Here is a 115343-nt window from a genome sequence, read left to right on the forward strand (position 1 = left end):
TGCTCCGTACCGCGGAGTTCGCCCGAGTCGTGCGCGGGTGTTGCGGGACCGGCCTGGGAGACCGGATCCTGATCTTGTGCAACCGGAGCGGCGCTTGCGGCGGCATCGGCTTGCGGTTCAGCATGTTCTTCAGCAGCAGTGCCGTGGTCGGGCTCTGCAAGGCCAGCTATTTCCGTTCCTGCCGGCGGCGCCGCCTCGGCGTCTCGAGCAAGCGCATCTTCTTGAGCCGGGGCATCTTCATGTTCGGCAAAAGTGGGCTCGACACTATCGTGGGCACTGTTCAGCGCCGCAGCCACGGGCTGCTCTACGGCAACCGGTGCGTCAGCGGCCACGTCTTCCCCCGACACCGTCGCATCGGCCGATGCCTCGGCGTCTATCTCTTCGTTCCCTTGCGCTACAGCGTCAGGAAATTCGATCGCATGCTGGCCCAGCAGATCGGCGTTCAGCTGCGCAGACGGATCGTCCAGCGGCGGCAATTCGTCGAGTGCCCGCAAACCGAGGTCGTCGAGAAACTGCCGGGTGGTCGCGTACAGCGCAGGCCTGCCGGGCACGTCGCGATGGCCGATTACTTCGATCCAGCCTCTATCCTCGAGTTGCTTCACCACCTGCGTGTTCACCGTCACGCCACGAATCTCTTCGATATCGCCGCGTGTGACCGGTTGCCGATACGCAATAATCGCGAGCGTCTCGAGAACGGCGCGCGAGTATTTCGGCGGTTTCTCGGGATGCAGCCGATCCAGATACGAACGCATCGCGGGCTTGCTTTGAAACCGCCAGCCCGACGCAAGCCCAACCAGCTCTACGCCGCGCCCTGACCAATCGTGTTTCAGGTCTTCGAGCAACGTGCGAACCGTATCTGCCGACACGCCGTCGGCAAAGAGCTTGCGCAGCTCAGCGAGCTTTAAAGGCTCCTGCGCGCAGATCAAGGCAGTCTCGAGGACGATCTTCGCCTCTTGGGTATTCATGCAGCTAGGTCAGACCCTGTGGTCAAAGAACCGGATCAAACAGACGATTTGGAACTGAAGACGCGCTCGCCCGATTCTGATCGGTCATATTGATGGGAGCACGCACCGGGGGGAGGCGAAACAGGCAATCGAGCCAAACCCAGCCGGACGGAGCAGCGATATTCCTGCAAGGAATCGCGTGACTGAGCGCCATATTACGCAAAAACATTCAATGCGTAAAGACGAAATCCCGGCGACTCCCGCATTTCATGTGCATTTTCCAAACGCGCTTTTCAGCCCTGCATTTCGTTCCTGTGGACGCTTTAACGGCCAACCGCTTCAAAACGGTGTCACAAGACGGGCTCACCCGAGCCCAATACCGCTCTGCCGCGGCCACAGAAGCCACGCATTCAGCTCGCAGCGTGCTGCGCGAGGAACTGCCGAAGCCGAGCGACGCCGGCGTCGAGCCGGGCCGGGTCGCAGGCGTAGCACCAGCGCACGAACCCCTCGCCCTCCTGACCGAAGGCGCTGCCGGGCGCGAGGCCCAGGCCCACCTCGCGCACCAGCGCCTTGCACAGGGCAAGACTCTGCGCCGCGCCTGGCAGCGAGAAGAACAGATACATCGCACCCAGCGGGGCCTTCACGTCGACCCCTGGCAGCGCGGAGAGCGCCTCGACCAGGTGATCGCGGGAAGTCTGCAGGTCGGCCACCAGTTGCCGCGTGAGCTGCTCGCCCTGCTGAACGGCGGCCACCCCTGCCTGTTGCACGAAGGCCGGCGCGCACGACGTGTTGTACTCGACCAGCTTGCCCAGATCGTCCATCAAGGCCGCCGGCGCGACGATCCAGCCGAGCCGCCAGCCGGTCATCAGCCACGCCTTCGAGAACGAGTTGACGCAGATCACGCGCTCGTCGCGTCCGGCCAGATCCAGAAAAGACGGCGCGCTGCGGGCCGCGTCGCCAGCATAGTAAAGCCGCTCGTAGACCTCGTCGGCGACGATCCAGATGCCATGCCGCCGGCAATGCTCGAGCAGGATGCGTTGCTGGTCCGCGCTCATCACCCAGCCGGTCGGATTGTTCGGCGAGTTGATCAGCAAGAGCTTCGTGTCTGGCGTGAGGGCAGCAAGCAGGCGCTCCAGATCAAGCGCCCAGCCTTGTGCGCCATAACCGAGCGCGACAGTCTCGACATGGGCGCCGAGGATCTTCGGAATCTCGACCAGATTCGGCCAGAGCGGCGTGACCGCCACCACCCGGTCGCCGGCGCCTACCACCAGCTGCGCAGCCAGCATCAAGGCGTTGACCCCGGCACTCGTGACCGCGATGTGGTTATCCGAGGTCGCGCCGTGCAGGCGCGTCACGTAGCCGGCAAGCGTTTCGCGCAGTGGCGCAATGCCGAGGTTGTGGGTGTAGAAGGTGGCGCCCTGGGCGAGTGCATCGCTCGCCGCCGTCCGGATGAACTCCGGCGTCACGCGATCGGACTCGCCGAACCAGAACGGCAGCACGTTCTCCACACCAAACCCGGCGTTGGCCACTTCACGAATCTGGGAGGGGCGCAGCGCACGGACGGCGTCACGCGCGTTCGACAGGAAAGGGGCGGACAGATCGGATTCGCTCATCAAGGCATCCAGGCGGGTCGGTTCAGGTTATGAGACATGTAGCATACAGGCCGATAGTTTAGCCAACTCGCCCCGTTCTACCGCAGATCCTCCGCGCGCGCCGGCAATTGCCGGATCAAGCCCCATACCGCCTCCGCCGCCGGTGACAGCGACCGGTCGCGCCGCCGCACCAGTTCGACCGTGCGCTCCGCGCGCGGCACCAGCGGCCGTGCCACCAGCGAGGTATCCGCGGGCAGCGGCAAAGCCAGCCACGGCAGCACGCTGACGCCCACGCCCGCCTCCACCAGCCCGAACACGGTGGCCGAATGCCCCAGTTCCTGCACCACCGTGGCGCTGACGCCATGCTCGCTCATGACGGCGTCGATGATCGGCCGGCTACCGGACGCGTAATCGAGCATCACGAGCCGCTGGCCTTCCAGGTCCGACCACGCTACCCGCGTCTTCGCCGCCAGCGGGTGATCGGCGCGCGAGACGAGGCAGAACGAATCGGTCATCAGCGGCTCGCTCAGCAGATCGTCCGCGGAAAACGGCCCAATGACGACCCCGAAATCGACCTCGCCCGACTTGACCTTGCGCACCACATCGCTTTGCACGTCGTCGCGTAGTCCCAGAGTGATGAAAGGAAACTGCTTTCCGCACCCCGCCACCACCTGTGGCATCAACCGGCAGGCGACCGTCGGGCTCGCCGCCACCACCACCCGCCCGCGCCGCTGCTCGCCGATCTCGCGAATCTCACGCAGCGTGTCGTCGAGATCGGCTAACAGACGCGAGACGCTCGATACCAGGTTGCCGCCCACGTCGGTCAACTGAACCTCGCGGGTGGTCCGGTCAATCAGCTTGAGGCCGATTTCCGCCTCCAGTTCCCGCACGCAGCGGCTCACCGCCGACTGCGTCAGCCCGATCTCGTCGCCTGCGCGGCTAAAGCTCTGCAAGCGCGCGACCTCAATGAAAACCCTTAGCTGGCGCAGCGTGACATTCATCCTGCTTCCTCATCAATGACCTCATTTGATGAGCATTGTATTGTTTCTTTTGGTGCCTCACAGCCATTCGATCATTTCGCTGCGATGCAGCAATAAGGCGCAAACGCACGTTGCGCGGGCCTGATTGCACAAGATTGGTGATTGTCCCGATTTGCGGGACGGCTTTTTTGGATTCTTATACGCCCCTGACTAACGCCCGCGCTGGCCCGATGTTACGGGGCTTCGAGGTAGTTTTTAACAAGATGGCACGCTTCGTGCATTTGGATGCGCACTGGGTCGGCGCCATGGACCTGGTTGCATAACCAGAACCGTGGCTAGCCCGACCCCGCCTGGCACTCGCGATTGAGTGCATGGAGAGTGCGCGGCGCGGGGCAGCGCACCGGAGTTAGCTTCGCTGAGGTGAGACATGATGCTGTTCGACGATTTGAGAGACAACGAGTGGGCGCTGGTCGAGGCGTTGTTCTGTGCGGAGCCAGCACGGAGCGAACGACGCGGTCGGCCACGTGTGGAAGCGCGCGCGGTTGTCAATGCGGTTCTGTGGGTACTCTCGACGGGAGAAGGCTGGTCCAAGCTTCCCGGCCGTTACCCCTCGCCGCCGACCTGCCGCCGCCGTTTCGACGAATGGCAAGCTGATGGTACGCTCGCCGAAATAGTCAAGCGACTCGGCACGAGCGGCCGGGAAATCTCGCTGCGTGGCCGGATTGGCGCGACGGCTGCCAAGCCGCCCGCACCGCCGAGCCGCGACCGCCTGCGCGGCGCCTTCTGGACCAATCCGGAATCGTGGCGCGCGCCGGTCAAGATGGCCTGAGACACCATTGTTATGCCGCCGGGCGCCCTTGGGCGCCCGGCGTGTATCTGCCAGACTGAACCCAGCCTGGGCTGTGTCGGCGACGGCGCAGCCGCGAGAGTCGCGGACGTGCGCGGTACGCTGTTCATCAGCGCCGCGCCGAAACCCGACTGCCGTGCTACAGACACGCAGTGAAACATCCATTTACGATTACTTACAGCGTGCTTTCGCTCCTGAGCATACCGTATGAGTATGCACAAAAACCCAAGCCAACGGGTTTGAATGGAGCCCAGCATGAAACCAATGTCACTGCTTCTGTGCGGCATTGTCGTTTCATTGATTGCCGCACCTACCTTCGCACAGCAAAGGTCCCAGGGTTGGAACTGGCGGCCTGACCGTACTGCCTCGCTCGAGACGTGGCAACAGGGGGAGCGCCCTCGGGAATTCACTCCGCCCGCACCGCGCGGCGATTTGCGCGGCGACATCGCAAGTAACGTACGCACGCGGCCGGAGCCGCCGCGCGAGAGCGAGCAACGCCGTCATTAAAACGACGCGTCAGCGGGCTCAGGACGAGCCCTGAGTCGATTGCGAAACGGACTGCCCTGACGCGGGTAAACCTTGCGGAGAATCGCAGGAATTCGCGAGCATTCGTGGGAACCAGCGGGACTCGAGCCAGTCTCATCTATGCCATCAGCACAGCGTGGCAGTAGTAATTCCGGTACGCCCGTATCCTTGCGATACGGGCTTTTTTTGCGGATTTGCGAAAGTGCGCAGCAATGCCAAAGCACCGGCGGCGACGCGCCGGCGCCTGTCCTCGAACAGCGCAGTTTGACCTACGGGCGAACTTCCAGATCCGCCGTACGTCTCTCCGCGGCAACGTAATCGTTCATCCTGCGCGCGGTCCAGTTCAGCGAACGCTCATCGCGCTCGAGGCGGGCAAATTCGGCCCGGCCCCGGTCGGTCAGCACGGCGATGTCGACCGGCGCATGAAAACCCGGAGCAGGTGCAACCGTGCGTTGCCGAACCGTCTCCATCAAGCCGAGCGCGCGAAGATATTCGAATACACCCGGGCGCCGGGCCCACGGGACCTGGCGGTATTGCGCCCGCCGCAGCGCTTCAAGAACTGCTTCGTTGGAATACGTGGTCATCTCACTTCTTTCTTAAAGTGCAGCCCATGACACATCTTTGCGCAGCACATCACCGCGCCACCAGTGACGCGCGTAGCACCCACCCATGGCAGGGAGTGCATCGCAAGGGCGATGCCACCGTCTCCCGCCAGGCGCCACCTGTTATTCCATGTTTTGGGGTCCCCGATCGAACCTCGTGCTAGCGTCCTTTTCACGTGCCTATGATGCGACCGAGGTGGCGCGATAGCGGCAGGCGTGAATGTCCCCAAAAACCATACGTTACCCCATTTAAATTGATTCTATTCACTTTATTGGCGCTTTTTTTTGCAGCAATTCTGCTAACGAGGCGAGCGCGCGTCCCGCTCGCACTGGCCGTTATGGCCCTCTTCTGGCTGTTTGCGGCGGGCTGGCTAGCAGCGCCGCTGCTCGACTGGGCCCAACGCAATCCGCAACCCCTGACGCCCCCAAAGTACGGCGCGCACACGGTGATTGTGATGCTAGGCAGCGGCACCTACTATGACGACGATCATAAACTGGTCCCGAAGCGTGACGCATTGGCGCGGATCGCGACGAGCGCCGAAATCTATTCGGCATGCAAACGAACCGGCGCACTCTGCGAAGTCATCATCAGCGGCGGCAACCCGCAGCGGCACGAAGCGTCGGAAGCCGATACCTACCTGCCCTACCTGCTGCAGAGGCAGGTACCGCGCGCAGACGTCACCCTCGAAAACCGCAGTCTCACGACCTACGAGAACGCCCGTGACGTGGCCGCGCTCCTGCAGGCGCAGCACTACGATTCGTTGATCCTGGTCACGTCCGCGTTTCAGATGCCGCGCGCGCTGCTCGATTTCCATCGCTTCGGACTCGCGCCTGAACCCGTCATCTCCAATACGCGCCATGTACGCGTCGGGCTGCTGCCGCGTTACGAGAATTTCGTCAACGCGGAGATTGCGTTGCATGAACTGGTCGGCATTGCGCAGTTTCATGTGTACCGGTGGCTCGGGTGGTTCTAAGTGCGACGGTCGTGCGCGTGGCGGCCGCCGCGCATCGGCGCCTCACGCCTTTAGTTAGTTATACGTACTTATTTGCGAGCCGCCCGCCGCATGCCCCCGAAAGCGACGGCAAGCTGGCGGCATCGAGACCGCGCAGCTTCTTCCGACACTGCCCAGGTGCGGGCTCGCCACGCGGCAATAACGCCCGTTGCATCCCGGAAATAGGCCGCAAACGTAAGCAAATGTAACTATCCGTCAAAACTGTTACAAAGCTTCTGTTGGAGCGGATATTGCTCGCTAGAATGCACTGTCCTTCCTGATCGGACAGGCAGTACCTAGCCACAACCACTCTACGGAGGTAACGATGAAGAAAGTGTCCCTGGCGATCCTGGTTTCCCTCTCGGCCCTGACGGGCGCAGCGTATGCACAGACCGACAACGGCGTCATGATGAGTACCGATCCGGCCAAGGCCGCCGACGTCGAACAACGTGCCCAAGATTTGCAAGCCCAGCAACAAGCTGCGGAAAGCCAGCATTCTTCCATGCCGGCCATGCATCACAAGATGGAACACAAGAAGGCGCCGCATCATATGAAAGCGGCAAAGCCCGACGCGGCCAGCCAATAATTGCACGTGGCCCGCACCTGACCGTTTGGCTGCCCTGCGCAGCCGCTCAGCGAAGGTCGAAAAGCCGAAGCCGGTCATGCCAGCTTCGGCTTTTTGTTGTCTGCCGCGCGCAGGCGGTATGCTAAAGTCGCGCACCGAAGAACCACCCCCAACCCGTGCGCACCCTGGTGCGGAGGACAGAATGAGCAACATCCAGCTTGACATCGAATGGACCGAAGCGGCATCCCGCAAGATCGAAAAACTGATGCCGCGCGGCGGTCAGGAAGCGTACCTTGCGCTGCCACCGGTTGAATGTTTGCCGATGGAGGGCGACGTGCTGTTCCTCGGCCCCGATGGCAAACAACAGCCGTTTATTGTCGCGGAACGCCAGTATCACCACGATGGCGACGCGGACTGGACCATCATCCTGATTCTCGACGTACCGCAGTCGACGCACTAAGCATTGCAGACAGACGGCGGGCGAAACGGGCGAAACGTTTTTTCGTCGCCCGGTTTCCCCGACGGAATTGCCATCTCCACGCCTTCCGCCGTGCTGAGTTCCGTTTAGCAAAAGAGCAGGACATCTGTCGCCTCGTGAACTGCATGCGGGCATGCTTGCGTGCATCGCGTTGCCGCCGCAAACATCTGCACAAAGGCCCAAAAATCCGTCGTCGGAGAGAGACCCGACCTCGACTTTGGCGGGCAGCCTCCACACCCCCGTGCTACCGTTATTCCCATACGCAGACGGCTTTGCGCGTGTGTGATAACCCGTACATTCACGCGAAGTTCGAACTGCTAGACTGTTTTTCGACCTATTAGTCGGAGGCCAGCGTGGCTGGAATCGAGCTCCGTCTCTTCGGGCAGCGTCTTCGCCCTGCCAACGCCACGGCCCAGTTCCGGTGCGGCGCAGGACTTCGTTGTGCCGCATCGCACGCCTGAGACCACGCCACCATGCCCACCGTCGAAGAACTGACGCTGACCGGACTTCTGCCCCATCTGGTGCGCGACGAGGGCGGCTGGACCGCCACATGGCGGGCACTGACGCTGCATAGCGTGTTTCAGCCCGTACTCTCGATCACCCATCAACGCATCGTCGGTTATGAAGCGCTGTTGCGGGCCTTCGATCCCGTCGGGCTGCCCGTCACGCCCGATGTGCTGTTTTCGGGCACACGCTCGGCGAGCGAAGCACGCGAGCTTGACCGTATCTGCCGTTGCCTGCATGTGGCCAACTTCATGGAGCAGAACGTCCCGGTGGGCTGGCTGTTCCTCAACACGCGGCCGCAAGTGTTCGAAACCGGCTGGCCGCAACGCGCTTTTATCGACGAACTGTCTGCACACTTCGGACTGCCCCAGGAACGCATCGTCATCGAAGTGCTCGAGCAGCCGGCCGACGATGAATCGGCGGTGGCCAGCATGCTGAGCGCCTCTCAACCACGCGACTTCCTGATCGCCATCGACGACTTCGGCACCGGCTTTTCGAACTTCGACCGGGTGTGGCGCTTCCGCCCCGACATCGTCAAGCTCGACCGTTCGTTGGTGGCCCGCGCAGGCAAACGCCAGGGCGAGGAATCGCTGATCGGCCACCTGATCGCCATGCTGCATCAATCGGGGACGCTGGTGCTGGCCGAAGGCGTCGAGACCGACGATGAGCTGATGATCCTGATGCAGGCCGACGTGGACTTCGTCCAGGGGTTCTGGCTGGGCCAGCCGAAGGGTTCGGTACAGGCTGCCTGCGAGCGCGTACCCGCGCTGATCGACTCGATGTGGCGCAAGTTCGCCGACTACGAACGCAAGTACGCGCGTCACCAGCGACTTGGCTTCGAAGGATTCGCCGAAGCCGTCCTGGCGGCAGCGGGCAGCTTCGCGGCGAACGGTGATCTGGCGCAGGCTGCCCAGTTCGTCTTTTCGATTCCGGAGGCGCGCCGGGTGTTCGTCACGGATGCACAAGGCGAGCAAACCTCTCCGTCGATCTGTGCGCCTTCGGTACCTGCGCCGCCCGAGCGGCTCGCGCCGCTATTGGCGACGACGCGCAGCAACTGGTCGCGCCGGGCCTACTTCAAGCATGCGCTAGCCGCACCTGGCCGGGTTGCCATGATGGGCCCGCACTACTCGCTGATCGACGGCGAAGACTGCTACACCGCAGCCGTCACACTCGAGCGCAACGGCGAGACAACGATCCTGTGCGTCGATTTCATTCCCACGGCCCGCAACGCGCCCGTCACGCGCAAGCGTTGAGGTCCAGTCCGGTTCAATCGTCGATGCGCCCGCCGCGGCCGGACTTGATCTCGCTGCGATGCGCCTTGGTTTCGAGCCGGCGCCGGTTCGACGCCCGCGTGGGCCGCGTTGCGACACGTGGGGTGCGGGTGACGCTGACGCTCTGAATCAGTTCGTCGAGCCGCGCCAGTGCCGACGCACGATTCATCTCCTGGGTGCGATATTCCTGGGCCTTGATGATGACGACACCGTCACGCGTCAGCCGGCGATCCGACAGCGCAAGGAGCCGCATCTTCAGGACGTCGGGCAACGACGACGCGCGCACATCGAAACGCAGATGTATCGCGCTCGACACCTTGTTGACGTTTTGCCCACCGGCCCCTTGCGCGCGCACGGCGGTCAGTTCGATTTCATTGGGCGGGATCGGATAGCGAGATGTCATGGCATGGTATGGAGCAACGAACACGCAAGTGTACACATGCGCCCTGAGGGCGTCTTGCGCATCAAAACACGCACATCAAAACAAACCAAAGAGCTTGCGCATAGGGAGCCGATTCCACCCGGGCCCCGCCATAGGCAAGCCGGCCCGCTGCAGAAAAACGGTTGCCGCCTGCCCCTGCCTCGCCGATACTCGCACCCATCGCTTACAACGTAAATCAGAATGAAACTGCGCCCCGCTTTCCTGCTCGAACTGGCGGTCAATCTGCTGCTGCCATGGCTCGCGTACCGGCTCGCGGCGCCCCATTGGGGCGAGACCGGCGGCCTGATCGCTTCGGCCGTGCCGCCAGTGATCTGGAGCCTCGTCGAACTGGCTCGCTTTCGGCGCGTCGACGCCCTCAGCGTGATCGTGCTGCTCGGCATTGTGCTGTCGATCGGAGCGATGGCGCTGGGCGGCAGCCCGCGCATGCTGCTGTTGCGCGAGTCGCTGGTGTCCGGCGCAGTCGGCGTGGCTTTCCTGCTCTCGCTGCCGATGCCCCGGCCGCTGATCTTCTACCTCGCACGTGCCACCGTGGCGCGCGAAGTGGCTGGCGGCGGCGCACGCATCGACGCGCTATGGAACGAGCGCCCCGCTTTCGCCTCCTCCATGCGCATGATGACCGCCGTATGGGGCGTGGGCCTCACCGGCGAAACGGCAATACGTTCGTGGATGGCCTGGACCTGGCCGATCGAACGCTTCCTGGTAATCTCTCCGTTCATCGGCTACGGCATCTACGGCGGCCTGCTGGCCTGGACGCTGTGGTATCGCAAGAAATTGCGCGACCGCGCCGGCGGCGACGTGCAGGCGAACAGCATGCCCGGCTAAGCAGCATGGGGCGGGCTAGCCCCGAACCTTGAGAGACAGCATAACAAACGCATCCACGCGACGAAACCTGGCCGAACGGACGAGGTCAGTTAGGCCCTAAAATCAGTTAGACTCATCATCGGTTTAGGGCTTCCCTGCAGCCTCATTTTTGTCGTGGTACGCAAACTCCAGGCAGTCGATGCGCTATTCGGTCGAGATCAAAAAATTCCTATATAGCCAGTACTTTTATGGCGGCCTGCGGATCGCGGTCGGCGTGTCGTTACCGGCTATCGTGTGCCTGCTTCTGTTTCATGACCAGGAGCTAGGCTTCACGATCGCGACCGGCGCGCTCGGCGCGTGCGTGGTCGACATGCCGGGCCCGCTCAAGTACAAGCACAACGAAATGCTGGCGTGCAGCGTGATCGGCTTTCTGTCCGCGCTCGCTACCGGCATCGCCACCGTCAACCCGGTGGCGCTGTGGTGCACCGTGGTGCCGCTGACCTTCGTGCTGTCGCTGATCGTCGTGTACGGCAACCGCTGGCCGCAGATCAGCTTCGCCACGCTCTTCATGATGATCATGACGCTTGAAGAGCACTTCACGCCGCTACAGGCGCTCGTCAATGCGGCGTGGATTCTGGCGGGCGGCCTCTGGTACACCTACTGGTCCACGTTCGTCAGCCGCTGGCAACTGCATCGTATCGAACAGCAGGCGCTCGCCGAAAGCGTGTTCGCCTGCGCGGACTACCTGCTCGCGCGCTCCGACTTCTACGACCTCGAGAACGACCTCGACGACTGCTACCGCAATCTGGTCGCCCGGCAAATCGCCGCGGTCGAACGTCAGGACGCGGCCCGCGACATCGTGCTGCGCAACCTGCCCAAGCTCAAGAGCGGCAAGCTCGAACCGCGCCGCGCCATGCTCTTCAACCTGTTCATCAATACGGTGGATCTCCACGAGCTATTCGTGGGCGCGCATACCGACTACCCCATGGTGCGCAACACGTTCGGCGGCTCGGACATGCTCACCTTCTATCGCGACCTGATCCGCAAGGCCGCCTCCGACCTGGAAGAAATCGGCCTTGCCGTCCTGCAGAATCACCCGCCGCGCAGCCGCATCAACGTGAAGGCCGAATTGCGCGCCATCGAGTTCGAGATCGAACTGATGCGCAAGCACGATATGCCGGCGAAAAATCCCGAGGCCTATTCGGCGGTCTCGGCTACGTTCAGGCGTCTGTGGAGCGCGACACGGCTGATCGACAAGATGCGCCAGAGCCTCTCCAGCGAGGCGCGCACCACGGAAACCGAACTTCGTCTGGACCAGGCGCTGTCTCGCTTCGTATCGAGCCGGCGCGTGCCGTTCGGGCAGATCTTCTCGAACCTGACCATGGCTTCGCCGAGCTTTCGTCACGCGCTGCGCGTGACGATTGCGGTGGCTATCGGTTTCTGGCTCGGGCGGCTGTTGCCGCTCACCAATGCGTACTGGATCGTGATGACCACCGTCATTATCCTGAAGCCAGGCTATTCGCTGACCAAGCAGCGCAACGGACAGCGGATTATCGGCACGCTGATCGGCTGTGCGGCGAGTATCGCGCTGATGGTGTTCGTCAAGAGTCCGCACATTCTGCTCGTCGTGATGTTCGCCTCGATGGTGATGAGCTACAGCCTCCTGCTGTTCAACTACGCCGCGAGCGTCGTGTTCACCTCGGCGTATGTGCTGCTGATGTTCCACCTGCTCGCGCCGGGCAGCATGCGGATCATCGGCGAACGGGCTATCGATACCGTGATCGGCTGTGCCATCGCGATTGCCGCCAGTCATCTGTTCCCCTACTGGGAATACCGGCTGATGGGCAAGCTCGTCAACAGCATGATTGCCGCCACCCGGCAGTATCTCGAAGCGAGCTGGTGGTGGAGCGGCAAGCCCACGACCGTCGCCACCGAGGTAGTGACGGAAGCCGGTGCACGGGCGCCCGCTGCGGCGATGGCCGACCCATCGGCGAGTCCTGTGGCCGCCAGCTTTGGTGCAGCGGGATTCGGCGGCGCCAACTTTGGCGCAGCGCAGCTTGCTGCGGTTGGGGCGAACGGCAACGGCGCAACCAGCACTGCGGCTGCCGCCGCGGCGCCAGCCGCCACATCAACCACGTCCGCCGCCTCAGCCGCAGCCGTCGCGCTCGAACGCGACTACCGCTACCGTCTCGCCCGCAAGAACGTGCACGTCGCGTTCGCCAATCTGGGACAGGCGTTCCAGCGCATGATGCTCGAGCCCAAGACAGCGCAAAAGTTCGTCCCTGAACTGAATGACCTGCTAGTGCGCAGTCACGTGCTGGCCTCGCAGATCACAGCAGCAGCGCCGTTGTTGCGCACCTCGGCGCAGCAGCCGGAAAGCGTCTCCCTGCAGCCGCTACAACGCGTACTGAGTGTCGTCCGGGACAATCTTACGGAAGCCGAGGCAGGCACCGCACCGCCCGCGAATCAGGCCGACTTGACCAAACAGCTTGCGCGCGATCTCGATGAGATGGTGATCGAGGCTGAGAAATCGGCAGACTATCCGGCGGAGGCCGTGCATGAGCTGAAACTGCTGTCGCATCAATGCAAGCAGATGCTCACGGCCGCGAATCTGATCCGTAGGGATGCCAGCGTGATTCGTCTGCCGGACGCATAGGTCGATAGGCCGCATCCGCCAGCGACCAAGGTGACACGCCGGTCGTGCTCTCACACAGCGAAACCGAAGCGCAGGCGCCAACGAAAGCGCGATGGTGCCGCGCAGCGCTTCACTGCGATGCGCCGCTCGCACCGGCAGCCGCCGCCGCGGCCGAGGCGACGCTGGGCGCCACGGCGTTTTCACGGTCGAATTCGCGCTTTCCGCTGATCGCGTTGTACAACAGCGTGGCAATCACAACCAGGACTGCGATCACGATAAACACGGCGATGCCAAAGGTCGGGTTCTTCTTGCGCGGTTCGTTCATGAGGCAGCTCGACTCTCGTGTAATGAATGACCAGGAAGCCTGGCATTCTACGCCCACCAAGCTTGCGCGGGGCTTGCGGAATACGCCCTTCTCTGATGAGTCGCGGTTTCTGCGCGCCGGCTCGTTAGAGAACGTGGCCCCTATCATTGCCGTTCGCGCACACCAGTTCCCCTCTCGAATATCGGGCTCGGCACCGCTTCATGGGACACCGTCACCGTGTCGAGCGCCGCAAGAAAATCCCTCGCATCGAACAGTTCTCCAAGGCTTGCGACACCGCTCCGCAACACGCCCTTGCCGCTCAGCAAACGCTCAGTCGCCTCGACGACAATCGGTGCGCTCACCGCATAGATGTCACGCCCCGTCGCAGTGACACGGCGCGTCACTCCACCCTGCGCGATCACGATGTCCACAACGAATTGTTGAGCCGACCGCCCCTGCTCATCATGCGCGCGAGGTGCGGGTGTATTCGGATCGCGAATGTCACGCAGGGCCGAAACAGCGAGCCAGGACTCGACGGTGTCGACATCCAGATGACGCGAGACCGTGAGCACCTCCGTAAAGGGAAGCATCATGACGTCCATGTTGCCGAACGGCGATGGAAATGACCACACGCCTTCGGGTACAGGCTGCGGCACAGGCGCCAGTGTTCCCTGCCCCTGGATAAGCCGTGTCGCGCGATTGCGTGCGCCCGTGAGGCGTGTTCCAGGCGTCGGATGCCAACTGTCCAGACTGATGGCGATATCCACCCTGTCGAGCCGCTTGTCTTTGTCTGCAGTTGCCGTAACGAGCAGATCGGCGAGCCCGCCGTAAAACGCCGCTGCAGGGATAAGCGTCACGCCAGCAGCGCGTGCCCGCGTGTCGCGATGCTCGATCAACGCCTGGAGCGCGGCCTGTTCCGCCGTCACGTCGAGATAAGGGATCCCGGCGCGCAACGCAGCATCGACGACCGGCAACGCCGTATCGAGAAAAGGGCCCGCGCAGTTGATAACGGCGTCCGTGCCGCGAAGCGCCGAGTCGAGTTGTTCAGGGTCATCGACTGCTGCCACTCGGAATGGAGTCGAGTCCCGCACGCTGCTTTGCGTCAAGCGCGCCGCGTTACGCCCTATCCGCACCACGCCAAAGCCACGCCGCATCAATTCCGCAACAACAAAGCTCCCCGTGTGGCCTGTGGCCCCGTAAACCGCAACAGTCATTCGATTATTCATGATGGACTTCACTCCTCGTCAGATTTGACAACGATACAGACCTGTCTGTTTTATAATACAGGTCCGTAGCGTCGTCAATACAGATCTGTAGCGCCATTCACTACCGGCTGCTATGATCAAACCCTGTTGCAGCAAAGAAACTCTTCGAGGTTGAGCCCGAATGAACAAGCGAGAACAAGCGCGCACGCTCGCACCTGACACGCGCGAGCGCATTCTGCGAACCGCCAGCGAGCTTTTCTATCGCGAGGGGACGCGCGCAGTGGGCGTCGACCTTATCGTGGAGCGTGCCGGCGTCGCCAAGACGAGCCTGTATCGTCACTTCGGAACGAAGGACGACCTGATCGAGGCCTTTCTTCTGCTTGAGGACGAAGACTTCTGGCAGCATTGGGACACGGTTGCGGCGCAGCACAAAGGGGCGCCGCGCGAGGAACTGGACGCACAGCTCCAATGGATCGGCGAACGCATTGCGCGTCCGGGCTATCGCGGCTGCCCGCAGATCAACATTGCCGCGGAATATGCCGACGAGAACCATCCGGCACGCAAGGTCGCGGTGGCGCACAAGCGAGAATTGCGCCGGCGGCTCGGGGAGCTGGCACACGCCTTACGCGTCGACGAGCCGGAGACTTTCGCTTTACGGCTGGGCACGATCATTGACGGCGCACTCAGCAGCGGACAGGCGCTGCACGCAGAGGGGCCTGTCCGGTTCCTGCAGGAACTGGCACACCTTCTGATTCCGAAAAAAGGCAGGAAGTAACTCACCCGGCGTGTCGTACGAAACTAACGGTTTGCCGGTACGAGCGATGCATCCCTTTTGTTTCCCGCGCTTGATTTCGTATCGTGCGTGGCGGCGGACAACTATAACGATCCAGATCAATGGCGTATCCCATATGTCGTCCTCTTCAACATCTTTTTTTCCAAGGTTAGCTAACTAAAACTTCGCTTCCCGCCGCGCGCAGAATTTCGCGACTTTACTTACGGCGGATTACCAGAACCGCTATCGCTTCTGTCGCTCGGTAGAATGCTATTGCGCTGCTTCACTCCCTCGTAGCGGCGCGGTTTTTCTCAACATATGTGTTAAGGCCCGCTCCCAGCGGGCCTCTTTTTTGTAACGGCACAAAGCCGCGAAGACTGTAGCACTGGCGTAGTCATTTCCTGACAGATTTATCAGGAACCTCTCGAACGATGTCGTGCTAACTTTGGCAAAAATGGCTGATTAAAAAATTATAAAAAGCACTCCGAATCGTAAATCGCACTTCTATTCGTGTGCAGGCCATTTAAACAGCTTCTTTATTCATACGTAACCGGCTTCATTCGACCCATAGATCGTTTGGACCGCCGGGCCTTAGCAGTTGAGTTAAATCGATTCGCTTGTGCGAGTCGGCTGATCGAAACGGAGGACATGTGGACAGGACCAACTTCTTCTACTCCTATCGTGGATATGTCGTGTGCTGCGCCGCCGTTCGAAAAGACTCAGGCGCCTTTCGCGCGATCACGGAGATCGGTCGCTTTCACTGCGACTCCCCGCTCATTGTCGAGCACTCACCCTACAACGTCCTGTTTCTGGAGAGCCGTCAGGCGATCTACTACATGCTCAGGTGGGCAGAAGACTTGATTGACGACGTGCTCGAGAACCGCCACAGCGCGGAGAGAGTCGCCTTTTCAAGGTGATTGAGAAGAGGTACCCGTTGAAACATTATCTGTCTCCCGGCGCGGCCGCATCTTCGGCCATCCTGCGCCAGCGACCGCGGCGTGCACGCCACCCTGTTCGCCCGCGCTGGCCCGCGCTGATTCACCGCTGGCGGAACGTGCCTGACTCTCAGCCGCTTGCCGTCTTTCGCCTGCTGATCACGCCAGACGGTCGAACCCAGTCGTCCGTTTTCCGCACAGATGATGCGTCCCGAGACGCACGCGCTTTTCCCACTGACTCAGCTCCGGATTTCACCAAACTCGACGTCGGTGTGCTTGTCCAGATATGCGATGCATCGGACGCACCGAACGGTGTTGGCGCGCTTGCAAACGGGAGCCGCGTCGCCGCTGGCAACGATGACGACAACGTGCAGTCCGAGTTGCCTGTTGCGAACGGCGCGGGACTGCCCTGACCAGGCGCCACGGCGTTCTCCTTTCGCGCGCTATTGGCTTGTTGCCGACCTGTAACCTCGGGAAAGTTAGATGATCAAACCGTCAGGTGTGTGAATTCATTCGCTGTGCTACGTTGTCACACACGACATTCAGAGTCCCTCCATGTACCAGGCCACGACAAAGTGTTACTACCGCGGCTACGTGATTTATTGCGCAATCACTCGAGGAAAGTTCGGCGGTTATCTGGCGGCGGTTTCCATTGATCGGGGAGACATCAGAAACCCGTCCTCGATCAGTTACGCGCCTCGCCATGTACTGTTTCAGAACGAGAATGAAGCGACCTATTTCGTGCTTCATTGGGCCGAACGTCGAATCGATAACCTGAGCGCAAGCGACCTTTATCAGTTAGGTAACCGAACAAAATCATCTGTTTCGCAAAGGAAGTAGAATTATCGGTCGCCGGACTTCGACCCATCTGCTTCCTTCTGCGAGAACACAATGAACGTCACGATCGCGTACATAGAAGAACCTCCGTTCGGCTGGACCGATTCGGCGCAAGCTGCGACCGGCGCGGACATTGAACTCGCGGAAGCGGTTCTCACGGCGATCGGGGTCACGCATATCGACTACCACCTGACGACCTTCAACGAACTGCTACCCGGCGTCGAGGCGGGTCGCTGGGATATGAATGTCCCGCTCTTCGTTACACCTGAGCGTGCCGCGCACGTCGCCTTCAGCTTGCCGGTCTGGGGGATCGGCGACGGATTTCTGGTCCGGGCGGGCAATCCGAAATCCCTCGATAGCTATGCCTCTGTGGCGGCAATGGATGATGCGCGCCTTGGGATCATCGCCGGACAGGTGCAACACGAGTCGGCGAGAGCGTCCGGCGTGCGAGAAGACCAATTCGTTATCTTCGACGAGCAGCCTGAGGCGATCGACGCGCTGCGCTCGGGTGTGATCGATGCGTACGCGAGTACCGCGTTAGGGAACCGCATTTTGTCGGCCCGCATTGGCGGCGGGGAATTCGAGGCCGTGGCACACGTCCCCGCTGATGGCGACGGACAACGCTCTCCGGTCGGCGCGTTTTCCTTCAACAAGGGCAATGATCGGCTGCGCGACGCGGTCAACGAACAACTTCGCTCATACTTGGGCTCCGCCGATCATCGGACCCGTATGGCGAAATACGGTCTGACGGACAAGGAGATTGACCCGGCACTTGCCCTCACGCGTATCAACTAAAGAACCGGTTGGACCGGTGCGGCAACGCCGCGGACATAGCGTGACCATAAACCGGCCGCTACCCCGTATACCTCACCGGCAGCGCCGTCGAATACTTGATCTGCTCCATCGCAAAGCTCGAGCTCACGTCATACAACGGCACAGCGCCAATCAACAGCTTGTAAACCCGGTCGTAATCGTCGATATCCGACACCACCACCCGCAGCAGATAGTCGGTCTCGCCACTCATCCGGTACACCTCGACCACCTCGGGAATCGCCTGCACGGCGCGCGTAAATGTGGCGGCCCATTCTTCCGTGTGCTGGTTGGTCCGCACCGCGACGAACACCGTCGTGCCCACCCCAAGCTTGCGCGCGTCGCATAGCGCGACCTGGGCACGGATCACACCCGCTTCCTTGAGCCGCTGAAGCCGCTTCCAGCACGGCGTCTGCGACAGGTTCACGCGCTGCGCCAGTTCGGCGATCGGCATGGTCGCGTCGACCTGGAGCAACTCGAGCAGCTTGCGATCGATGATATCCATTCCCATACACACCCCCATCTAGAAAATTATTCTACTTTTTCGATTTCAAGGGGAATTATATGAAAACTCTTTCTCCGCGCAAACCGGTATAAATATCCCGATCCGATAACCGAATTCAAGCGCCTGAACAGCCCTTATGAACCACGAGACCTACCTGTCGCCCGTCGACCACTCCCCGCGAACGCTGGAACGCCTGTGCAACGCGCTCGACGCCGCCTTCGCGCAATCCGCCGACGCTGCCGACCCGTCGCAACGCGCGGCTTTTGCACTCAGCATCCGCACGGCGCTTGCCGAGGCCGCGGCAGATCCGGCGCTGCTCGCGCCGGCTCAGCGTGAGGGATCTGCCGAGTCGTACCGGCGTCATCTGCTGGCGGCGGATCCGCACGGCCGTTATGCCATCGCCGCACTGGTCTGGATGCCCGGGCAGGCAAGCCCCGTTCATGCCCATCGGACGTGGTGCGGTTATGCCGTGCTGGACGGCACCTTGTCGGAGACGGTGTACGAGTGGAACGAGTCACAGCAGCGAGCCAGCGAAACCCGCTCGCATCCGCGCGCGAGCGGTGCCGTGTCGTTTGTGCGGGCCGGATACAGTGGCATCCATCGGCTGGGCAATGCTAGCGACGCACCCGCCGTCTCGCTGCATATCTACGGGGTCGAAGGATCCCAGATCGGCACCCACGTGAACGACCTGCTCGAGGCCGGCGATCGCGCACTACCCGTGGTGGAACCCGCGGTCGCCTGAGACGGCCCTAAGCCCCTCAGAGCACTCCGCCCTCCCTAAGACGTCAAACGCACGTCTAACTTTTCCCCGCATCACCCGCGGTGGGAATCTGAGGTGCAACCGGCGCAGTGCCGGTTGACGGCGGCGCCGGCCGTGGTTCGTGAGAGACGTCCCTCGCCCCTGCCACCGCCAGCTCCGCTGGACGTCCGCCCTGCCCGCCGTGCGCCGCATGAGCATGCTCCGTAGTTTGAACATGCGCGGGTGCTTCATCCTCCGGCAACGGCTGCCCTTCGCTATCCTTCGACGACGTGAAAATCCGCATCTGCGGCACTGGAATCTCGATACCGGCTTCATCCATCTTGCGCTTCAGCCGCAGGTTAAAAGCGCGTGCCACACTCCATTGCTGCAGCGGTCGCGTCTTGATCTGCCCTTTCACGACCATCCAGTTCGGGTCGAACCGGTCGAGCCCCCACACCTCGATCGGGCCGAGCATCTCACGCCGGTAACGAAAATCGGACATCAGGTCGGCACCCACTTCGCGAATCAGTTGGGTGACCTGATCGACGTCGGCCGAAAAACCCATCCGCACTTCGAACACCGCGTAGGCAAAATCGCGTGAGAGGTTCTTCACGATCTTGATCTGCGAGAATGGAATGGCATGGATTGCGCCCTGCCCGTCGCGCAACCGCACGGTGCGAATCGACAGATGCTCGACCGTACCCGCATGGCCGCCGTCGACATCGATCCAGTCGCCCACCGAGATGGTGTCCTCGATGATGATGAAGAGGCCCGTGATCAGGTCGGTCACGAGCGACTGCGCGCCGAAGCCGATTGCCAGACCGATCACGCCCGCGCCGGCGAGCAGCGGCGTCACGTTGATGCCGAGATTCGCTGCGGTGACAATGCCGGCGATCGTGACGATGGTCACGAACAGCGCATTGCGCACCAGCGGCAGCATGGTGCGGGCACGCGTGCTCGCGTTGCGCGATTTGTTGCGCGGACCGCTCGGACTGAGCGCTTCGGTAATCGCCGTATCGATCAGAATCCACAGCAGCCAAGCAATAAACAGCGTGGCGAAAATCGCCATGACGGCGTGCGCGATACCCCGCGCCGCGACGTTTTCCTCGATCACACTGGCGAGCGACACGCCCCACAGCCGCGCCGCCAGTTCCAGAAACGCCAGCCAGATGAACAGCGTCACCAGCGTGCCCGCGAAGCGCAGCAGTCTCCTCAGATAAGGCGAGCGGCGATGCCTGCGAATATTGCGCGGCCGCGTTGCGCGCAACACGATGGCGGACATGAAGAACGCCAGCACCAGAAACAGCGCCGTCACCACCGATATCTGCAGGACGTTCTCGTTCGAACCGGAGCCACCGATCGTCGCAACCACCGACGCACTTGCCAGCACCAGCACGGGCACATGCCAAAGCGAGGCGAGCACGTCGAACGCATCCGTCGCGGCCTTGTGATCATGCCGCGGCTCGTAAGCCCGATTGCGGATCAGGTGCGCCACCGGCCGGCGAAACGCCAGCGCGAAATACCCGGTCAGCACGGCGGCCGTCATGTTCGCCACGGTCGATACCAGCTCGGACAGATTCGATCCGAGCTGATGGGACACGTCGTAGTTCACCGCGGCATCGCCCAGTGCGCCGCACACGCCGATCACAAACAGCAGACGGCGCGCATGCTCGATCAGCACGCGCACGGCGACACGCCGGTGGCCCGAGCCGAACAGCGAAAACATGATGAGGCAGATCGCAGAAAATATCGCGCCTGCGACGATGCCGTAGGCCACCACCATCCCCAGCGTGCGGCCGAGTGCGTCAGGCATGGCGCGCGCAAACACGAGCGCGGCCAGGAAGGCCACGATCCACGGACCAACCCGCCGCAGTGCGAAAACCAGCAGTTCGCCCGCGGACGGATTCGGCTTGAGCGTGGCATCCACGCCATAGCGCGTATGCAAGCGGCGCTGCAGATAGATCAGGACCCAGGCGCAGGCACCCCATCCCGCCAGCATCGCCACCATGTCCAAAAGGATCTTGCCGAGACTCTGCGGCCCCTGGCTCGAGACGATTGTGTAGAGCTCGTTACCGGCCGCGTTGAAGCGCCCAGCCCAATAGCGCAATGGCGTACGGCCCTGATGCACGCCGGATTCGAACGAAGCGATCCCCGAGGCGATCGCACCCAGCAAACCCGGACTCGGTTGAGCGGGCGCGGCCGGCGCGACATTGCGAGTGACGTCCCGCAGCTTCTTCAACTGGGTGACGAGTGCGGTGCGCTGACGATCGTTGTCGAGCGTCGAGATCACGCTGTCGAGCGAATGGGCCAGTTCGGCCTGGCTCGCAGGCGACGGTGCAGAGGCGGCTTCAGCGGCCGATGCCGCCGAAGCCGGATTGGCGGTCGCGCTATTGATGAGACTCTGCAAAGCCGGGATCACCGGCCCCGCAGCGGCCTGCGCGGCAGCAGGGGTCCACGCGAAACACGCAAAGCACGCCAGCACGCTGACCCACAGGCCGACCGGCCACGCGGCCAGCCACGCGCGCGCTGTCCGCACGGCACCGCGGGGGAAAGGGTCGGAATCCAGACGACGAAAAAAATAAGAGGCAGTGCGAAATGCCCGTTGCCCGCCGGTAGACGGCGCAGCCCCGGACTCACACCACTGTTGGCATGACTTCATGGCAATCCGTGACAAAACGGGAGACGCCAAGTGTAGCCCTAGTTGCCGCGGGAACGGATTTGCATGCGTAACGGAATGTTAGAACGCTTGCGCTGCGCTCAATACGCCGCCGTCGCGATCTTGCGGATGAAGCGCGCCGATTACACGACGCTCCGCGTCATTTGTCCATTTGCTTTTGCGCGTCGCTGCTGTCGGTGTCGCTCGATGCAGCGGAGGCCGACGAAGCCGCCGTCGTCTGATCCGACCATTGTTGCAGCTTGCGTCCCGCGCTTTGCAGGCCGGCGCCCGTCAACGATGCCGCCTGGTTGAGCTCGGCGCTCGCCGAACTGGCCGCGCCCTGCAGATTGGCCTGCGCACCCGAGGCAAGAGCCGACGGATCGACGGTGATAGTCGGTGCCGAGGCCGACTCGATGTTCTGTTTCGCCGTATCGACCTGCTGACCGACGTAGCTCGCAGCCTGGTTAATCGCCTGGCCGGCTTGCTGCGTGGCGTCATCCATCTTGCCGGCAAGCTGCCCTGCCGAAGCGTTATTTTTCTGGCACGCAGCCAGCACGCCCAGCAGGAGCAAGGCGGCAGCAGTGCGGCGCACAACAGATCGGCGAGTGAAGAGTGTCATTGTGGGATTTGAACCGCGGTAAGCGGCTTCTGCATACGGAAACGGGCCCATGATACGCCCTCACGCGGATTGCCCCGCACCTCGGGCACCTGAAAGCCGGTACGCGCGAAGCGGCGCGCGCGGCAAGCGTACGCGCAGGCGCGCGTTGCACCGCCCGTCGCTGTACTGTCAAACACGTTGGAGTAGACTCGCTGAACGTTCGATGTGTTCCGCAGTTCAACTGGAGGCATACGATGGCAGCAAAGAAGATTCTGTTCCTGACAGGCGATTTCGCCGAGGATTACGAAACAATGGTGCCGTTTCAGGCATTGCAGGCCGTAGGCCACGTGGTCGACGCGGTATGCCCCGGCAAGTCGGCAGGCGATCGCATCAAGACGGCGATTCACGACTTCGAAGGCGACCAGACCTACACCGAAAAGCCTGGCCATCAGTTCACGTTGAACGCGACCTTCGACGATGTCGATCCCGGCCAATACGATGCACTGGCGATCGCGGGTGGCCGTGCGCCGGAATATCTGCGCCTGAACCAGAAGGTGATCGACATCGTGCGTCAGTTCGCAGAACAGCGTAAGCCGATCGCCGCGATCTGCCACGCGGCCCAGCTGCTGGCCGCCGCCGACGTCATTCGCGGCAAGCGGATTTCCGCCTATCCGGCCTGCGCGCCCGAAGTGAAGCTTGCCGGCGGCGACTACGCCGACATTCCAGTCGACGCGGCGATCACCGACGGCAACTTCGTCACCGCGCCCGCATGGCCGGCGCATCCCGAATGGCTGAGACAATTTCTAGTGGTGCTCGGCACACGCATCGAGCTATAAGACCGCTTTGCACGTCGGGGGGACAATCGCGCCGCCTCGACGTATCCGCCCTCCTCCTCCGGCATCCCTGCCAAAGCATTCAGATACTTCCCACAGCACCAGACTCTCGTATTGGATACGCCAATGCGTTTGAGACTAGTCCGATAGTTCGCAACGAATGGCTTTCCTATAGTCGACGGTTGACTTTGGAGCCCCTTTCGATGGAACTGACCGACTGGATCGTCATTCTCGCAGTCGCCCTCTTTGCGATTGCCTTCTACTGCCGCCGCGCACCCGCGCGCTGGTCGCTCGAGAACCGGGCACGCCGCTTCACCGCGACACGCCTGCTCGTGCAAGCCGCGCTGTCATTGTGGGCTGCGGTGCTGATTCTGGTGCGCGGCCTGTTCGCACTGGATGGCCTGCTGGGCATGCGCCCGGCACCCCACACGATTATCGTGGGCGCACTCGTGCTGATCGCGTTTGGCTGTTACTGGTCGATTCGCGGCAGCAAGCTACTGAAGCCGCGCCGCATCTTCACCGCATACTGAGTCCCGACGCGACGGCCGTCAGCAACTCAGGCTCTTCGCGCGGCGCACGCAACTCCGCTTCCGGCAACGAAAGATAGAAAGTCGTGCCGACCCCTTCGGTCGACTCCGCCCATACGCGGCCCCCATGCCGCTCGACCACCCGGCGCACTAGCGCCAGTCCAATCCCCTCGCCGGTCGCGACGTTGCCGTGCAAGCGCTGAAAAGCGTTGAACAGGCGCGGTATCGCGACGGCCGGAATGCCAAGTCCGTTGTCTCTCACATAGAAAATGCGCAACGAATGCACGCCGGGCGGCGATGGCGTCGTACCGATTTCGACACGTCCTTCACGCGCCGGATCGAGGTAGTTGATCGCGTTACCCACCAGATTCGCGAACACCTGCTCAAGCGCGGTCGGATCGCCCCACACCGACGGCAGATCATGAACCACCACGCGCGCGCGCTTCGACCTGATCGACACCTGCATCGCGTCGATCACCCGCTGCACGATATCGCGCACCCGCACCTGCTGACGGCGGTACTCCACCCGTCCAACGCGCGAGAGCCGCAACAGCGCGTCGATGATATGCGAGGCCCGCAGCACCGCGGTTTGCAGGTAATGCAAAGCCTCACCGATGTCTTCGTCCACCAGCCGTTCGATATGCTGCCGCCGCTCAGGCGTGAGCGACGACTGCCGCACCGCGGCGCGCAGATCGTCGCACGCATGAATCAGTTCTTTCGAGAAGCCCTGGAGGTTGACGAGCGGCGCGCGCAGATCGTGCGACACGCTGTAGATGAACATCTCGTTTTCCTGGGTCTGCTGACGCAGCGTCTCGTTGATGGCCGCCAGTTCATTGGCGCGGCGCGCGAGGTCGGACTGGAAGCGCGCCTGGATGCGCTCCGCCTCGAGCAGGCGGCGGCTGGTTTCGTGCAACGTCTGATCGAGCCGGGCGACCTCGTCGGAGCCGGAGTCGACCGGCGCCAGCGGCTCGTTGCTGGCCAGCCGGCCCGCGTTGTCCGACAGCAGCGCGAGGCGCCCGCGCACGCCGCGCGTAAAGAGCCACACAGCTAGCGCGACAAACAGCAGCGAACCGAGCACGGCAACCAGTACCAGCACCTGCTGCCGTTCACGCGTCGCTTCGGCCTCCGTAGAGCGCTGCACATCGAGCAGACGCTCTTCGTTCTGGAATGCCGCGACCTGGGCGCGGAAGCGATCGAGCACGTCGGTACTCGCCAGCTCGCTGAAACGCTCGACGACGTCACGCCGGCGCCCCGAGCGCAACAGGTCCTGAACCCGGTCCGACCACTGCCGGTAAGCCTGCACCGATTGGCGGATTTGCTCCGTGCGCTCGACCTGGGCCGGATTGTCGGCGACCAGATCGTTCAACTGGTCGATGCGCCTGTCGATATCCATCCAAAGCGCCACGGGCGTCGTAACGTCGACGCTGTTGCTGAGAACAGCCCCGCGCAGCCGCACCGACTCGAGCAACACCGGCTCCAGAATCGCCGAGGTCTGGCGCAGGACGTCCTCGCTATGGGCCGCCCAGCGCTCTTCCTGGGTGGTGTCCACCTGTGCCTTCACCAGCGCCGAGAGCAGCGCAAGCTCGAACACGGCCGGAATCGCGATCAGCAACAGCCCTTTGGTTGTCAGTCTCATGCGTACGCGCAGTAGTTCGAGAGCCCGGCAGGCCGCGCTGGGGACGGTACATTATGTCGGCGTTTTGCGTAGTTGACAAAGGCCGTCAATACGACGAGCCACCAGGCAGCGTGGGGAGACCCGAAAGACGCGCGGGGCGTGACAAATCCATGCAAGTGGCATGAACGACCCGGCGGAACCCGACGCCCCCACCTGTCCCCACATGAGCGCGGCAATGATAAAATTGCGCGCTGGAGATGGCATTCTCCCTTAACCGCCCACGTGGGGCTGATGATGCCTGTTTGCCCGGATGTCTGCGGACGCAGCCGCGTCTGCGCTCATTCCGGTTTTGTCGACATTCCGACTTTGCCAGGCGTCTTCCATGTATTGGTCCATTTTGGCTGTGGGTATCGGCGGTGCATTGGGTTCGTTGTTCCGCTGGTTCCTCGGTATCCGTCTGAACGCGGTATTTCCCCTTCTCCCTCTCGGCACCCTTGCCGCTAATGTGATTGCCGGATACGTGATCGGCGTGGCCGTGGCCTTCTTCGGCCGCTGGCCGGGGCTGGCGCCCGAGTGGCGCCTGTTCGTGATCACCGGATTGATGGGCGGCCTGTCCACCTTCTCCACCTTCTCCGCCGAGGTGGTGCAGCGCATGCAGGAGGGACGCTTCGGCTGGGCCGCCAGCGAGATCGCCATCCACGTCGCAGCTTCTCTGCTAATGACGATTCTCGGAATCGCAACGGTATCGCTCGTGTCACGCTAGGCCGTACTGGGTCAACGCAAGCACGGTCAAGCCTCCCCACCGCAATCGCGCGGTGAAAGGCATTGCGCATAACACCTCTTGCATACTGCAGAGCCGCGTCTCGAAGGGACGTCTACGGCCGCGTCTGGGCACACGCCAATCCTTACTGCGTGGACGAAAAAAAAAGGCGCCACGTTGCCGTGGCGCCTTAAAAAGTTCTAGCCATTCCGAGGGCCGTGCTAGAACCTGAGAGAGGGGACTCGAAAGTGCCACCGGCTGACGCCAGGCAGGTGTTCCATGCCGGAACGCCTTGCGGGCGCGGGCGTTGCTGTCACAGCAGCGCGGCCCAACCGTAGTGCGCAAGCCATGCGCGCGCCTTCCTTTCGAAATGAGATTCCATTTTTTACGGTTATGCTGACTAAGTCAAGCAAAATCTTACTGATCGGCAATCTGTCAAGTGTGTCCTTCTATTACAATGAATTATCGGATGAAATGGGGTCAGCGTGCATCGTTATGGTGCAGGTTCGGTGCTGCCGCCCATGGTTCGGCAAGGCAGTACAAGTTCGCAAATTGAAATGATGTTTCATAAAAATGAGATGACGCACGAATCCAAGCCCCCACGCGGTACCGAGACCGCCAAAGAGAAAGATGGCTCAGGAGACGAAGTTACCGCACTTGCCCGCGGCCTCACTGTGCTGCGTTGCATCGCGGCCGCGGACGCGCCGCTCAGCAACCGTGAACTGACCGAACTCACCGGTATTCCCAAGCCAACCGTTTCGCGCATCACTGCGACGCTTGTCAGCGCGGGTTTTCTGTTTCGCCTGCAGGACAGCGAACGCTTCGTCCTCACCTCTTCCGTACTGGAGCTAAGCAACGGCTTTCTGCGCAACTTCGATATTCGCGCCCGCTCGCGGCCGTTCCTGATCGAACTCGCCGAGCGCACGTCGTTGTCCGTGCATCTGGCGGTGCGCGACCGGCTCGACATGGTCGTCATCGACGCCATCAAACCGCGTTCCGCGGTGCTGGTGTCGCGCCTCGAGGTCGGCTCGCGGATGAACCTGAGCCGCACCGCCGTGGGCCGCGCCTATCTCGCCGTGCTGACGGAACCCGAGCGCGAGAAACTGCTGCTGGGACTGCAGGCTGCCGAGGGCGACGACTGGGGGCATATTAGCAATCGCCTCCAGCAGGCGCTGCAGGAAACGGCGGCTCACGGTTTCGCGATTGCAACCGGTGAATGGCACGACGGATTGAATGCCATCGCAGCCGGCTTCATCGGCCCATCGGGCGAGCGTTACGCGGTCAATTGCGGTGGCTCTGCCCACCAGTGTCCGCGCGACTGGCTGATGACGCGCGCCGCCCCGCTGCTACTCGAATGCATTGCCAGAATTGCCCTCGAGATTGGCGGCACGCCAGGACGACGCCTCGATACCTGACGCGCTCCCGGGACCATCGTCCTGACGCCCCACCGGCGCGCTGCAGACCCGTATCACATGCAGCGGCCCGAGGGGTGTAACGCACGTAACCAATCGAAAAATACACCACTAGACGGTAGCGAAGCCAGGGACGTAGGATCATGCTTTCGCGAAGCTTGCTGCGTGCGACCCGCGGCATCCAGACAAGGAGCAACGAGTTCGATACGGCAGGTTTCACCGCCCGCCTGACGATCGCATATCAGTCACGTGTCGATCTCGCAACGGTCCCAATCACGGTCACGTAACGGCTTTGCATCAAGATCCTTTTCCCGCGTTTCGCGTCGTCCCGCGCAGAACCTCTGCGTTGTATTTCGCACGCCTGCCTAACTCCACGCCAGCCACCTGATCGAATCGATGGACGAACAACAAAAGCATCCGGAAACTTCACGCACACCCGCCCCGCATCAACAGCCGTCTGGCGCGACCAGCCAGTCGGGAAGTCGTGGCAAACGGCATCGGGGACGCACGATCGGCCTGATCGTCGCCGCGCTCGTCGTCGTGGGCATCGTGGTGTGGCGCTGGCATCCGTGGGGCGGCGCCCCGGCCGGCGGTGCGAGCGCGCAAAGCGAAGGGGGCGGCCGTCACGGCCGTGGTGGTGCTGGCGCGTTCGCCAACCAGCCGCAACCGGTGCACGTGGCAACGGCGACGCAAGGCGACATGCCTGTGGTGCTGACCGCGCTCGGCACGGTCACGCCGCTCGCTACCGTGACCGTACAGACCCAGTTGAGCGGTACGCTGCAAACGGTGGCGTTCCAGGAAGGCCAGATGGTCAAGAAGGACGACCTGCTCGCGCAGATCGACCCGCGTCCCTATCAGATCTCGCTTGAAAACGCCCAGGGCGCGCTGGCGCGCGACCAGGCGCTGCTGCAGACCGCGCGCCTCGACCTGAAACGCTATCAGACACTGCTTGCGCAGGATTCGATCGCAAGCCAGCAGGTCGACACGCAGGCGTCGCTGGTGCAGCAATACATCGGCACCGTCAAGTCGGATCAGGCCAACATCGACACCTACAAGCTCGACCTGATCTACGCGCGCATCACGGCGCCCGTGTCGGGTCGCGTGGGTCTGCGCCAGGTCGACCCGGGCAACTACGTCACGCCCAACCTGACCAACGGCCTTGTCGTGATCACGCAACTGCAGCCGATCAGCGTGATCTTCACCGTCTCCGAAGACAGCCTGCCGCAAATCATGAAGCAGGTGCAAGCGGGCGCCAAGCTGTCGGTGACAGCCTACGACCGCAGCAACACCACATCGCTCGCAACCGGTGCGCTGGAAACGCTCGACAACCAGATCGACACCACCACCGGCACGCTCAAACTGCGCGCCATGTTCAACAACCCGGACAACCTGCTGTTCCCCAACCAGTTCGTCAACGCACGCCTGCTGGTGAATACGATTCACGACGCCGTGATCGTGCCGACTTCTGCTGTGCTGAACGGTTCGATGGGCCAGTTCGTCTACGTCGTGCAGCCCGACAATACGGTGACGGTGCGCCAGGTCAAGACCGGCCCGGTCGACGGTGAACGCACCAGCATTGCCTCCGGCCTGCAGGCCGGCGAGCGCATCGTGATCGACGGCTCCGACCGCCTCAAGGAAGGCGCGAAGATCACCATTCCGGCCGACCGTCCGCTCGGCGCCTCCGGTGGACGCGGCGCCTCGGGCGCACATGGTGCGTCGGCCCCATGGGGTGCTTCTGGCGCGCACCAGCATCATCACAGACACGCGGCGCAAGCTTCGGAATAAAGGCTGACTGAACCCGCATGAATCCATCCCGCGCCTTTATTCTGCGCCCGGTCGGCACCGCCCTTCTGATGGCGGCGATCATGCTGGTCGGGCTCGTCGCGCTGCACTTCCTGCCGCTCTCGGCGTTGCCGGAAGTCGACTATCCGACCATCCAGGTGCAGACCTTCTATCCGGGCGCGAGTCCGGATGTGATGACATCCTCGGTCACGGCGCCGCTCGAGCGGCAGTTCGGACAGATGCCGTCGTTGAATCAGATGTCGTCGCAAAGCTCGGCGGGTTCGTCGATCATCACGCTGCAGTTCAGCCTCGACCTGCCGCTCGATATCGCCGAGCAGGAGGTTCAGGCCGCCATCAACGCAGCGGGCAACCTGCTGCCGTCCGACCTGCCCGCGCCGCCGATCTACGCCAAGGTCAACCCGGCCGACGCGCCGATCATCACGCTCGCGCTCACTTCGCCCACCATGCCCTTGACGCAGGTGCAGGACCTGGCCGACACGCGTCTTGCACAGAAGATCTCGCAGGTGGCGGGCGTAGGTCTCGTAAGCCTGTCAGGCGGCCAGCGCCCTGCTGTACGGATTCAGGCCAATCCGCGCGCGCTGGCTGCGTATGGCCTGAATCTGGACGATCTGCGCACCACCATTTCGAACCTGAACGTCAATACGCCGAAGGGCAATTTCGACGGTCCGACGCGCGCCTACACGATCAACGCTAACGACCAGCTGACTGATGCCGACGCCTACAAGAGCGCGGTGATCGCCTACAAGAACGGCCGGCCGGTGATGCTGACGGATGTCGCCAGCATCGTGCAGGGCGCGGAAAACACCAAGCTCGGCGCGTGGGTGGACTCGACGCCGGCCATCATCCTGAACGTGCAGCGCCAGCCGGGCGCGAACGTGATCCAGGTGGTCGACAGCATCAAGGCGCTGCTGCCTCAGTTGCAGGAGTCGTTGCCGGCTGCACTCAACGTGCGGATCGTCACTGACCGGACCACCACGATCCGCGCCTCGGTGCGCGACGTGCAGTTCGAACTGCTGATGTCGGTGGTGCTGGTGGTGCTGGTGATGTATCTGTTCCTCGCCAATGTCTACGCGACCATCATCCCGAGCCTGTCCGTGCCGCTCTCGCTGATCGGCACGCTGGCGGTGATGTATTTGTGCGGCTTCTCGCTCGACAACCTCTCGCTGATGGCGCTCACCATCGCGACCGGCTTCGTGGTCGACGACGCCATCGTGATGATCGAGAACATTGCGCGCTACGTCGAAGAAGGCGAGACGGCGCTCGAAGCAGCGCTCAAGGGCTCGAAGCAGATCGGCTTCACGATCATTTCGCTGACGGTGTCGCTGATCGCCGTGCTGATTCCGCTGCTGTTCATGGGGGACGTGGTGGGACGTCTGTTCCACGAGTTCGCCATCACGCTGGCCGTGACCATCGTGATCTCGGCGGTCGTATCGCTCACGCTCGTGCCGATGATGTGCGCGAAGCTGCTGCGTCACACGCCGCCGAAGGAAGCGCACCGCTTCGAAACCAAAGCGCACGCCTTTATCGATTACATCATCGCGCGCTATGCCGTCGCGCTGACGTGGGTGCTGAACCGCGAGGGCGCCACGCTGTTTGTAGCCGTGCTCACGCTGGTGCTGACGGCCGTGCTGTACGTCTTTATCCCGAAAGGCTTCTTCCCGGTTCAGGACACCGGCGTGATCCAGGCGATTACCCAGGCGCCGCAGTCGGTCTCATACGAATCGATGGCGCAACGCCAGCAGGAGCTGGCCGCGCAGATCCTGAAGAATCCGGATGTGGAGAGCCTGACCTCGTTCATCGGCGTGGACGGCAACAACATCACGCTGAACAGCGGCCGCATGCTGATCAACCTGAAGCCGCGCGACGACCGCAGTCACACCGCGAGCGACGTGATCCGGCAACTGCAAAGGGACGTCGCGCACATTCCCGGCGCGTCGCTGTTCATGCAGCCGGTGCAGGACCTGACGATCGATGCGACGGTCAGCCCCACGCAGTATCAGTTCATGCTGACCGATCCGAACATCAACGAGTTTACGAGCTGGGTGCCCAAGCTGGTCGAGCGTCTGAAGCAGGCGCCGGAACTCGCGGACGTCGCCACTGACCTGCAGGCGAACGGTGAATCGGTCTTTGTGCAGATCGACCGCGCCACTGCCTCGCGCTACGGCATTACACCGGCCACCGTCGACAACGCGTTATACGACGCGTTCGGCCAGCGCATCGTCTCGACGATCTTCACGCAGTCGAACCAGTACCGCGTGATTCTCGAGGCGGAGCCTAAGGTCCAGCACTACGCCGATTCGCTGAACGCGATCTACCTGCCCTCCTCCACGTCGACGACCGGCCAGGTGCAGTTATCGTCCATCGCGAAGTTCATCGAGCAGCCTGCGCCGTTGCTCGTCACCCACCTGAGCCAATTCCCGGCCACCACCGTGTCGTTCAACCTCGCGCCGGGTGCGTCGCTAGGTGGGGCCGTCAAGGCGATCAATCAGGCAGAGAAGGACGTGGGCCTGCCGGCCTCGTTCCAGACCCGCTTCCAGGGCGCGGCGCTGGCGTTTCAGGCGTCGCTCGCGAACGAGCTGTTCCTGATCCTCGCGGCAATCGTCACGATGTATATCGTGCTGGGCGTGCTGTACGAGAGCTTCATCCATCCGATCACGATTCTTTCGACGCTGCCGTCGGCCGGCGTCGGTGCATTGCTGGCGCTGTTGATCACCGGACATGACCTCGACATCATCGGCATCATCGGCATTGTGCTGCTGATCGGTATCGTGAAGAAGAACGCCATCATGATGATCGACTTCGCGCTCGAAGCGGAACGCGAACAGGGCAAGCCGCCGCGCGAGGCGATCTACCAGGCCTGTCTGCTACGTTTCCGCCCGATCCTGATGACGACCATGGCGGCACTGCTCGGTGCCCTGCCGCTGATGCTCGGCACCGGCGCGGGTTCGGAACTGCGCCGTCCGCTCGGGATTGCGATTGCCGGCGGCCTGATCGTGAGCCAGTTGCTGACGCTGTTCACGACACCAGTGATCTACCTCGGATTCGACTCGCTGGCGCGACGCGTACGGGCCCGTTTCCACCATGACGATCCCGGTCACAACGCACCGCCGCCCGCCACGGATGCGGGGAACTGAGCGATGAATCTGTCGCGTCCGTTCATTGCCCGACCCGTCGCCACGACGCTGCTGGCGGTCGGCATCGCGCTCGCCGGGGCATTCGCCTTTACGAAGCTGCCAGTCGCGCCCCTGCCGCAAGTGGACTTCCCGACCATCTCGGTGCAGGCCTCACTGCCGGGCGCGAGTCCCGAAACGGTGGCGACCAGTGTGGCGAGCCCGCTCGAGCGGCATCTGGGCTCGATTGCCGACGTCACCGAGATGACTTCGCAGAGCTCGGTGGGCTCGTCGCGGATTACGCTGCAGTTCGGCCTGAACCGCGACATCGACGGCGCCGCGCGCGACGTGCAGGCCGCCATCAACGCCGCGCGCGCCGATTTGCCAGCGAGCCTGCGCAGCAATCCGACGTACCACAAGGTCAACCCGTCAGACGCGCCGATCCTGATTCTCGCGCTGACGTCCAATACGCTGACAGCCGGTCAGCTATACGACTCCGCCGCCACGGTGCTGCAGCAATCGCTCTCGCAGGTGGATGGGATCGGCGAAGTGGATGTGAGCGGATCGGCCAATCCGGCGGTGCGCGTCGAACTGGAACCGCAGATGCTGTTCCACTACGGCATCGGCCTCGAAGACGTGCGCGCGGCACTTGCCGCGGCGAATGCGAACAGCCCAAAAGGTTCGATCGAGTTCGGCGCGACCCACGTCCAGCTCTACACCAACGACCAGGCGAGCAAAGCCACGCAATACAAGGACCTGATCATTGCCTATCGCAACGGTTCGGCCGTGCACCTCTCGGATGTCTCGGAGGTGGTGGACTCAGTGGAGGACCTGCGCAACCTGGGCCTGTACAACGGCAAGCGCTCGGTGCTGGTGCTGTTGTATCGCCAACCGGGCGCGAACATCATCGACACCGTGGACCGCGTCAAGGAAATGCTGCCGCAACTGAAGGCGTCGCTCCCCGCCGATGTCGACGTATTCCCGACGGTCGACCGCTCCACCACGATCCGCGCCTCGCTGAAGGATACCGAACACACCTTGATGATTGCGGTGGCGCTGGTCGTGATGGTGGTGTTCCTGTTCCTGCGCAACTGGCGCGCAACGCTGATTCCGAGCGTCGCGGTGCCGATCTCGATCATTGGCACGTTCGCCGCGATGTACCTGATGGGTTTTTCGATCGACAACCTGTCGCTGATGGCGTTGACCATCGCGACCGGCTTCGTGGTCGACGATGCAATCGTGGTGCTCGAGAACATCTCAAGGCATATCGAGGACGGCGTGCCGCGCATGAAGGCCGCGTTCCTGGGCGCACGCGAAGTCGGCTTCACGGTGGTGTCGATCAGCATCTCGCTGGTCGCCGTGTTCCTGCCGATCCTGCTGATGGGCGGCATTGTTGGGCGGCTGTTCCGCGAATTTGCGCTGACGCTGTCACTGGCGATCGGCGTCTCGCTGCTGGTCTCGCTGACGCTCACGCCGATGATGTGCTCCCGCCTGCTCAACGAGCCGCACGAACGAGAAGAAGAAGGACGCTTCGCGCGCTGGCTCGAACGCGGCTTCGCGGCGATGCAGCGTGGTTACGAGCGCACGCTCGGCTGGTCGCTGCGGCATCCGCTGCTGATCCTGCTGGTGCTGATCGCGACGATCGGGATCAACATCTGGCTCTACGTGATCATCCCGAAAGGCTTTTTTCCGCAGCAGGACACGGGCCGCCTCGTCGGCGGCATCCAGGCCGACCAGTCGACGTCCTTCCAGGCGATGAAAGGCAAGTTTTCCGAGATGATGAAGATCGTCGGTCAAAACCCTGCGGTGGACGGGGTAGTCGGCTTCACCGGCGGACGCCAGACCAATTCCGGCTTCATGTACGTGCAGTTGAAGGAAAAGCCAGGACGCCGCCTGTCGGCGGACCAGGTGATCGCACAACTGCGCGGGCCGCTCTCCAACGTAGCGGGTGTGCGCACCTTCCTGCAGGCCGTGCAGGACATCCGCGTGGGCGGCCGGCAATCGAACGCGCAATACCAGTTCACGTTACTGGCCGATTCCACGACCGACCTCTATACGTGGGGCCCGAAATTGACAGAAGCGCTGCAGGCACGGCCCGAACTGGCGGACGTGAATTCCGACCAGCAGCAAGGCGGCCTGGAATCGATGGTGACGATCGACCGCGCGAGTGCCGCGCGCCTGAACATCGAGCCGGCGCAAATCGACAACACGCTGTACGACGCATTCGGGCAGCGCCAGGTGTCGACGATTTACAACCCGTTGAACCAGTACCACGTGGTGATGGAAGTCGCGCCGAAATACTGGCAAAGCCCGGACATGCTGAACCAGATTTACATCAGCACGTCCGGGGGCAGCGCGAGCGGCACGCAGAGCACCAACGCGACGGTGGGCACGGTAACGGCGACGGTGGCAAACACCAGCAGCACGAGCAGCACTAGCGCCTCGAGCGGCGGCACGGGTGGCACGACCTCCTCAAGCGCAGCGGCGATTGCATCGGACTCGGCGCGCAACCTGGCGATCAATTCGCTGGCGGCGAGCGGCAAGTCGAGTGCGTCATCGGGGTCGGCGGTATCGACGTCGAAGGAGACGATGATTCCGTTGTCGGCGATTGCGAGCTTCGGACCGGGGAACACGCCGCTATCGGTGAATCACCAGAGCCAGTTCGTGGCCTCGACGATCTCGTTTAACTTGCCGCCAGGCAAGTCCTTGTCGGATGCAACGAAAGCGATTTACGACACGATGGGCGAGATTGGCATGCCGGGGACGATCCACGGCAGCTTCCAGGGGACGGCGCAGGCGTTTCAGCAGTCGTTATCAGATATGCCGTTGCTGATTCTGGCTGCGCTGGCAGCGGTGTATATCGTGCTGGGGATTTTGTACGAGAGCTATATCCATCCGTTGACGATTCTGTCGACGTTGCCTTCGGCGGGCGTGGGGGCATTGCTGGCGTTGATGCTGTTTCAGACGGAGTTCAGCATCATTGCGTTGATTGGGGTGATTCTGCTGATCGGGATCGTGAAGAAGAACGCGATCATGATGATCGATTTTGCGATTGAAGCCTCGCGGCAGGGGTTATCGTCTTATGACGCGATTCACCAGGCGTGTCTGTTGAGGTTTCGACCGATCATGATGACGACTTGTGCTGCGCTGCTTGGGGCGTTGCCGTTGGCGTTCGGGAATGGGGATGGGGCTGAGCTTCGGGCGCCTCTTGGCATTGCCATTGTTGGCGGGTTGATTGTTAGTCAGGTGCTTACGCTTTATACCACTCCGGTTGTTTATCTTTATATGGATCGGATTCGGGTTAGGTGGGAAGGGAGGGGGCGGCGGGGCCGGCGTGGGCGGCCGGCGGCACAGGTATAGGTTTGGGGTTTTTGCCTGCGCGGCGCTTGTCACAGTTCTTTTGGCGTTGGCCTTTCTTTGATGTCCCGGTGGTCTGTTTTTGCCTGCGGCGCCTTGGTTTGGCGGTTGCTCTTGCGATGTTGGCCTTTCCTTGCATTCTTATCGGTCTATTAGCTTCGCCCCTGTGCGGGGCGGCACTTACTTTCTTTGCCGCCGCAAAGAAAGTAAGCAAAGAAAGCGGGCTTCAAACCGCTAGCTCGTAGGTGTCCACCACTCATCTTGATAACGGAGTGGTCCGCGCACGAAATCTGCCCTCGCACCACACCAGTTAGTGACAAAGGACTCATTCATCCCGCCCGCCCACTACGTGCGCGGCGGATGGGTCTGTCGGCGAAAAACCCACCTGCCAGGGGTCGGGGCAGTCGCGACTGCTTAGCGACACAAAGAAGCATCTCAGATCTGAGGGCCGCACTGGTGCTACTCCATTTCGCGAAAGCCTGCGTCTGTTACACGGGGCAAGAACGATAGACACGACTCCAGCAAAGGAGTGCCTCCAAAAACGTTCGAATTCCTACATAACGTGCAGAAGGCGTTATGCCCGACGGCGGGGCGCGCAGCGCAACGCTGGAACGGATGACTGCCTTGTCACTACCGCTCAAGGCGCGAGGGCACTTCGCGTGCGCGGACCACTCCGTGTTCACACAAGTGGTGGACACCTACGAGCTAGCGGTTGGAAGCCCGCTTTCTTTGCTTACTTTCTTTGCGGCGGCAAAGAAAGTAAGTGCCGCCCCGCACAGGGGCATCGCTAATAGACCGATAACAAAGCAAGGAAAGGCCAAAGCAGCAAGAACAACGACAAGCGCCGCGCAGGCAAAAAAAATCAAAGCCTCTGCTCAACAGCCAACCCAAAAACCCTCTTCCACTGCTTAGCCTGCCGCTCATCCCGCATGGGCAACTTCCAGACAGGACACTTAGCATCCCGAACCTTAAGCGCAAGCTGAAATCCCTGCCCAGCAGCCTCAACATCAGCCCCCAGAAGATCGGCAAAAATATAATCCCCCTGAGCGCCATGCAAATCCACCCTGCACAACCGCTTTCCGGCCGCGAGCCGGACCCCACCCCATTCAGCCTTCAATTCATGCGTCCAATCGCCGTCATGAATATTCGGGGCGACCTCGCGCCGGCGCCGCAGCCAATAAACCACCGCCGCAGCCACCAGAGCAGCAACCACCGCAGCAACCCCAATCGCTACGGCCAGCCCACAATGCGCCAGCACCGCATCGAACGACCACACCGCGCCATAAATCAGCGCGGCCAGTACCGCCAGACCCACAACAATAGGCATCTCGGATCACCCCGCTAACCAGACCGGCTATCAGCGTAGCACGGCATTGTCCGCGGGATCATCAGCCGTCACTCACTGCGACTTATGCGTCGCCGCCCACTGCTTCACTGCCTCCAGCGTGTTCTCGACATGCTTGTCCGGCGACAGGCTCGTGTATTCGTAAATGATCTTGCCGTCCGGCGCAATCACGTACGACACCCGGTTCGCCATCGAGTTGTGCATCGGCAGCCCCGCGTCGTACGCGCCAATCACCTTCGCGTCCGCATCGGCCGCCACCGGGAATTTGCTGCGGCATTCGCTGACCGAAAATTTCGTCAACGTGTCGATGTTGTCGTGCGAAACGCCAATCACCGTCGCGCCATATTTCTTGTACTCGTCAACAGCATCCGCAAACTCATGCGCCTCGATCGTGCAACCCTTCGTGAAAGCCGCCGGGTAAAAGTACAGCACCACCGGCCCCTTCTTCAACTCGTCAGCCAGGTTGTAGGTGTAAGTCTTGCCTCCCAGCGACGCCTGGGTCGTGAAATCCGGCGCGGCCTCGCCCGGCTTGAGCGTCGCCGACGCAGTCAGCGAATACAGCCCAAACGTTGCCGACAATACCGTTGCCAGTAATACCGGCATGAACTTTCGTTTCATCTCGAGCCCCTCCAGGCGTTGACGCACGTGGTCCGTGCGATGAATGAAGCCACGTCCTGCGTCGCGCCGTCGGGCGCGTCAAGCCATGACTCAGCCACTATTGGATCACGTCCCGGGAAACCACGCTGAAAGACCCCGCAAGGCGCCGGCCGCCCTCTACTCCAGGCCCGCATGCGCGCCGAACCACGCCGCCGCGGACAGGTTCAGTTCCGCCAGCACCTCCGGCGTCAAGGCCGCAAACGCCTCGGGCACGTCGGGTCCGGCGGCGGTCAATGCGCCGTCGGCGCGCAGGTCTGCGCCCTGGTCTGCGGCCTCGGCGATGCCCAGCAGTGCACCGAGCGCCCCGCTATGCTCGACGATCGCGTCGCGAATCAGCGGCGCCAGGCCAAGTTTGTCGAGCGTCTCGGCAGGCGTCGTGCCCAACACCACGTGCACCAGCGAAAAGATTCCCGTCATGAACGCGGCGTCTGCGAATTCCTCGTCCGACGGACGCAGCCAGCGCGCCGCCAGTTCCATGAAGCGCGAACGCGTGCCGGCCAGTTGCACCAGCGGATCGGAGCGCCACGGCAGATCGCCGCCGTCGGCGTACAGCAGCAGTTGCGCCCAGCGGGCAATCTGCCGCGTGCCGGTCGCGATGATCGCCTCGCGCAACGAAGCGATATTGCGTCCAAGCCCAAACGCGCTCGAATTGACGAGGCGCAGCAACTGCACCACGACGTTCGGGTTGCGCTTGAGTTCGGCCTCGAGCTCGATAATGCCGGCGTCGCGTGCAAGCAACGCCAGCAGGCGCAACAGCGCCGGGCGAGACGAACGGTTGCGCGGCGCGGTCAGCACCTGCGGGCGGGCGAAGAAATATCCCTGGAACAGATGGAAGCCGAGGTCGCGGGCAAGCGCGAAGTCTTCGCGCGTTTCGACCTTCTCGGCAAGCAGCGTCTTCCCTTGCGCCAGCACGGCCCTGGCCAGTTTGGGCAGCGCCGCCCGGGGCGTGAGCAGAAAGTCGATCTTGACGATGTCGGTATACGGAAGCACGGCGAGCAAGCCTTCCGACAGCTCGCTCACGTCGTCGAGCGCCACCTGAAAGCCGGCGTTGCGCAGTTCGGCAAGGCGGCGCACCAGCTGGGCGTCGATGGCGACGGTCTCGAGAATTTCGAGCACGAAACGCTCTGGCGACATCAGGTGAACGATGTCGTCGAATAACAGGTCGCGGCCGATGTTGACGAAGCCGCGATGATGTCCGAGCACCGCCGATACCCCGATTCCGCCAATCGTGCGCGCGACGACCTGCGCGGTCGCCTGCGCGTCGTCGCTGACTTCGGCATAATTGTGCGCGCCGGCCCGGAACAGCAGCTCGTAAGCGTAGAGCGCGCCATCGCGATCGAGAATCGGCTGGCGGCCCAGATAGACAAAGGGCGCGTCGGCCGCTGCCTCGGCCCCCTGGGCGGACTGTGCAGGCACCTCGACTTGCCCGGGCTTGGCCCCGGCAGGAAACGGTTCAGACATGGCTCATCGGTGCATGGGTTCGAAAACGCTGCGCAGTGGGGCCACTCCCGCGTCCGCTGCGAGCATGGGGCGTAACTCTAGATAACGGACGGTAAGCCGCTTCACTTTAACTGAATCCGCACCGGGCCGCCAAGGCGGCCGGCGGTGAATCGGCGTTGCAGCATTACCATCGCTTGTCTCGAGCGACGCACCGGTCGCCATCATCAATATTTACAGCAACCGCTAAAGATTTTCGCGTGGGGGTCGTTATCTCGTTCTGATGGGCGGCTTCATGCCTCTCGACCACCCGCGCTGAACCGGCGGGACCGAGCCGGGCCGCCCGCAGACGAAAACGGGTTGCCAGCGAGAAACATGGAAGCGAACAGGATCACCGCGCCCCGCCGGGGCTCCTTGCGTACGGTCATCGAGCGGGTCCGTGCGTTAGGGCGCCGCCCGGAAGGCTTACCCCAACCGAGCGCAAGCCGCTCCCCCCTCGAGCAGGCCGTCGGTGCGGTCGACCTGCTTGCTCACGTCGACCGGGAGCTGCGCTTCCTCTACGTGTCCGAGGCAAGCCTGAGATTCATAGGCTACCACCGGGAATACTTACAGACCATTACACTGCACGACATCGTCGCGCCCGCCGACGCCGAGCGCCTCGACGCGCTGCTGGCCCGCGCCTCGGCCACCGGCAGCATCGAGAAAGCGACGCTCAGCCTGATCAAGTCGCTGACCTATCCGGTCACGGTTGAATTGCGCGTCGTGCGCAACAGCCACGACGGTGTCGAGGGCTTTGCGATTGCCGGCTTCGACGTGTCGGCCTGGCGCGCCACCGAAGAGCGCCTCACGCATGCCTTGCACCACGATCGCCTGACGGGCCTCGCCAATCAGTCCGCGCTGGTGCCGGCGCTGCTCGACGCCCAGCAGCAAGCCGACGCGCACGGTACGCCGGCCGCCCTGCTGCTGCTCGACATCGACGATTACCAGCGCGTGAACCGTGCGCTCGGCTACGACGCCGGCGACGACATGCTGCGCGAAACCGCCCGACGCATCTCGAACACCACCTCCGTGAGCGACCAGATCGCCCGGGTGGCGAGCGACGAATTCGCCATCCTCATGCCGGTCGCAGCCAGCCGTACCTATGCCGTGGCGGCCGCTGAAGCGCTGGCGCGGCGTCTTCTGACCGCCATCCAGCAGCCATACGTGTTCAACGGCCAGCAGGTGCATCTGTCGGCGAGCATCGGCATTGCACTCTATCCGGACGTGCGCCATGTCAACGACACCGCGGGCCGCGATAACAACCTGCTGCGTTGGGCCGACCACGCGCTGCTGCAGGCCAAGGCAGCGGGCGGCAACACCCTGGCGTTCTATGTGCCGGACGACGACCCCGCCGACGCCGAACGCCTGAAGCTCGAAGCCGATCTGTACGACGCCGTGCGCAACGGCGAATTCTCGCTGCACTTCCAACCGATCACCAGCAGCCAGAGCCATGGCGTGGTGGGCGTGGAAGCGTTGATCCGGTGGCTCCATCCGGTGCATGGCCTCGTACCGCCGTCGATGTTCATTCCCCTCGCCGAATCGGTCGGGCTCATCAATTACCTTGGCAACTGGGTCCTCAAGATCGCCTGCATGCAGTTGATCCAGTGGGACATGCGCGGCATCAGGATGCAGTACGTCGCGGTCAATGTGTCGCCGCAGCAGTTCCGCGACCCGCGTTTCAAGGACAGCGTGCGCGAGGCCATCGAACTCACCGGGATCGACCCGCGCCGTCTCGTGTTCGAGATCACCGAAAGCCTGCTGATGCACGACCCGGCGCACGCGAAGGGCCTGCTGGAAGAGCTTACCGCGATGGGCATCCGCTTCGCGGTCGACGACTTCGGCACCGGCTACTCGAGTCTTGCGTACCTGCAACGCTTTCCCTTAGCGAAACTTAAGATCGACCGGAGTTTCGTCGAGAATCTGCTAACCTCCCGTAATGATCAGGCCATCGTTAGCGCGGTCGTGGGACTTGCGCAAACGCTAGACCTGGAGCTGGTCGCAGAAGGCGTGGAAACCGAGGAACAACGCACCCTGCTGACCGAAATGGGATGTGATCATATTCAGGGCTGGCTCGTCTGCAAGGCGTTGCCGTCCGAGGAACTGGCGCAGCGTTTCGAAGCAAACACGTTGCACCTGCATGCGTCTTCTCATGCGGGCCCGGCGGACCCGGAAGAACTGGCGCACCTGCATCGAACACCGGCATGACGCCGGTCTGCGACTCAATGGAATACGTATGGCTTTAGCGGGAATCACATGGTAAAGGCAGCGGTGCTCGACAGGCTCTGGTCTCGAATGAGCGAGCGCGGCGATTTCCCCATGCTGTCGCAATCGCTGCGCACAACCATGGCTGCAATGAACAACGACGACCTCGACTTCACAGGTCTCGTGCAGGTCGTGTTGTCCGATTTTGCGTTGACCCAGAAGGTGCTGCGCCTCGCCAACTCGGCGATGTACATGGCCTTCGGCGGAAATATCACCACCGTGTCGCGCGCCTTGATGGTGCTCGGGATGGACGCGGTCGGCCACCTCGTGGTCGGCCTGAAGATCGTCGATCACTTTCATCACAGCGTGCCGCGCCGCATCGACGCGAAACTCGAACTGAATCGCACCCTGCTGTCGGGCTGCGTCGCCCGTAAGCTAACCGAGCGCGGCGACCTGCGCGCCGGCGAAGAAGCCGTAGTCTGCACGCTGATGCGCCAGATCGGCAAGCTGCTCGTGGTTTTCTATCTCGACGCCGAGTGGGACCAGATCCGCCGCCTGGTCGACACCAATATCGAGGAAAGCGAAGCCTGCATCACCGTGCTGGGCGTCACGTTCGACGAGATCGGCGAGGAAGCCGCGGTGCGCTGGCGCCTGCCCGACATGATCCGCTCCGGCATGGGCGAGTTCGATCCGCACGACACCGAAGAGTCCCGCCAGGTGCAATGGCTGCGCGCCATCACCAACTACTCCACCGAAGTCGCCGCCGTGCTGACCACGCCGAACATGTCGGACTGGCAGCGCGAGGCACGCATCGCCGAGCTCGCACACCGTTACGGCCGCGCGCTGAACACCGACCCCGAAGTGCTGCTCGAAATGAGCGTGGCGCTCGCCCGCGAAGAAGACGGCGAAGGCGTGATGCGCGAGATCGTGGAGCTGCGCGCCAACGCCGACGCGATTGCCCGCGAAGCGCTCGATCCCGAGGCACGCATCGCCGCGGGCGTCGAAGATCTGCGGGCGCTGAAAGCAGGTAGCGCACTCGGCCCGGCGCTGGCCATGGCCACCGAAACGGTGCACGCCGGTCTCGGCTTCGCGCGTACCGTCATGTTCGTACGCCACAGCAGCGGTACGTTCAAGGCGCGTATGGGATTCGGACCAAAGATCGAGGCTGCCCTGCCCGGTCTGACGTTCAATACCGCGTTCGAGCCCGACGTGTTCCATCTCGCGATTGCGAACTCGGTGGGCATCTTCATAGAAAATGCGCGCGACCCGAAGATGGTGGCGCGGCTGCCCGAATGGTTCCGGCGCAGTTTCGCGGATACCCGCTCGTTCGTGCTGCTGCCGGTGATGGGCGAGAATCAGACGACGGTCGCGCTTCTGTACGGCGACTGGTGCCAGGCCGACGAGGCACGGCGGATCTCGCAGGGCGAGATGGCAGCGTTGAATGAACTGGCGCGGGAGTTAGGGCGTTTTTTTTCCCATGCGCCGATGCAGGAACTGGAGATGCTGTGAAGGAGTGAGCGGCCCGGCTCATTGCCAGGCTGCAGCGCCGCGGACCGAAGTCCGGACCCGGCAGCGCACTCCCCGATCGGGTTTAGTCCTCGATCCGCTCCAGACCTTTTGCCTCGGCGCTGCGATCCGCAACGCCTGCCCACGCCGCCGCGACGAGTCCCAGTTCGGCGACTTCGCGCACCGTCAACGGTGCCAGCTCCGCACACACGCTTTCAATTTCTTTCCATTCACCGCGCTCGAGCGCATCGACCACCGACAGCAGCAGACCCAGCACGCCTTCGCGACGCAGGATCGCCGCCTGAATCGGCTTCGAGAGCGTCAGCACATTGAGCGTGTTCTCGATCGAGCCGCCGAACACTGCATCCACGAACGAAAACACGCCCGTCAGAAACGCTGCATCGGCTTCGTCGCGGCCGGCCTTCGGCAGACGCAGCACCGCCAGTTCCATGAAACGTGCGCGGGTGGCGGCGAGTTGCAGCAGCGGGTCGTCTTCCAGCGCGACCTTGCGGCCGTCCGCATACAACAGTAACTGGGTCCAGCGGGCAATCCGGTTGGTGCCGGTCGCATTGATCGCTTCGCGCAGCGTGGTCACCTTGTGGCCGACCGCAAGGCCGCTCGAATTCGCCAGCTTCATCAGATGCATCACCAGCACCGGATTAAGCTTCAGCTCGGCTTCGAGCTGCGCGACCGTCGGGTCGCCGGCTAGCAACTGCAGCAGGTTCAGCAATGCGTGACGCGGCGCACTCACCTTGCGCAACGTCGCGGTCTGCGCGCGCGCGAAGTAATAGCCCTGAAATTTGTCGAAGCCGAGATTGAGGGCGGTTTCGAAATCCTCCTGTGCTTCGATGCCTTGGGCAATCAACAATTTGCCCGCCGATTTCAGCACGGTGGAAAGCTTCGGCAACAGCGCGCGGGAGATGTGCGGAAGATCGATTTTCACGCGCTCGGCATAGGGCAGCAGGCGCGCAAACGTGTCGCTCGGAACCACCACGGCATCAAGCACGAAGCGGTAGCGCCGCGCATGCAGCACGACGATTCGCGCAATCAGCTCGTCGTCCACTTCGATATCCGGCTGGAGCTCGAACAGGAAACGCTCGGCCGGCAGGAGTTCGAGCGCCTCGTCGAACAGCATCTCGCGGCTGACGTCCAGATGGGCAAGGTGGCCGGCCAACGCTCCGCGCACGCCCGAATGCATCAGCGCGGTGACGACGGACTGCGTGAAGGTGGGCTGCACGACAGCGCGCGGTTCGCCTTCGGCAGCGGCGGCCGTGGTTGCGTCATCGGGCACGGTATGCCCGGTTGCGTCAGTACTGGCTGCGGCGTCGCCTGCCGGCGCTTCGCTCACACAATGAAGCTTGAGTTCGTAGCCGCATAGCATGCCGTCGCGATCGAGGATCGGCTGGCGGGCGAAACAAGGCTTGACTGATGCGCCGTCAGCCCGACCGGGCTCACCGCCGGCCCGACTCGGATCGTCGACTTCGATGCTGGACATTCCATTCCCCCGATAAGCGCCCTGGCGCTTCCTGCTGTTTTTTGCTTCTCACATGGCGTGCGATCGGACCCGAAATCGGGCTGAGAGCGCCGCATGACGCCGCTTTGCGACGTTCTTCGATTTTAGCGCAGGCCGCTCCCCTCAGGCACGGCTATGCGCGATTTTCAAAAAATATTCAATTCCCGCAACGAGAATGCGAGCAAGTCGCGAATCGACGATACTCTTGTGCAGTGCAGAAGCGTTCCAACCCGCGATTAACCACCAAGGAAAACCATGGACGTCAAAAGCGTGCTAGACAATGCCTTCGCCATGCCGATTACGAGCCCGGCGTTCCCGATCGGCCCCTACCGGTTCATTAACCGGGAATTCCTGATCATCACGTACCGCACCGACCCGGCCAAGCTGCGCGCCGTCGTGCCCGAGCCGCTGGAAATCGGCGAGCCGCTGGTGCACTACGAGTTCATCCGCATGCCGGACTCGACCGGCTTCGGCGACTACACGGAAAGCGGACAGGTGATTCCGGTGTCCTATAACGGCGTTGCCGGCAGCTACACGCTGGCGATGTATCTCGACGACCATCCGCCGATCGCAGGTGGCCGCGAACTGTGGGGCTTTCCGAAGAAGCTCGCCAAGCCGGTACTCGAAGTGCATACCGACACGCTCGTGGGCACGCTCGACTACGGTCCTGTGCGCATTGCCACCGGCACGATGGGCTACAAGCATCGCCAGCTCGATCTCGTGCAGCAGAAGAAACGCCTTGAAGCGCCAAACTTCCTGCTGAAGGTCATGCCGCACGTCGACGGTACGCCGCGTATCTGCGAACTGGTGCGCTACTACCTGCAGGATATCGACCTCAAGGGCGCATGGACCGGGCCGGCTGCGCTGCAGCTGTCGCCGCACGCGCTCGCGCCGGTTGCGGAATTGCCGGTGCTGGAGATTGTTGAAGCGCGCCATTTGCTGGCGGATCTGACGCTGGGTCTCGGCGAAGTGGCGTTCGACTATCTGAAGTAGGCGCAGTCGCCGGATGGCGGATGGTGGTGCATCAGAGGCAACGGCCGCGAATGCGGCCGTTGTGATTTTGCAGCGCAACCGGTCACGAGGGCGGACCGGCCGCGAGGGCGGGATTGTACAAGGTGTGGGGAATGCGGCGATGGGCCCATCGCCGCAACGTTGAAGTACGGCGGATTGTTCAGGCAAGCGCTGCGAGCGTCTCCCCGGTCGTCTCGATCACCAGCAATCCGGCGCGCAAACCCGGCTTCACGGTGGGATTCGGAAACACGATGCGCTCTTCGGCACGACGCACCACATAACGATAATCGCCATCGCGCGCGAGCAGCGTGCCCTGCTCGAATGGCGTGAAGTTCGGCACATCTGCTGCAACCAGCAATTCGAACGCATCGCTTTGCTTCGTGATCTGATCGATCACCGTGAACACGCGCGGCAAAGGTTCGCTTGCGTTGTCTTCAACGCCAGCCAGCAGATCACGCAGTGCCCTATCCGCGCCGGCGAAACGCGCGAGGTCGTTCTGGCCAAACGGCCGCACCTTGCCGAGTTCCAGCGTGCAAGCTTCGGCACCACACACTTGCGCAGTGAAATGCGAATACGTGTTGCCCTTCGTCGTATGGAGCAGCACCGCCGAAATGGACGCATCGCGCAACCATTCGAACATCGCCCGCGAGAGCGGCGCACCGGTGTGCGGCAGCAGCGCAAACTGCTCGAAGACCGACGCGCGAATCGCCGTATGCATGTCGACGTGCCAGCGGGCGCCTGGTGCATCGGAGGCATCTGCGAAGAATTGTGCCGCTACGTGTTCCAGTGCAATCGCACGCGGCGCCTCGCGACTATTCGGCACCTGAGCATGCCGACCGCTGAAGAGCCGATTCAGGTCGTCGTCAACGTAACGGCAGCCGGCGCGCATCGCGGCGACGTTGCCCAGTATCACCAGCAGACGACACGTCAGCGCGGTCCGCCCTTCGGCGATATCGCGCACCACCCCCGACAGCAGTTCGATCGGTGCAGTCTCGTCGCCGTGCACACCGGCCGAAGCCAGCACGCTTTGCTTGCCCGAAGCCTCAGCAGGTTCGAATTGCAGGATGCCTTCGTCAAGCCACGTCCAGCGCACGCCATTTGCGCACACGCCCTTGGCTTCACCCGCTGACGGCTGCGTGCCCGCTAACGTGTAGGCAAGAAAATCACTCAACAGTGCATTGCGCGGGTCGTGTGTCATGCCGTGCTCAGCGCTGGAAGTCATACAACGAACCCAGCCCGAGAATCTGCGTCAACTCATCCAGCGCCGTGCGCGATTCGAGCAGCAGGCTCGGATCGGTCAGATCGGCCGGCGCGAGGCGATCGCGATAGTGCTTTTCGATCCACGCATCGAGCCGGCCAAACAGCGTGTCGGTGATCCACACGCCGGGCGTAACCGCCGCGCGTTCAGCCTCGCTCAACACCACCCGCAAACGCAGGCAAGCCGGGCCGCCGCCGTTCTTCATACTCTCGCGCAGGTCGAACACCAGCACATCGTCGATCGGGCCGCCGTGCGAGGTCAAGCCATCCAGATACTCCGCCACCCGTGGGTTTTCGCGGCATTCCTGCGGCACGACCAGCACCTGCTTGCCGTCGGGGCGCGTGAGCAACTGGCTGTTGAACAGATACGACGTCACGGCATCGCTCACACCCACCCGCGCGTCCGGGACTTCTATCACGTCGAACTTCGCATTGAGCTTGCCAAGCTTCGCTCGCAGCTCGTCGTACACCGCTTGCTGCTCGACAAACGCCAGTTCGTGACAGAACAGCGTGTTGCGATTGCCGACCGCAATCACGTCGTTGTGAAACACGCCAGCGTCGATCACGTCGGGATTCTGCTGCGCATAGACAGTCGCCGCTTCCGCAAGCCCATGACGCTGCGCAACCGCGCGGCTCGCCTCGAAGGTTTGACGCGCCGGATAGCGCTTCGGCTCCGGTCCACGCCGATATTCGCTCCGACCATAGACAAAGAATTCGACACCACCTGTGCCATATTCCGCACAAAAGCGCGTGTGATTCGCCGCGCCTTCATCGCCGAGTGCCGGCGTGCCAGGCAGCGCTTCATGCACTTCGAACCGGTCGCGGTCCGCGAAGATCGCGCGCAGCGTGCGGCGCGTCGACTCGTGTTCGATGGCACGATGCAGCTTGCTGCACAGATTGGCCGGCGTGAAATGTACGCAGCCGTCTTCGGTATCCGCCGATGGGCTCACCGTGGCGGCATTCGCTGTCCACATCGCCGATGCCGAACTGGCCGCGGCCAGCAACTCGGGCGCATCTTTCGCGACACGCGCAATCACCGTCGCGTCGTCGCCGGAAAAACCGAGTTCGCGCAACAGGCGCATCGACGGCCGCTCTTGCGGCGGCAGCACGCCTTGATGGAAACCGAGCTCGGCAAGCTGCTTCATCTTGCGCAGGCCCTGCTTCGCAGCGGCCTTCGGATTGGCGACGGACTTCTCGTTGTTCTGCGACGCGACATTGCCGAACGACAACCCGGCATAGTTGTGCGTCGGGCCGACGAGGCCGTCGAAATTGGCTTCAGTGGCTTGCATCGTCGATCCTCAGAAATGAAGGCCCGGCGACACGCTCGCGGGCATTTGCAGTTGCGCGCTTTCGACGGAGGCCATCGGATAGGCGCAGTAGTCGGCAGCGTAATACGCGCTCGGACGGTTGTTGCCCGAGCGTCCCGTGCCACCGAACGGCGCCGCGGACGACGCACCATTGGTCGGCCGGTTCCAGTTGACAATACCGGCGCGGATCGTGCGCTGGAAGTGCGTCCACAGGGTTTCGTCGTCGGCAAGAAGGCCTGCGGACAAGCCGAAGGCCGTATCGTTGGCGCGCTCGATCGCGTCATTGAAATTCGCATAGCGAATGATTTGCGCAAGCGGGCCGAAGTGCTCTTCGTCGGGCAGGTCGTGCACGTTCGTCACATCGAGAATGGCCGGGGTGACGAAGCCGAGTTGCGGGTCACGCTGCTCCATCGTCAACAGGGAACGGGCACCGGCTTCGAGCAGATGCGCCTGCGCGCTGACGAGGCGTGCGGCCGCCCGCGCCGAGATTACCGCGCCCATGAACGGCTGCGGCTCGGCGTTGTATTCGCCCACTGTGATACGTGAAGTCACATCGGCAAGACGCTCGATAAAGCGGTCGCCGAAGCTGTCATTCGGCACGAGGATACGACGTGCGCAAGTGCAGCGCTGCCCGGCCGACAGGAAAGCGGATTGAATCGTGTGATGCACTGCTGCGTCGATATCCTCAACCGGTCCGATCACGAGCGGATTGTTGCCGCCCATCTCCAGCGCCAGCAAGATTTCCGGACGGCCGCCGAACTGCTTGTGCAGCAACGTACCCGTGTCCGAACTGCCGGTGAAGAACAGCCCGTCGATCTGCCGGTGATTCGCCAGCGCGATGCCGGTACCTTTCTCGCCCTGCACGAGGTTCAGCACGCCCGCGGGCAAGCCGGCGTCACGCCACACTTCGACGGTCGCACGGGCGACACCCGGCGCGAGTTCGGACGGCTTGAACACCACCGCGTTACCAGCGATCAGCGCAGGTACGATATGCCCATTCGGCAAGTGCCCCGGGAAGTTATACGGCCCGAACACTGCCACCACACCATGCGGACGATGCCGCAGCACAGCAGTGCCGTCTGCCATCGCTGTGCGCTTTTCGCCGGTGCGCTCGTTGTACGCCTGAATCGAAATCTCGACCTTGGCCGCCATCGACGCCACCTCGGTACGTGCTTCCCACAACGGCTTGCCAGTCTCACGGCCAATCGCTTCGGCCAGCGCTTCCTTGCGCTCGGTCAGCAGCGCAGCGAAACGGCGCGCAATGCCGCAGCGATCTTCAAGACTCAATGTCGACCACGTTGCAAACGCATCGCGCGCGCTGCGCACTGCAAGGTCCACGTCTTCAGCAGATGCGCTGTGGCCTTCCCACACCGTCGCACCCGTGCCGGGGTTGCGCGAGGTGAATACGTGTCCTGTGCCGGCGGCCCATTCGCCGTCGATGAAAAGCTCAGTCATGATCATCCCTGTTTATGTTTCAGCGGCAGCACCCGTACCGGGTCGCCGGCCTTCACGTCGAGCGCCGCGGCTTCGTCGGCGGCAAGACGGAACACGCCGTCCTTCGGCACGCCTGCCGCAACGCCGACGCGGAAATCGCCGAGCGAAGTATTCGACACCAGCGACCTCGGCCCATCCTGCGGCGCGGGCGTTGCCCCCAGCGCGAAGATCTCGACCGGCACCACCACACTCTCGCGGACCGTTCGCAAGTCGGCGATATGGCATTCGAGCACCGGACCCGCATCGAAAATATCGACGTGATTCTCGTAACGCAGCCCTTCGGATTCGAGCATCCGGCGCGCGGGAATCGTGTCGTTATGCGTCAGGCCGACGCAATCCTGCGCCTCCTGCGGCAACAGCTCGACGTACACCGGATAGCGCGGCATCAGCTCGGCGAGAAATGCCTTGCGGCCATGCGAGCTCAGATAGTCCGCGGCGTTGAAATCGATCTGGTAGAAATGCGAGCCCACCGCGCGCCAGAATGGCGAGGTGCCGTTCGCATCGAAATGGCCGCGCAATTCAGCGCACAGACGCTGTGGAAAGCGCTCACGGAACTGCGCGAGAAACATGAAGCGCGAGCGCGACAGCAAGCCACCCACGCCGCTCGTGCGGTAACGTGGGCTCAGGAACAACGAGCAGACTTCCGCGTAGCCGGTCAGGTCGTGCGAAATGTTGAGCGCATGCATGCGTGTCCAGATACCCAGATCCTGGCTCGCATGCACCACCGTGCTCACACGATAGTTGTAAAACGGCTGTTCCAGACCGACCGAACTTTCGATGCCGCATACGCCAGCCACGTCGCCGGTAGCGGTGTCTTCCATCACGAAGAAGTAGCCTGCTTCATGCGGCGCGGCCTTGTCTTCCATCGTGCGGCGCGAACGCGCCACGCGCGCTTCGAGTGCATCGCGGTCAGGCTTGAACGTGGTGAGACCAGGGCCAGTCTCCTGAGCGAGCGCGACGAGCGCGTCCACATCGCCCGTCTGCACGACGCGAACGACGATCATTCTGCTTCTCCCGAAAGTTCGTAGGGATGCTCTTCGGCCGGCTGATGCAGCGCTACACAGCGCACCGGGTCGCCGTTCTGCACGCCAAGCGCGTCGCGCACCGCTAGCGGCAGCGGCGCGCCCATTGCCTTCTCGTCAGGTAAAGCGGCCAGCACGCAGCGGAAGTCGTCCGCGCGGTTGCTGGCGATCAGCCACGTGGTGCCACGCTCGCCGGCTGCCGCTTCGCGTACTGTCCTCATTTCATTGCGCCTGACACAGGCGCTGCGATCGATCTGAGCCGTCAACACCGGACCCGCATCGAAGATATCCACGAAGCGATCCGTTTCGAAGCCTTCCTCGAGGTGAATCTCATACGCGAGCAGCGCTTTTTCGTCCGGCTCGCCGAGCACACGCTGCGCCGATTCCGGCAACAGCGGCACATACACCGGATAACTCGGCATCACTTCAGCGATAAAGGTGCGGCTACGGCCACCCGATTCGATTTCGATGTCCGCGAAATTACGGCCGAAAAATTTGCGCCCCACCGCTTCCCAGAATGGCGACACGCCGTCGTCATCCGTCACGCCCAGCAGCAGCGAAAACACTTCGGAGGTGAAGCGCTTTCGATTGGCGGCGATATACATCATCCGCGAGCGCGACATCAGATGCGCGGCGGCGTCGCCACGCAGCGACGGGTCGATATAGAAGCCCGCCAGCCGGCTCTTGCCGGTGAGCTCATGCGACATCGTCAGCGCGTGAATCTTGCGATTCACATGCAGCTCGCGCGACGCGTGAATCAACGCGTCGTTGCGAAATGCATAGAACGGCTCCGAGTAACCGGCGGCGGCAACGATGCTCGCCGTGCCCAGCAGCTTGCCGGTCTCGCTATCTTCGAGCACGAACAGGTAAAACTCCTCGCCCGGAAAATCGACTTCCGCACGAAACGAGTCTTCGGACAGCGCGACGCGTGCTTCGAGCGCACGGCGGTCATGCGGCAGCGAGTGCAGCACGGGTTGAGCCGTGCGCGCCATATGTTCGAGCGCATCGAGATCGGCGAGGCGGCCGGGGCGTACGAAGAGCATCGTCGTTCCGTTGGTTGAGTGTGACGCCAGATTAACGGGCCGGCGCTTCAGCTGTCGCGCCGATCACTGCTTCTATTGCCTTTGCCAGACGCGCAAAACCTTCGCTCATGTCGTCGAGCGGCACGATCAGCGACGGCGCGAAACGCAGTACGTCGGGACCCGCCATCAGCATGATCACGCCGTGCTGGCCCGCTGCCGTCACGAAGTCTTTGGCGCGGCCCTTGAAGGCATCGTTCAGTTCCGCGCCAATCAGCAATCCTTTGCCGCGCACTTCCTTGAAAATGCCGAAGCGCTCGTCGAGCTTCGCCAGATGCCCCTTGAGCGTCTCGCTGCGCGAACGTACGCCTTCGAGCAGCTTCGGGTCGCTGATCAGTTCGACCACCTTGTCCGCAATCGCCGCACCGAGCGGATTGCCGCCATACGTCGTGCCATGCACACCCACCTTGAAATGTGCGGCGAGTTCGTTGGTCGTCAGCATCGCGCCAATCGGGAAGCCGTTACCGAGCGACTTCGCCGTGGTCAGGATGTCCGGGGTCACGCCGGTGTCCTCGTACGCGTAGAAAGTGCCACTGCGGCCCACACCCGTTTGTACCTCGTCAAAAATCAGCAGTGCGCCATACTGATCGCACGCCTCGCGCAACGCTTTCAGAAACGCCGGATCCGCCGGAATCACGCCGCCTTCGCCCTGGATCGGCTCGACGATCACCGCACAGGTTTTTGCGCCGATCGCCTCGCGTGCGGCTTCGATATCGTTGTACGGCAGATGACGGATACCTTGCGGCACCGGTCCAAAGCCTTCCGAATACTTCGGCTGACCGCCGACGCTCACGGTAAAAAACGTGCGGCCATGGAACGACTGCGTGAACGAGATGATTTCGTCCTTCTCGATACCGTGACGGTCGAAAGCGACGCGACGCGCCAGCTTCAGCGCCGCTTCGTTCGCTTCGGCGCCGGAATTGGCGAAGAACGCGCGGTCGGCGAACGTCAGCGCTTCGAGACGTTTGGCGAGACGCAACACCGGTTCGTTCGTGTAACCGTTACCAATGTGCCAAAGCTTGCCGCCCTGCTCGCTCAGCACCTTCAGCAGTTCTGGATGCGCGTGGCCAAGCGCGGTGACGGCGATGCCGCCCGCGAAGTCGATATAGTCGCGGCCCTGCGTATCCCAGACGCGCGACCCGAGACCGCGGTCCGGCACGAAGGCGGCGGGAGAGAACACCGGCACCATCACTTCGTCGAAAGTCTGGCGTGTCACAGTCTGGTCGTTCATGGCAAATCCTCGTTACAGGTAGCGGGTAATAGCTTCAGTGTAGATAACCGCGTGTGAAACGTCTTGCTCATACGCGACGCGTTCTGTCGGGCTTGTTGCCGTCGCATGCCACATGGGTTGGCTGGCATGGCCCATGACTAACGCGCCGTATCATCAGGACGTTCGATCAACGCGGCTGGCCGCGGTTCGCTCGTTGCCGTGCCGGTCGCACTCGTCTGCTTTTCGATCCAGTTGCGACGGTCCTCGCGCGGCGTCACGCCGAAACGCTCGCGATACGCATTCGAAAAGTGCGCCGCCGACGAAAACCCGCACGCGAGACTGATCTGCACGACGGATTTGCTGGTGCGCTGCAACTGCGTACGCGCTTTCGACAGACGCAGCCCAAGGTAGTACTTGGACGGCATCGAGCCGAGGTATTGGCGAAACAGCCGCTCCAGTTGCCTGCGCGACACGCCGACGAGGCCCGCGATTTCATCGCTTGTTAGCGGATCTTCGATATTCGCTTCCATCAACAGCAGGGCATCGTTCAGACGCGGATGGCGCTCGCCCGGTGCCGTCACGTAGGGAATGCGTTGCCGCTCTTCACCGGCGCGCAACACGCCGACGCCGAGCGTATCGGCAATGCGGTCAGCGAGTTCGGGGCCGTGGTCACGCGCGATCATCGCCAGCATGAAGTCCACGGTCGCCTGGCCGCCCGCACAGGTGGCGCGGTCGCGGTCGATTTCGAAGATCTGCTGGGTGACGATCGAGCGTTCGAACTGCTCGGAGAACTGCTGATAGGTTTCCCAGTTGACGCTCACGCGATAACCGGACAACTGCCCCGCCATGGCAAGCCACCACACGCCATGATGGATGCCCGTGACGAGCGGCGTGCGTTGCCCGACGCGCGAGAGACTGGCGAGGAACAGGCGATAATCGGCGAACTGCTGAAACCGTTCGCTGACGAGGATCAGCCAGTCGCAGGAGATGGCATCGCCAAAGGCCGCATCCGCCGGCCATTGCGCGCCGCCCGCGAGCGGCACCGGACGGCCATCCCACGAACACACCTGCCAGCGGTATAACGCGCGGCCATCGATCTCATTGGCAAGATTGAGAGCATCGACAATCGGCCCGACGCCCGACATCGACACCGGCGGCAATGCAACGATTGCCACCTGCGTGGTGCGGGTCGGACTGGACGGTCGAGCCATCGGCAAAGTAATGTATGACGCGCGGTGGGCGTTACTTCAGACTGCCGGAGAGGAACTGCTTCAGGCGTTCGCTGCGTGGCGCGCTGAGTACCTCGGCGGGCACGCCCTCTTCCTCCGTGCGGCCCTGGTGCAGAAACATCACGTGATTCGACACGTTGCGCGCAAAGCCCATTTCGTGCGTGACGACGATCATCGTGCGGCCTTCTTCGGCCAGCTTCTGCATGACCTTCAGCACTTCGCCGACCAGCTCCGGATCGAGCGCGGACGTCGGCTCGTCGAACAGCATCACATCGGGGTTCATCGCCAGCGCGCGGGCAATCGCCACTCGCTGCTGCTGGCCACCGGAGAGATGCGACGGATACTGCTTTTCCAGCCGCGGCGCGAGACCCACTTTCTCCAGATACTCTCGAGCGCGCTCTTCCGCTTCGCGACGCGACAGCCCAAGCACGTGAACCGGCGCCTCGATGATGTTCTCGATCACGTTCATGTGCGCCCACAAGTTGAAGTGCTGGAACACCATCGCGAGCTTCGTGCGGATGCGTTGCAACTGCTTGTGGTCGGCCACTTCCAGATTGCCACCGCGATCGGCCTTGGTACGCACCGTCTCGCCATCCACGACGATCTGCCCGGCGTTCGGCCGCTCCAGAAAGTTGATGCAGCGCAGGAACGTGCTCTTGCCCGACCCGCTCGCGCCGATGATGCTGATCACGTCGCCCTTGTTGGCGTTTAGCGACACGCCCTTGAGCACTTCGTTATCGCCATAGCGCTTGTGGATGTCCTGCACGGCGAGCTTGCAGGCTTCAGTCTGAGTCGTGTGGAGCAAGTCGCTCTCCCAAGGTGAATTCGAACCTGTCATGGAACATATAACAGGGGTGACGCGGTGACCCGCGGCAAAATCATGCCGCTCAATGCGGCCGCACCGCCAGATACGCCAGCCAGTGCCGCTCGGCGCGCCGGAACAACGCCACCAGCGCGAACGATACCGCAAGATAGATCAGCGCCGCGATACCGAACGCGCTGAACGAATCGTAGGTGGCCGAATTGGCGTCGCGAGCCACCTTGAGGATGTCCGGCACGGTCGCGGTGAAGGCTACGGTCGTGGCATGCAGCATCAGGATCACTTCGTTACTGTACAACGGCAGCGCACGGCGCAGCGCGGACGGCACGATGATGCGGCGGTACATGGTGAACCAGCTCATGCCGTAGGCGCGGGCCGCTTCCACTTCGCCGTGCGAGGTCGAACGGATCGCCCCCGCGAAAATCTCGGTCGTATAGGCACAGGTGTTCAACGCGAACGCGAGAATAGCGCAATGGAAACCGCTACGGAAGAACGCGTCGAGCAGTTGGTGCGAGCGCACGAACTCGAGGCTGTACATGCCCGTGTAGATCAGCAGCAACTGCACATACAAGGGCGTGCCGCGAAACACATAGGTGTAGATGCGCACCGGCGTAGACAGCCAGCGCTTCTTCGACACGCGCGCCACCGCCAGCGGGATTGAACAGACAAAGCCAATACCGATTGACGCCACCAGCAGCCACAAGGTCACCGCAAGGCCGGAGAGACGCTGACCGTCCCAGTAAAGAAAAGCCCGGCCGAATTGGGAAAGGATTTCGATCATCGTGTCTTTTCTCTCAGAGCTCGGCGTGCCGCACGCCAATCGAATAACGCTTCTCCAGCCAGATCAGGACGAGATTCGACACCGTGGTGATGGCAAGGTAGATCAGCGCGGCGATCAGGATGAAGAAGAACATGTTGAAGGTGCTCTTGCCGGCGTCCTGGGCGGCCTTGACGACGTCCGCGAGACCGATGATCGACACCAGCGCGGTCGCCTTCACCAGCACCTGCCAGTTGTTGCCAATGCCTGGCAGCGCGAAACGCATCATCTGCGGAAACAGGATGCGCGTGAACACGCGCGCTCCGCTCATGCCGTAGGCCGCGCCCGCTTCGAGCTGGCCGCGCGGTACTGCGAGGAACGCACCGCGGAAGGTTTCGGTGAAGTACGCGCCGTAGATGAAGCCCAGCGTGATGACGCCCGCCACGAACGGGTTGATGTCGAACTGCGGTAGATTCAATGCGTCGGTCAGGTCGTTGACCGCGATCTGGATGCTGTAGAACAGCAGCAACATCAGCACGAGATCGGGCACCGAACGGATCAGCGTCGTATAAGCCGTGCCGAGCGCGCGCAGCGGCCGGTTGAACGAGAGTTTCGCCGCCGCACCGGCCAGCCCGAGCAGGACCGCCGCCGCAAGCGACAGGACCGACAGTTCGATCGTCTGGATCGTGCCGGCGAGGAGCACCGGACCAAAGCCGTAAAGGAACACGTTTGTCTCCATCCAGGTGTCGGGGGTTCAGGATTCAGGCATGGCGCGGATACTCGCAAGCGAAAAAGATTTGCTCAAACAGGCCGCCGCTGCCGTGTTGCGACGCAACATTGGACGATTCAGCGTGGTGACGGCGTAAAACGCCTGTTTTAGCGGGCGATAGGTGTTGGCAAGCGCGTTGGACCACGGGTCCACGCGTGGCGATTTAGCAAGTTTCGGGTCGCTTTTTCGATAGACGGCGCGGCGCGGGCCTGGGCGCGACTTGCAGTCACGATCAGGGCAAACCCCGCTACACTGCGGTTGCCTGGGGTGTATATCCCCGCCCGCACAACTCCCCCGAGGACTTCGAGCATGACTGCCCGTTTCGACTCCACGACGCTCGATGCCTACACGAAGGACGCCGCCCGTTACAGCCAGGAATGGCTGGACCAGCCGCCTCCGAACGACCTCTACGCATTGCTGGAAACGCATCTGGTGCCGCAAGGCACGACCGCCGAGATCGGCTGCGGCAACGGCCGCGATGCGGGATGGCTGGCCGAGCACGGCTACGAGGTCACTGGCTTCGACGCATCGCCGGGCCTGCTTGCCGAAGCGCGCCGTCTGCATCCGGAGATCGAGTTTCGCGAGGCCACCTTGCCGGCGCTCGAGGAGATCGAGGAACGTTTCGACAATATCGTCTGCGAGACGGTGATCATGCATTTGCCGGCCGAATCGATTCCTCTCGCCGTGGATAATCTCAGGCGCCTCTTGCGACCGAACGGTGTGCTGTATCTGTCATGGCGCGTCACCGAAGGCGAGGACACACGTCAGCCCGACGGGCGGCTGTACGCCGCCTTCGAGCCCAAAGTGGTAGTGGACGCGCTCGTCGACTGCGCGATTCTGCTATTCGAAGACGTGACGAGCGAAAGCTCGGGCAAGCGGATCTGCCGGGTCATTGCCTCGAAGAATCTCGGCGGCGTCTGATCACTCAATCCCCAGCCGGGCGCGAATCGCCGGCAGCATATGCTCGACCGCCGCGCGCCCTTCGGCAATTGCCGGCGCCGCGCGGTGAAAATCGAAAATGCCCATGCCGCCCAGGCGCGGCTGAATCAGGATGTCGGCGGGCTCTCCCGCCAGACGGCTGCGCGTGATCCGCACCTGCATGATGTCGATGCTCTGCGCGACCGAACTCAGCATCGACGGCACCCGGGCGCTTGGTTCGGGCGCGACGCGCACGTCGGCTGCCACCTCGTCCTCCGAAGGCGCGAGCCAGCGCGGCCACGGCTTGCCGTTCTTGCGCAACGAACCGGGCGGCGGCGCGGTCGGATCGATCACCGGTGAGGCTGCAGCCGTGAGGCCGCCGAAGTCGCGGCCATTGAGAATGTCGTTGTTCAGATCCACCGCGATCACGCAATCGGCACGCATGCCGCGCGCCACCGACACCGGCACGGGATTGCTCAGACCGCCATCCACGAGCCACACGCCGTTATGCCACACCGGCGTGAAAATACCCGGAATTGCGATCGACGCTCGCACAGCATCCACCACACTGCCGTCCTGCAACCATGTTTCGCGGCCCGAATCGAGTTCAGTCGCCACCGCGGCAAAAGGCATCTGCAACTGGCTGATCTCACGTCCGTTGAACCGGTTGGCGAACACCTGGATCACCTTGCGTCCACCCAGCAGGCCGCCGGAAATGCGCAGGTCCAGCAGGCGCAGCACCGTCTGCCAGGTCAGACGCGACACCCAGTCCTCCAGCCAGTCGAGATCGCCGTTCGCGTACACCGCCGCGACCAGCGCGCCGATCGAGGTGCCGCACACGACGTCCGGCTTGATGCCCGCGTCATGCAGCGCGCGGATGGCGCCGATATGCGCCCAGCCCCGCGCAGCGCCGCCGCCGAGCACGAGACCAATGCGCGAGTGAGCACGTCGCCGCAGCATGTTTTCTCCTTGTCGTCCTATCGTCCACGTATCACGTCGGAACGCGATGTCGTATAGACCTTGTGAAACGCATCGAAGTGCACGTTGAAGAAACCCTCTTCCGTCACGCCGCCCTCGCGCCACTTCCAGCTCCAGACGGTTTCGGGCTTGAGCGGAAACACCGCCACCTGGCCCGGTTTGCCGAGCAGACGGCGTACTTCGTCCTCGGTCATGCCGGGCTGGATCTTCGCGAAGTTGGCCGCGGTCAGCACCTGAGTAATGGCTTGCAGCTTGCCGTCACGGTCGATGTCGACCATATAGGTGTTGAGCCCCTGCGGGCCGCGCGGATATTCGAGGCGCTTCGAACCGTCGGTAAACGTGCGTTCGGTTTCCGGCTTGCCCATCTGGTTGCGAATTTCCGCCTCAGTCGTCACGCCGGGCGTGAGGCCCTTGAGCAACAGCGCGTCCGGCTTGATGGCGTTGAACAGTTCCTTGAGTTTTTGCACAGCACGTTGGCCCTGTTGGTCGTCGCAACCCGCCAGCGCGAGCGAAGCGGCCAGCACGGCGACGGTGAGCAATCGGTAGTTCGATGCCATCTGGGAAGTGGGGATACGGTCCGTTATGTGAAGGTTTAACGACAGGATAGCAAAAGCTCACCCGCAGACGCAGCGAGGCGCCCCGGCGGGCAGCCTCGCCGGCAGGACAGCCACGCGGTGACGATGCAGCGCAGTGCGCCGCGCCTGCTACCGGCGAGACTCAACGGAACAAGGGACGGGGAATGGATGGACCACTGAAAGTGCCACGCGGCGGAGCTTATCCACGCGCCACGAAGGCATGCACAAACGGAGGGAGACTCGCCGCGGGATGACCGGGCTACAGATGGGATGAAGAGAGACCCAAGACGACACGCAGCGGTCCGGCTGAACGAAGCAATCAGCCGCAGATGGCCGCTGACCCTACGCTTTCGCCCGTGACAGACCGCTGCACACGGCCGTCTGGTCCCTCGACTATTTTGCCCAGGTGGCGATAATTTAGACGCATTAAATTGATTGTGCGAGCCAGCGTTTACACTGAATCTTCTGATGAATGGACGCTGACTAGCCCACCGCAAATCCTGCCCGTCCGACACCCTGCAACACCGAGTCATTTTGCGGCGTGTGGATGCGTGCGCACAGCACATCGCGGTAGTGACGTTCGAGCGGATTATCACGGCTCAAGCCCGGATTGCCGCTCGCTTCGACAGCCAGTTGCACCGCTTCGATCGCCTGATTCGTCACCGTGTATTTGGCGAGCGGTGCCTCGTCGAGCGCCACCCGCTCGATATGCGCCGTCGCATCGAGCAGCACGCGGTTGCTGAACAGCAGCGCATCGATGCGGCCAAGCGTTTGCTGAAACGACGCGAGACTCGCGAGCGGCGCGCCGAGATTGGCGGGCGCGCGAGTCGTCGCCCAATGCACGAACCAGTCGCGCGCCGCACGCGCCACCCCGTCGTAAACCGCTGACAGCAACACGCTCATCCATGCCATGCCAAGCGCGTCCAGTCCGGCGCCCGGCGCGCCGGGCAACTGGATGTCGACGGCATGCTCCGCCGGCACGAAGACGTTGTCGAAGACGATTTCATGGCTGCCCGTCGCGCGCATGCCGAGATGATTCCACAGCGCACCGACCCGCACGCCCGGCGTGTCGCGTCGCACGAGCCACACGCCGACACGCGGCGGTGTTTCGTCGCTGCGCGCCCACACCGCCAGCCACGTCAGGCCGGGGCTGCCGGTCGAATAGATCTTGCTGCCGTTGATAATCCAGCCGTCGCCGCTACGCGCAGCAAGTGTGCCGGGCAGACCGCCGCGAGCCGGTGTGCCGAGTTCGGGCTCGACCCGCAATGAATTGATCAGCGCGCCGTCGCGAACGGCTTCGCGGGCGACCTGCTGACGCAACTCACGCGGCCAGTTCTGGTTGCCCTGCAAGCGATGATGAAACAGATACTGCATGACCAGCACGAGGGCCGTGGATGGCTCGCCACGCGCCACCGCACGCACTACCTTCAGTGCTTGCGGCAGGCTGGCGCCCGCACCACCGAGATCGGCCGGCACCGTCAGCGACAGCAGATCGTGCTGATGCAGGCGCGCCAGATTGGCATGGGGAAAATCGCCGCTACGGTCGTAGTCCGCGGCGCTTGCCGCGAACTCGCTGGTCAGTTGCTCAAGCAACGCATCGAACACGTCGCTATCAAGCGGCGGATGGCGTCGCGCCGCGGCGTGCGCGGCGGTGGGTTCGAACTCGGGGGCGTTCATCGCAACTCCGGCGCGGCCGCGCTGTGGCGGCCGTGGTCATGTTCAGGCCTGCTGACGGCTCACGGACACTTAAGGATACTTAAGGACTCGGGGCCGGCAGTTCACAAGTTTAAGGCACAGGAAAACTGCGGTCGAAGCTCGCTTTGACATCGAGGCGCGCGGGAATGACGCTGGCGGCTGTGTAGGTGTCGGCGGTACGCTGCTGCGCCGCGATCACATCGTCGTCAATCGCGACCGGATGCACCTGACCGCGTTGATAGACGGTTTTCAGCACGTCGGGCGGCAAGCCAGTCACGCGCGACTGCATCGCTGCGACTTCCTCGGGATGCGACAGCGCCCACTGCTGGCCAAGCGCCACGCGCCGCAAGAAGTCCGCTAGCACCGCACGTTTATCGGCGATGGCGCGTTCGGTCGCAACCTGGTAACTCAGCCCTTCCGACAGGCCGACGCCATTGACCAGAATACGGTCGTGATCGCGGGACTCGCTTAACGCCGTGTATGGATCCCACACGGACCAGGCATCCACGCTGCCCGATGCAAGCGCCGCCTTTGCATCAGCTGGCGCGAGGAAGACCAGCGTGACATCGGAGAGCGGAATATTGGCCTTTTTCAGTGCCGCGAGCACGAGGAAGTGACCGATCGAGCCGCGCGTCGTGGCGATACGCTTGCCCTTCAGGCTCGCCACATCGGTGAGCGGCGAATGCGCGCCGACGACGATCGCGAGATCGACCGGATGCGAGCGCGTCGCGGCCACCGCGCGCACCTGGGCGCCCGCTGCAAGCGCGAACACCAGCGGCGCGTCGCCGAGGCCGCCCACATCCACGGCACCCGCGTTCAGTGCCTCACCGAGTGGCTGCGCAGCAGGAAAGTTGAACCATTCGATCTGGTACGGCAGATCCTTCAGTTGTCCCGACGCTTCGAGAATGCCGCGTGTTTGCAGCGACTGGTCGCCGACTTTCAGCACGGGCAGATCGGCGGCACACGCCATGTCAGGCCATGTGGTCAGACCCGCTGAGGTCAATGCCAACGCTGCCAGTACAAACGCTTTTGCAAATGCTGTTGCCACCGCGTCACGAAGACGCGGCGAGGCCATCTCCGCAACAAACGCAAGAGGCGTGAAAAACCCACGGGAGAGAAAACGTGTTGTCGTCATATCGTTCGCTACGGACTAGTCAGCAACGAAGATACGGCACGTACTTGTATAAGACAAACGCATTATTCTTCTAAGCAAATATGCGGATCTTGCTACGCGCGGCAGCGTGAACCGGCCTCATTGCAGGTATCATCGAACGCACGATTTGCTTGCTCTCTTACCTCATCGCTCAACATGAAGATCGACGATATCGACGCCTATGTCGCCGTCATCCGCGCCCAGTCGCTGCAGCAGGCCGCGCAGACACTCGGCCTCACGCAACCCGCCATCACGCGCCGGCTGCAAAACTTCGAGGAAGCGTTGGGCATCGAACTGCTCGATCGCAATACGCGTCCGCTGAAGGCCACCGCAACCGGACGCGTCGTCTACGAACAATGCCGCGTCATCCAGCGCGAACTGGACGTGTTGCGCGGGTTGGTCGCGAACGATTCGCCGCCGGTCGGCGCACTGCGCCTGGGTGTCGCGCAGACGATCGCCGATATCGCGTTGCCCGATGCCATGCGCGAACTACGCACGGCCTACCCCGAGTTACAGGCGCGTGCCTCGAGCGGCTGGGGGAGTCAGTTGCTGCAACGGGTGGAAGCCGGCGAACTCGATGCCGCGGCAATGTTGCTCCCGGCCAACAAGACGTTCGCCGAGTCGCTCGCCGCGCGCTCGCTGGGACGCGTCAAACTCGCCGTCGTGGCGCCGCATGGCACGCTGAAAAAACGCGCGCATACGCTGGCGGAATGTCAGGCGATCGGCTGGGTGCTGAATCCGGATGGCTGCGGGTTTCGCGAAGGTCTGCAGCGTGCCTTGACCGGTCTCGGTCTCACGCTGAAGCTCAACATGGAGACGCTCGGCACCGAACTGCAATTGCAGCTCGTCGCCGACGGCAACGGCTTGGGGCTCGTGCCGCTGCCCTTGCTGCAGACGAGCCGTTACGCAGCGGCTCTGGACGTGGTGACCGTGAGCGACTTCAAGCCGCTGATCGATATCTGGCTCGTGCATCCGCGCGTGCTCGGCAAGCTGCAGCAGCCCGTGGAGCGTTTCGGCGCCGCCGTCGAGCGGCAATTCAAGGCGGCACGGCTGCAATCTCAGGCAGCATGAGGACAAGACAAACCAACGCGCGCGCATGCCTGCTTCAGCATGTGGTGCGCGTTGGACCGACCAGCGCGACCCTCAAAACAGCAAGGGCTGCCGCTCAGATCACATGAAACCCATGTGTGCCATCGCGCGCCAGTTGCGCGACCAGTCCGTACTCCCAGTCCAGATAGGCCTGCATCGCTTCGTGCGCGTTATCCGTGCCCTCGTAAGGACGACGATAACGATCGATGCGCGGTGACGCGAGATGCGTCTCGCCGCTCTCGAGCGGCAGACCCGCCGCGATCCACGCCGTCGTCCCACCCGTCAGCACCTGTACCGGCTTGCCCGTCAATCCGGCCAGTTCCGGCGCAGCGAAGCGTGCGAGCGCACTGGTCCCGCAGGTCACCACATAGCGTTGCGCTTCCGGCAAGTTGGGCAGCGCATCCGCCAGTTGTCCGCGCAACGCAAACCACGCACCGGGAATATGCCGCGCCACATAGTTCGCGCTCGCCGTGAAATCCAGCACGACGGTGCCGGGCGCACGCAGCAGGATCGCGAGGTCCGTCGGCGAAATCTCGTCGGCAACAGGTGGGGTCACCGCGTTGCGCGCGACCGGCGCTGCGCCCTCTTCCGTGAAATCGGCCGGCGTCAGACCATCGACCACGTACACCTCGACATTCATCTGCGCGAGCCACGAGGCCGTCATGTTTGCGCGCACGCCGTCGCTGTCCGCGAGAATCACGCGGGCACCGCGCACCGGCGCGAACATATCGGTCTCCTGCACAAGCTGCCCGCCAGGCGCGCTGCGAAATCCGGGCACATGGCTCGCCTGGTACTCCTGCGGCGAACGCACGTCGAAACGATAGATCGTGCGCACGGCTTCCTCTGCCCAACGACGCGCTTCGTCGCGCGAAGTGCGGCCCACTTCAGCGCGATCGGCCACTGCGCGCGCCGAGGCCGCTGCAGCGACCCGCACCGAATCGACGGTAACCGGATCGAAGCGCTTCGTGCTGCCGTGCGCCAGCGTTTGCCCGGCGAGCGTCCAGCCGATCGTGCCGTTACGTAACGCCGCAATGGGATTGGGCACGCCCGCATTGATCAGCGATTGCGCACCAATGATGCTGCGCGTGCGTCCCGCGCAGTTGACAACGATCTGCGTCGACGGGTTCGGCGCGAGTTGCCGCGCGCGCAGCACCAGTTCGGCACCCGGCACGCTGATGCTGCCGGGAATGTTCATGGTCTGATACTCGTCGAAGCGGCGCGCGTCGAGCACGACCACGTCGGCGTCGCTGTCGAGCAGTTCCTGCAATTGCGGCGCTTCGAGCGACGGTGTATGCCGTTCGCTTTCCACCAGTTCGCCAAAGGCCTTGCTCGCCGAGTTGACGTCCTGAAACAGTTCGCCACCTGCGTCGGCCCAACCGCGCAAACCGCCGGCCAGCAATGTGACATCGGTGTAACCCAGTTCAACGAAACGGCGCGCCGCGCGCACCGCGAGCCCTTCGCCATCGTCGAACACCACGATTGGCACGCTGCGGCGTGGCAACCGCAACGGCGCGTCCAGTTCAAGTTTCGATAGCGGAAGATTGGCGGCGAACAGCGGATGGCTGCGTGCATGCGGATCTTCCTCGCGTACGTCGAGCAATGCGATTTCGCGGCGCTCGAGTAATGCGCGGCGCACGTCTTCGAATGAACGGCTACGGAATTCAGTCTCAATGGTCATGAGATTGCGATCTCCTTCGATACATTCCAGATATTCGGCAACACGTCGTTGGAATAACCGGAGATAAATGTCTTGCGGCCACCCTCCCCGGGGTAAACCGAGCGCGACACCGCCCCGATATTTGCACCATAAACGTGAATGCTGACCGACACGCGGTCGTCGTATGCATTGCTAACCCGATGAATGTCGCCAATGCGCGGCGAGACCGCATCGACGGCACCAGTTTCGAGCCGCCTTGCCCCATCAGAAGCAATCACCGTGCCGCTTTCGTCGAGACAATATGGCTGTGCGATTTCCGCACCACGCAAGACACCAATCAGGCCCCAAACGGTGTGGTCGTGAACCGGCGTGGCCTGTCCTGGCCCCCAGACAAAACTCACCACAGAGAAGCGCTGACGAGCATCCGCGTGCAGAAGGAATTGCTGATAGCGCTCGGGGTCTGGACGCGCGTACGCGTCGGGCAACCAGTCGTCGTGCGCAACCAGTTCACGCAGCGCGGCGCCGCCCGCTTCCAGCAGACTGGCTTCGGGGAGAGCATCGTCGAGTAACGATGCGATCCGCTCGACAAATGTGCGCAAGCGGTCAAGCCGCAAGATCTGGCTCATGAGGTAATGGAAAAAATGAGGGTCGAGAAAAGGTGCGGCGGCGCTGGCGGCCTTCAGAGTCCGCGCGACGCTCTGTTCTGGTTCGAGATCGGGTTGACGACGACCTGGTCTAGTGTACGCACATCCGCAGCGGGATGGGGCCGCTGCGCCGCAGCGATACCGGCGGCGCAGACGGCATTGTCATCTTGAGCGGATTGTCCTCAGTCGAACACGTCCGGCTCATTGGCGACCACACCCTCCAGCAGGCTCTGGAACGCAAACAATGCGCCACCCGCTCGCCCCACCTGTTCGTGCGTCAATGTGGCAATGTCGTGTGGGATGGGTTGCGGCTTGCCGGCCGCCTCGGCGAGCAATTGCGCGTGACACGCATTGTCGAGTGCGATGTACCACCACGCCGCTGCCTCGACGGTCGGTCCCGCGGTCAGGATGCCGTGGTTCTTCAGAATTACCGCGCGATTCGTGCCGAGCGCCGTTGCAATGCGCGCCCCTTCTTCCGTATCGAGCACGACCCCACGAAAATCGTCAAACAGGGCGTGGTCCTGGTAGAACGAGCACGAGTCTTGCGTGAGCGGATCGAGCGTGCGTCCGAGCGTCGACCACGCCTTGCCATACAGCGAGTGCGTGTGCGCAGCGGCCACTACATCGGGCCGTGCTTCATGAATCGCAGCATGAATCGCGAAAGCCGCCTGATTGACGGGCCCCTCGCCCACCACGATCTCGCCTTGCGAATTCACCAGCAGCAGGTCGGAAACGCGAATCCGGCTGAAATGCTTGCCGAACGGATTGACCCAGAAGTGATCGGGCCATTCCGGATCGCGCGCCGTGATGTGACCCGCAAGGCCTTGATCGAAACCGTAGCGCGCGAAAATGCGAAATGCGACGGCGAGCCGCTCTTGCCGATAGCGGCGCTCCTCAGCGACGCTCGCGCGCGGCGGCACTTCATCGAACCAGAATTTGCGCAGCGGCGCATGACGTTGCAACGTCGACGTTTCTGTAGCGGGAACAGCAGGCAGAGATAGATCGGTCATTGTTCCTCCGTTCAGGCTGCCACGCGTTCGCTGCGAGCAATGCGCTCGCGCGTGGCGGGAATCAGCGCGCGGCCATAGTCGATCGCATCTTCAAGCGGGTCGAAGCCGCGGATCAGGAAGGTGGTCACACCCAACGCATAGTACTCCGCGAACGTGTCGGCCACCTGCTCCGGTGTGCCGACCAGAGCCGTCGAATTCGAACGGCCGCCGATTTCCTTGGCGATCGCGGTCCACAAGCGCTCGTCGACTCGATCCGCCTCGCCTGAAGCCGCCAGCAAGCGGCGGGCACCTTCGCTCTGCGCGGGGCCGCCTACGCCCAGGCCCTGGGCGGCACGCAACCGCTTGGTCTCTTCGAGAATATGCTCAGCGCGTTCCCATGCCGCGGCTTCGGTATCCGCGAGAATCGGCCGGAACGACACCGAGAAGCGCACCGTGCGGCCATGCTTCGCGGCTTCCGCGCGCACCCGCGTGACCTGCTCGCGCACCTGCGCCTTCGATTCGCCCCACAGCGCGTAGACGTCGGCATGCCGGCCGGCGATTTCAAGCGCGGGTGCCGAGGCCCCGCCGAAATACACCGGAATATGCGGTTGCTGCACCGGCTTCACTTCGGAGAAACCGCGCTCGAAGCGGTAGTACTTGCCCTCGTGATCGAACGGCGTATCCGAGGTCCAGATGCGGCGCAGGATCGACACGTACTCGTCGGTGCGTGCGTAGCGCTCGTCGTGCGACAGGTAATCGCCGTCGCGGCGTTGCTCGGCGTCGTCGCCGCCGGAGATGATGTGCACGGCAAGGCGGCCGCCCGAGTAATGATCGAGCGTCGCGAGCTGACGCGCGGCTAGCGTCGGCGCCACAAAACCGGGCCGGTGAGCGAGCATGAAATGCACGCGACTTGTCACGCTCGCGGCCTGCGCGACGGTCAGCAGCGCGTCGGGGCTGGTCGAGTGATGCGGAACGAGGATGCGGTCGAAGCCGGCGTTCTCGTGGGCCCGTGCGAACTGCTCCACGTAAGCGGTATCTATTGACGGGCCTTGCGGCGCGTGCGTTTCCGAGACCTTGCGAGTCTGGATCATGCCGATGAATTCGACTGCCACGATGCGTCTCCCCGATGATCGACAGAACGCCGGACGCGCTGAACGCGGGCCGGCGGCAACACCCCGGACGGGATGTCAGGCAAGCCTCAAAGGTAGCACCGCAACATGCGTTCGTTAAATATTGATAGCCGATAAAGATATCGCAATTGCATGTTTGTGACGGCTCGAAGCGGTTGCTAACCTCGCTCCGCGACAGCATGTTCCGGCCGTTCCGCGAACTGTGCCGGCCAATTCATGCTTGCCGCTTTTTCCGCGGCTTCCTTCCGCTTCCTGTTTGCGTTTTCCTCTTCGTGGAACTACACCGATGACCGCTTTTCGCTCCGACCGCCGCCGGATTCTGCACACCCTTGCCGCCTGTGGTCTCGCTCCCGCTGCGGCGTGGCTCGCTGCGACGGATGCGCTGGCTGCAGAGCCCACCCTGGTATTTGGCGATCAGGCCGGCGGACTGCGCGCGCTAGCCGAAGCGGCCCACGTGCTGGACGGCACGCCCTATGCGTTTCGCTGGGCCAACTTCCAGGGCGCTGCGCCGCTCTTCGAGGCTCAGCGCGCGAACGCGGTCGATCTCGCGCCCGCGGGCGATCTGCCCGTGCTCGCGGCGGCAATCGGCGATCCGTCGCTGAAGATTGTCGCGACCCGCGTCGGAACGCCGACCTCGCTCGGGATCGTCGTCCAGGCCGATTCACCGCTACGGCATGTAGCCGATCTGAAAGGCAAGACTGTGGTGGTGTCGTCGGCGCGCGGCAGCATTTCGCAATACCAGTTGTATGGCGCGCTGGCCGAAGCCGGACTCGCGCGTGACGACGTGAACGTGCGCTTCGTGCTGCCCGTCGACGCCTTTGCGGCGTTCGAGGCGCGCCAGCTTGAAGTATGGGCGACCTTCGATCCGTATTTCGGCACCGCTGTGCAGCGCGGAGGCCGCGTATTACGCGACGGCTCCGGCATCAACACCGGACTTGCCTTCATCACCGCTTCGGGCGCGGCGGCCGCGGACCAGGCGAAGCGCCCGGCGTTGAGCGATGCGCTGCAACGCTTTCAGCGCGCCGGCGCGTGGGCTGTCGGACATCCTGAAGCGTACGCGCAGGTGTATGCGACGGTAACGCGCCTCCCTATCGAGACGGCGAGAGTCATCACCGCTCGCGCCACCTTGCAGCAACGGCCCGTCAGCGACGCGGACATCGCAGCGCTGCAAAAGGTCGCCGACCGCGCGTTCGAGCAACAGATCCTGCCGACGAAGGTGGATGTGCGAGCGATTACGGCGCAAGGCCTCGGTTAGAGATTTTTGAGCATGTTCGTGCTGCGGTCTCGCTGGGCCCTGTCTGATTGCGCCAATGGGCTCGGGTCGGGCGTATCTTGTCAACCGGGCAACTTGAACGACGCAGCGGATTTCGCCAGCGCTTGCGCCTGATCCTGCAGCGAACGGGCCGCGGCGGAAGATTCCTCGACGAGCGCGGCATTCTGCTGGGTCGCATGATCCATCGCGTTGACCGCTGTGCTGACCTGACTCAAACCGTGGCTCTGCTCCTGCGACGCCGCCAGAATTTCCGCCATGATCGCATGCACGCGGGCCACGGCTCCGATGATTTCGTTCATGGTGTCACCAGCTTCGTTCACCAGAGTCGAGCCGGCATCGATGCGTGCTGTCGAATTGGTAAGGAGTCCCTTGATCTCCTTGGCTGCAGCTGACGAGCGTTGAGCCAGCGTACGCACTTCGCTGGCCACGACGGCGAAGCCACGCCCCTGCTCGCCGGCGCGTGCGGCTTCGACCGCCGCGTTCAGCGCGAGAATATTGGTCTGAAAAGCGATGCTCTCGATCATGGTTGTAATTTCGGAGATCGCGGACGAGCTTTGGCTGATCTCCTGCATCGTGCTTACCGCTCTGGACATGACCTGATGCCCCTTTCGCGCAACCTCGGAAGCCGACGCGGACAGATCGGTCGCACGTTGCGCATTTTCGGCGTTCAGGCTCACCGTGCTGGACAATTGCTCGGTACTCGATGCGGTTTCCTGGAGCGATGCCGCCTGCGCCTCGGTCCGTGCCGACAGATCGGCGTTTCCGGCAGCAATTTCTCGCGTCGCAGTGGCGATCGCGTTACTTCCTTCGCGCAGCGACTTCACCACGTCGGTCAGACCTTGCTGCATATTCACGAGGCACTGGAGCATGTTCCCCATCTCGTCTCTGGAGCGCACCTCGATGTCGTGGCTAAGATCGCCTTGAGCGATCCGCTCAAAATGCACGACCGCTTCGTTCACTGGCCCGAGAATGGCACGGCGCAACATGTACCAGTTGCCGAAGGCAGCCAGCACGCCAACCAGGATTGCCACGATGCTGCCGATACGAAACAGCATGTACGTATGCCCCGCCCTTTCGTATTCGCTCCTGGCCTGGTTGAACTGATAGGCCTTCAATGCAGTGGCCGCAAGTTGCATGCGCGTGTAGATCGTCCCGACATTGATCATTACCTTGGGGATCGCTTCGCGGTCGCTCCGCATGGCGGCGTCCTGGAGTTTGTCCAGTTCGCGCTCGGTCGCCGCGCGCTCGCTTGCGACCTGCATGGCGAGACGGTCCTCGCCGGCATCGCGCGGCAATGCGATGTACTGGTTCCAGGCCTGATCGGCGGCGTGCCGGACGTCCTTTAACGTGACGTACATCTGCCTGGCGTCATCCGAGCCGGGATTCACCGCGGCACGATCCAGCGTGGTGCGTTGCCTGCCGACCATGATCGTCATCTCGCCAATGGCGATCGATTTCGGCAGTTGCTCCAAATACATTGTGCGATTCGCGCCGTTACTTTCACTCATTCCGGCGAGGCCGGCCAAACCGATGGCAATCAGCAGAAGACCAAGAAACGCCATCGAAAGACCGAGACGGCTGTTTATGGACAAGCGGGAAGACGGCATTTCGACTTCCTTACGATAAACGGGCGCCCGAAGGCGCCCAATCAAAGAGGGGGCTAGAGCGCCTCAGGCGCACATTCAATAACGGCAGGCACGGCGGCATCTTTAGCCGACGCGACTCCGTGCAATATTTTGTGAGCATCTGCCGCGGCGAAGGTGCCATAAGACGATGCTATTTCTCCAGAGGAAATCGGTCTTTGCGTGACGGATTCTGCCCGCTTAAGCTTTGTTCATACTAAAACCCTTCAGGAGTCTGGAGTGAGTTCATCGCGAATCGCGGCTCGTGTACAGCGCATCAAGCCCTCCCCAAGCAGCGCCGCTGCAGATCGCGCCGCTGAGTTGCGCAGGCAGGGTAAGACCATCATCAACCTGGTGGTCGGCGAGCCCGATTTCGATACTCCGGAACACATTCGGCGCGCCGCCTACGAGGCCATGGAGCGCGGCGAAACGCGTTACACGCAAACCGCAGGCACACTGGCACTGCGTACGGCGATTGCTTCTAAACTTCAGCGCGAAAACCGGCTTGCCTACGATCCTCGTCAGATCATCGTGACCTGCGGGGCCAAACACGCGATCTTCAATGCTCTGGCCGTCACCGTCGAAGCCGGTGACGAGGTGCTGATACCCGCCCCCTACTGGGTGTCGTACCCGGACATGACGCTGGCTTGCGACGGAATCCCGGTGGCGCTTGCCTGCTCCGAGTCCGATGGCTTCAAACTTACGGCCGCCACACTCGAAGCGGCGATCACATCGCGTTCGCGCTGGCTCATCCTCAACTCACCGAACAATCCCACCGGCGCCACTTACAGTACGGCGGAATTGCGGGCGCTTGCCGACGTGTTGTTACGCCATCCGTCCGTGATGGTGCTGATGGACGATATTTACGAGCATATTCGCTTCGACGATGCCGATAACGTTCATCTGCTGAACATCGAACCCAAACTCCGCTCACGCACGCTGGTAGTCAACGGCGTCTCAAAGACCTACGCGATGACCGGCTGGCGAATCGGTTATGCGGCAGGCCCGTTGGACATCATCGAAGCAATGGACACGTTGCAGTCGCAATCGACCAGCAATGCCAGTTCGGTCAGTCAGGCCGCTGCGCTGGCCGCGCTCACCGGCGACCAGACGTTCGTGACGGATTCAGGGCGTGTTTATCGCGAGCGACGCGAGTATGCAGTCAAAGCGCTCAACGCCATTCCCGGTATCAGTTGCCTTGCGCCAGACGGTTCGTTTTGTCTGTACGTCAACTGCAGTGGCCTGATCGGCCGTACCACACCGCGGGGAAGAGTTCTCAACGAAGATACGGAGGTTGTGCTGTATCTGCTTGAAGACGCGGGCGTGGCTGTCGTCTCCGGGTCCGCCTACGGTTTATCGCCATACTTCCGGATGTCGATCGCAGCCAACATTGAAATCATCGCTGAGGGCTGCCGCAAGATCGCCGAGGTCGTCGCCGCGCTGGCATGACGTCAGTGAACCTCAGGAACACCAACGAAAGCCGCGCCGCAAACGAAATAAACCGGCAACCCAGACGACCTTCAAACCCTGCCCTTGATAACGGAAGAAGGCCCGCCCAAACGGCGGAGAACCTCACCCCCCTGCCATGAGAGAAGCGCAGCACACCCAAACAAAACCTCGCGCATGCGCTTAACGAGAGCTAAAGAAAGCGCAACGTCCCGATCGACCCCAAACAATTGCGCAAGCAGCACAACCGCCGCGTCCTGCACCCCCACCCCAGCGGGAACAAAAAACGCGGCATGCCTGACAGCCTGAGTGAGGCCTTCAATAGCCAAAGCCCCGCTCAAAGAAACAGGATGCCCCAGTAACGCCAAAGCCCAATAAGTCTCAAGCGCGCCAAGCAGATACCCACTCAGTTGCCAGAGAAACGCCCTCAGTAAAAGCCCGCTGCGAGACAAAAGCGCATCGATATCGGCGTCAAGCTGCCGCCCATCGACCGCCGAGAGGAGGGAATCCGTGGAGCGCAACAACCTCCCAGCCCACCGCTCGATGGCATAAAAAACCCCGCCCCGCCTAATGAGGACCACAGCGATAACAGGCAAAGGCAACGACAAAAGCAAAGCCATTCCAATCGTGCGCACGACCCCAGCCTGATGCGTAGCCGCCACGATCAACACCAGCCCGAGCGCCGAATAAACATACTGGACGGCCATGGTCACCATGACCTCGACGACAACTGAGGCACTGACTCCGCTCAGATCGTTCACACGCCAGGCGGCAAGCCGAATCCCGACAATCTCCCCGCCAATCCCCGCTGCGGGCAGCAAGCGGCTCACGGCTTCACGAACCGTCGCCACCCACCAAAGAAATATCAGCGATGCCCGCTTACCCAGCAACAGGTGCCACGCATACGCATCGAGCAACAACGGAAGTGCATGAAACGGCACAAGCCACAGCAACGCAAACCCGGCTTGCCCAATGATCTGAATCAGACCGCCGACACCCTCGTGCAGCACGAGCCCAATCAGGATCGCGATCCCGATCGGCAAACCGGCCCATTGCAGGCGCTTCATGACGCTTGCGCACCGCGGCGATGCCACTCGCCGAACACGTCGGCAAAGCCGCCGCGCGTCGCCCCGGCCGCCTCGATAGCCGCCGCCACGCGCGGCGACAGCAACGCGGCCAGTTCGTCCGCATGCCGATAGTCGCGCATGCCGGCGCTCAACGCGCCCTCACCCGCCGTGGCCGGATGGCAATAGATCTCGCCCACGCCGTCCGGCAAGCGCGCCAACGCATCGAGCAGGACACCCTCGGTCATCTGCCCCGTCCTGGAGATGCCGACCACATAGTCGTTGTGCGCAATACCGGCATGATCGAGGCGGTCCCGCACCAGGCCAATCCACGGTTTAAGCCACAGCGGTTCGTTGGATTCGTATGGCAGACGCACCGCACGCATGCCGTAGTCGGGGCCAATTTCGAGGATCAGCCCGAGCACCGTCGGATGCAGATGGAAGTGCTTATGGGTATTGACGTGATCGAGCGGCAGCCCGGTCTTCGCGAATGCTTCGAACTGCGCACGGATTTCCAGTGCGAGTTGCTTGCGCACGGACGGTAGACAGAAAAATCGAAAGCCGTCGCGCACCATATCGTCGCCGAAACGGCCCTCCGGACCGACCAGCGCCGGAATCGCCTCGCGCGGCAGGAGCGCCGCGCCATCGGCCAGCACCAGATGCAGGCCGACCCGCAATTCCGGCAGCCGCCGCACGCGCGCGAGCGCATCGCGCGCGGCCGGCGCGGCGACCATCAGGCTCGCTGCCGTCAGCACACCGTACAGATGCGCACGCTCGACTGCCTCGTTGACCCGTTCATGCAAACCGAAATCGTCCGCCGTGAAGATCAGCGTGCGCTGCGAAAGCCGAGCCTCGTACGCCATCACGCTTCGTGAGCGCGCAGGAAGCGGAAAAACTCCACGCCTTCGCGCAGACGCCGCTTCATCATGTCCCAGCTCAGCAACATCTCGCGCACAATCTCCCAGATCTTCGAGGGCCGGAAATAGAAGCGCTTGTAGAAGCTCTCGACGTGGTGATAGATCTCTTCGCGCGACAGATGCGGATAGCCGATCGCCGCGAGCTGCACCCCTTCCTTGCTCACCAGGTTGATCACCTTGTTCTCCTGCAGCCAGCCGTTTTCTACGGCCTGGTTGTAGAGCGTCGTGCCCGGATAAGGTGCCGCGAGCGACACCTGGATCGTGTGCGGGTTGACTTCCTTTGCGTACTCGATCGTCTTTTCGATCGTCTCCTGCGTCTCGCCCGGCAGCCCCAGGATGAAGGTGCCGTGAATCTTGATGTCCAGCTTGCGGCAGTCTTCGCTGAAGCGTCGTGCGATATCCGTACGCAGGCCCTTCTTGATGTTCAGCAGGATCTGGTCGTCGCCCGATTCATAGCCCACCAGCAGCAGACGCAGGCCGTTTTCCTTCATGATCTTCAGCGTCGCATACGGCACGTTCGCTTTCGCGTTGCAGGACCATGTCACGCCGAGCTTGCCCAGCCCGCGTGCGATCTCTTCGACGCGTGGCTTGAAGTCGGTGAAGGTGTCGTCGTCGAACATGATCTCCTTGACTTCAGGCATGTTGTCGCGGATCCACTTCACTTCTTCCAGTACGTTCTCTACCGAGCGCGTGCGGTAGCGGTGACCGCCCACCGTCTGCGGCCACAGGCAGAACGTGCATTTCGAGCGGCAGCCGCGGCCCGTGTAGATCGACACGTACGGATGCTTCAGATAGCCGATGAAGTAGTTATCAATCTTCAGGTCACGCTTGTAGACGGGCGCCACGAACGGCAGCTCATCCATGTTCTCGAGGATCGGGCGCGCCTCGTTGTGCTCGATCGAACCGTCCGCAGCGCGATAGCTCAAGCCCTGGATCTGCGCGAGCGGTTTGCCCGCCGCCACTTCCTGGCAGGTGAAATCGAATTCTTCACGGCAGACGAAATCGATCGCTTCGCTTGCGGTCAGCGAGTTGTGCGGATCGACGGCGACCTTTGCGCCCACCATGCCGATCATCACCGACGGTTTGCGCTTCTTCAGATCCTGCGCAAACATCGCATCCGTTGGAAACGACGGCGTACTCGTATGAATGATGACGAGCTCATACTGCTGCGCGATATCGAGCGAAGCCTCCACCGAGAGACCATCCGCCGGCGCGTCGAGCACGCGGCTATCCGGCACCAGCGCCGCAGGCTGCGCGAGCCATGTCGGATACCAGAACGAACGGATCTCACGCTTCGCCTGATAGCGCGACCCCGCGCCGCCATCGAAACCGTCATACGACGGGGCCTGCAAAAACAGCGTTTTCATATGTGCTCCGCTATCTGCCTTGATTCTGATTTCTGAAAAGTCGTTAAAACCGATGATACTGTTCTACCGCCGCAGCGCCACAATACCCCGGCGTGACGCCGCACCAGGTGCCCAATCCGCAGACGTTTTCATCCACGATCGGAGAGTTCCACAATCGAAGCACGCGTCTGCGCCACGCGATTGACGACCGACATCCGCGCGCCGCGCCAGACGACATGCGAGCCGAACACCGCGCCGAGCCATTGCAAGGCGAGCAGCGTGTCGCGCAGCGGCACGAGCGGCAGATCGCGCCAGAAGGTGCGCGAAATGCGGGCGCTGCGCGCATGCAACAGCACGCGCGCGAACAGGCCGGTTGCCGCACTGATCGACAGCGTCAGCGCCATCAATGGATGAGCGCCCGCTCCGCCGGTGGTTCCATCGATCAGTCCATTACCCAGCCCGACCGCCAGCAGCGCGCTGACCAGCAGCCACGGCGTCGTAAACGTAATGATCAGCGAGGCGAACCCCGAGCGATTCACCGAGCGGATCGTACGCAACCAGCGCAATTCGCGCAGCCACAAGGTGGTGAAAGTGGGCTCGATCACGTCAGTGGCGACCATCACCGACGAAAGCACCGTATTCAACCCAAGCGCGCGTGCATGTTCGGCGAGCCAGTAGTCGTCGGCCAGGCAATCCTTGAGGGTCTCGAAGCCGCCGATGTTCTCGAGCGTCGTGCGTCGCAACGCCAGCGTCGCACCGAAGCCGAAACGGCGCGAGCCACCCGCATGCGCGACGCGCACCGACGGCGCAAACCATTCGTTGATGAACAGCGCCCCCACCCTCGGCCAGAAGCCACCCACGCTCTGCGCCCGGTACAGGCAGGTGACGACGCCCGTGTCGGGGTCGGCGAGCGGCGCGGTGACGGTGTCGAGGTAGTCCGGTTCAACGGCGATGTCGCTATCGGCAAGCACAATGATGTCATGGCGCGCACGCTGCGCCATGTTGATGAGGTTGCTGACCTTCAGGTTGCTGCCGTGCACGCGCGAATCGATCACGAGTTCGATGTCGCAATGCGGATACGCCGCCTGCAGCCGCCGCACTACGCCGATGGCCGGGTCGACCGGCGACGAAACCCCGCACAGTAACTGAAAGCAGGGATGCGCCTGCTCGCAAAACGTCACCAGGTTTTCGTACAGACGCGGCTCGGTCCCGCACAGCGGTTTGAGCACGCTGACGGAACTCCAGCCCACATGACGCACAGCAGCACGCTTGCTAAAAAACGGCATCGCGACAGCGGCAACACCGGCATACACCGTGGCGGCACAGCACGTCAGAACCAGCAGCCACTCCAGACCAGATAGCGAATGCACCGTCATTGGCCACCTCTCCCGCTGCCGGTAGCACGCAACCCGGCGATAGCAGGACAAATCGACAAAAGATGCATGGATACGCTCGCTCGCAAGATCGGAACTCCTTCTGCCTGCGTCGGAACAATTGGCATCGGAATGAGCCGCATTGTCGAAGCAACGTGTGCGAATGCTTTACTGTAATTTCCCGTAATACTTGATCGGCTTTATGACAGATAATCGAAAGCGAATAGACAGAGATCTATCGGTCAATAATGACCGACCGCTCTGGTTGCGCTTCTGTCAGCGACCGCAGAGATCAAACCTACGGGCGTACAAAACCATGACCAGCAAGGCTGACAGCCCGGTGTCCGGCCTTTGAAAGGCAATCGCCTGCACGTTCATGGTCGGAAAAATTGTAGCAGTCCCCGTGAAAACTTGCTTCATTACCGCCGTTCGCTCTAAACCGCCTTTTACTGGGCTAGCAGGGATATTTTACAGTTTTATAAAGCTGTGTTATTTGACTGACAATAATCGCGGCATTCTGGGGATACGCGCGGTACTTTCAGATAATGATCTGCTCAATGAGGCGAATTGCACCGGCTTGCCTCAAGCGACTGGTCTGAACAAATCGCGCGCGGCGCATGCGACCGACGGCAGGCCAGGGTCCGATGACCCGGCCGGTCCGCTGCGTCCGGAGGTACTTTGCGTAGCCGACCTACGCGTGACGCAACGAACCGGCTGGCATCACGATCGCCGCCTGCCGCAGCGCAGCACGGATGCGTGGTCCAGCGCACCGACGGTGCGCCGTGCATCTGCTGCGCAGCAGCCATCTCACGCTAGCCCCAGCCGGACCTGCGATCTGTGCGACGTCACACGCAGACACCGCACGATTCGCCGCAACGACACCCTCACCCTGTCGGCGGTGTGGACTTGTTCACCGCGTCAGCGGGAATCGAAGCGCTTTGGCACAATCGATCTTTGCCTTTGCTGTCGACGGACTTACAGGCGTGCGAGCACATCGCTCCGCGCGACCCGCGCGACGCACGGCTTCGGACGAACTTGCCATGATCCCTTTCTCGGTCCTCGACCTCTCTCCTATCACCGCCGGCGCGAGCGCGGCGCAGGCCTTCGCCAACACGCTCGATCTCGCCCAGCACGCGGAACAATGGGGATACCGGCGCTTCTGGCTCGCCGAGCATCACAATATGACCGGCATCGCCAGCGCCGCGACGTCGGTAGTGATCGGCCATGTGGCCGGTGGGACCAAAACAATACGCGTCGGCTCGGGTGGCGTGATGCTGCCCAACCATGCGCCGCTGGTGATCGCCGAACAGTTCGGCACGCTCGCATCGCTCTACCCGGGGCGGATCGATCTGGGTCTGGGCCGCGCGCCCGGCACCGATCAGACCACCTCGCGCGCCTTGCGTCGCGAGTTGCACGGTAGCGCCGACACGTTCCCGGACGATGTGGTCGAACTGCAGCGCTACTTCGCGGATCCGGTGCCCGGTCAGCGCGTGCGAGCAGTACCAGGCGCGGGGCTGTATGTGCCGCTGTGGCTGCTCGGCTCGTCGCTCTTTAGCGCGCAACTGGCCGCGGCGCTCGGTCTGCCGTTTGCGTTCGCGTCGCACTTCGCGCCGGACCATATGCTGACCGCGCTGCGCTTGTATCGCGCGCAGTTCCGTCCCTCGGCGGCGCTCGACAAGCCCTATTCGATGGTTGGCGTGAACCTGTTCGCGGCCGACACCGACGAAGCGGCCTATCGCCTGTTCACTTCACTGCAGCAGCAGTTTGTCAATCTGCGCCGCGGCACGCCTGGGCAGTTGCAACCGCCGGTGGACCGGATCGAAGCGGCGGAGATGGAATTGAACAGTGTCGCGCAATCGCTCGCATGCTCGGTGATCGGCGATCCGGATACCGTTCGCGAAGGCCTGCTGTCGATCATCGAGCAGACCGGCGCGGATGAGTTGATCCTGACCGCGCAGATTTACGATCACGCCGCGCGCTTGCACTCGTTCGAGATCGCCGCGCAGGTGCGCGATGAGATTGCCGGCGGTCAGTAAGTAACGAGAGGCCGCGCGGTCGACTCACCCGCTTACTGATTCGCCGGTACCGCCGCCAGCCCGTCAAGCAGCGCCTTATGAAACGCCTGCGGGTCCTGCATCTGCGGCGCGTGCCCCAGGTCCGCGAACTCGACGAGCGTGGCATGCGGAATCGTCCGCGCCGCGAGACGGCCCAGTTCGGGATAGTGACCGATCTGCGCCCGCACCTCCGGCGACGCAGCGTCCTTGCCAATGGCCGTCGTGTCTTTCTGGCCGATCATCAGCAACGTCGGCATCTGCAGTTCGCCCAGTTCATATACCACCGGCTGCGTATAGATCATGTCGTACAGCAGCGCTGAATTCCACGCGACGATCTGCTTGCCCGGCCCGCGGTACATGCCCGCCAGCATCTGCACCCACGGCTCGTAGTCGGCGCGCCAATGGCCCGCGTAATAGGTGGACTGTTCGTAGCGGCGAATGCCGTCGGCCGTCGTCTTCAGCTCACGCTCGTACCATTGATCGACGGAGAGCGAAGGCACCCCTTTCGCTTTCCAATCCTCGAGGCCGATCGGATTGACGAGCACCAGTTGCTGTGTCTCTTGCGGATACATCAGCGCATAGCGGATCGCGAGCATGCCGCCGGTCGAATGGCCGATCATCGTGACGCGGCTCACGCCTAGCGCGTCGAGCAACGCATGCGTATTGCGCGCCAGTTGCTGGAAACTGTACTGATAGTGCTCGGGCTTGCTGGACTTGCAGAAGCCGATCTGGTCCGGCGCAATCACCCGGTAGCCGGCATCGCTCAGACGCTGGATGGTCGGCTCCCAGGTGGCCGCGCAAAAGTTCTTGCCATGGAGCAGCACCGCCGTACGGCCGTTGGGATGCACTGGCTTGATGTCCATATACGCCATATGCAAGGCAACGCCTTGCGAAGTGAAGTCGTATTGCTCGACTGGCGCCGGATAGTCGAAGCCCTGCAGTTCGGGGCCGTAGGCGGGACCGTCGTTGCCCGCGGCAGCGCCTGCTGTGGCCGGCCCGCTGGCGGCGCTATCGCCCTCGGCCCACGCTACGTGGAACGCGGCGCATACCGTCAGCACACAGACGCTGAACAGGGCGAGCATAGAGGTTCGACTAACTTTCATACGCAATGGGTTCCGGCAGAATGGTTGAGCGAAATCAGCTTCGACGAGAACGCCCCCACAGCTCAACCCCTGGCGGCCTGCAATCGAGTTGCCGATTCTACGTTCCTCATCCGAATCCTGCTCCGGCGCCTGCATCGGCCATCCGAAACCCGGCGCCAGCCATATTGCGCCGCACCATTCATACCGCTATGCGCCGTTCCGCACGGACACCGCGAGTCTCGACTGCGATCTTGCGCAGGACACCGATAAGTTTGGCATCCACATAATCCAGACTATTCGCCGGCGGTAGATCAGTGCTAGAAATAGCAAACAATTGTCAATCGGAGGGCGACAGCAGCGCGTATCTGGACCAGAATCAATAGAAAAACAAACCAGCAGATCCAACCGGGGTACAACATCAGCAACCACGTTGCATGGGACAGGTGTCAGCGCAAAAGCGCGATCGCCGCCCGAAACATGGAGACAAAAAATGGAAACTCCGGCAAGCCTCAACGATCTGCAACGCGCCACCCTGGCCATCGTCCTCGCAGGCGGACGCGGCACGCGGCTCGGGCCGCTCACCAACAAACGCGTCAAACCCGCCGTGCACTTCGGCGGCAAGTACCGGATCATCGACTTCGCGCTGTCCAATTGTCTGAATTCGGGCATTCGCCGCATCGCGGTCGTCACGCAGTACAAGGCGCACTCGCTGATCCGGCATGTGCAGCGCGGCTGGGGCTTCCTGCGCGGCGAGTTCAACGAGTTCATCGACCTGTGGCCCGCGCAGCAACGTGTCGAAGGCGGTCACTGGTACCGCGGCACGGCGGACGCCGTGTTCCAGAACCTCGACATCATCCGTTCGATCCGGCCGAAATACGTCGTCGTGCTGGCCGGCGATCACATCTACAAGATGGACTACACGCGCATGATCCGCGACCACGTCGAGAGCGGCGCGGACTGCACGGTGGGCTGTATCGAGGTGCCGCGCATGGACGCGGTGGCCTTCGGCGTGATGCACGTGGATGAGAACCGCCGCGTGACCGGCTTCGTCGAAAAGCCTGCCGATCCTCCCGCGATGCCGGGGCGCCCCGACATGGCGCTGGCCAGCATGGGCATCTACGTGTTCAACGCGGACTACCTGTACACGCTGCTCGACGAGAACATCACCACCGAAGACACCGACCACGACTTCGGCAAGGACATCCTGCCGCGCGTCGTGACGCAAGGGCATGCGATCGCCCATCCATTCAGCATGTCGTGTGTCTCCTCGGATCCGAACGTCGAGCCGTACTGGCGCGATGTCGGCACGGTCGACGCTTACTGGTCCGCCAATCTCGACCTCGCCTCGACGATCCCGACGCTCGACCTGTACGATCCCGACTGGCCCATCTGGACGCAACAGCAGCAGTTGCCGCCGGCCAAGTTCGTGCGCGACATGAATGGCCTGCAGGGCTCGGCCACCAACCTGGTCGTGTGCGGCGGCTGCGTCATCTCCGGTTCGCAGATTTCGCGCTCGGTGCTGTCGTCGAATGTGGTTGTGAATTCTTTCTGTAACATCAATGAGGCAGTCTTGTTGCCGCAGGTCACGATTGGCAACAGTTGCCGGCTGCGCCGGGTGGTGATCGATCGCGGCTGTACGATTCCGGACGGCACGGTGATCGGTGAAGATCCGGTGCAGGACGCCGAGCGCTTCTACCGCACCGAAACCGGTATCGTGCTCGTGACGCCGGATGCGCTACGCGGCCAGAAGCCGGCGCAGTAGGATTGCGCGGAGGGCGACCCAGTCGTCGAACCGCGCAGCCGGGCCGGTAACCTGCAAACCCGAACCAACACGCGCCACAACCGGAAACCTGCCCATGACGATTCGCGCCCTGCACGTCGCAAGCGAGCTGTATCCCCTCCTGAAGACAGGCGGTCTTGCCGATGTGGCGGGCGCCCTTCCCTCGGCGCTGATCGAGCTCGGTGCCGATGCGAGGGTGCTGTTGCCGGGCTTTCCATCGGTGGTGGCGGGCCTCACCGATCTGCGCCCGGTGGCCCAACTGGGCCGCCGGTTCGACTCGCCGAACGTGACGCTGGAACAGGGCACGCTGCCGGCCAACGGCCTCGTGGTCTACGTGATCCGCGCCGACTCACTCTACAACCGTCCGGGCAACCCCTATCTCGACGCGGAACACGTGCCGTACGGCGACAACGCCCAGCGCTTCGCCCTGCTCGGCTGGGTCGCCGCGCAACTGGCGCAGCATCTCGATCCGGAGTGGGCGCCACAGATCGTCCACGCACACGACTGGCATGCGGGCCTCGCCCCCGCTTACCTGCGAGCGGCCGAGCGTCAACACGGCCGGGCTTTCGCACGCAGCGTATTCACGGTGCATAACCTCGCCTATCAGGGCGTGTTTCCGGCTCATCTGTTCGGCCAGCTGGGGTTGCCGGCCGACTTCTTCCATATGCAAGGCATCGAGTTCTACGGGCAGATGTCGTTTCTTAAAGCAGGCCTGTTCTATAGCAACCGCATCACCACCGTGAGCCCCACTTACGCGCGCGAAATCCAGACGCTCGCCCAGGGCGGCGGTCTCGACGGGCTGCTGCGCAACCGTTCGCACGATCTGTCCGGGATCCTCAACGGCGTCGACTACACGGTATGGAACCCGGCGACCGATACCCTGCTCCCCGAGCACTACACCTCGACGTTGCTGTCGGGCAAGCACGCCTGCAAGGCTGCGCTGCAAAAGCGTTTCGGTCTGGCCGGCAAAAGCGATGCGCTGCTGTTCGGCGTGGTGAGCCGTCTCACTGAACAGAAGGGCCTCGATCTGCTGCTCGCCGCGCTGCCGGAGATCGTCAGGCGAGGCGGACAACTGGTCGTATTCGGCACCGGCGATGCCGCACTCGAGAAAGGCCTGCAGCGCGTGGCCCATTCCCATCCGGATTCGGTGGCGGTCGAACTCGGCTTCGACGAGTCGCTCGCGCACGCGATCATCGCCGGCAGCGACGTGGTGGCCGTGCCGTCGCGCTTCGAGCCGTGCGGCCTCACGCAGCTCTATGCGCTCGCTTATGGCTCGCTGCCGCTCGTGCATCGCGTCGGTGGCCTCGCCGACACGGTGGTCGACGCATCGCTGGAAAATCTCGCCGACGATCTCGCCACCGGCTTCGTCTTCGAACGCTTCGAGCCGGACGCGCTCGGCGCCGCGATCCGCCGCGCCTTTGCGCTGCACGCGCGCTCCACGGAGTGGAGGGCGACCCAGCGGCGCGCCATGCGCCAGGACTTCGGTTGGGGCGCTTCGGCGCAACGCTACCTGGCGCTGTACCGCGAACTGGCGGTGCCCTGACCCGCTCCCCGCCCATCCAATGATGGCTTGACGCAACACCACGGGGACGGATCATGCCGGCCCTGCGAAAACTCATGTATTGTTGATTGATCGGCGCACGGTGCGCCACTCGACACATCATGAAAAACGTCCTGAGCATCCAGTCGCATGTCGTTTTTGGGCACGCCGGCAACAGCGCGGCGGTATTTCCCATGCGCCGCCTCGGCGTGAATGTCTGGCCGCTCAACACCGTGCAGTTCTCGAATCACACGCAATACGGTCACTGGACCGGCAGCGCGATCGACGGCTCGCAGATGCAGGATCTGCTCGACGGCATCGGCGCGATTGGCGTGCTACCGCGCTGCGACGCGGTGCTATCCGGCTTTCTCGGCGCCCCCGATCAGGCCCAGGCGGTGATCGAAATCGTCAAGGCCGTGAAGGCGGCCAATCCGCGCGCCTGGTATTTCTGCGATCCGGTGATGGGCAACACGACCGGCTGCAAGGTCGAGCCTGGGATTCAGGAATTCCTCGTGCGCTCCATGCCCGAGGTGGCTGACGCCATGGCGCCGAACCACAGCGAATTGCAGCGTCTCGTGGGGCGGGAGATCGAGACCATGGAAGAGGCGGTCGAGGCGTGCCGCGAGATCATCCAGCGCGGCCCGAAGCTCGTGCTGGTCAAGCACCTGCTCGACCGCAACAGCCCCGCCGACCGTTTCAACATGCTGGTGGTCACGCCCACTGAAGCATGGATGGGGCAGCGTCCGCTCTACCCGTTTGCCCGTCAGCCTGTCGGTGTGGGCGACCTGACGAGCGCGGTGTTCGTCGCCCGCACGCTGCTCGGCGACCCGCTGCGGGTGGCCTTCGAACATACGCTCGCCGCCGTGAATGCGGTCGTCAAGGCCACCTGGCAGGCAGGCCGCTACGAACTGGAACTGGTCGCCGCGCAAAATGAAATCGCGCAACCACACGAGTGGTTCGATGCCTGGACGGTCGAAACGGTGTAACCCGCGCAACGAACCCGCCGTGCCTCAAGGTTTCGCGCAACGACTGCTGACCCGGCATTGTCAGCCGCTCGTCCTATAATGCGTGCCGCGTGGTGCACGCAACTCTTTTCAAGCACCCGCTACAGGCAAGCGAGGCACAGATGGACGGTCATATCCGCAGCGAGCGGGAAGAATATTTCGAGGAATTGTGCATTAGCGTCGACGCTGACGAAGCGCACGAACAGGAAGCGATCGAGTACTTCGAGAAGCAGTTCGACGAGGCCGATTTCGATCCGACGCAGTGGCTCGATATCGCGCTCTACTATTCGCCGGCGGTGGCACGCGGCATCATCGATCTGGTCGCGCCCGACGACAAGGCGCGCAGCAACATCGCCGAAGTGATCGCCGACAACCTCGATATCTCGTACGGCGAAGACGAGTGCCAGCAGTTTGCGGAGACGATCCAGTTCGCGCTCAACAACGGCGTGCCGATCGACCTCGACCTGATCCTCGACGGCTGTCAGCGCGCCATCGACGATCTCGAAACCTGGGCCGACGACGACACCAAAGAACCGTTGATGCGCCTGCGCGAAGAAGTGCTGCGCCTGCAGGGCGAGCAGTAACAACAAGCCCCTTCCCACCGGGCCGGCGCAGCCGCGCCGCCCGCCTCACGTGTGCCGGCATCCGCACGCATCAAACGCTTAAGACCTGCCCGCCGCCCGCCCCGTCCGGGGCCTGTGCTGAAATGCTCATTCCAGGCGCTGCGAACTGCCAAGACGACTGCAAATTGGCTTTCTATATTCGCGCCAAGCTGATGGAGACATGATGCACGTCCGGCCGCGGGCGTTCGAGGCCGGTCGCGCGTAGTCACGCCGCCTTCCGGGACGCTCACCAGGGCTTGCCCGCAATGCCGGTGTCACCGTGTTTTCCATCATTGTTTCTGGCGTAGGATCATCCCTACCCTGAAATACTTCGGACCCCTTGAAGGAGACCTCGCCGCACGCATCGAACCACGCGAGTTTCATCGCACCGTTTGACCGCCCGCGTCTGCAAGTTTGCTGCGCGCGGCGCATTGCTTCAGCGTGACAGCCGTACCCGGCCGTTTCTGGCCGGCTGCACCTTGCCCGATTTTCATACCGTGAACCTGTCGATGGAAGGAGAGACCATGAGTCTTCGCAAAACGCTGAAACCCCTCGTTGTGATGCTGGGCGCGCTCCTCGCAGTCGCGCCGCTGTCCGGCTTCGCGGACGACCTGCCGGTCAAGATCGGCTTCGCAGCCCCGCTGACGGGCGTGAATGCCGGCTACGGCAAAGACCTCGAAAACGGCGTGCGGCTCGCCATCGAGGAAGCCAACGCCCAGAAGATCAAGATCGGCAACCAGGTCGCCGACTTCCAGCTCGTCTCCGAGGACGATCAGGCCGACCCGCGCGTCGGCGTGCAGGCGGCGCAGAAGCTGGTGGACGCAGGCGTGTCGGTGGTGGTGGGCCACTTCAACTCCGGAACGACGATTCCCGCCTCGCAGCTCTATGAAACGGCCGGCATTCCGGTCATCGACCCGGCGGCCACCAACCCGATCATCACTGGCCGCGGCTTTGCCAACGCCTTCATGGTGATCTCCACGGATGCGCAGAACGCGGGCAACGCGGGCGTCTACGCAGTCGAGGTGACCAAGGCCAAGCGCATCGCGATCCTCGACGACCGCACGGCGTTCGGCCAGGGCGAGGCGGACGAGTTCGAGAAGGCCGTGAAGGCGCACGGCGGCAATATCGTCGCGCACGAATACACCAACAACCAGGCGGTCGACTTCAGCACGCAGCTCACTGCGATCAAGGCTACCAATGCGGACCTGATCTTCTTCGGCGGTCTGGATACGCAGGCGGCAGGCGTCGCGAAACGCATGAAGCAGCTCGGCCTTACCGCGCAACTGGTCGGCGGCGGCGGTGTGATGGATGAGGATTTCATCAAGCTCGCAGGCGACGCGGCCGAAGGCGCGATGGCGTGGGAATATGGCCGGCCGCTCTCGCAGTTGCCAGGCGGCAAGGACTTCTCGGCCAAGTTCAAGAAGCGCTTTGGCGTGGACATCCTGTCGTATGCGCCGTTCGGTTACGACGCGGCATGGGCGGCAATCAAGGCCATGCAGCAGGCCAAATCGAGCTCGCCGGCGGTGTATCGCCCAGTGCTGAAGGCGAGCAGCTTCGACGGCATCACCGGTCCGATTGCCTTCGAAGCCAACGGCTCGCTGAAGAACGCCGGCTCGACGCTGTATCAGGTCAAGAACGGCGCATGGGTGCCGATCGTCACCAAGGGCGGCGGCAATTGAGCTGAGAAGCGGTTGAGGGGTTGAGCGGCCAGGCGCTCGCGTCACCGGCGCCGCACGCTACGAAGGACGCGTGTTTGACACGTTGTTCGGCGCAGGCGTGCGGCTGTACCGATTGGCGTTTGCGCCATCGATACGGCCGGCCTGCGCGAAACGATAATCCGCCGGCGTTGCACGCACAACCACTTGCGACGACGCATCGCGCTCGATCCTGACGAGCGAGGCCTGCGCTTCGTTGAAGGCATCGGCCGAGCACACCTGATGCACGAACTTCGTATGCAGGTGGCGGGTGATCTGCAGCACCCGCGTGCCTGGATCGAAGACGTAGTGCGACGTGTAATCGAAGTAACTGTCCTGCACGTTGGCATCCACCGGCAGATCGGTTACGCGAACCGTTGCGGGCAACGTGATCTGCGCGGTCTCGTCGAAGTCGCCCCCAACACAGACCCACGGCTGCGTGCGTTGCGGCTCGGCGAGCCACGACTGCACCTGGCTGGCAATGCCGCCCGAAAGACTCGACAGCGCAGGTAGCGCGGTCGTGCCGTCGGTCCAGGTGAAGTGCTCGAGCGTGCCTTGCATGGTGGTCGTGAATGGTCCCTCGGTTGTCGCGACGTCGCTCGTGCTGAGCTTTGCCGTACCGTGCAGGTTTGTCTGCAACAGCCGGCCCGCGGCAATCTGCTGCGCCCGCTGATGGGTGGCACGCCGGAACATGTTGCGTTCGAGCTCGGCCGTTGCGCCCGAGTCTTCCACGCGGTACGCGTACGACGCCGCCCCACTCTCGTTCACATCGATCTGCAAGCGCACGGCACGGCCCCGCGGCTGCACGGGTGGCGTGCGCGACATCACGCCATCGTCGACCAGCAGGACCGGCCGGTCCATCACGACCAGCGGCAGATAGCCGAAGGCGATGCCGCCAGCGGTGGTATCGGCATAGAGGCCGAGTTGTGGAATCCAGACGATCGCATGATTGATCGCGCTGTCTCCATAGCCGGGTACATCCGGCAACGTGTAGTACGGGCCGAGGTTGAGCAGCACGGCTTCGCTGCGAATGCCGACCGCCGCCAGCAAGGCGCTGTACAGCGCGACGTGATCCTTGCAGTCGCCATAGCGATTGCGCAGGATATCGATCGCCTTGTGCGGCACCGCGGCAGTCTCGCCGAGAAAGAGCGCCACGTAGCGCACGTTCATGCGCACCCAGTCGTACAGGATGCGCGCCTTTTCACGTGGATCGGCGCTTGCCGCCGTCAGCGATTGCGCGAGCTGGACAATCGCCGGATCGCTCATGGTGGCGTCGACGGCCGGCGCCCTGTAGCGTGCCGCGAAGGTGGCGTAGTCGGGCACCGTCGATACCATCAGCCGGTCACCCCACGTTTCGTAACCGACCGCGCCGGATTCGATGGGGGCATACGGCCCATGTTGGTAGTCGAACTCGTAGCGCGTGCGGCCGTTCTGCGTAACCGGAGGCACTTCCACGTAACCGCGCGTGTCCGCGTATAGCGGCACGTCGGCGGGCAGGTCGAAGATGAGGCGCTGCTGCTCGACCGGGTCGCGCGTCGGTTCGACGAGGTAGGCGAACGTGCCCGCTTGCAGCGCCTTGCTGCGTGTCTTGCGAAACGCCAGGTGCACGCGCGAGCCCGGCTCCACGCCAGGAAAAATCACGGTACGCAATACACCGTCCTCGAAGGTCGGCGCGCCGGCGGAGCGCGGTTCCTGCACGTCGCGGATGCCATCCGGTCCGACCTTGCGTATGGTGCCGTCCGGGTCGATGGTCTCGGCGGCGAGCAGTTGCACCTGCTCGATATCCTTGTTGAACCAGACATAGCGTTGCGCGATGTCGTCGACGCCGCTCGTTGTATTGGCGCGCATGATCGTGTCGTCGCGCTCTTCGACCGAGCCGTCTTTCTGGATCACAAAGTAATGGACGTCGCTCTCGACCGTGAAGGGCGCGAGGTCGTCGCTCGCCGCGGGACCGTCGGCCCACGCTGCGGACGCGCTGAGTGCGGTGCCTGTCAGCAGGCATGCCATGGCGGCGCACCCGCGCCGTGTAGGGCGCTTCATGCTTTACACGCCCTCACTGATACAAGCGACAGTTGCAGCGTTACGGCAATTTTCCCCAAGATGGCACCTCGTCCCGATCGGTAGTGTGTTTGTAGCACATCGGAGGTTCACCTGGCGCTACCGTAGCTCCGCCCCTTCGTCGTGGGAGAGCCTGGTAAAGAAGAACAACGAACTCAACGTCAACACGCCAATCACCACGAACGCGGGCGAAAAGTCGCGCGCCATCAGATGCGCGGCACTGCCGCCGTGCAGATGCGCCGTCAACGCCAGCAGCGAGGCCGCAAACGCCACCCCGATACTGATCGAAAGTTGTTGCGCCATGCTCGAGAGAGCCGTTGCCCGGCTCATCATCGGCTTGGGCATATCCGAGTAGCCGAGCGTGTTGAGCGTCACCATGCCGAGCGAGTTGAACAAGCCGCCGAACAGCAGTACGACAAAGATCAGCAGATGCGGCGTGCTCGGCCGGAACAGTCCATAGCATGCATAGAAGCATCCAGTGAGCGAAGTCGCGCCGATCAGCAGCGTGCGAAAGCCGATCCGCCGGATAGCCTGCTGCATCACCGCGCGCACGCTGAGCGAACCGACCGCCGTCGCCACGCTAAGCGAGCCGGACTGCAGCGGCGACAAGCCGAAGCCGAGCTGCAACATCAACGGCATCAGAAACGGCGAGGCGCCGATCGCGACACGCAACGGCATACCACCGACCACCGCGGTCCGGTACGCCTTGTAACGCAGCAAGTTGGGATCGATGATTGCGTCATCGTGGCGGCGGCTATAGGCCCAGTACGCGAGGATCGACAGCGCACCGAGTCCTGCGAGCGCAAAGGTGACTTCCTGCGGCACCAGTCCACGCCCAGCCGTATCGAGACCGCCGACCAGGCCGACCAGCCCGCTCGAAAGCAGAATGAAACCGGCGAGATCGAAGCGCTGAAAAACCGGTTCGTGGGTATCGTCGATGAAGCTCATCGCCATCAGCACGCCCAGCACGCCGAACGGGATGTTGAGCAGAAAGATCCAGCGCCATGAGGTAATCGTGACCACCAGACCGCCGAGCAGCGGTCCTGCGAGCCGCCCGATGGCGCCGGGCACGGTGAACCACACCATGGCCGCGACCATCCGCGCGGGAGGGATGCTGCGTAACAGGATCAGCCGCCCGACCGGCACCATCATCGCCCCGCCCATGCCCTGCAGGACGCGGAACAGAACCAGTTGCGGCATCGATTGCGCCAGCCCGCATAAGGCCGAGCCGAGCGAGAACAGCGCGATGGCGGAGCAGAACACGCGGCGCGCGCCGAAGCGGTCCGCGAGCCAGCCGCTCGCCGGCAGAAACACCGCAAGGCTTAGCAGATAGGAGGTGATCGCGAGGTTCAGATGCAGCGTCTGAACCTGCAGCGAGCGGGCGATCGACGGCAACGCCGTCGCCATGATCGACGTGTCGAGGTTTTGCAGGAACAGCGGACAGGCGACGATAAGGGGAATCAGTCGGGAGCGATCAGTCATGCGCTCCCTTTTACAACAAAAGCGTGACGGCCGCAAAAAGCGCGGGCCGAACGCCCGCCGTCAGCGCTCTTCCAGCGCCCGCCGCAGCGACAGCGCAATCCCCGCCGCCGCCAGCCGTACTTCATCGAGTGACGGGAAGGTGGGCGCGATCCGCAGATGCCGGTCGTCCGGATCCCGTCCATACGGATAAGCGGCGCCCGCCGGCGTCAACACGAGGCCGGCCTCCGCGGCAAGCGCCACGGTGCGCTTCGCGAACCCAGGCGGCGTGTAGAGGCTGATGAAGTAGCCGCCCGCCGGCGCATTCCACGTCACATTCTCCAGGCCGCCGAGATGCTCGTCGAACGCCGCCGCGATCGCCGCGAATTTCGGCTCCACCAGCGCGCGGTGACGCTCCATCAGCCGCTCGAGACCAGCGCGGTCGCGCAGGAAACGCACGTGGCGCAACTGGTTAAGCTTGTCCGGGCCGATCGTTCGTACCGATACGCGCTGCTGCCACCAGTCCACATTGCGCTTCGATGCGGCCAAAAACGCCATCGCCCCTCCGCCGAACGTCACTTTCGAAAGCGACGCGAATATCAGCGCGCGATCCTCGTGTCCGGCTGCCGCACAGGCGTCGAGCACATTAAGGGTGGTGTGCTTCCGATCAGTCAGATGATGGAAGCGGTAAGCGTCGTCCCACAACAAGCGGAAATCCGGCGCGGCAGCCGGCATGGCAGCGAGTCGCCGCACCACATTGTCCGAGTAGATCGCGCCGCTCGGGTTGCTATAGAGCGGCACGCACCAGATGGCCTTGATGGATGCATCGCTCGCCACCTGGGCTTCGACGAAATCCATATCCGGGCCGTCGTCGTTCATCGGCACGTTGATCATGCGGATGCCGAGCGCCTCGCAGATCGCAAAGTGCCGGTCATAACCGGGCACCGGACATAGCACGGCAATATCGCCTTGCCTGCGCCAGGGCTCGCCGCCCGGCACACCGAACAGCATCGCAAACGCCAGCACATCGTGCATCAACTCGAGGCTCGAATTGCCGCCCGCCACCACCTGCGCCGCCGGCACCTCGAGCAACGCCGCGCCCAACTCGCGGGCTTCCGGCAGGCCGAGCAGGTGTCCGTAGTTACGGCAGTCGATGCCGTCGCGCGACAGAAAGCCCGTCGTGCCCGCCTCCTCCAGCAAGGCACGCGAGAGCTCGAGCTGCTCGGGCGCGGGCTTGCCGCGCGACATGTCGAGGCGCATGCCCAGTTGCTTGAAGTCGTCGTAGGTCATCGGCATCGTGGTGGTCTCCGGTTTCAGTGCAGTGTTGCATAGCTTCAGAAAGGTCGCAGGAGCAAGCGAACCTCGCCCGTCGCCCTTGAACAGCCGCAGTATGCCGGTCACCCTGTGTTCAGACAAACGCGTTATATTGAATCTTTCGATCAGCTTTTCTGATCCCTATGAAAGCCCTGGATCTCGACGTGCTCGCGATGGTGGTCGCCATCGCCGATGCCGGCAGCTTCGTGCGCGGCGCCGCGCTCGTGCATCGCTCGCAGTCCGCGCTCAGCATGCAGATTCGCACGCTGGAGAACGCGCTCGGCAAGCCGTTGTTCGTACGTGGAGCGCGCAGCGTCACGCCGACTGCCGACGGTCAGGTGCTGCTCGCCTACGCCCGCCGCATGCTGGCCCTGCGTGACGAAGCGTGGGCGTCGATGGTGCATCCGGAGGTAAAGGGCCGTGTCGCGATCGGCGTGCCGGACGACTACGCGGCATCGTTGCTGCCTGCGGTGCTGCGCAAGTTTTCGGCGAGCTATCCGAAGGTCGAGATTCAGGTGATCGGCCTGCCGAGCCATGCGCTCGCGCCACTCGTCAAGGACAACAAGGTCGACCTCGCCTGCGTGACGCGCCTGAAGAATCTGAACGGCGAGTTCATCCGCTTCGAACCGATGACGTGGGCAGGCGCGTCGACCAGCGGACGCGAGATCTGGAAAGAGCGGCCATTGCCGGTTGCGCTGTTCGGCGCGGGCAGTGTCGCGCGAGCGAACGCGATCCACGCGCTCGAGCGTGCAAAGATCGCCTATCGCACCTCGTATGAGAGCCCGAGTCTGATGGGCCTCTTCAGCATGGTCGAAGCGGGACTCGCAATCGCGCCGCTTGCGCGCTGCGCGGTGCCCAGCCACTTCGTGCAACTCGGGCGCCCACACGGCCTGCCTGCTCTGCCAGAACTGGAAATCGTGCTGGCACGCAGCGCCCGCTCCAACCGTCCTCCGTGTGACTTCCTCGCTGAACAGATTCTGACTGAACTCAGGCTGTAAGCAGGTGCATCGGCGGCCCGGACCTCTGTAAAATGTTGCGCCGTGCGCTTACCTTACCGATTGTGGCGCAACAGAATCCCCTCTCGCGCACCCCGCAAAACACCCACGAACTGAAGGCCCGTCGCTATGCAAACCAACCCGCTCAAGATTGCCGTGCTGTTCGGCGGCACCAGCGAGGAACGAGAAGTGTCGATCGCCAGCGGCGCACAGATCGTGCGCGCGTTGCGCGAATCGGGACATGAAGTACTGGCCATCGACACGTCACGCGGCCTGCTGACCGGCGAAGACGAAGTGCGTTTTCTCAACTCACGCGTCAACGAAGCACCGCCCGCCTCCGAGGAACTGGCGCTGATGCGCGCCGGGCAAACGAGCGCGCTGCAGGCAGCGACGCTCGCCGGCGTCGACGTGGTGTTCGTCGCCTTGCACGGCGGCAGCGGCGAGGACGGCACCATGCAGGCCATGCTCGATCTCGCGGAGTTGCCGTACACCGGCAGCGGACATCTGGGCAGCGCGCTCGCGATGGACAAGGATATGGCCAAGCGGCTCTTCGTGAGCGCGGGCATTCCCACCCCTCGCTGGCTGATGGCGCCGGTCGACGCCGCCACCGCCGGCGCGGAACTGGGTTACCCGCTCGTCGTGAAACCGAACAGCCAGGGATCGACCGTCGGTCTGTCGGTCGTGCGCTCCGCGGAACAACTCGAGCCGGCCATCGCGCTGGCCGCTGCGTACGACAGCGAAGTCATGCTGGAGCAGTTCGTCGCCGGCCGCGAAATCACGGTCGGGATACTCGGCAACGAAGCGTTGACGGTCGGAGAAATCGTCATCGACCCAGATGCGGTGTTCGATTACAAGGCCAAATACCAGCCCGGCGCCGTGCGCGAAATCTTTCCGGCCGACTTGCCGGAAGATATCGCCGAAAACGCTCGCGCTCTGGCGCTGCTCGCGCATCGTACGTTGAAGCTGGACGGCTACAGCCGCTCCGACTTCCGGCTCGATAGCCACGGCGTGCTGTGGTGCCTCGAAGTCAACACGCTGCCCGGCATGACGGCGACCAGCCTGCTGCCCCAATCGGCGCAGGCACGCGGCATCGCGTTCGGCGAACTCTGCGACAGAATCTGCCGGCTGGCGATTGAACGGCATCGCACGCGCAAGTGAGCGCTTCAGGCGAGCCCGTCAGCTACGCGCCCGCCTCACTCGCTTTCACCTAGCCTGACAAGCAGCGCCTGAAGTTTCTCCACATGCCGCATCAGCAGATTGCGATGTTTTTCGATCTGCTCGAGCCGGCCGGTCAGATCGGCGTGGTCGGTGTCCTCCAGTTCGGTGGCGGCAATCACGTCCTCCACCTTGGCGCGCAACGCGGCCAGTTCGACAGGCGGACTCGCCAGATGCCGCTCGAAGCGGCGCACGTCCTGCACCGCCAGATCGCGCACCTTGCGAAACAGCACGTGACGCCGGTGCGCCTCGGCGTCGAACATCTCCTCCTCCGCGCGCCGCGCGGGCGCCGGTTGACCGAAGATCGGCTCGGGCGGACGCAGCACCGTTTTCTTGCGCACCGGATGCGCCGTGCCGCGAAAGCGCGCCAGCGGCATCTCGTTGTCGATCGCCTCGCGGGCGTTCGCGGGAATCTCGCCCGCCTCATGCGGCGTGTTCATCCAGCCGGCGGGCAAGCCCGTCACCGCCTCGACACCGCGCACGAACTCCTCGCTGAATTCGCGTTGGCCGGACAACATCAGTTTCAGATAGCTTGCAGAGAACGTCATCATCCGCGCGAGGCGGGTTGCCGCGCCGACCTCCTGGGTCAGCACCACCAGATTTGCTCGCCAGATCGAAAGCAGGAACTCGTCGGAATCTTCCATTGCTGGGTCTTCCATCTTTTCTCGCCCGATTAGTGTACGACGCGCCGGCGGGCTTCAGCCCGCGCGCGCCGTTTTTGTCAAAGGGTAGTCGCTTCGCCGTGCGGCACGCAACCGGTATGTCCCGTGAGGGTGCGGCGTGGCGTATCTGGCGACCGGAACAGGGGGCGCGGATACGCCCTCGCGCATACGTCCTTTCTGTTGACATGCCCTGAGCGGGTGCGTTCCGCAGACGGGATAGCATCTCGCGCGGGATTGGTCAGACTTATGCGGCACGTATTGTGCTGATATCAGGTTTCCGTTCCCCCACCTGAGAAGGGTAATTCGATGAAGAAGATCATACTTGCCTTGAGCACAGCACTCGTTACTCTCGGCGCCATTGCGCCCGCGCACGCCGACGACCACCATCGCGTGTGTCATAAGGTCCACGTCCATGGACACTGGGAGAGACACTGCCATTGATGCCGGCGGCTAGCCCCGCTACAAGGCAAAACGGTCCCCGCCCGTCGTGACAGACAGGCGGGGACCGTTGCATTCAGCGGTGTTTCAAGCGTTTCGGCGTCTGGCACGTACGACCGGAAAAGCAGTTTGTACCGATCGACGCGCCGTTCTTACGCGGCGGCGACGCGCTCGAGCGCCGTTTGCACCAGCGTCTTCAGAAGCGGTTCGACCTGCGCGGCGAGCGTTTCGTCATACGCGTACGGCATCTGCTCTTCCATGTACGTAATCTGCGTGAGTTCGAGCTGCACCGCATGAATGCCCTCGGACGGCTGACCGTACTGGCGTGTGATATAGCCACCCTTGAAGCGGCCATTCGCAACTGCCGAGTAGCCGCCGTGGCGTTCGACCACGTCCACCAGCGCTTCAGCCAGTCCCGCCACGGCGCTCGCGCCGTTTGAGGTGCCGAAGTTGAAGTCCGTCAGCCGCCCCGGGAAGAAACGCGGTACGTGCGAGCGGATCGAGTGCGCCTCCCATAGCAGTACCTTGCCGTGTTTTGCCTTCAACGCCGCCAGATGCGCTGACAGCGCCTCGTGGTAAGGCTTCCAGTAGAGTTCGCGGCGGCGTGCGACCTCGGCATCGTCGGGCAAATGTCCGTCGAGATACAGGGGCTCCTTGTCGAACGTGTCGACGGGCAGAAGGCCTGTCGTGTCCTGACCCGGATAGAGATTCGCGCCGTCGGGCGGACGGTTCAGGTCGATCACGTAGCGCGCGTTGCTCGGCATCAGAAACGAGGCGCCGAGCTCGCGCGCAAACGCGTACAGGCGGTCGAGATGCCAGTCGCAATCTTCGGTGCGCTGGGCGATGGGTGTCATCGTCGCGGCAATGTCGGCGGGAATGTTCGTGCCCACGTGGGGAATCGAAATCAGCAGGGGCGCACTTCCCTCGTGCAGCGAAAAAACCGGTGGAGTGTTCGAAGCAGTCATGTCAGTCCAGAATCAGTGGGGATCGGGGCGTCATCTGACAGCTTACCCGAGTCGCCCGTTGACGTTGTTTCAAACCGGCATCACTTGAGCAGCTCGGCGAGCGCGACCCGATATTGCGCGTACGCACGTTCTTCATCGCGATGTCTGCGATTCTCGACAACCTTTTCGCCGCCGGTATAGACATCGCGAATCGGCGTCTCGCCATGCTCGCAGAAAACCACGCCCGAGAGCCATGCTTGCGGCGTGTGTTCGGCGATGCCCGGATGATCCGCGTCGAGCAGCAGCCAGTCGGCCCGCTGCCCTACCCTCAACGCGCCCACGGCACGACCGGTGGCGTGCGCACCGCCGTCGAGCGCAGCGGCGAACAGGCGGTCGGCGACAAACGGCGCGTCAGTCGAGGCGAGCACGTTGCGCTGACGGCGCGAGAGGCGCTGACCGTATTCCAGCAGCCGCAGTTCGGCACGCCAGTCGACGCCGATATGGCTATCCGATCCGATACCAAAGCGTCCCTGCGCGTCGAGATAGGTGTGCGCCGGAAAAATACCGTCGCCGAGGTTGGCTTCGGTCGTCAGGCACAGCCCCGCCACCGCGCCGCTCCTGGCAAGCGCGAGCGTTTCGTTGGCATCGACGTGGGTCGCATGCACGAGACACCAGCGCGAATCGACATGGAAACGCTCGAGCAGCCACTGCACCGGGCGGGCGCCTTCGGTCTCGAGACAGGCATCGACTTCCGCGGTCTGTTCGGCAATATGAATGTGCACTGGTGCACCCGGCAGGTCCGTATCGAGCCCGTTGAGCAGCGTGCGCAGCGATTGTTCCGAAACCGCTCGCAACGAATGCGGCGCCACACCGTAGCGCAGGGCCGAGCTTTCGGGGCGTGCGTCACGCAGTTTGCCGAGCAGATCGAGCAGGCTTTCAGGCGTATTGATGAAGCGCTGCTGATCGGCCCGTGGCGCGCGCGCGCCGAAGCCGCCGTACTGGTAGAGCACCGGCAGCATCGTCATGCCGATGCCGCTCGTCTGGGCCGCATCCACGACGCGTTCGGCCAGTTCGGCCGTATTGACGTAACGGCTGCCGTCCGGCGTGTGATGCACGTAGTGGAACTCGCACACCGACGTATAGCCCGCCTTCAGCATCTCGATGTAGAGCCACTGCGCGACAGCGGCGAGTCCTTGCGGCGTGATCTTCGCGGCAAAGCGGTACATCAGGTCGCGCCAGCTCCAGAAGTTGTCCGTGGCGTTCGCACGATATTCGGTCAGACCCGCCATCGCGCGCTGGAACGCGTGCGAATGCAGGTTCGGCATGCCGGGCAGGATGGGGCCCGCTGCGCGGCTCACGCCCACCGGCGGCGCGGACGTATCCGGGCTCACGTGCGTCAGCGTGCCAGTGGCATCCCACGTCAGCAGCACGTTGCGGCGCCAGCCATCGGGCAGATACGCGTGCTCTGCAAACAATGCGTGGGGCGACGTTCGAGTGGGTTCAGTCATCTTCAGACCTTGATGGATTCAATCAACTGGCGGAGTCGCGCCGCGTATAGACCGTCTCGCCCGCGCGTACCACGCGCGCGCAGAGCGGACGACCGATCCAGTAAGCCAGTTCGGCCAGCGTCTCGACCTGCCAGACCGCGAAATCCGCCGCGCGGCCCACTGCCAGCGAACCATGACGACCCACCTGACCCAGTGCGCGCGCCGCATGTTGCGTGACGCCTTGCAGCACCTCGGGGACGGTCATGCGAAACAGCGTGGTCGCCATGTTCATCATCAACAGGAGCGAGGTGGTGGGCGACGTGCCGGGGTTGCTGTCGGTGGAAATGGCGATGGGCACTTCGTAGCGGCGCAGCAGATCGAGCGGCGGCAACTGCGTCTCGCGGATGAAGTAGTACGCGCCGGGCAGCAGCACGGCGACCGTGCCGCTCTCCTTCATGGCGGCCACGCCGGCTTCGTCGAGAAACTCGAGATGATCCGCGGACAACGCATGATGACGCGCGGCAAGCGCCGTACCGCCGCTGTTGGACAACTGCTCGGCGTGCATCTTCACCGGCAGCTTGTAGCGCTCGGCCGCGGCGAAGACGCGCTCGCTTTGTGCGAGCGAAAATCCGATGCGCTCGCAGAAAACATCGACTGCATCCACGAGACCTTCGCCGGCCAGCGTGGGCAGCATGCGCTCGCAGACTTCGCTGATGTAGTCGTCGGCACGACCGGCAAACTCAGGCGGCAACGCGTGCGCACCGAGAAACGTCGTATAAACCGACACCGGATACTGTTCGCCGAGACGGCGCGCGACGCGCAGCATCTTGCGCTCGCTGACGAGGTCGAGCCCATAACCGGATTTGATTTCGATGGCAGTCACGCCTTCGGCAAGCAGCGGTTCGAGGCGAGCGGCCGACTGGCGCAACAAGCTCTCTTCGTCGGCGGCGCGGGTCGCGCGTACCGTCGAGACAATGCCGCCGCCCTGGCGCGCAATTTCTTCGTAGCTGACACCGGCGAGGCGCTGGGCAAACTCGTCGGCGCGCTGGCCGCCGTACACGAGATGAGTATGACAATCGACGAGGCCAGGTGTGACCCATGCACCACCGAGGTCTTCGCGCGGCCATGCGGCATAGTCGGGCGGTAGTTCGCTGGCCGCACCGAGCCAGACGATGTGGCCGTCGCGCACGGCGATCGCGGCATCGTCGAGCGTGTTGCGCGGATCGCCCTGCGGGCAAAGCTTCAGGTGATGCCAGACGGTTTGCTTCATCGCGTGCTCGTTGCAGCTTGTTGCGGTCTGTGGATGCGAGGGCCGATCGGTTTTCAGCTCACGCGTAATGCAAGCGGATGGCGAGCAGTGCGCCTTCGCCGCTCACCTTGCACGCCAGGCCATCAGGCGACTGGATATGCAGCGTGTCGTCTATTGCGAGGGTCACTGGAGTGGCATCGCCGAGTGTCACGTCAATCGAACCGGCCGCGCAAAACAGCAGTACGGCATCGGCCGACAAATGACGTATTGACGCAGCACCCATAGCACCCGCGGCGCCCTCGACCTGGGCTTGCCATACCTCGACCTCGCCCGTTGCCGCACCCCGCCGCACCATCAGGTTGAAATCGCGCGTCGCGCCGTCGACCAGCCGCGCGTCGATCGCGGTCTCACCTGCGAAGCGCGCCATCTCTAGCGGTTGCTTGAGAGCATGTGTCGGACCGTTCGCTTCATCAAGCAGCATACCCGCGCCCGACAGCAACACCAGCGTCCGGTCGATCCCGTCAAAGCGCGAGAACGGCCCCGGCTGCGCGACGTCTGCAATGCTCACACGCCACACGAAACCATCGAGCTTCGCGCTTTGAGGAAAAGCCGCTACCTCGCGCGTGACGCCGCCGCCGTTCTTCCACGGCGTCGCCACGAGATCGGCACCGCGGATCAATGTCGTGCCGCTATCCGGCGTCACGATCAACGGCCCAGCATCGGCAGATTAAGCCCCACCTCACGGGCCGTTTCTTGCGCGAGTTCATAGCCGGCGTCCGCGTGACGCATCACGCCCGTGGCCGGATCGTTGAACAGCACGCGGCCGAGACGCTCGCGGGCGGCATCCGTACCGTCCGCGACAATCACCACGCCGGAGTGCTGGCTAAAGCCCATGCCCACCCCGCCGCCGTGATGCAGCGATACCCACGTCGCGCCGCCCGCTGTGTTGAGCAGCGCGTTGAGCAACGGCCAGTCGCTGACGGCGTCCGAGCCGTCCTTCATCGATTCGGTTTCGCGGTTCGGGCTCGCCACCGAACCCGTATCGAGGTGATCGCGCCCAATCACGACCGGCGCCTTCAATTCGCCATTCCTGACCATCTCGTTGAACGCCTGGCCGAGGCGATACCGATCCTTCACACCCACCCAGCAGATCCGCGCCGGCAGACCCTGGAACGCAATCCGTTCGCGCGCCATGTCGAGCCAGTTGTGCAGGTGTGCGTCGTCGGGGATCAGCTCCTTGACCTTCGCATCGGTCTTGTAGATATCCTCAGGATCGCCCGACAGCGCAACCCAACGGAACGGGCCCTTGCCTTCGCAGAACAGCGGACGGATATACGCCGGCACGAAGCCCGGGAAATCGAACGCGTTTTCGACGCCCATTTCCAGCGCCATCTGGCGGATGTTGTTGCCGTAGTCGAGCGTCGCGGCGCCACGTTCCTGCAGCGTCAGCATGGCCTGCACCTGCTTGGCCATCGACTGCTTGGCGGGCCTGGTGATGCTGTCCGGCGCCGTCTTCTGGCGTTCGCGCCAGTCTTCGACGCTCCAGCCTTGCGGCAGGTAGCCGTGAATCGGATCGTGGGCACTCGTTTGATCTGTCACGCAGTCCGGCGTGATGCCGCGCTCGACGCATTCGGCAAACACGTCGGCCGCATTGCCGAGCAGACCGACCGACACGGGCTTGCCCGTCTTCTTCGCCTCTTCGACAATCGCGAGCGCTTCGTCGAGCGTCTTCGCTTTGCGATCGACGTAACGGGTCTTCAGACGGAAGTCGATACGCGTCTCATCGCACTCGACAGCGATCATCGAGAAGCCCGCCATGGTGGCAGCGAGCGGCTGCGCGCCGCCCATGCCGCCGAGACCGCCCGTCAGAATCCAGCGGCCCTTCGGGTCACCGTTGAAATGCTGGTTCGCCACCGAGAAGAAAGTCTCGTAGGTGCCCTGAACAATCCCCTGACTGCCGATGTAAATCCAGCTCCCCGCCGTCATCTGGCCGTACATCATCAGGCCCTTGCGGTCGAGTTCGTGGAAGTGTTCCCACGTCGCCCAGTGCGGTACGAGGTTCGAATTCGCCAGCAGCACGCGCGGCGCATCGGCATGCGTCCTGAACACGCCAACCGGCTTACCCGACTGGATCAGCAGCGTCTCGTCGTCGTTGAGATCTTTCAGCGTGGCGAGAATCTGGTCGAAGCAATCCCAGTTGCGCGCAGCGCGGCCGATGCCGCCGTATACCACGAGCGCATGTGGATGCTCGGCGACTTCCGCGTCCAGGTTGTTCTGGATCATGCGATAGGCGGCTTCCGTGAGCCAGCTCTTGCAGGTCTTTTCGGCGCCACGCGGGGCGCGAATCGTACGGGTCGGGTCGAGACGCGGATCGATGTGCTTGGGGTTGTTCATGGTGGCCCTCGGAGGCGGAAAAGTACTCAAAAAATCACGTCAAATGCGCAGGTTAAAAGCGCAGCTCAGGAAGCAAGATCAAAAGTGTCCAGTGAAGCGGTAACGACTGCCGGGATGCCACAGATTCGCCACCGATGCGACCAGACTCTGCGACCACGTGCGTCGATGCAGCACGAGGCAGGGCTCGAGTTCATCCATCGTCAGCAATCGACGCGTATCGGCATCGGCCAAAGCCGCCTCGATACGGTATTCGACGCGCTGCAGCGGCGCGACGCGCACCAGATACTGGTTCGGCGTGGTGCTGGTGAAGTCCTGCAACGCATAATCGGGGGCGACCGCCGGGTTGACCCAGCGTTCTTCGAGTTGCACCGGCTCGTCGTTTTCGAAATGCAGCACGCGCGAATGAAACACCGGACTGCCGGCGCTCACCTGCATCTCGTCGGCAAGCGCTTCGTCGGCAATCGCCGCGCCGATGTGCAACACCTTCGCCTGATAGCGATGACCGCGCGCCACGATCTCGTCGGAGATACTGCGGATCGCCACCAGGGTCGATTCGTATTTCGGCCGCGCAACGAACGTGCCGGAGCCCTGCACGCGCGTCAGCACCTGCTCGGAGGTAAGTTCGCGCAGCGCACGGTTGACCGTCATGCGCGCCACGTTGAACTCGCGGGCAAGCTCGTTTTCCGAGGGAACCTGGTCGCCCTCACCCCATTCGCCCGCATAAATGCGGGAGAGGATGAAGTCCTTGATTCCCTGATAGGCCGGTGCGTTCATGCCGGGTTTGCCGTTAGTGGTGTCACGTGCTTACTGCTCGGACGGAAACGTCAGCGGGCTGTGTGCAGCGATCGTGCCGTTCTGCACGAGATGCGTGACCGCCTCGATGTCCGGCGCGAAGTAGTGATCGAGTTCGTAGTGCGCGACTTCATGGCGTACCGTGTTCATCACGTGCTGCAATTTCGGGCTGGTTTTATGCGGTGCGCGCAGATCGACACCTTGCGCGGCGGCCAGCAGTTCGATCGAAAGAATATTGGCGGTGTTCTCGGCGATATCGCCGAGCTTGCGCGCCGCGAAGGTCGCCATCGACACATGGTCTTCCTGGTTCGCCGAGGTAGGCAGCGAATCGACCGAAGCCGGATGCGCGAGCGTCTTGTTCTCCGAAGCGAGCGCGGCGGCCGTGACGTGGGCGATCATGAAGCCAGAGTTCACACCGCCATCGCGGACGAGGAACGGCGGCAGACCCGAGAGTGTCGAATCGATCAGCAGTGCGATGCGACGTTCGGCAAGCGCACCGATTTCGGCTGCGGCCAACGCCAGATTGTCGGCCGCAAAAGCGACCGGCTCCGCGTGGAAATTGCCGCCCGAAAGCACTTCGCCTGTGTCCGGGAAAATCAGCGGATTGTCGGAGACAGCGTTCGCTTCGATCAGCAGCACGTCTGCAGCGTGGCGCATCTGGTCCAGACACGCGCCCATTACCTGCGGCTGGCAGCGCAAACTGTACGGATCCTGTACCTTGCCGCAATCGCGGTGCGACAGATTGATGCCCGAGCCTTCGAGGAGCGAACGGTAAGCCGCCGCGGCGTCGATCTGCCCCTGGTGGCCGCGCAGCTCATGAATGCGATGGTCGAACGGCGCCACCGAACCGGCCGCCGCGTCCACCGACAACGCGCCCGCCACCAGCGCGGTGCGGTACAGGTCTTCGATCGCGAACATGTTGTAGAGCGCGAGCGCGGTCGATGCCTGGGTGCCGTTCAACAGCGCCAGACCTTCCTTCGCCTGCAGCGTGAGCGGCTTGAGGCCGGCGAGGCGCAAGCCTTCGGTTGCGGCCATGCGCTCGCCCTTGGCGAGCACGTCGCCCACGCCCAGCAGCGCCGCCGACATATGCGCGAGCGGCGCGAGATCGCCCGAGGCGCCAACCGAACCCTTGACGGGAATCACCGGCAGCACGTCGGCATTGAACAGCGTGATCAGCGCGTCCATCACTTCGCGGCGGATGCCGGAATGACCGCGGCCGAGGCTCGACAGCTTGAGCGCCATCAACAGTCGCACGACCGGACGCGACATCGGCTCGCCCACGCCAACCGCGTGCGAGAGCACCAGATTGCGTTGCAACAGTTCGAGCTGGTCGTGCGGGATATGGGTGCTGGCGAGGCGGCCAAAACCGGTGTTGATGCCGTAAGCGGGCTCACCCTTCGCGGCGATATCGGCCACGGCCTGGGCGCAGGCGTCGATCGCAGCGAAGCTGGCGGGATCGAGCTGCAGCGTGACCTGTTCGCGGGCGATCTGGCGCAGTTGCTGGAGAGTCAGGTGACCGGGCTTGAGAATCATCATGGAAGAGTCCTGTCTATACAATTTGAGAGAAGTCTAGCGTCGACGGCTTGTATATACAACTTGTTTTTAATGATCTGATGTCAGGGATTTCCATTAAATCCCGAATCATGACTGGCATGGTTTTCGCAGGCATTCACAAGCGCGGTGCGGGTTCCTGCATCAGATGCGGGCGCGGGCCAGCGCTGTCACTTCGCAATGACTTGTATATACACGTTGGACCGGTTGAGTGGCAAGTGGACAAAATGAGATGTGGTCTCGCGGACAGCGGGGCGCCGCAAGGCAGGAAGGCAAACTGAATGACGTCGGGACGCGCCTAAAGCTGCAAGCGCGTCCCGATAAAATCCAGAAACGCCTGCACCCTCCCCGCGAGCGCCGCGCTCTGATAAAACACCGCGCTAACCGGCTGCCGTTCGTCGACAAGCGCGTCGGCGAGAATCGGCACCAGCCGCCCGCTGCGCACATCGGCGAGCGTCATGAAATCCGCAAGGCAGGCGATGCCGCTATCCGCCAACGAGAGCTGCCGGATCGTCTCGCCGCTCGACGCCGTCATGACCGGCGCGATCTTCAACCATGCACGCGCGCCGTCCCGCAACGGCCAGCGGTTCAGATGCTCCGGCGCGGTAAAACCGATCAGGCGATGCGTGCGTAACGCCTCGACAGAATCCGGTTCGCCGCACTCGCTCAGATAGCCTGGGCTCGCCACGATGCGCAGCTTGCTGCTGCCGAGCGAACGCGCATGCAGCGTCGAATCCTGCAATGCGCCAATTCGAATTGCGATGTCCACTTTCTGCTCGAGCAGATCGACGATCCGCTCGTTGCTGGTCAACTCGAGCCGGATCTCCGGATACAGCGCCGAAAACGCTTTCATGTGCGGGGCGATGCAATGGAGCATGAACGGCGACGCCGCGTCGACCCGCAAACGTCCGCTTGGCCGCTCGCGCCGGCGCGCCACCGATTGCTCGGCCTCCTCCATCGCATCCAGAATCGCCCGCGCCCGGTCGAGGTACAGCACGCCCTCTTCCGTGAGCTGCAAGCGCCGCGTCGTCCGGCGAATCAGCGCTGTGTCCAGCTTTTTCTCCAGCCGCGTCAACGCGCGGCTCACGCCGGAGACGGTCTGCTGCAGCTTTTCGGCGGCAGCAGTAATCGAGCCGCTGTCGATCACGGTTACGAATACCAGTAGTTCGTCGGTGGATGTCTTCATTGTTGATTTCAAATCAAGATTGATTTGAGACTAACACGCTTTTTGCCAGAATCAAGACGGCGGATACTCACGGTATGCCATCGCCGATGATCGGCCGATGCCAATCAATGCAGTTGTTCCAGCAAGCAAGGAGAACATCTTGAAGATTTTCGTTACCGGTGCCAGCGGTTTTATCGGCGGCTCGATCGCTGCGGGACTCGTGCGCGCCGGACATCGCGTGCGCGGCCTGATCCGCAATCCTGAACACGCCGCCGAACTCGAGCGCCTCGGCATCGAACCGGTGATCGGCACACTCGACGACCGCGCGTTGCTCGTCGCGCAAGCGCAGGCTGCAGACGCCGTCATCAACGCCGCCAGCAGCGATCACCGCGCGGCAGTCGAAGCGCTGATCGAAGGGCTCGCCGGCTCCGGCAAGCCGTTTCTGCATACGAGCGGCTCGAGCATCGTCGGTGATGCGTCGGGCGGCGAAGCCGGCGCGGCCAGGATTTATAGCGAAGACGCGCTGCCCGAACCGACTGCGGATAAAGCGGCGCGTGTCGCAATCGACCGTCTGGTGCTCGAAGCAGCGCAGAAAAATATCCGCTCAGCAGTGCTATGCAACACGCTGATCTACGGTCATGGCGCCGTTGCCGGCAGCGCCAGCGTGCAGTTGCCGCGCCTCGTGCGCCAGGCGCAGAAAAGCGGTGTGGTCCGGCACGTGGGAAGTGGCGGCAACACCTGGTCCAACGTGCATATCGACGACGTGGTCGAGTTATATCGCCTCGCGCTGGAGAAGACCCCAGCCGGCACTTTCTACTTCGTCGAAAGCGGCGAGGCGTCGTTTCGCGACATGACCGCTGCCATCGCCCGCGCGATGAAACTAGGTCCTGCGCAAGACTGGCCGCTCAAGGACGCCGAACAGGAATGGGGTTATGAAATGGCGAACTACGGGCTTGGTTCGAACAGCCGGGTACGTGGCGAACGCGCTCGCAAACTGCTGGGTTGGCAGCCGCAGCGCACGTCGGTGATCGAGTGGATTGAGCGGGAGATGATGTAGCGTCAAAGGTTACTCCAGGGCGTCCACCGAAGGGCGCCCTGGAGAGCAAGTAATCTCTGTAAGCGAAGCTGTTGCGAATCCGTAAGATCAACTCGTTAGAATGCCGCCCAATTGATGGGCCGATTCGACAAAGCGAGTGGCCCCGGAGCCCGGATTCTTCGATGAGCATCGCGCTAAATTTCGATTGGCTGACCAACCTTCTCGCGATTCTCTTCATCGTGGCTTGCCTCTATGACGCGCGCTACGACGAATACGGCACGCTGACCCTGGCGGCGGCGGCGATGGGACTGGTCGTCATGGCCATCGAACTGTTCCTCAGGCCTGCTTTCGAAATGTCCTTATAGCGAGCGGCGCGGATGCTGTCCGCTCAACCGCACGCCGCCTGCTCCACCGCCCTATCCCCTCATCACGAACCGCATGCCGGACAACCGCGCGGCGCGTCCTCGTAGCGATCATGGTGCTTGACCCACTCGCCGAGATTCCTGACTTCGTTACGCCCCTTCGGCGCGATATCCAGATGCGTGTACGTGCCGATAAACGGCTCGCCACCGCGCGCGTAGCTTGAATACGTGTGGAAAATATTGCCGGCCTCGTCCTTGTAGAAAACGCTGTGGCCGGGTGCCTCGTCACCGGAAATCTCCTGCTCTTCGAAGTTGTAGAAGCCTTTGCCGTTTGCGACCTGCTCCGGCGTAAACGACACGTGATAGTCGAAGTTGAAATCGCTCTCATGCGACGAGACCCAGCGAAAGCGCCAGCCCATGCGCTTTTTGAACGCTTCGATCTTCTCGAGCGGTGCGCGCGAAACGGCCATATACGAAACGTCGTGATGCTCGAGATGCGGCAACACGCCATCGATACTGTCCGAGAGAAACGAGCACCCGGGGCAGCCCTCTTTCCATTCCGGGCCCAGCATGAAGTGATAGACGATCAGCTGGCTGCGCCCGTCGAACAGCTCCGCGAGCGTCTTGCGACCCTGCGGCGTATCGAAGGTATAGGTCTTGTCGACCTTGACCCATGGGAGCGCCAGACGCTTGCGGTTGAGCTCGTCGCGTGCGCGTGTGAATGCCTTTTCTTCAGCCAGCAGTGCACGGCGCGCAGCCAGCCATTCTTCTCTTGAGACAGTGCTATGCGGTTCCATCTGCATCTCCTTCCTCAGTGGTCAGGCAAGGTAACGCTCGAGTCCATCCAGCGTGGACGTCCAGCCCTCTGCGTGCTGGTCGCGCGTCTCTTCGTCAAGGAACTGGGCATGCGTCAAGGTAAGCAGTGTGCCGTCACCGTCGGGGCGCAACGCCACCGTCACGAACGACTCGCTCTCCGGCGCCGAGCGCCAGCTCCACGTGAAAACCAGCTTCGCGTCCGCCACGACTTCCAGATAGCGGCCACTGGCTTCGTGTTCCGCGCCGTCCGTGCCGCGCATCACGAGCCGGAAACTACCGCCCTCCCGCGCATCGACTTCAGCGTGAATCATCTCGTTGCCGCTCGGGTGCATCCACTTCAGGATTTGCGCCGGCTGCGTCCAGGCCCGGAAGACTTTGCCGGGCGACGCGTTGAGACGGCGCCGGAGCGTGAGACTGGGACGGGTGGACATGCCTCCTCCTGCTCGACAAAAGCGGCGAGACGATCGAGCTGCTCGCTCCAGAAGCGTTCATAGCGGTTCAACCACAGCATGGCCTGCTCCATGGGCCCCGCGGACAACCGGCACGCCACCGTGCGGCCGGTTTTCGTGCGCGTGACGAGGCCGGCCTCGGACAGCACGTCGAGATGCTTCATCACCGCCGGCAACGACATCTCGAACGGCTGCGCGAGTTCGCTGACCGACAGGTCGAGATGGGTGGACAGGCGCGCGAGCAACGCCCGCCGCGTGGGGTCGGAAAGCGCGGCAAACGTGCGGTCGAGAAGATCTTCTGAAAACTTAACCATGAGGTTAAGTGTAGTCGCGCGATTGTGGATGTCAAGGCGACAGTGCTTGAGGTGCGGGAAAAGATGCGGGAGATGTGCGCAGACCCGTGAGGGTAGCGTGGAGGAAAAAAAGACACGCGGCGCATCACAGCCCAAAAGACTGCAACACGCCGCGTCAAGGGTGGAGATTAAAGCGACTACTCACGCAAGCAGGGCTGCCCAGACCACCCTGCTCACGCGTCAAAACAAGGACTACCAGGGACCGCGGCAAGAGCCGCGATCAGATCGCCCAGCCACCAAGATAGAACGCGGCCAGAACAACTGCGATCGCTACCGTACCGACGTTCAGCTTGCGATACTCGCCGCTCACGACACGGCCGATCACCAGCGTGCTGAAGCCGAGCATGATGCCGGTCACGATGTTGGCGGTCAGCACGATGAAAACCGCGCACACCAGACCCGACATGGAATCGACCATGTCGTCCATATTCAGCTTGCTCACGCTCGACAGCATCAGCAGACCGACGTACATCAGCGCAGGAGCCGTCGCATATGAAGGCACCAGACCGGCGAGCGGCGAGAAGAACATCACGACGAGGAACAGCAGACCGACAACAGCCGCGGCCATCCCCGTCTTCGCGCCTGCTGCGACACCGACGGTCGATTCAATGTAGGCCGCAGCCGGCGCGCCGCCGAGGAAGCCCGAGAAGATCGAGCTGAGTGAGTCCGCCGTCAGCGCACGGCCACCGTTGATGATGCGGCCGTTGGCATCGAGTTGTCCCGCCTGCCCTGCGACAGCGCGGATCGTGCCGGTCGCATCGAACACGGCTGTCATCACCAGCGCCAGCACACTAGGCAGTACTGCCAACGACAAGGCACCCTTGATGTCCATCGCACCGATCAGCGAAGCATGACCCGGCGCGCTCAGCGACGGCAGCGCAAACACGCCGTGATACGTCACCGCCGGATCGATCAGCAGGCCAAGCGCGGAGATCGCGACGATCACGATCAGGATCGAGCCCGGCACGCGACGGCGCACCAGCCCGAAGATCGCAGCCAACCCCGCCACCGACATCAGCGCCGGCAGCGCCGTGATATTGCCGAGCGACACCGGCAGACCCGCACCCGGGTTCTTGACCACGAGCCCAACGTCGTTGGCCGCAATCAGCAGCAGAAACAGCCCGATGCCGATACCCGTGCCGTGCGCCACGCCCGAGGGCAGATTGCGCAGGATCCACGAACGCACGCCCGTCACCGAAATGCCAGTGAAGACGATCCCCATCAGGAACACGGCGCCGAGCGCCACGGTCGGATGCAGGCCCTTGCCGAGCACGAGACCGAAGGCGGTGAAGGCGGTCAGCGAGATCGCGCAGCCAATGGCGATCGGCAGCCTGGCCCAGATGCCCATCAGCAGCGAGCCGAATGCCGTCGTCAAGCACACGGCCACGAATACCGCGCTGGTGTCGAAGCCCGCCTTGCCGAACATGCCCGGCACGACGAACACCGAATAGACCATCGCCAGAAAAGTGGTGACGCCGGCAATGATTTCCTGGCGCTGCGAACTGCCGCGCGAGGAGATTTCAAAGTACCGGTCCAGAAAGCCCTTGGAGTCGAAGCTTTCGACGCCGACATCGGAAATCGGCTGGGCGTGGGGTTCCATCATGATGAGTGCCTCCTTTATCAGCATGCTGAAACAGCCGGGGCACCGGCTGTCATCAGGTTCGTCTCGTTGCGTTTATGTAATGTGGTGGGCAAGGTTTTGAACGTTCGTCGCGGCGGATAGTCTGTGTTTCAGGCCGGCCCGCTTTGATCCGAAGATTCCCGACATCCCTTACAATCGGCCATCTGCTCATCGCGTTAAACCGGCAAAGTCAAACCCGCGTTAGCACCGTTCGTCATTTGCTGTCCCGAAATGTAGGCGAATACCAATATGTCTCCCATCGCATGAATGGCATGCCGGTCATGTCGCGATGCTTATATCGTTTAAGGCACGGCGGCACGCGGCTTCGGCCCGCGTGTTTACACCTACGGTCTGTAACGCATGTGTCGTATGCCTGTGGTCCCGCTTTGCGCGGACCGCAGGCCGGGAGATGTCCCGTCGACGTCGCCGGCCGGCTGCTTTGCAGTGGCCTTGTGCCGGAACGCAGCGTGCAGCGGGTTAAACTCTGAGCCATTCGCCGTTTCAATTGCAGCGGTGGAGAGTGCGGCAAGCCAATCGCACCCTTCGCTCGCGCCCATGGAGTCTTTCTTGATGAGTGGCGGTTTTCGACGTCCAGCTTTCCGTTACCCGATCCTTCTCGTCCTCGCGGCTGTCGCCCTGTCGGGTTGCAGTCTGCTGCGCGGACCGCAGCAGGCGCCGATCACCGAGGCCGTCCCGGATCTCGTCGAACCCGCCAGTTCCACCCTCGTAGCCGGACCGCCTGAGACGACGGTGCAGACGGAAACCAGCAAGCCCGAAACGCCGGCCAAACCCAAGCGCCCGCCTGCGCCGCCGCCGAAGAAGGAGGAACCGCCTCCGCCGCCGGTCGCTACGCCCGCCCCGCCGCCGCCCACGCCTGCGCCGCTGATCGTGACGCGGGTGATCGATCGCAACCAGGCGCACGGACTGCTCGACAGCGAAGTGCAGAAGCCCGACGGCAAGGTCGTGGGACGCGCCGTCGATCTCGTCACCGACCCGAGCGGCAAGCCGATCGAGATGATCGTCAATCTGCAGGGCTTCCTCGGGGTCGGCGACCGCAAGGTCAATTTCCCATGGAACGTATTCCGCTTCACGCCGGGCGCGAAGACCGCGCCCATCACGCTGAATCTCGCTCCGGGTCAGGCGCCGCCGGCCGACCGCGCAAAGGCCGCCGCGGCAGCGGCCGGCACCGCAACCGCCACACGTTTGCCGTTGCTCGACGCCACGGTTGAGCGCCCTAACGGCGCGAAAGTCGGCCGCGTGATCGACGTGCTGATCGACGCCAATGCCCAGCCGCAAGCAGTCGTGCTCGATGTGAGCGGCATGGTGAGCGCCGACCGCCGCACGATTGCGGCGAACTGGTCGGCGCTGCGATTTGCGGTAAAAGACAAGACGCTCTATCCGCTGATGGACCTGAGCGATGCAGCGATCGCCGCGTCGCCGCCGTATGCGTCGGATCAACCGATCCGCGCCGTTTCGCCTGCCCCACCCGCGCCGCCGGCCACGCCTGCGCCTGCGCCCGCCGCCGCTGCATCATCTACCGCGACTGCATCTACCGCACGGGCGGCCCGATGACAGGCCGGCTTATGGTTACAACACGCAGCCTGCGCGCGCTCGACTGGATGAATTTCTTCGTCGCGAACGTGCAGACCGGCTTTGGTCCGTTCATCGCGTCCTACCTCGCCTCGCACAAGTGGACCCAGGGCGAGATCGGTATGGCGCTCTCGGTGGGTACGATCAGCGCGATGGTGAGCCAGGTGCCGGCAGGCGCCGCTGTCGACGCGATGAAGAACAAGAAAGGCGCTGCCGCCTGGGCGATCTTCGCGATTATCTTCTCCGCGGTGCTGCTCGCCAGCAGTCCAACCGTGCTACCCGTGATCGCCGCGGAAGTCTTCCACGGCTTCGCGAGCTGCATGCTGGTGCCGGCCATGGCCGCGATCTCGTTCGCTTTGGTCGGACGCCAGAACCTTGGCGACCGGCTCGGGCGCAATGCGCGCTGGGCGTCTATCGGCAGTGCGATTGCGGCCGGGTTGATGGGGTTATTCGGCGAGTACTTCTCGTCGCGCGCGGTGTTCTGGTTGACCGCTGCGCTCGCCATGCCCGCGCTGATTGCGCTGAGCATGGTGCAGAACACCGGCACCGTCGACGCCATGCCCCAAGCCAAGCCAGTTCCGGACGCGGATGAAAAGCGCGAGAGCCTGCGCGAACTGCTGCGCGACAAGCGCATGCTGATCTTCGCGGCCTGTATCGTGCTGTTCCACCTGTCGAATGCGGCGATGCTCAACCTCGCGGCCGGTGAAGTGACTGCCGGCATGGGAGACAACGTGCAGCTCGTGATTGCGGCCTGCATCATCGTGCCGCAGGCGATCGTGGCGATGATGTCGCCGTGGGTAGGACGTTCGGCACAACGCTGGGGCCGCAGGCCGATCCTGCTGTTCGGCTTCGCTGCGCTGCCGGTTCGCGCGCTGCTGTTTGCCGGAATCAGCAGCCCTTATCTGCTGGTGCCGGTGCAGATGCTCGATGGCTTGAGTGCAGCGGTGTTCGGGGTGATGCTGCCGCTGATCGCTGCAGACGTCGCCGGCGGCAAGGGTCGCTATAACCTGTGTATCGGGCTGTTCGGTCTGGCGGCCGGGATCGGTGCGACGTTGAGCACGGCAGCGGCGGGTTTCATTGCGGACCGGTTCAGCAATACGGTCAGCTTCTTTGGGCTCGCCGCGGCTGGGGCGCTGGCGGTGCTGCTCGTGTGGGCGGCCATGCCGGAGACGCGTGAGAGCGAGACTGTGCCGGAGGCGGAAGGGGTGCCGGAGGCGCGGTAATTACAGTGGGTCTGTTGCGCAGAAAGGCCCGTGTCGCGCGAGCGATACCGGCCTTTTTTGTTTGCATCAGCCAGCCGGTTCAATCCAGTAACTCCGCTGCCCGCTTGCGCAACTCCGTGCCGAAATCGTCCAGCCATCCGATCGACAGCCGCCAGCTCTGCCAGTACAGATCCACATCGACGGGCTTACCGGGCGCCATATCCACGAGTTCGCCGCTCTCGAGATGCGAGGCGATCATCCGCTCCGGACACAGGCCCCACCCCATTCCCGTGGCGCACGCTCTGAGAAAGCCCGCAACGTGAGGAATCCAGTGCAACGGCGGATCGACCTCCGCGCGAGTAATCCGGCGCATAAAGCGCTTCTGCAGCTGATCTTTCGGATTGAAGTCGATGCAAGGCGTGCGCCGCAGCGAATCGCGCGTGACCCCATCGGCGAAGTAGCGCTCGAAGAAATCCGGCGCACACACGGCCAGATAACGCATCCGTCCAAGCCGTACTGACCGGCAACCCTGCACCGGCTCCGCCTGCGTGGTCACCGCGCCCTGCACGCTGCCGTCGCGAATCCGCTGCGCCGTATGATCCTGATCGTCGATGACGAGATCGAGCAGCATCTCCCGCTCCACACAGAACCCCGCCACCGCATCGATAAACCACGTGCCGACGCTGTCATCATTGACCGCCACGCGCAAGGTCGGCCAGGACTCGACCAACGCTCCCGGCAGCGCAGGCAATCGCCCCGTCAGTTCCGATTCGAGCAACTGCACCCGCTCCGTATGGCGGCACAGCAGCGCGCCCGAAGTCGTCGCCACACACGGCTGGCCGCGTTTGACGAGCACGCTGCCCACCCGCTCCTCCAGCAATTTCACACGCTGCGACACCGCCGACGGCGTCACGTTCAGCTCGCTCGCCGCGCGGTCGAACGATCCGTGGCGCACTACAGCAGCCAGCGCATCCAGCAAAGCATAGTCGAGCATTAGCATTCCTTAATCGGCATTAACTGAATTAGCTTCTCTTACGAGCTGGAAAACCGCAGACTAGCGCCAATTCGTCTCATCCGTCTACTGGATCTCTCATGGATTGGCTTGCTTTCTCCCACGGAGCGGCGCTGTGCGCGTCGCTGATCGTCACCATCGGCGCCCAGAACGCCTTTGTGCTGCGCCAGGGCATCATGCGCTCGCACGTCGGCAAGATCGTGCTGCTGTGCGCGGTATCGGACTTCATCCTGATCGGTGCGGGGGTGGGCGGCGCATCGGCGCTGGTCGAGCGCTATCCGGTGTTCGTCCATGCCATGCTGTACGTCGGGCTCGCCTATCTCGCCTGGTTCGGCATCAACGCGTTGCGTCGCGCGTTGCGTCCCGGCCATGCCGTGCTCGATGTCAGCGCGTCCGGTGACCCGGCCAACGCGCCGGCAACCACAGCGACATCCGCACAACGCGCCATGCCGATCATCCTGATGACGCTCGCTTTCACGTGGCTCAACCCGCATGTGTATCTCGACACCTTCCTCCTGATCGGCACCGCCGGCGCCCGCGAAGCACAAACTGGCCGGGTGGCCTTCGCGCTCGGTGCGATGGCGGTCAGCGGCGTGTGGTTCGTCGGCCTCGGCTACGGCGCGCGAGCACTCGCTCCCCTGTTTCGCCGTGCGACGGCCTGGCGCGTACTCGACGGCGCAATCGGCAGCATGGTTCTGCTGCTTGCCGTCACGCAACTGCGCTAGGCCAACGCCAGGCAGAGCGAAGCACTCGGCAAACACGAGGACCTCTACAGGGCAAACAAACGACAATCAGCGGGACAGGAAGCCGTAGAATCGTGCTTCCTGTCCCGCTTTTTTGCCTATTCGCCGCCCTCATGGTCAATCCGACGCACTTCGATCTGCATTCCCTGCGCGTGTTTCTGACGGTCGCCGAAACCGGCAGCCTGACCCGCGCGGCCGAACGCAGCCACATGACGCTCTCCGCCATCAGCAAGCGCATGGCCGATCTCGAACGGGCCACCGACTGCACCCTCCTCGTGCGCCATCCGCGCGGCGTCGAACTCACGCCGGCGGGCCACGGGCTGCTGAATCACGCGCTTCAGGTGCTCGACCAGGTCAACCGCATGGCGAGCGAAATGAGCGACTTTGCCGTCGGCGTACGCGGTCATGTACGGATCTGGGCCAACACATCGGCCATCGTGCAGTTCCTTCCCACCGATCTGCAGCGCTTTCTCGCCGACAACCCGAGCGTCAAGGTCACGCTCGAAGAACGCCTGAGCGGCGAGGTGATCGAAGCGCTCGGCGCGGGCCGCACCGATCTGGGCGTATTCGCGGACAACGTCCCCGCGCCGATGGTGGACAAGCGCGTCTACCGGCGCGATCGGTTGATCATACTGGTCCCCGCGGACCATCCGCTGGCGGGCGTCAAAGAGATCGCCTTTGCCGACACGCTCGAATACGACTACGTCGCCCTGAACGCCGGCAGCTCGTTGCTGCTGCGAATGATGGACGCCGCGCTCGCCGCCGAAAAGCCGCTGCGGCTGCGCATCCAGATGCGCAGTTTCGACGGCATCTGCCGGATGATTGAAGCCGGCCTCGGCATCGGCATGCTGCCCGCCGCGGCAGTGCGCCCGGAAATCCTCGCAGCGGGCCTGCGCGCCGTGCAATTGACCGACACCTGGTCCGAACGCACGCTGTGGATCGGTGCGAAGGACGCCAAGGCGCTCACACCGGAGGCAGCCAGGCTGTTCGATTTCATGGCGGCCATGCCGGCGGCCGCAGGCTGAGCGGCGCCTGGCCGGCAGGCGCCGCTGCGCCCTTTCCACCCGGGAAAGGGTCCGTGAAGAATCCGACATTCCCAGCGCCGCCGCGCTGCGTCACTATCCTGTTCAACGGAACACACACGATGGAGACGCAGCATGGCTGGACCGCTCGACGGGATCCGCGTCCTTGAACTCGGACAACTGATTGCAGGCCCGTTCGCGAGCCGGATGCTCGCCGAATTCGGCGCCGACGTCATCAAGATCGAAACGCCCGTGACGGGCGACCCGCTGCGCAAATGGCGCATGCTGCATGAAGGCACCTCCGTATGGTGGGCAGCGCAATCGCGCAATAAACGTTCGGTGACGCTGAACCTGAGAGACCCTGAAGGCCAGGACATTGCACGACGCCTCGCCGCCGAGGCCGACGTCGTCATCGAAAACTTCCGCCCTGGCGCACTCGAAGGCTGGGGCCTCGGCTGGGACACACTGCATGCACTGAACCCCAGGCTCGTGATGCTGCGCGTCTCCGGCTACGGCCAGACTGGCCCGTATCGCGACCTGCCTGGCTTCGGCGTGATCGGCGAAGCAATGGGCGGCCTGCGTCACCTGAGCGGCGAACCGGGCCGCACACCGGTGCGCGTCGGCGTGTCGATCGGCGATTCGCTCGCCGCCCTGCATGGCGTGATCGGCATCCTGCTGGCGTTGCGTCATCGCGACCAGAACGGCGGTGAAGGCCAGATGGTCGATGTCGCCCTGTACGAATCAGTCTTCAACATGATGGAGAGCCTGCTGCCCGAATACTCCGTGTTCGGCGCGGTCCGCCAGGCGGCGGGCAGCAGCCTGCCAGGCATTGCGCCGAGCAATGCCTACCGCTGCCGCGACGGCAAATTCGCGCTGATTGCCGGCAACGGTGACAGCATCTTCCGGCGTCTGATGGAAGTGATCGAGCGCCCCGACCTCGGTGAGGATCCGGCGCTCGCGCAAAACGATGGCCGGGTCGCGAACGTCGAACGGATCGATGCAGCCATAAGCGCCTGGACGGAACAGCGTTCGCTTGACGAAGTGCTGGCGCATCTGAACGAAGCGCGCATTCCGGCCGGCAAGATCTACGATGTCGCCGACATTGCCGCCGATCCGCACTACCGTGCCCGCGAAATGATCGTGGATAGCACGCTCGCCGACGGCACACCGGTGCAAGTCC

General features: G+C 63.0%; 98 protein-coding genes, 1 pseudogene and 1 riboswitch (2 of these 100 only partly in view). Of the genes and pseudogenes, 43 read left to right on the top strand and 56 right to left on the bottom strand.

Features of this window, described 5'->3' with window-relative positions:
- From scpB to P3T17_RS14755, 3 genes are all read right to left on the bottom strand, one after another.
- Positions 1–965: the 5' portion of an SMC-Scp complex subunit ScpB gene (scpB, locus tag P3T17_RS14745; RefSeq protein WP_429407504.1), read on the bottom strand. 115 nt of this gene lie to the left of the window's left edge; only the first 965 of its 1080 coding nucleotides appear in the window; the start codon lies at positions 963–965; its stop codon lies off the left edge, out of view.
- Between the two features lie 389 nt (positions 966–1354).
- Entirely contained in the window at positions 1355–2557 is a 1203-nt protein-coding gene (locus P3T17_RS14750) for a pyridoxal phosphate-dependent aminotransferase (protein ID WP_429407506.1), read from the bottom strand.
- 77 nt (positions 2558–2634) lie between these two features.
- Positions 2635–3537, bottom strand: a complete 903-nt coding sequence (locus tag P3T17_RS14755; RefSeq protein ID WP_074264992.1) for a LysR family transcriptional regulator — start codon at positions 3535–3537, stop codon at positions 2635–2637.
- Between the two features lie 409 nt (positions 3538–3946).
- Here P3T17_RS14755 and P3T17_RS14760 point away from each other — a divergent pair.
- Both P3T17_RS14760 and P3T17_RS14765 read left to right on the top strand, forming a co-directional pair.
- Positions 3947–4342, top strand: a pseudogene (locus P3T17_RS14760) (transposase); the annotation flags it as partial.
- A 276-nt stretch (positions 4343–4618) separates the two neighbouring features.
- On the top strand, positions 4619–4870 hold the full coding sequence (locus tag P3T17_RS14765; RefSeq protein WP_074264993.1) for a hypothetical protein: 252 nt from the start codon (positions 4619–4621) through the stop codon (positions 4868–4870).
- 287 nt (positions 4871–5157) lie between these two features.
- Here P3T17_RS14765 and P3T17_RS14770 read toward each other — a convergent pair whose 3' ends face one another.
- Positions 5158–5472 (bottom strand): hypothetical protein, encoded by a 315-nt coding sequence (locus P3T17_RS14770; RefSeq protein ID WP_074264994.1) that lies wholly within the window; start codon positions 5470–5472, stop codon positions 5158–5160.
- Between the two features lie 272 nt (positions 5473–5744).
- On the opposite strand from P3T17_RS14770, the gene P3T17_RS14775 reads away from it, so the two are divergent.
- The 4 genes from P3T17_RS14775 (at position 5745) to P3T17_RS14790 (ending at position 9282) form a co-directional block, all read left to right on the top strand.
- On the top strand, positions 5745–6464 hold the full coding sequence (locus P3T17_RS14775; RefSeq protein ID WP_429287537.1) for a YdcF family protein: 720 nt from the start codon (positions 5745–5747) through the stop codon (positions 6462–6464).
- A gap of 343 nt (positions 6465–6807) precedes the next feature.
- Positions 6808–7068: a hypothetical protein gene (locus P3T17_RS14780; protein WP_429287536.1), complete on the top strand. Its 261-nt coding sequence runs from the start codon at positions 6808–6810 to the stop codon at positions 7066–7068.
- A 181-nt stretch (positions 7069–7249) separates the two neighbouring features.
- The gene (locus tag P3T17_RS14785) at positions 7250–7507 is read left to right on the top strand and encodes a DNA-binding protein (RefSeq protein WP_074264996.1); all 258 of its coding nucleotides are present in this window, start codon (positions 7250–7252) and stop codon (positions 7505–7507) included.
- 491 nt (positions 7508–7998) lie between these two features.
- Positions 7999–9282 carry a sensor domain-containing phosphodiesterase gene (locus tag P3T17_RS14790; protein ID WP_429407508.1) on the top strand — a complete coding sequence of 428 codons (1284 nt, stop codon included), beginning with the start codon at positions 7999–8001 and terminating at the stop codon, positions 9280–9282.
- Between the two features lie 13 nt (positions 9283–9295).
- On the opposite strand, the gene arfB is transcribed toward P3T17_RS14790, so the two are convergent.
- Positions 9296–9703: an alternative ribosome rescue aminoacyl-tRNA hydrolase ArfB gene (gene arfB, locus P3T17_RS14795; protein ID WP_074264998.1), complete on the bottom strand. Its 408-nt coding sequence runs from the start codon at positions 9701–9703 to the stop codon at positions 9296–9298.
- A gap of 219 nt (positions 9704–9922) precedes the next feature.
- On the opposite strand from arfB, the gene P3T17_RS14800 reads away from it, so the two are divergent.
- Positions 9923–10564, top strand: a complete 642-nt coding sequence (locus P3T17_RS14800; protein WP_429407510.1) for a VC0807 family protein — start codon at positions 9923–9925, stop codon at positions 10562–10564.
- Positions 10565–10742: 178 nt separating this feature from the next.
- Positions 10743–13199, top strand: a complete 2457-nt coding sequence (locus tag P3T17_RS14805) for an FUSC family protein (protein ID WP_429407512.1) — start codon at positions 10743–10745, stop codon at positions 13197–13199.
- A 109-nt stretch (positions 13200–13308) separates the two neighbouring features.
- On the opposite strand, the gene P3T17_RS14810 is transcribed toward P3T17_RS14805, so the two are convergent.
- Complete coding sequence (locus P3T17_RS14810; protein ID WP_074265001.1) at positions 13309–13503, bottom strand: hypothetical protein; 195 nt, start codon at positions 13501–13503, stop codon at positions 13309–13311.
- 143 nt (positions 13504–13646) lie between these two features.
- Positions 13647–14708, bottom strand: coding sequence for a saccharopine dehydrogenase family protein (locus tag P3T17_RS14815; protein WP_429407514.1), 1062 nt, complete (start codon positions 14706–14708; stop codon positions 13647–13649).
- A 160-nt stretch (positions 14709–14868) separates the two neighbouring features.
- Between P3T17_RS14815 and P3T17_RS14820 the strand changes: the two genes are divergently transcribed.
- From P3T17_RS14820 to P3T17_RS14830, 3 genes are all read left to right on the top strand, one after another.
- Positions 14869–15462, top strand: coding sequence for a TetR/AcrR family transcriptional regulator (locus P3T17_RS14820; protein WP_074265003.1), 594 nt, complete (start codon positions 14869–14871; stop codon positions 15460–15462).
- 647 nt (positions 15463–16109) lie between these two features.
- The gene (locus P3T17_RS14825) at positions 16110–16376 is read left to right on the top strand and encodes a hypothetical protein (protein ID WP_074265004.1); all 267 of its coding nucleotides are present in this window, start codon (positions 16110–16112) and stop codon (positions 16374–16376) included.
- A 909-nt stretch (positions 16377–17285) separates the two neighbouring features.
- On the top strand, positions 17286–18026 hold the full coding sequence (locus P3T17_RS14830) for a transporter substrate-binding domain-containing protein (protein ID WP_429407517.1): 741 nt from the start codon (positions 17286–17288) through the stop codon (positions 18024–18026).
- Positions 18027–18084: 58 nt separating this feature from the next.
- Here the strand turns inward: P3T17_RS14830 and P3T17_RS14835 are convergent, their stop codons facing one another.
- Complete coding sequence (locus P3T17_RS14835) at positions 18085–18552, bottom strand: Lrp/AsnC family transcriptional regulator (RefSeq protein ID WP_074265007.1); 468 nt, start codon at positions 18550–18552, stop codon at positions 18085–18087.
- A 130-nt stretch (positions 18553–18682) separates the two neighbouring features.
- Here P3T17_RS14835 and P3T17_RS14840 point away from each other — a divergent pair, with 130 nt between their 5' ends.
- A complete protein-coding gene (locus P3T17_RS14840; protein ID WP_429407519.1) occupies positions 18683–19288 on the top strand; it encodes a cysteine dioxygenase in 606 nt (201 codons plus the stop codon).
- 55 nt (positions 19289–19343) lie between these two features.
- Here P3T17_RS14840 and P3T17_RS14845 read toward each other — a convergent pair whose 3' ends face one another.
- A complete protein-coding gene (locus tag P3T17_RS14845; RefSeq protein WP_429407521.1) occupies positions 19344–21944 on the bottom strand; it encodes a mechanosensitive ion channel family protein in 2601 nt (866 codons plus the stop codon).
- Positions 21945–22101: 157 nt separating this feature from the next.
- The gene (locus P3T17_RS14850) at positions 22102–22560 is read right to left on the bottom strand and encodes a hypothetical protein (protein ID WP_429407523.1); all 459 of its coding nucleotides are present in this window, start codon (positions 22558–22560) and stop codon (positions 22102–22104) included.
- A gap of 233 nt (positions 22561–22793) precedes the next feature.
- On the opposite strand from P3T17_RS14850, the gene P3T17_RS14855 reads away from it, so the two are divergent.
- On the top strand, positions 22794–23375 hold the full coding sequence (locus P3T17_RS14855) for a DJ-1/PfpI family protein (RefSeq protein WP_429287526.1): 582 nt from the start codon (positions 22794–22796) through the stop codon (positions 23373–23375).
- 200 nt (positions 23376–23575) lie between these two features.
- Complete coding sequence (locus tag P3T17_RS14860) at positions 23576–23902, top strand: hypothetical protein (RefSeq protein WP_074265011.1); 327 nt, start codon at positions 23576–23578, stop codon at positions 23900–23902.
- Here P3T17_RS14860 and P3T17_RS14865 read toward each other — a convergent pair.
- Positions 23889–25535, bottom strand: a complete 1647-nt coding sequence (locus tag P3T17_RS14865; RefSeq protein WP_429287525.1) for a sensor histidine kinase — start codon at positions 25533–25535, stop codon at positions 23889–23891. The genes P3T17_RS14860 and P3T17_RS14865 overlap by 14 nt on opposite strands.
- A gap of 223 nt (positions 25536–25758) precedes the next feature.
- Positions 25759–25822: riboswitch (Fluoride riboswitch) on the top strand.
- A 74-nt stretch (positions 25823–25896) separates the two neighbouring features.
- On the opposite strand from P3T17_RS14865, the gene crcB reads away from it, so the two are divergent.
- The 7 genes from crcB (at position 25897) to P3T17_RS14900 (ending at position 35959) form a co-directional block, all read left to right on the top strand.
- Positions 25897–26277, top strand: a complete 381-nt coding sequence (crcB, locus tag P3T17_RS14870; protein WP_074265013.1) for a fluoride efflux transporter CrcB — start codon at positions 25897–25899, stop codon at positions 26275–26277.
- Positions 26278–26553: 276 nt separating this feature from the next.
- Entirely contained in the window at positions 26554–26835 is a 282-nt protein-coding gene (locus P3T17_RS14875) for a hypothetical protein (protein WP_429407525.1), read from the top strand.
- A 17-nt stretch (positions 26836–26852) separates the two neighbouring features.
- On the top strand, positions 26853–27689 hold the full coding sequence (locus tag P3T17_RS14880; protein ID WP_429287524.1) for an IclR family transcriptional regulator: 837 nt from the start codon (positions 26853–26855) through the stop codon (positions 27687–27689).
- A gap of 140 nt (positions 27690–27829) precedes the next feature.
- Positions 27830–27973 (top strand): hypothetical protein, encoded by a 144-nt coding sequence (locus P3T17_RS14885; RefSeq protein ID WP_429407527.1) that lies wholly within the window; start codon positions 27830–27832, stop codon positions 27971–27973.
- 109 nt (positions 27974–28082) lie between these two features.
- Entirely contained in the window at positions 28083–29471 is a 1389-nt protein-coding gene (locus P3T17_RS14890) for an MdtA/MuxA family multidrug efflux RND transporter periplasmic adaptor subunit (RefSeq protein WP_429407529.1), read from the top strand.
- A 17-nt stretch (positions 29472–29488) separates the two neighbouring features.
- Positions 29489–32623, top strand: a complete 3135-nt coding sequence (locus P3T17_RS14895) for an MdtB/MuxB family multidrug efflux RND transporter permease subunit (protein WP_429407531.1) — start codon at positions 29489–29491, stop codon at positions 32621–32623.
- Positions 32624–32626: 3 nt separating this feature from the next.
- Positions 32627–35959 carry an efflux RND transporter permease subunit gene (locus tag P3T17_RS14900; protein WP_074265016.1) on the top strand — a complete coding sequence of 1111 codons (3333 nt, stop codon included), beginning with the start codon at positions 32627–32629 and terminating at the stop codon, positions 35957–35959.
- Between the two features lie 859 nt (positions 35960–36818).
- On the opposite strand, the gene P3T17_RS14905 is transcribed toward P3T17_RS14900, so the two are convergent.
- The 3 genes from P3T17_RS14905 to P3T17_RS14915 all read right to left on the bottom strand — a co-directional run bounded on the left by P3T17_RS14905 (position 36819) and on the right by P3T17_RS14915 (position 39419).
- The gene (locus P3T17_RS14905; protein WP_429407533.1) at positions 36819–37283 is read right to left on the bottom strand and encodes a hypothetical protein; all 465 of its coding nucleotides are present in this window, start codon (positions 37281–37283) and stop codon (positions 36819–36821) included.
- A 72-nt stretch (positions 37284–37355) separates the two neighbouring features.
- Positions 37356–37919, bottom strand: a complete 564-nt coding sequence (locus P3T17_RS14910) for a peroxiredoxin (protein WP_074265018.1) — start codon at positions 37917–37919, stop codon at positions 37356–37358.
- Positions 37920–38075: 156 nt separating this feature from the next.
- Positions 38076–39419 carry an EAL and HDOD domain-containing protein gene (locus tag P3T17_RS14915; protein WP_429407535.1) on the bottom strand — a complete coding sequence of 448 codons (1344 nt, stop codon included), beginning with the start codon at positions 39417–39419 and terminating at the stop codon, positions 38076–38078.
- 351 nt (positions 39420–39770) lie between these two features.
- Here P3T17_RS14915 and P3T17_RS14920 point away from each other — a divergent pair, with 351 nt between their 5' ends.
- Positions 39771–41639 (top strand): putative bifunctional diguanylate cyclase/phosphodiesterase, encoded by a 1869-nt coding sequence (locus tag P3T17_RS14920; protein ID WP_429407537.1) that lies wholly within the window; start codon positions 39771–39773, stop codon positions 41637–41639.
- Between the two features lie 48 nt (positions 41640–41687).
- Positions 41688–43145 carry an HDOD domain-containing protein gene (locus P3T17_RS14925; protein ID WP_074265021.1) on the top strand — a complete coding sequence of 486 codons (1458 nt, stop codon included), beginning with the start codon at positions 41688–41690 and terminating at the stop codon, positions 43143–43145.
- An 82-nt stretch (positions 43146–43227) separates the two neighbouring features.
- Here P3T17_RS14925 and P3T17_RS14930 read toward each other — a convergent pair whose 3' ends face one another.
- A complete protein-coding gene (locus P3T17_RS14930; protein WP_429407539.1) occupies positions 43228–44637 on the bottom strand; it encodes an EAL and HDOD domain-containing protein in 1410 nt (469 codons plus the stop codon).
- A 273-nt stretch (positions 44638–44910) separates the two neighbouring features.
- Here P3T17_RS14930 and P3T17_RS14935 point away from each other — a divergent pair, with 273 nt between their 5' ends.
- Complete coding sequence (locus tag P3T17_RS14935; RefSeq protein WP_074265023.1) at positions 44911–45648, top strand: acetoacetate decarboxylase; 738 nt, start codon at positions 44911–44913, stop codon at positions 45646–45648.
- A 178-nt stretch (positions 45649–45826) separates the two neighbouring features.
- On the opposite strand, the gene astE is transcribed toward P3T17_RS14935, so the two are convergent.
- The 10 genes from astE to P3T17_RS14985 all read right to left on the bottom strand — a co-directional run bounded on the left by astE (position 45827) and on the right by P3T17_RS14985 (position 56568).
- Positions 45827–46888 (bottom strand): succinylglutamate desuccinylase, encoded by a 1062-nt coding sequence (gene astE, locus P3T17_RS14940; protein ID WP_429407541.1) that lies wholly within the window; start codon positions 46886–46888, stop codon positions 45827–45829.
- Positions 46872–48212: an N-succinylarginine dihydrolase gene (astB, locus tag P3T17_RS14945; RefSeq protein WP_429407543.1), complete on the bottom strand. Its 1341-nt coding sequence runs from the start codon at positions 48210–48212 to the stop codon at positions 46872–46874. Before astB ends, astE begins: the two co-directional genes overlap by 17 nt.
- 9 nt (positions 48213–48221) lie before the next feature.
- Positions 48222–49685: a succinylglutamate-semialdehyde dehydrogenase gene (gene astD, locus P3T17_RS14950; RefSeq protein ID WP_429407545.1), complete on the bottom strand. Its 1464-nt coding sequence runs from the start codon at positions 49683–49685 to the stop codon at positions 48222–48224.
- Between the two features lie 2 nt (positions 49686–49687).
- Complete coding sequence (gene astA, locus P3T17_RS14955; protein ID WP_429407547.1) at positions 49688–50728, bottom strand: arginine N-succinyltransferase; 1041 nt, start codon at positions 50726–50728, stop codon at positions 49688–49690.
- A complete protein-coding gene (gene aruF, locus P3T17_RS14960; RefSeq protein WP_074265027.1) occupies positions 50725–51789 on the bottom strand; it encodes an arginine/ornithine succinyltransferase subunit alpha in 1065 nt (354 codons plus the stop codon). The genes astA and aruF overlap by 4 nt, the downstream gene beginning before the upstream one ends.
- Positions 51790–51820: 31 nt before the next feature.
- On the bottom strand, positions 51821–53056 hold the full coding sequence (locus P3T17_RS14965) for an aspartate aminotransferase family protein (protein ID WP_429407549.1): 1236 nt from the start codon (positions 53054–53056) through the stop codon (positions 51821–51823).
- A 137-nt stretch (positions 53057–53193) separates the two neighbouring features.
- A complete protein-coding gene (locus P3T17_RS14970) occupies positions 53194–54246 on the bottom strand; it encodes a GlxA family transcriptional regulator (protein ID WP_074265029.1) in 1053 nt (350 codons plus the stop codon).
- Positions 54247–54277: 31 nt separating this feature from the next.
- A complete protein-coding gene (locus P3T17_RS14975; protein WP_143787523.1) occupies positions 54278–55102 on the bottom strand; it encodes an ABC transporter ATP-binding protein in 825 nt (274 codons plus the stop codon).
- 49 nt (positions 55103–55151) lie between these two features.
- Positions 55152–55865 carry an ABC transporter permease gene (locus P3T17_RS14980; RefSeq protein ID WP_074265031.1) on the bottom strand — a complete coding sequence of 238 codons (714 nt, stop codon included), beginning with the start codon at positions 55863–55865 and terminating at the stop codon, positions 55152–55154.
- A 13-nt stretch (positions 55866–55878) separates the two neighbouring features.
- Positions 55879–56568, bottom strand: coding sequence for an ABC transporter permease (locus P3T17_RS14985; RefSeq protein ID WP_429407898.1), 690 nt, complete (start codon positions 56566–56568; stop codon positions 55879–55881).
- Between the two features lie 351 nt (positions 56569–56919).
- Here P3T17_RS14985 and P3T17_RS14990 point away from each other — a divergent pair, with 351 nt between their 5' ends.
- On the top strand, positions 56920–57531 hold the full coding sequence (locus P3T17_RS14990) for a class I SAM-dependent methyltransferase (protein ID WP_074265033.1): 612 nt from the start codon (positions 56920–56922) through the stop codon (positions 57529–57531).
- On the opposite strand, the gene P3T17_RS14995 is transcribed toward P3T17_RS14990, so the two are convergent.
- From P3T17_RS14995 to P3T17_RS15010, 4 genes are all read right to left on the bottom strand, one after another.
- Positions 57532–58488 (bottom strand): patatin-like phospholipase family protein, encoded by a 957-nt coding sequence (locus tag P3T17_RS14995; RefSeq protein WP_074265034.1) that lies wholly within the window; start codon positions 58486–58488, stop codon positions 57532–57534.
- 17 nt (positions 58489–58505) lie between these two features.
- Positions 58506–59063: an outer membrane protein assembly factor BamE domain-containing protein gene (gene bamE, locus P3T17_RS15000; protein ID WP_074265035.1), complete on the bottom strand. Its 558-nt coding sequence runs from the start codon at positions 59061–59063 to the stop codon at positions 58506–58508.
- A 501-nt stretch (positions 59064–59564) separates the two neighbouring features.
- Positions 59565–60758 carry an acyl-CoA dehydrogenase family protein gene (locus tag P3T17_RS15005; RefSeq protein WP_429407552.1) on the bottom strand — a complete coding sequence of 398 codons (1194 nt, stop codon included), beginning with the start codon at positions 60756–60758 and terminating at the stop codon, positions 59565–59567.
- A gap of 109 nt (positions 60759–60867) precedes the next feature.
- The gene (locus P3T17_RS15010; RefSeq protein ID WP_429407900.1) at positions 60868–61746 is read right to left on the bottom strand and encodes an ABC transporter substrate-binding protein; all 879 of its coding nucleotides are present in this window, start codon (positions 61744–61746) and stop codon (positions 60868–60870) included.
- Positions 61747–62085: 339 nt separating this feature from the next.
- On the opposite strand from P3T17_RS15010, the gene P3T17_RS15015 reads away from it, so the two are divergent.
- On the top strand, positions 62086–63000 hold the full coding sequence (locus P3T17_RS15015) for a LysR family transcriptional regulator (protein ID WP_429407554.1): 915 nt from the start codon (positions 62086–62088) through the stop codon (positions 62998–63000).
- Positions 63001–63094: 94 nt separating this feature from the next.
- On the opposite strand, the gene P3T17_RS15020 is transcribed toward P3T17_RS15015, so the two are convergent.
- The 4 genes from P3T17_RS15020 to P3T17_RS15035 all read right to left on the bottom strand — a co-directional run bounded on the left by P3T17_RS15020 (position 63095) and on the right by P3T17_RS15035 (position 67420).
- Positions 63095–64696 (bottom strand): rhodanese-related sulfurtransferase, encoded by a 1602-nt coding sequence (locus P3T17_RS15020; RefSeq protein ID WP_429407556.1) that lies wholly within the window; start codon positions 64694–64696, stop codon positions 63095–63097.
- The gene (locus P3T17_RS15025) at positions 64693–65301 is read right to left on the bottom strand and encodes a cysteine dioxygenase (protein ID WP_074265039.1); all 609 of its coding nucleotides are present in this window, start codon (positions 65299–65301) and stop codon (positions 64693–64695) included. Before P3T17_RS15025 ends, P3T17_RS15020 begins: the two co-directional genes overlap by 4 nt.
- 200 nt (positions 65302–65501) lie before the next feature.
- The gene (locus P3T17_RS15030; protein WP_429407557.1) at positions 65502–66329 is read right to left on the bottom strand and encodes a class II aldolase/adducin family protein; all 828 of its coding nucleotides are present in this window, start codon (positions 66327–66329) and stop codon (positions 65502–65504) included.
- A gap of 11 nt (positions 66330–66340) precedes the next feature.
- Positions 66341–67420 carry an LLM class flavin-dependent oxidoreductase gene (locus P3T17_RS15035; protein ID WP_429407559.1) on the bottom strand — a complete coding sequence of 360 codons (1080 nt, stop codon included), beginning with the start codon at positions 67418–67420 and terminating at the stop codon, positions 66341–66343.
- A 304-nt stretch (positions 67421–67724) separates the two neighbouring features.
- Here P3T17_RS15035 and P3T17_RS15040 point away from each other — a divergent pair, with 304 nt between their 5' ends.
- On the top strand, positions 67725–68693 hold the full coding sequence (locus P3T17_RS15040; RefSeq protein ID WP_429407561.1) for an ABC transporter substrate-binding protein: 969 nt from the start codon (positions 67725–67727) through the stop codon (positions 68691–68693).
- 80 nt (positions 68694–68773) lie between these two features.
- On the opposite strand, the gene P3T17_RS15045 is transcribed toward P3T17_RS15040, so the two are convergent.
- Complete coding sequence (locus tag P3T17_RS15045) at positions 68774–70318, bottom strand: methyl-accepting chemotaxis protein (RefSeq protein ID WP_429407563.1); 1545 nt, start codon at positions 70316–70318, stop codon at positions 68774–68776.
- A gap of 255 nt (positions 70319–70573) precedes the next feature.
- Here P3T17_RS15045 and P3T17_RS15050 point away from each other — a divergent pair, with 255 nt between their 5' ends.
- On the top strand, positions 70574–71782 hold the full coding sequence (locus tag P3T17_RS15050; RefSeq protein ID WP_429407564.1) for an aspartate transaminase: 1209 nt from the start codon (positions 70574–70576) through the stop codon (positions 71780–71782).
- Positions 71783–71853: 71 nt separating this feature from the next.
- Here the strand turns inward: P3T17_RS15050 and P3T17_RS15055 are convergent, their stop codons facing one another.
- The 4 genes from P3T17_RS15055 to hpnI all read right to left on the bottom strand — a co-directional run bounded on the left by P3T17_RS15055 (position 71854) and on the right by hpnI (position 76482).
- Positions 71854–72846: a lysylphosphatidylglycerol synthase domain-containing protein gene (locus P3T17_RS15055; protein WP_429407566.1), complete on the bottom strand. Its 993-nt coding sequence runs from the start codon at positions 72844–72846 to the stop codon at positions 71854–71856.
- Positions 72843–73706 (bottom strand): hopanoid biosynthesis-associated protein HpnK, encoded by an 864-nt coding sequence (hpnK, locus tag P3T17_RS15060; RefSeq protein WP_074265044.1) that lies wholly within the window; start codon positions 73704–73706, stop codon positions 72843–72845. The genes P3T17_RS15055 and hpnK overlap by 4 nt, the downstream gene beginning before the upstream one ends.
- Positions 73706–75127, bottom strand: coding sequence for a hopanoid biosynthesis associated radical SAM protein HpnJ (gene hpnJ, locus P3T17_RS15065; protein ID WP_429407568.1), 1422 nt, complete (start codon positions 75125–75127; stop codon positions 73706–73708). The genes hpnK and hpnJ overlap by 1 nt, the downstream gene beginning before the upstream one ends.
- 128 nt (positions 75128–75255) lie before the next feature.
- The gene (gene hpnI / locus P3T17_RS15070; RefSeq protein WP_429407569.1) at positions 75256–76482 is read right to left on the bottom strand and encodes a bacteriohopanetetrol glucosamine biosynthesis glycosyltransferase HpnI; all 1227 of its coding nucleotides are present in this window, start codon (positions 76480–76482) and stop codon (positions 75256–75258) included.
- 1037 nt (positions 76483–77519) lie between these two features.
- Between hpnI and P3T17_RS15075 the strand changes: the two genes are divergently transcribed.
- Positions 77520–78515, top strand: coding sequence for an LLM class flavin-dependent oxidoreductase (locus tag P3T17_RS15075; protein ID WP_429407571.1), 996 nt, complete (start codon positions 77520–77522; stop codon positions 78513–78515).
- A 32-nt stretch (positions 78516–78547) separates the two neighbouring features.
- On the opposite strand, the gene P3T17_RS15080 is transcribed toward P3T17_RS15075, so the two are convergent.
- Complete coding sequence (locus P3T17_RS15080; RefSeq protein WP_429407573.1) at positions 78548–79636, bottom strand: alpha/beta fold hydrolase; 1089 nt, start codon at positions 79634–79636, stop codon at positions 78548–78550.
- A 469-nt stretch (positions 79637–80105) separates the two neighbouring features.
- Here P3T17_RS15080 and glgC point away from each other — a divergent pair, with 469 nt between their 5' ends.
- The 5 genes from glgC (at position 80106) to P3T17_RS15105 (ending at position 86220) form a co-directional block, all read left to right on the top strand.
- Positions 80106–81377 (top strand): glucose-1-phosphate adenylyltransferase, encoded by a 1272-nt coding sequence (glgC, locus tag P3T17_RS15085; protein WP_074265048.1) that lies wholly within the window; start codon positions 80106–80108, stop codon positions 81375–81377.
- A 94-nt stretch (positions 81378–81471) separates the two neighbouring features.
- Positions 81472–82938, top strand: a complete 1467-nt coding sequence (gene glgA, locus P3T17_RS15090; RefSeq protein WP_429407574.1) for a glycogen synthase GlgA — start codon at positions 81472–81474, stop codon at positions 82936–82938.
- Between the two features lie 119 nt (positions 82939–83057).
- A complete protein-coding gene (gene pdxY / locus P3T17_RS15095) occupies positions 83058–83921 on the top strand; it encodes a pyridoxal kinase PdxY (RefSeq protein ID WP_074265050.1) in 864 nt (287 codons plus the stop codon).
- Positions 83922–84061: 140 nt separating this feature from the next.
- Positions 84062–84523, top strand: a complete 462-nt coding sequence (locus tag P3T17_RS15100) for a hypothetical protein (protein WP_074265051.1) — start codon at positions 84062–84064, stop codon at positions 84521–84523.
- A gap of 542 nt (positions 84524–85065) precedes the next feature.
- The gene (locus P3T17_RS15105; protein WP_429407576.1) at positions 85066–86220 is read left to right on the top strand and encodes a branched-chain amino acid ABC transporter substrate-binding protein; all 1155 of its coding nucleotides are present in this window, start codon (positions 85066–85068) and stop codon (positions 86218–86220) included.
- A gap of 57 nt (positions 86221–86277) precedes the next feature.
- Here P3T17_RS15105 and P3T17_RS15110 read toward each other — a convergent pair whose 3' ends face one another.
- From P3T17_RS15110 to P3T17_RS15120, 3 genes are all read right to left on the bottom strand, one after another.
- Entirely contained in the window at positions 86278–88275 is a 1998-nt protein-coding gene (locus P3T17_RS15110) for a DUF3857 domain-containing transglutaminase family protein (protein WP_429407578.1), read from the bottom strand.
- 117 nt (positions 88276–88392) lie between these two features.
- Positions 88393–89775 (bottom strand): DHA2 family efflux MFS transporter permease subunit, encoded by a 1383-nt coding sequence (locus P3T17_RS15115; RefSeq protein WP_429407580.1) that lies wholly within the window; start codon positions 89773–89775, stop codon positions 88393–88395.
- 60 nt (positions 89776–89835) lie between these two features.
- Complete coding sequence (locus P3T17_RS15120) at positions 89836–91152, bottom strand: aminotransferase class I/II-fold pyridoxal phosphate-dependent enzyme (protein ID WP_429407581.1); 1317 nt, start codon at positions 91150–91152, stop codon at positions 89836–89838.
- A 56-nt stretch (positions 91153–91208) separates the two neighbouring features.
- Here P3T17_RS15120 and P3T17_RS15125 point away from each other — a divergent pair, with 56 nt between their 5' ends.
- Positions 91209–92063, top strand: coding sequence for a LysR substrate-binding domain-containing protein (locus P3T17_RS15125; protein WP_429407583.1), 855 nt, complete (start codon positions 91209–91211; stop codon positions 92061–92063).
- Positions 92064–92189: 126 nt separating this feature from the next.
- Positions 92190–93218, top strand: coding sequence for a D-alanine--D-alanine ligase family protein (locus P3T17_RS15130; RefSeq protein ID WP_429407585.1), 1029 nt, complete (start codon positions 92190–92192; stop codon positions 93216–93218).
- Positions 93219–93253: 35 nt separating this feature from the next.
- Here the strand turns inward: P3T17_RS15130 and P3T17_RS15135 are convergent, their stop codons facing one another.
- The 9 genes from P3T17_RS15135 to P3T17_RS15175 form a co-directional block, all read right to left on the bottom strand.
- On the bottom strand, positions 93254–93919 hold the full coding sequence (locus P3T17_RS15135) for a hypothetical protein (protein WP_074265055.1): 666 nt from the start codon (positions 93917–93919) through the stop codon (positions 93254–93256).
- 608 nt (positions 93920–94527) lie between these two features.
- Positions 94528–95340 carry an N-formylglutamate deformylase gene (gene hutG / locus P3T17_RS15140; RefSeq protein WP_429407586.1) on the bottom strand — a complete coding sequence of 271 codons (813 nt, stop codon included), beginning with the start codon at positions 95338–95340 and terminating at the stop codon, positions 94528–94530.
- Between the two features lie 80 nt (positions 95341–95420).
- The gene (locus P3T17_RS15145; RefSeq protein WP_429407588.1) at positions 95421–96827 is read right to left on the bottom strand and encodes a formimidoylglutamate deiminase; all 1407 of its coding nucleotides are present in this window, start codon (positions 96825–96827) and stop codon (positions 95421–95423) included.
- A 22-nt stretch (positions 96828–96849) separates the two neighbouring features.
- The gene (hutI, locus tag P3T17_RS15150) at positions 96850–98076 is read right to left on the bottom strand and encodes an imidazolonepropionase (RefSeq protein WP_429407589.1); all 1227 of its coding nucleotides are present in this window, start codon (positions 98074–98076) and stop codon (positions 96850–96852) included.
- Between the two features lie 58 nt (positions 98077–98134).
- Entirely contained in the window at positions 98135–98761 is a 627-nt protein-coding gene (locus P3T17_RS15155; RefSeq protein ID WP_429407901.1) for a HutD/Ves family protein, read from the bottom strand.
- Entirely contained in the window at positions 98761–100449 is a 1689-nt protein-coding gene (hutU, locus tag P3T17_RS15160; protein ID WP_429407591.1) for a urocanate hydratase, read from the bottom strand. Before hutU ends, P3T17_RS15155 begins: the two co-directional genes overlap by 1 nt.
- Before the next feature lie 78 nt (positions 100450–100527).
- Entirely contained in the window at positions 100528–101223 is a 696-nt protein-coding gene (hutC, locus tag P3T17_RS15165; RefSeq protein WP_074265060.1) for a histidine utilization repressor, read from the bottom strand.
- Positions 101224–101253: 30 nt separating this feature from the next.
- Positions 101254–102777 (bottom strand): histidine ammonia-lyase, encoded by a 1524-nt coding sequence (hutH, locus tag P3T17_RS15170; protein ID WP_174567514.1) that lies wholly within the window; start codon positions 102775–102777, stop codon positions 101254–101256.
- 313 nt (positions 102778–103090) lie between these two features.
- Positions 103091–103978: a LysR substrate-binding domain-containing protein gene (locus tag P3T17_RS15175; RefSeq protein WP_429407593.1), complete on the bottom strand. Its 888-nt coding sequence runs from the start codon at positions 103976–103978 to the stop codon at positions 103091–103093.
- Between the two features lie 139 nt (positions 103979–104117).
- On the opposite strand from P3T17_RS15175, the gene P3T17_RS15180 reads away from it, so the two are divergent.
- Entirely contained in the window at positions 104118–105014 is an 897-nt protein-coding gene (locus P3T17_RS15180; protein ID WP_429407594.1) for an NAD-dependent epimerase/dehydratase family protein, read from the top strand.
- Between the two features lie 161 nt (positions 105015–105175).
- Positions 105176–105358, top strand: a complete 183-nt coding sequence (locus tag P3T17_RS15185; RefSeq protein WP_074265062.1) for a hypothetical protein — start codon at positions 105176–105178, stop codon at positions 105356–105358.
- 62 nt (positions 105359–105420) lie between these two features.
- On the opposite strand, the gene P3T17_RS15190 is transcribed toward P3T17_RS15185, so the two are convergent.
- From P3T17_RS15190 to P3T17_RS15205, 4 genes are all read right to left on the bottom strand, one after another.
- Positions 105421–106152, bottom strand: a complete 732-nt coding sequence (locus P3T17_RS15190) for a DUF899 domain-containing protein (RefSeq protein ID WP_429407596.1) — start codon at positions 106150–106152, stop codon at positions 105421–105423.
- 21 nt (positions 106153–106173) lie between these two features.
- Positions 106174–106602: an SRPBCC family protein gene (locus tag P3T17_RS15195; RefSeq protein ID WP_429407598.1), complete on the bottom strand. Its 429-nt coding sequence runs from the start codon at positions 106600–106602 to the stop codon at positions 106174–106176.
- The gene (locus tag P3T17_RS15200; RefSeq protein WP_429407600.1) at positions 106509–106934 is read right to left on the bottom strand and encodes an ArsR/SmtB family transcription factor; all 426 of its coding nucleotides are present in this window, start codon (positions 106932–106934) and stop codon (positions 106509–106511) included. The genes P3T17_RS15195 and P3T17_RS15200 overlap by 94 nt, the downstream gene beginning before the upstream one ends.
- A gap of 259 nt (positions 106935–107193) precedes the next feature.
- Positions 107194–108576, bottom strand: a complete 1383-nt coding sequence (locus tag P3T17_RS15205) for an NCS2 family permease (protein ID WP_429407602.1) — start codon at positions 108574–108576, stop codon at positions 107194–107196.
- A gap of 588 nt (positions 108577–109164) precedes the next feature.
- On the opposite strand from P3T17_RS15205, the gene P3T17_RS15210 reads away from it, so the two are divergent.
- On the top strand, positions 109165–110166 hold the full coding sequence (locus P3T17_RS15210) for a PRC-barrel domain-containing protein (protein WP_429407604.1): 1002 nt from the start codon (positions 109165–109167) through the stop codon (positions 110164–110166).
- Complete coding sequence (locus P3T17_RS15215) at positions 110163–111407, top strand: MFS transporter (protein WP_074265068.1); 1245 nt, start codon at positions 110163–110165, stop codon at positions 111405–111407. The genes P3T17_RS15210 and P3T17_RS15215 overlap by 4 nt, the downstream gene beginning before the upstream one ends.
- 79 nt (positions 111408–111486) lie before the next feature.
- On the opposite strand, the gene P3T17_RS15220 is transcribed toward P3T17_RS15215, so the two are convergent.
- Positions 111487–112380: a LysR family transcriptional regulator ArgP gene (locus P3T17_RS15220; protein ID WP_074265069.1), complete on the bottom strand. Its 894-nt coding sequence runs from the start codon at positions 112378–112380 to the stop codon at positions 111487–111489.
- Between the two features lie 98 nt (positions 112381–112478).
- Between P3T17_RS15220 and P3T17_RS15225 the strand changes: the two genes are divergently transcribed.
- The 3 genes from P3T17_RS15225 to P3T17_RS15235 form a co-directional block, all read left to right on the top strand.
- Complete coding sequence (locus tag P3T17_RS15225; protein WP_429407606.1) at positions 112479–113123, top strand: LysE/ArgO family amino acid transporter; 645 nt, start codon at positions 112479–112481, stop codon at positions 113121–113123.
- A gap of 131 nt (positions 113124–113254) precedes the next feature.
- Complete coding sequence (locus P3T17_RS15230) at positions 113255–114166, top strand: LysR family transcriptional regulator (protein ID WP_429407608.1); 912 nt, start codon at positions 113255–113257, stop codon at positions 114164–114166.
- A 132-nt stretch (positions 114167–114298) separates the two neighbouring features.
- Positions 114299–115343 carry the 5' portion of a CaiB/BaiF CoA transferase family protein gene (locus P3T17_RS15235; protein ID WP_429407609.1) on the top strand. Its footprint extends 146 nt past the window's final position, so only the first 1045 of its 1191 coding nucleotides appear in the window; the start codon lies at positions 114299–114301; its stop codon lies beyond the right edge, outside the window.

The organism is Paraburkholderia sp. GAS82, assembly GCF_050436285.1.
GTDB classification, from domain to species: domain Bacteria; phylum Pseudomonadota; class Gammaproteobacteria; order Burkholderiales; family Burkholderiaceae; genus Paraburkholderia; species Paraburkholderia phenazinium_B.

Coding starts and splice junctions, on each gene's coding strand:
- P3T17_RS14750 (WP_429407506.1), bottom strand. CDS start 2,557: ATGAGCGAATCCGATCTGTCCGCCCCTTTCCTGTCGAACGCGCGTGAC.
- P3T17_RS14755 (WP_074264992.1), bottom strand. CDS start 3,537: ATGAATGTCACGCTGCGCCAGCTAAGGGTTTTCATTGAGGTCGCGCGC.
- P3T17_RS14765 (WP_074264993.1), top strand. CDS start 4,619: ATGAAACCAATGTCACTGCTTCTGTGCGGCATTGTCGTTTCATTGATT.
- P3T17_RS14770 (WP_074264994.1), bottom strand. CDS start 5,472: ATGACCACGTATTCCAACGAAGCAGTTCTTGAAGCGCTGCGGCGGGCG.
- P3T17_RS14780 (WP_429287536.1), top strand. CDS start 6,808: ATGAAGAAAGTGTCCCTGGCGATCCTGGTTTCCCTCTCGGCCCTGACG.
- P3T17_RS14785 (WP_074264996.1), top strand. CDS start 7,250: ATGAGCAACATCCAGCTTGACATCGAATGGACCGAAGCGGCATCCCGC.
- P3T17_RS14790 (WP_429407508.1), top strand. CDS start 7,999: ATGCCCACCGTCGAAGAACTGACGCTGACCGGACTTCTGCCCCATCTG.
- arfB (WP_074264998.1), bottom strand. CDS start 9,703: ATGACATCTCGCTATCCGATCCCGCCCAATGAAATCGAACTGACCGCC.
- P3T17_RS14800 (WP_429407510.1), top strand. CDS start 9,923: ATGAAACTGCGCCCCGCTTTCCTGCTCGAACTGGCGGTCAATCTGCTG.
- P3T17_RS14805 (WP_429407512.1), top strand. CDS start 10,743: ATGCGCTATTCGGTCGAGATCAAAAAATTCCTATATAGCCAGTACTTT.
- P3T17_RS14810 (WP_074265001.1), bottom strand. CDS start 13,503: ATGAACGAACCGCGCAAGAAGAACCCGACCTTTGGCATCGCCGTGTTT.
- P3T17_RS14815 (WP_429407514.1), bottom strand. CDS start 14,708: ATGAATAATCGAATGACTGTTGCGGTTTACGGGGCCACAGGCCACACG.
- P3T17_RS14820 (WP_074265003.1), top strand. CDS start 14,869: ATGAACAAGCGAGAACAAGCGCGCACGCTCGCACCTGACACGCGCGAG.
- P3T17_RS14830 (WP_429407517.1), top strand. CDS start 17,286: ATGAACGTCACGATCGCGTACATAGAAGAACCTCCGTTCGGCTGGACC.
- P3T17_RS14835 (WP_074265007.1), bottom strand. CDS start 18,552: ATGGGAATGGATATCATCGATCGCAAGCTGCTCGAGTTGCTCCAGGTC.
- P3T17_RS14840 (WP_429407519.1), top strand. CDS start 18,683: ATGAACCACGAGACCTACCTGTCGCCCGTCGACCACTCCCCGCGAACG.
- P3T17_RS14845 (WP_429407521.1), bottom strand. CDS start 21,944: ATGAAGTCATGCCAACAGTGGTGTGAGTCCGGGGCTGCGCCGTCTACC.
- P3T17_RS14850 (WP_429407523.1), bottom strand. CDS start 22,560: ATGACACTCTTCACTCGCCGATCTGTTGTGCGCCGCACTGCTGCCGCC.
- P3T17_RS14855 (WP_429287526.1), top strand. CDS start 22,794: ATGGCAGCAAAGAAGATTCTGTTCCTGACAGGCGATTTCGCCGAGGAT.
- P3T17_RS14860 (WP_074265011.1), top strand. CDS start 23,576: ATGGAACTGACCGACTGGATCGTCATTCTCGCAGTCGCCCTCTTTGCG.
- P3T17_RS14865 (WP_429287525.1), bottom strand. CDS start 25,535: ATGAGACTGACAACCAAAGGGCTGTTGCTGATCGCGATTCCGGCCGTG.
- crcB (WP_074265013.1), top strand. CDS start 25,897: ATGTATTGGTCCATTTTGGCTGTGGGTATCGGCGGTGCATTGGGTTCG.
- P3T17_RS14875 (WP_429407525.1), top strand. CDS start 26,554: ATGCCGGAACGCCTTGCGGGCGCGGGCGTTGCTGTCACAGCAGCGCGG.
- P3T17_RS14880 (WP_429287524.1), top strand. CDS start 26,853: ATGACGCACGAATCCAAGCCCCCACGCGGTACCGAGACCGCCAAAGAG.
- P3T17_RS14885 (WP_429407527.1), top strand. CDS start 27,830: ATGCTTTCGCGAAGCTTGCTGCGTGCGACCCGCGGCATCCAGACAAGG.
- P3T17_RS14890 (WP_429407529.1), top strand. CDS start 28,083: ATGGACGAACAACAAAAGCATCCGGAAACTTCACGCACACCCGCCCCG.
- P3T17_RS14895 (WP_429407531.1), top strand. CDS start 29,489: ATGAATCCATCCCGCGCCTTTATTCTGCGCCCGGTCGGCACCGCCCTT.
- P3T17_RS14900 (WP_074265016.1), top strand. CDS start 32,627: ATGAATCTGTCGCGTCCGTTCATTGCCCGACCCGTCGCCACGACGCTG.
- P3T17_RS14905 (WP_429407533.1), bottom strand. CDS start 37,283: ATGCCTATTGTTGTGGGTCTGGCGGTACTGGCCGCGCTGATTTATGGC.
- P3T17_RS14910 (WP_074265018.1), bottom strand. CDS start 37,919: ATGAAACGAAAGTTCATGCCGGTATTACTGGCAACGGTATTGTCGGCA.
- P3T17_RS14915 (WP_429407535.1), bottom strand. CDS start 39,419: ATGTCTGAACCGTTTCCTGCCGGGGCCAAGCCCGGGCAAGTCGAGGTG.
- P3T17_RS14920 (WP_429407537.1), top strand. CDS start 39,771: ATGGAAGCGAACAGGATCACCGCGCCCCGCCGGGGCTCCTTGCGTACG.
- P3T17_RS14925 (WP_074265021.1), top strand. CDS start 41,688: ATGGTAAAGGCAGCGGTGCTCGACAGGCTCTGGTCTCGAATGAGCGAG.
- P3T17_RS14930 (WP_429407539.1), bottom strand. CDS start 44,637: ATGTCCAGCATCGAAGTCGACGATCCGAGTCGGGCCGGCGGTGAGCCC.
- P3T17_RS14935 (WP_074265023.1), top strand. CDS start 44,911: ATGGACGTCAAAAGCGTGCTAGACAATGCCTTCGCCATGCCGATTACG.
- astE (WP_429407541.1), bottom strand. CDS start 46,888: ATGACTTCCAGCGCTGAGCACGGCATGACACACGACCCGCGCAATGCA.
- astB (WP_429407543.1), bottom strand. CDS start 48,212: ATGCAAGCCACTGAAGCCAATTTCGACGGCCTCGTCGGCCCGACGCAC.
- astD (WP_429407545.1), bottom strand. CDS start 49,685: ATGACTGAGCTTTTCATCGACGGCGAATGGGCCGCCGGCACAGGACAC.
- astA (WP_429407547.1), bottom strand. CDS start 50,728: ATGATCGTCGTTCGCGTCGTGCAGACGGGCGATGTGGACGCGCTCGTC.
- aruF (WP_074265027.1), bottom strand. CDS start 51,789: ATGCTCTTCGTACGCCCCGGCCGCCTCGCCGATCTCGATGCGCTCGAA.
- P3T17_RS14965 (WP_429407549.1), bottom strand. CDS start 53,056: ATGAACGACCAGACTGTGACACGCCAGACTTTCGACGAAGTGATGGTG.
- P3T17_RS14970 (WP_074265029.1), bottom strand. CDS start 54,246: ATGGCTCGACCGTCCAGTCCGACCCGCACCACGCAGGTGGCAATCGTT.
- P3T17_RS14975 (WP_143787523.1), bottom strand. CDS start 55,102: ATGACAGGTTCGAATTCACCTTGGGAGAGCGACTTGCTCCACACGACT.
- P3T17_RS14980 (WP_074265031.1), bottom strand. CDS start 55,865: ATGATCGAAATCCTTTCCCAATTCGGCCGGGCTTTTCTTTACTGGGAC.
- P3T17_RS14990 (WP_074265033.1), top strand. CDS start 56,920: ATGACTGCCCGTTTCGACTCCACGACGCTCGATGCCTACACGAAGGAC.
- P3T17_RS14995 (WP_074265034.1), bottom strand. CDS start 58,488: ATGCTGCGGCGACGTGCTCACTCGCGCATTGGTCTCGTGCTCGGCGGC.
- bamE (WP_074265035.1), bottom strand. CDS start 59,063: ATGGCATCGAACTACCGATTGCTCACCGTCGCCGTGCTGGCCGCTTCG.
- P3T17_RS15005 (WP_429407552.1), bottom strand. CDS start 60,758: ATGAACGCCCCCGAGTTCGAACCCACCGCCGCGCACGCCGCGGCGCGA.
- P3T17_RS15010 (WP_429407900.1), bottom strand. CDS start 61,746: ATGGCGTGTGCCGCCGATCTGCCCGTGCTGAAAGTCGGCGACCAGTCG.
- P3T17_RS15015 (WP_429407554.1), top strand. CDS start 62,086: ATGAAGATCGACGATATCGACGCCTATGTCGCCGTCATCCGCGCCCAG.
- P3T17_RS15020 (WP_429407556.1), bottom strand. CDS start 64,696: ATGACCATTGAGACTGAATTCCGTAGCCGTTCATTCGAAGACGTGCGC.
- P3T17_RS15025 (WP_074265039.1), bottom strand. CDS start 65,301: ATGAGCCAGATCTTGCGGCTTGACCGCTTGCGCACATTTGTCGAGCGG.
- P3T17_RS15030 (WP_429407557.1), bottom strand. CDS start 66,329: ATGACCGATCTATCTCTGCCTGCTGTTCCCGCTACAGAAACGTCGACG.
- P3T17_RS15040 (WP_429407561.1), top strand. CDS start 67,725: ATGACCGCTTTTCGCTCCGACCGCCGCCGGATTCTGCACACCCTTGCC.
- P3T17_RS15045 (WP_429407563.1), bottom strand. CDS start 70,318: ATGCCGTCTTCCCGCTTGTCCATAAACAGCCGTCTCGGTCTTTCGATG.
- P3T17_RS15055 (WP_429407566.1), bottom strand. CDS start 72,846: ATGAAGCGCCTGCAATGGGCCGGTTTGCCGATCGGGATCGCGATCCTG.
- hpnK (WP_074265044.1), bottom strand. CDS start 73,706: ATGGCGTACGAGGCTCGGCTTTCGCAGCGCACGCTGATCTTCACGGCG.
- hpnJ (WP_429407568.1), bottom strand. CDS start 75,127: ATGAAAACGCTGTTTTTGCAGGCCCCGTCGTATGACGGTTTCGATGGC.
- hpnI (WP_429407569.1), bottom strand. CDS start 76,482: ATGACGGTGCATTCGCTATCTGGTCTGGAGTGGCTGCTGGTTCTGACG.
- P3T17_RS15075 (WP_429407571.1), top strand. CDS start 77,520: ATGATCCCTTTCTCGGTCCTCGACCTCTCTCCTATCACCGCCGGCGCG.
- P3T17_RS15080 (WP_429407573.1), bottom strand. CDS start 79,636: ATGAAAGTTAGTCGAACCTCTATGCTCGCCCTGTTCAGCGTCTGTGTG.
- glgC (WP_074265048.1), top strand. CDS start 80,106: ATGGAAACTCCGGCAAGCCTCAACGATCTGCAACGCGCCACCCTGGCC.
- glgA (WP_429407574.1), top strand. CDS start 81,472: ATGACGATTCGCGCCCTGCACGTCGCAAGCGAGCTGTATCCCCTCCTG.
- pdxY (WP_074265050.1), top strand. CDS start 83,058: ATGAAAAACGTCCTGAGCATCCAGTCGCATGTCGTTTTTGGGCACGCC.
- P3T17_RS15100 (WP_074265051.1), top strand. CDS start 84,062: ATGGACGGTCATATCCGCAGCGAGCGGGAAGAATATTTCGAGGAATTG.
- P3T17_RS15105 (WP_429407576.1), top strand. CDS start 85,066: ATGAGTCTTCGCAAAACGCTGAAACCCCTCGTTGTGATGCTGGGCGCG.
- P3T17_RS15110 (WP_429407578.1), bottom strand. CDS start 88,275: ATGAAGCGCCCTACACGGCGCGGGTGCGCCGCCATGGCATGCCTGCTG.
- P3T17_RS15115 (WP_429407580.1), bottom strand. CDS start 89,775: ATGACTGATCGCTCCCGACTGATTCCCCTTATCGTCGCCTGTCCGCTG.
- P3T17_RS15125 (WP_429407583.1), top strand. CDS start 91,209: ATGAAAGCCCTGGATCTCGACGTGCTCGCGATGGTGGTCGCCATCGCC.
- P3T17_RS15130 (WP_429407585.1), top strand. CDS start 92,190: ATGCAAACCAACCCGCTCAAGATTGCCGTGCTGTTCGGCGGCACCAGC.
- P3T17_RS15135 (WP_074265055.1), bottom strand. CDS start 93,919: ATGGAAGATTCCGACGAGTTCCTGCTTTCGATCTGGCGAGCAAATCTG.
- hutG (WP_429407586.1), bottom strand. CDS start 95,340: ATGACTGCTTCGAACACTCCACCGGTTTTTTCGCTGCACGAGGGAAGT.
- P3T17_RS15145 (WP_429407588.1), bottom strand. CDS start 96,827: ATGACTGAACCCACTCGAACGTCGCCCCACGCATTGTTTGCAGAGCAC.
- hutI (WP_429407589.1), bottom strand. CDS start 98,076: ATGAAGCAAACCGTCTGGCATCACCTGAAGCTTTGCCCGCAGGGCGAT.
- hutU (WP_429407591.1), bottom strand. CDS start 100,449: ATGAACAACCCCAAGCACATCGATCCGCGTCTCGACCCGACCCGTACG.
- hutC (WP_074265060.1), bottom strand. CDS start 101,223: ATGAACGCACCGGCCTATCAGGGAATCAAGGACTTCATCCTCTCCCGC.
- hutH (WP_174567514.1), bottom strand. CDS start 102,777: ATGATGATTCTCAAGCCCGGTCACCTGACTCTCCAGCAACTGCGCCAG.
- P3T17_RS15175 (WP_429407593.1), bottom strand. CDS start 103,978: ATGAAGACATCCACCGACGAACTACTGGTATTCGTAACCGTGATCGAC.
- P3T17_RS15185 (WP_074265062.1), top strand. CDS start 105,176: ATGAGCATCGCGCTAAATTTCGATTGGCTGACCAACCTTCTCGCGATT.
- P3T17_RS15190 (WP_429407596.1), bottom strand. CDS start 106,152: ATGGAACCGCATAGCACTGTCTCAAGAGAAGAATGGCTGGCTGCGCGC.
- P3T17_RS15195 (WP_429407598.1), bottom strand. CDS start 106,602: ATGTCCACCCGTCCCAGTCTCACGCTCCGGCGCCGTCTCAACGCGTCG.
- P3T17_RS15200 (WP_429407600.1), bottom strand. CDS start 106,934: ATGGTTAAGTTTTCAGAAGATCTTCTCGACCGCACGTTTGCCGCGCTT.
- P3T17_RS15205 (WP_429407602.1), bottom strand. CDS start 108,576: ATGATGGAACCCCACGCCCAGCCGATTTCCGATGTCGGCGTCGAAAGC.
- P3T17_RS15210 (WP_429407604.1), top strand. CDS start 109,165: ATGAGTGGCGGTTTTCGACGTCCAGCTTTCCGTTACCCGATCCTTCTC.
- P3T17_RS15215 (WP_074265068.1), top strand. CDS start 110,163: ATGACAGGCCGGCTTATGGTTACAACACGCAGCCTGCGCGCGCTCGAC.
- P3T17_RS15220 (WP_074265069.1), bottom strand. CDS start 112,380: ATGCTCGACTATGCTTTGCTGGATGCGCTGGCTGCTGTAGTGCGCCAC.
- P3T17_RS15225 (WP_429407606.1), top strand. CDS start 112,479: ATGGATTGGCTTGCTTTCTCCCACGGAGCGGCGCTGTGCGCGTCGCTG.
- P3T17_RS15230 (WP_429407608.1), top strand. CDS start 113,255: ATGGTCAATCCGACGCACTTCGATCTGCATTCCCTGCGCGTGTTTCTG.